This window comes from Crossiella sp. S99.2 (assembly GCF_023094165.1).
GTDB lineage: Bacteria > Actinomycetota > Actinomycetes > Mycobacteriales > Pseudonocardiaceae > Crossiella.
Genome location: NZ_JALMDK010000002.1, coordinates 311,665 through 425,202, shown reverse-complemented (window position 1 = coordinate 425,202; position 113,538 = coordinate 311,665). Strand labels below are relative to the sequence as shown.

General features: G+C 70.2%; 104 protein-coding genes and 1 tRNA gene (2 of these 105 cut by a window edge). 55 read left to right on the top strand and 50 right to left on the bottom strand.

The genetic code is table 11. The annotated features are described in order from the left end of the window. The 5 genes in view from MZC64_RS08505 to MZC64_RS08485 are tightly spaced (at most 6 nt apart) and all read left to right on the top strand, a layout consistent with a single transcriptional unit that may run on beyond the window. Positions 1 to 698 carry the 3' portion of an extracellular solute-binding protein gene (locus MZC64_RS08505; protein WP_247761489.1) on the top strand. The gene continues 583 nt to the left of window position 1, outside the view, so 698 of the gene's 1,281 nt are visible here — the last part of the coding sequence; its start codon lies beyond the left edge, outside the window; the stop codon is at positions 696 to 698. 4 nt (positions 699 to 702) lie between these two features. Further along, positions 703 to 1,686 (top strand): carbohydrate ABC transporter permease, encoded by a 984-nt coding sequence (locus tag MZC64_RS08500; RefSeq protein WP_247761487.1) that lies wholly within the window; start codon positions 703 to 705, stop codon positions 1,684 to 1,686. Beyond that, positions 1,683 to 2,516 carry a carbohydrate ABC transporter permease gene (locus MZC64_RS08495; protein WP_247761485.1) on the top strand — a complete coding sequence of 278 codons (834 nt, stop codon included), beginning with the start codon at positions 1,683 to 1,685 and terminating at the stop codon, positions 2,514 to 2,516. The genes MZC64_RS08500 and MZC64_RS08495 overlap by 4 nt, the downstream gene beginning before the upstream one ends. A gap of 6 nt (positions 2,517 to 2,522) precedes the next feature. Further along, positions 2,523 to 3,974 carry a glycoside hydrolase family 3 N-terminal domain-containing protein gene (locus MZC64_RS08490; protein ID WP_247761484.1) on the top strand — a complete coding sequence of 484 codons (1,452 nt, stop codon included), beginning with the start codon at positions 2,523 to 2,525 and terminating at the stop codon, positions 3,972 to 3,974. Beyond that, entirely contained in the window at positions 3,971 to 5,026 is a 1,056-nt protein-coding gene (locus tag MZC64_RS08485) for an SIS domain-containing protein (protein ID WP_247761482.1), read from the top strand. The genes MZC64_RS08490 and MZC64_RS08485 overlap by 4 nt, the downstream gene beginning before the upstream one ends. Here the strand turns inward: MZC64_RS08485 and MZC64_RS08480 are convergent. Together MZC64_RS08480 and MZC64_RS08475 are read right to left on the bottom strand one after the other, a co-directional pair. Next, positions 5,010 to 5,399 (bottom strand): Imm7 family immunity protein, encoded by a 390-nt coding sequence (locus MZC64_RS08480; protein ID WP_247761480.1) that lies wholly within the window; start codon positions 5,397 to 5,399, stop codon positions 5,010 to 5,012. The genes MZC64_RS08485 and MZC64_RS08480 overlap by 17 nt on opposite strands. A 129-nt stretch (positions 5,400 to 5,528) precedes the next feature. After that, on the bottom strand, positions 5,529 to 6,719 hold the full coding sequence (locus MZC64_RS08475) for an N-acetylglucosamine-6-phosphate deacetylase (protein ID WP_247761478.1): 1,191 nt from the start codon (positions 6,717 to 6,719) through the stop codon (positions 5,529 to 5,531). 235 nt (positions 6,720 to 6,954) lie between these two features. Here MZC64_RS08475 and MZC64_RS08470 point away from each other — a divergent pair, with 235 nt between their 5' ends. Then, positions 6,955 to 7,629 carry a FadR/GntR family transcriptional regulator gene (locus MZC64_RS08470; protein ID WP_247761477.1) on the top strand — a complete coding sequence of 225 codons (675 nt, stop codon included), beginning with the start codon at positions 6,955 to 6,957 and terminating at the stop codon, positions 7,627 to 7,629. Here the strand turns inward: MZC64_RS08470 and MZC64_RS08465 are convergent. Genes MZC64_RS08465 through MZC64_RS08425 form a run of 9 tightly spaced genes read right to left on the bottom strand, consistent with a single transcriptional unit; the run spans position 7,579 to position 16,258 of the window. Next, positions 7,579 to 8,472: an amidohydrolase gene (locus MZC64_RS08465; protein WP_247761475.1), complete on the bottom strand. Its 894-nt coding sequence runs from the start codon at positions 8,470 to 8,472 to the stop codon at positions 7,579 to 7,581. The two genes, MZC64_RS08470 and MZC64_RS08465, sit on opposite strands and share 51 nt — an antisense overlap. Beyond that, entirely contained in the window at positions 8,469 to 9,464 is a 996-nt protein-coding gene (locus MZC64_RS08460; protein WP_247761473.1) for an aldo/keto reductase, read from the bottom strand. Before MZC64_RS08460 ends, MZC64_RS08465 begins: the two co-directional genes overlap by 4 nt. Continuing rightward, on the bottom strand, positions 9,461 to 9,769 hold the full coding sequence (locus MZC64_RS08455) for an L-rhamnose mutarotase (RefSeq protein WP_247761470.1): 309 nt from the start codon (positions 9,767 to 9,769) through the stop codon (positions 9,461 to 9,463). The genes MZC64_RS08460 and MZC64_RS08455 overlap by 4 nt, the downstream gene beginning before the upstream one ends. Beyond that, entirely contained in the window at positions 9,769 to 10,764 is a 996-nt protein-coding gene (locus tag MZC64_RS08450; protein ID WP_247761468.1) for an ABC transporter permease, read from the bottom strand. Before MZC64_RS08450 ends, MZC64_RS08455 begins: the two co-directional genes overlap by 1 nt. Further along, a complete protein-coding gene (locus MZC64_RS08445) occupies positions 10,754 to 12,268 on the bottom strand; it encodes a sugar ABC transporter ATP-binding protein (protein WP_247761466.1) in 1,515 nt (504 codons plus the stop codon). Before MZC64_RS08445 ends, MZC64_RS08450 begins: the two co-directional genes overlap by 11 nt. Further along, positions 12,265 to 13,302, bottom strand: a complete 1,038-nt coding sequence (locus MZC64_RS08440) for a sugar ABC transporter substrate-binding protein (protein WP_247761464.1) — start codon at positions 13,300 to 13,302, stop codon at positions 12,265 to 12,267. Before MZC64_RS08440 ends, MZC64_RS08445 begins: the two co-directional genes overlap by 4 nt. A gap of 34 nt (positions 13,303 to 13,336) precedes the next feature. Further along, positions 13,337 to 14,092: an SDR family NAD(P)-dependent oxidoreductase gene (locus MZC64_RS08435; RefSeq protein WP_247761462.1), complete on the bottom strand. Its 756-nt coding sequence runs from the start codon at positions 14,090 to 14,092 to the stop codon at positions 13,337 to 13,339. Next, on the bottom strand, positions 14,089 to 15,390 hold the full coding sequence (locus tag MZC64_RS08430) for an enolase C-terminal domain-like protein (protein ID WP_247761460.1): 1,302 nt from the start codon (positions 15,388 to 15,390) through the stop codon (positions 14,089 to 14,091). The genes MZC64_RS08435 and MZC64_RS08430 overlap by 4 nt, the downstream gene beginning before the upstream one ends. Before the next feature lies 1 nt (position 15,391). Beyond that, a complete protein-coding gene (locus MZC64_RS08425; RefSeq protein WP_247761458.1) occupies positions 15,392 to 16,258 on the bottom strand; it encodes a fumarylacetoacetate hydrolase family protein in 867 nt (288 codons plus the stop codon). 118 nt (positions 16,259 to 16,376) lie between these two features. On the opposite strand from MZC64_RS08425, the gene MZC64_RS08420 reads away from it, so the two are divergent. Further along, positions 16,377 to 19,409, top strand: a complete 3,033-nt coding sequence (locus tag MZC64_RS08420) for a S8 family serine peptidase (protein ID WP_247761456.1) — start codon at positions 16,377 to 16,379, stop codon at positions 19,407 to 19,409. Here MZC64_RS08420 and MZC64_RS08415 read toward each other — a convergent pair. After that, on the bottom strand, positions 19,401 to 20,003 hold the full coding sequence (locus MZC64_RS08415; RefSeq protein ID WP_247761454.1) for an HAD family phosphatase: 603 nt from the start codon (positions 20,001 to 20,003) through the stop codon (positions 19,401 to 19,403). The two genes, MZC64_RS08420 and MZC64_RS08415, sit on opposite strands and share 9 nt — an antisense overlap. Positions 20,004 to 20,122: 119 nt before the next feature. Between MZC64_RS08415 and MZC64_RS08410 the strand changes: the two genes are divergently transcribed. Continuing rightward, on the top strand, positions 20,123 to 21,085 hold the full coding sequence (locus tag MZC64_RS08410) for an N-acetylglucosamine kinase (protein ID WP_247761660.1): 963 nt from the start codon (positions 20,123 to 20,125) through the stop codon (positions 21,083 to 21,085). On the opposite strand, the gene MZC64_RS08405 is transcribed toward MZC64_RS08410, so the two are convergent. After that, positions 21,072 to 21,749, bottom strand: coding sequence for a DUF3159 domain-containing protein (locus tag MZC64_RS08405; protein WP_308300975.1), 678 nt, complete (start codon positions 21,747 to 21,749; stop codon positions 21,072 to 21,074). The genes MZC64_RS08410 and MZC64_RS08405 overlap by 14 nt on opposite strands. 191 nt (positions 21,750 to 21,940) lie before the next feature. Here MZC64_RS08405 and MZC64_RS08400 point away from each other — a divergent pair, with 191 nt between their 5' ends. Genes MZC64_RS08400 through MZC64_RS08375 form a run of 6 tightly spaced genes read left to right on the top strand, consistent with a single transcriptional unit; the run spans position 21,941 to position 28,774 of the window. Next, on the top strand, positions 21,941 to 23,212 hold the full coding sequence (locus MZC64_RS08400) for an ROK family transcriptional regulator (protein WP_247761453.1): 1,272 nt from the start codon (positions 21,941 to 21,943) through the stop codon (positions 23,210 to 23,212). Positions 23,213 to 23,229: 17 nt separating this feature from the next. Continuing rightward, positions 23,230 to 24,570, top strand: coding sequence for an extracellular solute-binding protein (locus MZC64_RS08395; protein WP_247761451.1), 1,341 nt, complete (start codon positions 23,230 to 23,232; stop codon positions 24,568 to 24,570). A 4-nt stretch (positions 24,571 to 24,574) separates the two neighbouring features. After that, positions 24,575 to 25,561 (top strand): carbohydrate ABC transporter permease, encoded by a 987-nt coding sequence (locus MZC64_RS08390; protein ID WP_247761450.1) that lies wholly within the window; start codon positions 24,575 to 24,577, stop codon positions 25,559 to 25,561. Continuing rightward, on the top strand, positions 25,558 to 26,454 hold the full coding sequence (locus tag MZC64_RS08385; RefSeq protein WP_247761448.1) for a carbohydrate ABC transporter permease: 897 nt from the start codon (positions 25,558 to 25,560) through the stop codon (positions 26,452 to 26,454). The genes MZC64_RS08390 and MZC64_RS08385 overlap by 4 nt, the downstream gene beginning before the upstream one ends. 2 nt (positions 26,455 to 26,456) lie before the next feature. Then, positions 26,457 to 27,722 (top strand): 6-phospho-beta-glucosidase, encoded by a 1,266-nt coding sequence (locus MZC64_RS08380; RefSeq protein WP_247761446.1) that lies wholly within the window; start codon positions 26,457 to 26,459, stop codon positions 27,720 to 27,722. Continuing rightward, positions 27,719 to 28,774 carry an N-acetylglucosamine kinase gene (locus tag MZC64_RS08375; protein WP_247761444.1) on the top strand — a complete coding sequence of 352 codons (1,056 nt, stop codon included), beginning with the start codon at positions 27,719 to 27,721 and terminating at the stop codon, positions 28,772 to 28,774. Before MZC64_RS08380 ends, MZC64_RS08375 begins: the two co-directional genes overlap by 4 nt. Positions 28,775 to 28,820: 46 nt before the next feature. Here MZC64_RS08375 and MZC64_RS08370 read toward each other — a convergent pair whose 3' ends face one another. Then, positions 28,821 to 29,711, bottom strand: coding sequence for a hypothetical protein (locus MZC64_RS08370; RefSeq protein ID WP_247761442.1), 891 nt, complete (start codon positions 29,709 to 29,711; stop codon positions 28,821 to 28,823). A 145-nt stretch (positions 29,712 to 29,856) separates the two neighbouring features. On the opposite strand from MZC64_RS08370, the gene MZC64_RS08365 reads away from it, so the two are divergent. Next, positions 29,857 to 30,657 carry an SGNH/GDSL hydrolase family protein gene (locus MZC64_RS08365; protein WP_247761440.1) on the top strand — a complete coding sequence of 267 codons (801 nt, stop codon included), beginning with the start codon at positions 29,857 to 29,859 and terminating at the stop codon, positions 30,655 to 30,657. Between the two features lie 469 nt (positions 30,658 to 31,126). Here MZC64_RS08365 and MZC64_RS08360 read toward each other — a convergent pair whose 3' ends face one another. Together MZC64_RS08360 and MZC64_RS08355 are read right to left on the bottom strand one after the other, a co-directional pair. Beyond that, on the bottom strand, positions 31,127 to 33,937 hold the full coding sequence (locus MZC64_RS08360; RefSeq protein WP_247761438.1) for a BTAD domain-containing putative transcriptional regulator: 2,811 nt from the start codon (positions 33,935 to 33,937) through the stop codon (positions 31,127 to 31,129). Continuing rightward, positions 33,934 to 36,753 (bottom strand): BTAD domain-containing putative transcriptional regulator, encoded by a 2,820-nt coding sequence (locus MZC64_RS08355; RefSeq protein WP_247761436.1) that lies wholly within the window; start codon positions 36,751 to 36,753, stop codon positions 33,934 to 33,936. Before MZC64_RS08355 ends, MZC64_RS08360 begins: the two co-directional genes overlap by 4 nt. A 150-nt stretch (positions 36,754 to 36,903) precedes the next feature. On the opposite strand from MZC64_RS08355, the gene MZC64_RS08350 reads away from it, so the two are divergent. Continuing rightward, positions 36,904 to 37,995, top strand: a complete 1,092-nt coding sequence (locus MZC64_RS08350; protein WP_247761434.1) for an ADP-ribosylglycohydrolase family protein — start codon at positions 36,904 to 36,906, stop codon at positions 37,993 to 37,995. 1 nt (position 37,996) lies between these two features. On the opposite strand, the gene MZC64_RS08345 is transcribed toward MZC64_RS08350, so the two are convergent. From MZC64_RS08345 to MZC64_RS08330, 4 genes are all read right to left on the bottom strand, one after another. Then, on the bottom strand, positions 37,997 to 39,571 hold the full coding sequence (locus MZC64_RS08345) for a hypothetical protein (protein ID WP_247761432.1): 1,575 nt from the start codon (positions 39,569 to 39,571) through the stop codon (positions 37,997 to 37,999). Between the two features lie 173 nt (positions 39,572 to 39,744). Continuing rightward, complete coding sequence (locus MZC64_RS08340; RefSeq protein ID WP_247761430.1) at positions 39,745 to 42,198, bottom strand: family 20 glycosylhydrolase; 2,454 nt, start codon at positions 42,196 to 42,198, stop codon at positions 39,745 to 39,747. Between the two features lie 140 nt (positions 42,199 to 42,338). Further along, on the bottom strand, positions 42,339 to 43,364 hold the full coding sequence (mgrA, locus tag MZC64_RS08335; protein WP_247761658.1) for an L-glyceraldehyde 3-phosphate reductase: 1,026 nt from the start codon (positions 43,362 to 43,364) through the stop codon (positions 42,339 to 42,341). Between the two features lie 741 nt (positions 43,365 to 44,105). Continuing rightward, on the bottom strand, positions 44,106 to 44,336 hold the full coding sequence (locus MZC64_RS08330) for a hypothetical protein (RefSeq protein WP_185001360.1): 231 nt from the start codon (positions 44,334 to 44,336) through the stop codon (positions 44,106 to 44,108). A 481-nt stretch (positions 44,337 to 44,817) separates the two neighbouring features. On the opposite strand from MZC64_RS08330, the gene MZC64_RS08325 reads away from it, so the two are divergent. Both MZC64_RS08325 and MZC64_RS08320 read left to right on the top strand, forming a co-directional pair. Then, the gene (locus MZC64_RS08325; RefSeq protein ID WP_247761429.1) at positions 44,818 to 45,606 is read left to right on the top strand and encodes an FHA domain-containing protein; all 789 of its coding nucleotides are present in this window, start codon (positions 44,818 to 44,820) and stop codon (positions 45,604 to 45,606) included. 12 nt (positions 45,607 to 45,618) lie between these two features. Beyond that, positions 45,619 to 45,978 (top strand): hypothetical protein, encoded by a 360-nt coding sequence (locus MZC64_RS08320; protein ID WP_247761427.1) that lies wholly within the window; start codon positions 45,619 to 45,621, stop codon positions 45,976 to 45,978. 162 nt (positions 45,979 to 46,140) lie between these two features. Here MZC64_RS08320 and MZC64_RS08315 read toward each other — a convergent pair. Next, positions 46,141 to 46,213 (bottom strand) — tRNA-Thr (locus MZC64_RS08315). A 176-nt stretch (positions 46,214 to 46,389) separates the two neighbouring features. Here MZC64_RS08315 and MZC64_RS08310 point away from each other — a divergent pair. From MZC64_RS08310 to MZC64_RS08300, 3 genes are all read left to right on the top strand, one after another. Next, complete coding sequence (locus tag MZC64_RS08310) at positions 46,390 to 47,817, top strand: trehalose-6-phosphate synthase (RefSeq protein ID WP_247761657.1); 1,428 nt, start codon at positions 46,390 to 46,392, stop codon at positions 47,815 to 47,817. Between the two features lie 70 nt (positions 47,818 to 47,887). Further along, entirely contained in the window at positions 47,888 to 50,416 is a 2,529-nt protein-coding gene (otsB, locus tag MZC64_RS08305) for a trehalose-phosphatase (protein ID WP_247761426.1), read from the top strand. Positions 50,417 to 50,478: 62 nt separating this feature from the next. Next, positions 50,479 to 51,942 carry an alpha/beta hydrolase gene (locus MZC64_RS08300; RefSeq protein ID WP_247761421.1) on the top strand — a complete coding sequence of 488 codons (1,464 nt, stop codon included), beginning with the start codon at positions 50,479 to 50,481 and terminating at the stop codon, positions 51,940 to 51,942. Here the strand turns inward: MZC64_RS08300 and MZC64_RS08295 are convergent. Then, positions 51,926 to 52,549: a TetR/AcrR family transcriptional regulator gene (locus MZC64_RS08295; protein WP_247761420.1), complete on the bottom strand. Its 624-nt coding sequence runs from the start codon at positions 52,547 to 52,549 to the stop codon at positions 51,926 to 51,928. The genes MZC64_RS08300 and MZC64_RS08295 overlap by 17 nt on opposite strands. A gap of 147 nt (positions 52,550 to 52,696) precedes the next feature. Between MZC64_RS08295 and MZC64_RS08290 the strand changes: the two genes are divergently transcribed. After that, entirely contained in the window at positions 52,697 to 53,917 is a 1,221-nt protein-coding gene (locus MZC64_RS08290) for a pentapeptide repeat-containing protein (RefSeq protein WP_247761417.1), read from the top strand. Here MZC64_RS08290 and MZC64_RS08285 read toward each other — a convergent pair. Together MZC64_RS08285 and MZC64_RS08280 are read right to left on the bottom strand one after the other, a co-directional pair. After that, complete coding sequence (locus tag MZC64_RS08285) at positions 53,883 to 54,983, bottom strand: LacI family DNA-binding transcriptional regulator (RefSeq protein WP_247761416.1); 1,101 nt, start codon at positions 54,981 to 54,983, stop codon at positions 53,883 to 53,885. The genes MZC64_RS08290 and MZC64_RS08285 overlap by 35 nt on opposite strands. Positions 54,984 to 55,106: 123 nt before the next feature. Then, positions 55,107 to 56,165 carry a LacI family DNA-binding transcriptional regulator gene (locus MZC64_RS08280; RefSeq protein ID WP_247761414.1) on the bottom strand — a complete coding sequence of 353 codons (1,059 nt, stop codon included), beginning with the start codon at positions 56,163 to 56,165 and terminating at the stop codon, positions 55,107 to 55,109. Positions 56,166 to 56,356: 191 nt separating this feature from the next. On the opposite strand from MZC64_RS08280, the gene MZC64_RS08275 reads away from it, so the two are divergent. From MZC64_RS08275 to MZC64_RS08245, 7 genes are all read left to right on the top strand, one after another. Beyond that, complete coding sequence (locus MZC64_RS08275; protein WP_247761412.1) at positions 56,357 to 57,616, top strand: extracellular solute-binding protein; 1,260 nt, start codon at positions 56,357 to 56,359, stop codon at positions 57,614 to 57,616. A 192-nt stretch (positions 57,617 to 57,808) separates the two neighbouring features. Next, entirely contained in the window at positions 57,809 to 58,729 is a 921-nt protein-coding gene (locus MZC64_RS08270) for a carbohydrate ABC transporter permease (protein WP_374205654.1), read from the top strand. Next, the gene (locus tag MZC64_RS08265; RefSeq protein WP_247761410.1) at positions 58,729 to 59,586 is read left to right on the top strand and encodes a sugar ABC transporter permease; all 858 of its coding nucleotides are present in this window, start codon (positions 58,729 to 58,731) and stop codon (positions 59,584 to 59,586) included. Before MZC64_RS08270 ends, MZC64_RS08265 begins: the two co-directional genes overlap by 1 nt. A 122-nt stretch (positions 59,587 to 59,708) precedes the next feature. After that, the gene (locus MZC64_RS08260; protein ID WP_247761409.1) at positions 59,709 to 60,818 is read left to right on the top strand and encodes an ABC transporter ATP-binding protein; all 1,110 of its coding nucleotides are present in this window, start codon (positions 59,709 to 59,711) and stop codon (positions 60,816 to 60,818) included. 165 nt (positions 60,819 to 60,983) lie between these two features. Next, entirely contained in the window at positions 60,984 to 61,928 is a 945-nt protein-coding gene (locus tag MZC64_RS08255) for a metal ABC transporter solute-binding protein, Zn/Mn family (RefSeq protein WP_247761407.1), read from the top strand. Next, positions 61,925 to 62,749, top strand: coding sequence for a metal ABC transporter ATP-binding protein (locus tag MZC64_RS08250; protein WP_247761405.1), 825 nt, complete (start codon positions 61,925 to 61,927; stop codon positions 62,747 to 62,749). Before MZC64_RS08255 ends, MZC64_RS08250 begins: the two co-directional genes overlap by 4 nt. Beyond that, entirely contained in the window at positions 62,746 to 63,615 is an 870-nt protein-coding gene (locus MZC64_RS08245) for a metal ABC transporter permease (RefSeq protein WP_247761403.1), read from the top strand. Before MZC64_RS08250 ends, MZC64_RS08245 begins: the two co-directional genes overlap by 4 nt. On the opposite strand, the gene MZC64_RS08240 is transcribed toward MZC64_RS08245, so the two are convergent. After that, entirely contained in the window at positions 63,579 to 64,745 is a 1,167-nt protein-coding gene (locus MZC64_RS08240) for a lipase family protein (protein ID WP_247761401.1), read from the bottom strand. The two genes, MZC64_RS08245 and MZC64_RS08240, sit on opposite strands and share 37 nt — an antisense overlap. Positions 64,746 to 64,816: 71 nt before the next feature. Beyond that, the gene (locus MZC64_RS08235) at positions 64,817 to 66,142 is read right to left on the bottom strand and encodes a hypothetical protein (RefSeq protein WP_247761399.1); all 1,326 of its coding nucleotides are present in this window, start codon (positions 66,140 to 66,142) and stop codon (positions 64,817 to 64,819) included. A gap of 61 nt (positions 66,143 to 66,203) precedes the next feature. Here MZC64_RS08235 and MZC64_RS08230 point away from each other — a divergent pair, with 61 nt between their 5' ends. The 3 genes from MZC64_RS08230 to MZC64_RS08220 are packed head-to-tail and all read left to right on the top strand — an operon-like array spanning position 66,204 to position 69,876. Beyond that, positions 66,204 to 67,820: a DUF2079 domain-containing protein gene (locus MZC64_RS08230; protein ID WP_247761397.1), complete on the top strand. Its 1,617-nt coding sequence runs from the start codon at positions 66,204 to 66,206 to the stop codon at positions 67,818 to 67,820. Between the two features lie 36 nt (positions 67,821 to 67,856). Next, positions 67,857 to 68,420 (top strand): GNAT family N-acetyltransferase, encoded by a 564-nt coding sequence (locus MZC64_RS08225; RefSeq protein WP_247761395.1) that lies wholly within the window; start codon positions 67,857 to 67,859, stop codon positions 68,418 to 68,420. Then, positions 68,398 to 69,876, top strand: coding sequence for a hypothetical protein (locus tag MZC64_RS08220; protein WP_247761393.1), 1,479 nt, complete (start codon positions 68,398 to 68,400; stop codon positions 69,874 to 69,876). The genes MZC64_RS08225 and MZC64_RS08220 overlap by 23 nt, the downstream gene beginning before the upstream one ends. On the opposite strand, the gene MZC64_RS08215 is transcribed toward MZC64_RS08220, so the two are convergent. Together MZC64_RS08215 and MZC64_RS08210 are read right to left on the bottom strand one after the other, a co-directional pair. Continuing rightward, a complete protein-coding gene (locus MZC64_RS08215) occupies positions 69,866 to 72,616 on the bottom strand; it encodes an SGNH hydrolase domain-containing protein (RefSeq protein ID WP_247761391.1) in 2,751 nt (916 codons plus the stop codon). The genes MZC64_RS08220 and MZC64_RS08215 overlap by 11 nt on opposite strands. Next, positions 72,616 to 74,325 carry a glycosyltransferase family 2 protein gene (locus MZC64_RS08210; protein WP_247761389.1) on the bottom strand — a complete coding sequence of 570 codons (1,710 nt, stop codon included), beginning with the start codon at positions 74,323 to 74,325 and terminating at the stop codon, positions 72,616 to 72,618. Before MZC64_RS08210 ends, MZC64_RS08215 begins: the two co-directional genes overlap by 1 nt. Positions 74,326 to 75,610: 1,285 nt before the next feature. Here MZC64_RS08210 and MZC64_RS08205 point away from each other — a divergent pair. Beyond that, complete coding sequence (locus MZC64_RS08205; protein WP_247761387.1) at positions 75,611 to 76,159, top strand: HD domain-containing protein; 549 nt, start codon at positions 75,611 to 75,613, stop codon at positions 76,157 to 76,159. Positions 76,160 to 76,161: 2 nt separating this feature from the next. Here MZC64_RS08205 and MZC64_RS08200 read toward each other — a convergent pair whose 3' ends face one another. Together MZC64_RS08200 and MZC64_RS08195 are read right to left on the bottom strand one after the other, a co-directional pair. Beyond that, a complete protein-coding gene (locus MZC64_RS08200; protein WP_247761385.1) occupies positions 76,162 to 76,632 on the bottom strand; it encodes an NUDIX domain-containing protein in 471 nt (156 codons plus the stop codon). Positions 76,633 to 76,660: 28 nt separating this feature from the next. After that, a complete protein-coding gene (locus tag MZC64_RS08195; RefSeq protein ID WP_247761379.1) occupies positions 76,661 to 77,404 on the bottom strand; it encodes an XRE family transcriptional regulator in 744 nt (247 codons plus the stop codon). Positions 77,405 to 77,837: 433 nt separating this feature from the next. Here MZC64_RS08195 and MZC64_RS08190 point away from each other — a divergent pair, with 433 nt between their 5' ends. The 10 genes from MZC64_RS08190 to MZC64_RS08145 all read left to right on the top strand — a co-directional run bounded on the left by MZC64_RS08190 (position 77,838) and on the right by MZC64_RS08145 (position 84,970). Beyond that, entirely contained in the window at positions 77,838 to 78,299 is a 462-nt protein-coding gene (locus MZC64_RS08190; protein ID WP_247761377.1) for a hypothetical protein, read from the top strand. 34 nt (positions 78,300 to 78,333) lie between these two features. After that, positions 78,334 to 78,600, top strand: a complete 267-nt coding sequence (locus MZC64_RS08185; protein ID WP_247761375.1) for a hypothetical protein — start codon at positions 78,334 to 78,336, stop codon at positions 78,598 to 78,600. After that, on the top strand, positions 78,600 to 78,827 hold the full coding sequence (locus tag MZC64_RS08180) for a hypothetical protein (protein ID WP_247761374.1): 228 nt from the start codon (positions 78,600 to 78,602) through the stop codon (positions 78,825 to 78,827). The genes MZC64_RS08185 and MZC64_RS08180 overlap by 1 nt, the downstream gene beginning before the upstream one ends. Beyond that, on the top strand, positions 78,824 to 79,144 hold the full coding sequence (locus tag MZC64_RS08175) for a hypothetical protein (RefSeq protein WP_247761372.1): 321 nt from the start codon (positions 78,824 to 78,826) through the stop codon (positions 79,142 to 79,144). The genes MZC64_RS08180 and MZC64_RS08175 overlap by 4 nt, the downstream gene beginning before the upstream one ends. 558 nt (positions 79,145 to 79,702) lie before the next feature. Continuing rightward, entirely contained in the window at positions 79,703 to 80,062 is a 360-nt protein-coding gene (locus tag MZC64_RS08170; RefSeq protein WP_247761371.1) for a hypothetical protein, read from the top strand. Beyond that, positions 80,062 to 81,558 (top strand): FtsK/SpoIIIE domain-containing protein, encoded by a 1,497-nt coding sequence (locus MZC64_RS08165; protein WP_247761369.1) that lies wholly within the window; start codon positions 80,062 to 80,064, stop codon positions 81,556 to 81,558. Before MZC64_RS08170 ends, MZC64_RS08165 begins: the two co-directional genes overlap by 1 nt. After that, on the top strand, positions 81,555 to 81,809 hold the full coding sequence (locus MZC64_RS08160) for a hypothetical protein (protein ID WP_247761367.1): 255 nt from the start codon (positions 81,555 to 81,557) through the stop codon (positions 81,807 to 81,809). The genes MZC64_RS08165 and MZC64_RS08160 overlap by 4 nt, the downstream gene beginning before the upstream one ends. Positions 81,810 to 81,880: 71 nt before the next feature. Continuing rightward, a complete protein-coding gene (locus MZC64_RS08155) occupies positions 81,881 to 83,485 on the top strand; it encodes a replication initiator (RefSeq protein ID WP_247761365.1) in 1,605 nt (534 codons plus the stop codon). A gap of 10 nt (positions 83,486 to 83,495) precedes the next feature. Then, positions 83,496 to 83,687, top strand: coding sequence for an AlpA family transcriptional regulator (locus tag MZC64_RS08150; protein WP_247761364.1), 192 nt, complete (start codon positions 83,496 to 83,498; stop codon positions 83,685 to 83,687). Between the two features lie 35 nt (positions 83,688 to 83,722). Further along, on the top strand, positions 83,723 to 84,970 hold the full coding sequence (locus MZC64_RS08145; protein WP_247761362.1) for a site-specific integrase: 1,248 nt from the start codon (positions 83,723 to 83,725) through the stop codon (positions 84,968 to 84,970). 42 nt (positions 84,971 to 85,012) lie between these two features. On the opposite strand, the gene MZC64_RS08140 is transcribed toward MZC64_RS08145, so the two are convergent. From MZC64_RS08140 to MZC64_RS08125, 4 genes are all read right to left on the bottom strand, one after another. Further along, entirely contained in the window at positions 85,013 to 86,449 is a 1,437-nt protein-coding gene (locus MZC64_RS08140) for an MBOAT family protein (protein ID WP_247761360.1), read from the bottom strand. Between the two features lie 59 nt (positions 86,450 to 86,508). Next, positions 86,509 to 87,474, bottom strand: a complete 966-nt coding sequence (rlmB, locus tag MZC64_RS08135; RefSeq protein WP_247761359.1) for a 23S rRNA (guanosine(2251)-2'-O)-methyltransferase RlmB — start codon at positions 87,472 to 87,474, stop codon at positions 86,509 to 86,511. Positions 87,475 to 87,478: 4 nt separating this feature from the next. Continuing rightward, positions 87,479 to 88,870, bottom strand: a complete 1,392-nt coding sequence (gene cysS, locus MZC64_RS08130) for a cysteine--tRNA ligase (protein ID WP_247761357.1) — start codon at positions 88,868 to 88,870, stop codon at positions 87,479 to 87,481. Between the two features lie 83 nt (positions 88,871 to 88,953). After that, the gene (locus MZC64_RS08125; protein WP_247761349.1) at positions 88,954 to 89,625 is read right to left on the bottom strand and encodes an HAD family hydrolase; all 672 of its coding nucleotides are present in this window, start codon (positions 89,623 to 89,625) and stop codon (positions 88,954 to 88,956) included. A gap of 102 nt (positions 89,626 to 89,727) precedes the next feature. Here MZC64_RS08125 and MZC64_RS08120 point away from each other — a divergent pair, with 102 nt between their 5' ends. Further along, positions 89,728 to 89,868 carry a hypothetical protein gene (locus MZC64_RS08120; protein WP_247761347.1) on the top strand — a complete coding sequence of 47 codons (141 nt, stop codon included), beginning with the start codon at positions 89,728 to 89,730 and terminating at the stop codon, positions 89,866 to 89,868. Here the strand turns inward: MZC64_RS08120 and MZC64_RS08115 are convergent. Then, positions 89,858 to 91,132: an MFS transporter gene (locus MZC64_RS08115; RefSeq protein ID WP_308300974.1), complete on the bottom strand. Its 1,275-nt coding sequence runs from the start codon at positions 91,130 to 91,132 to the stop codon at positions 89,858 to 89,860. The two genes, MZC64_RS08120 and MZC64_RS08115, sit on opposite strands and share 11 nt — an antisense overlap. A gap of 402 nt (positions 91,133 to 91,534) precedes the next feature. On the opposite strand from MZC64_RS08115, the gene MZC64_RS08110 reads away from it, so the two are divergent. After that, complete coding sequence (locus tag MZC64_RS08110) at positions 91,535 to 91,756, top strand: hypothetical protein (protein ID WP_247761345.1); 222 nt, start codon at positions 91,535 to 91,537, stop codon at positions 91,754 to 91,756. Between the two features lie 102 nt (positions 91,757 to 91,858). On the opposite strand, the gene ispF is transcribed toward MZC64_RS08110, so the two are convergent. Genes ispF through MZC64_RS08095 form a run of 3 tightly spaced genes read right to left on the bottom strand, consistent with a single transcriptional unit; the run spans position 91,859 to position 93,559 of the window. Continuing rightward, positions 91,859 to 92,332, bottom strand: a complete 474-nt coding sequence (gene ispF / locus MZC64_RS08105; RefSeq protein ID WP_308300973.1) for a 2-C-methyl-D-erythritol 2,4-cyclodiphosphate synthase — start codon at positions 92,330 to 92,332, stop codon at positions 91,859 to 91,861. Beyond that, positions 92,329 to 93,042 carry a 2-C-methyl-D-erythritol 4-phosphate cytidylyltransferase gene (gene ispD / locus MZC64_RS08100; RefSeq protein ID WP_247761343.1) on the bottom strand — a complete coding sequence of 238 codons (714 nt, stop codon included), beginning with the start codon at positions 93,040 to 93,042 and terminating at the stop codon, positions 92,329 to 92,331. Before ispD ends, ispF begins: the two co-directional genes overlap by 4 nt. A gap of 28 nt (positions 93,043 to 93,070) precedes the next feature. Further along, positions 93,071 to 93,559 carry a CarD family transcriptional regulator gene (locus MZC64_RS08095; RefSeq protein WP_065915127.1) on the bottom strand — a complete coding sequence of 163 codons (489 nt, stop codon included), beginning with the start codon at positions 93,557 to 93,559 and terminating at the stop codon, positions 93,071 to 93,073. Between the two features lie 342 nt (positions 93,560 to 93,901). On the opposite strand from MZC64_RS08095, the gene MZC64_RS08090 reads away from it, so the two are divergent. Continuing rightward, complete coding sequence (locus MZC64_RS08090; RefSeq protein WP_247761341.1) at positions 93,902 to 94,618, top strand: hypothetical protein; 717 nt, start codon at positions 93,902 to 93,904, stop codon at positions 94,616 to 94,618. 38 nt (positions 94,619 to 94,656) lie between these two features. Next, positions 94,657 to 96,033, top strand: a complete 1,377-nt coding sequence (gene radA / locus MZC64_RS08085) for a DNA repair protein RadA (RefSeq protein WP_247761340.1) — start codon at positions 94,657 to 94,659, stop codon at positions 96,031 to 96,033. Between the two features lie 185 nt (positions 96,034 to 96,218). Here the strand turns inward: radA and MZC64_RS08080 are convergent, their stop codons facing one another. Together MZC64_RS08080 and MZC64_RS08075 are read right to left on the bottom strand one after the other, a co-directional pair. Beyond that, the gene (locus MZC64_RS08080) at positions 96,219 to 97,376 is read right to left on the bottom strand and encodes a CU044_5270 family protein (protein WP_247761338.1); all 1,158 of its coding nucleotides are present in this window, start codon (positions 97,374 to 97,376) and stop codon (positions 96,219 to 96,221) included. Next, positions 97,373 to 97,966, bottom strand: coding sequence for an RNA polymerase sigma factor (locus MZC64_RS08075; protein WP_247761336.1), 594 nt, complete (start codon positions 97,964 to 97,966; stop codon positions 97,373 to 97,375). Before MZC64_RS08075 ends, MZC64_RS08080 begins: the two co-directional genes overlap by 4 nt. A gap of 96 nt (positions 97,967 to 98,062) precedes the next feature. Here MZC64_RS08075 and disA point away from each other — a divergent pair, with 96 nt between their 5' ends. After that, positions 98,063 to 99,142, top strand: a complete 1,080-nt coding sequence (gene disA / locus MZC64_RS08070) for a DNA integrity scanning diadenylate cyclase DisA (RefSeq protein ID WP_247761334.1) — start codon at positions 98,063 to 98,065, stop codon at positions 99,140 to 99,142. On the opposite strand, the gene MZC64_RS08065 is transcribed toward disA, so the two are convergent. Then, entirely contained in the window at positions 99,143 to 99,835 is a 693-nt protein-coding gene (locus tag MZC64_RS08065; RefSeq protein ID WP_247761333.1) for a DUF4232 domain-containing protein, read from the bottom strand. A 205-nt stretch (positions 99,836 to 100,040) separates the two neighbouring features. Here MZC64_RS08065 and MZC64_RS08060 point away from each other — a divergent pair, with 205 nt between their 5' ends. Further along, a complete protein-coding gene (locus tag MZC64_RS08060; protein WP_247761331.1) occupies positions 100,041 to 100,532 on the top strand; it encodes a carbonic anhydrase in 492 nt (163 codons plus the stop codon). Here the strand turns inward: MZC64_RS08060 and MZC64_RS08055 are convergent. Further along, a complete protein-coding gene (locus tag MZC64_RS08055) occupies positions 100,529 to 101,947 on the bottom strand; it encodes a short-chain fatty acid transporter (protein ID WP_247761329.1) in 1,419 nt (472 codons plus the stop codon). The genes MZC64_RS08060 and MZC64_RS08055 overlap by 4 nt on opposite strands. 42 nt (positions 101,948 to 101,989) lie before the next feature. Between MZC64_RS08055 and MZC64_RS08050 the strand changes: the two genes are divergently transcribed. Next, positions 101,990 to 102,877, top strand: coding sequence for an A/G-specific adenine glycosylase (locus MZC64_RS08050; RefSeq protein ID WP_247761327.1), 888 nt, complete (start codon positions 101,990 to 101,992; stop codon positions 102,875 to 102,877). Here MZC64_RS08050 and MZC64_RS08045 read toward each other — a convergent pair. From MZC64_RS08045 to MZC64_RS08035, 3 genes are read right to left on the bottom strand one after another with little or no spacing between them, the layout of a single operon-like run. Beyond that, positions 102,874 to 103,836 (bottom strand): HAMP domain-containing sensor histidine kinase, encoded by a 963-nt coding sequence (locus MZC64_RS08045; protein ID WP_247761326.1) that lies wholly within the window; start codon positions 103,834 to 103,836, stop codon positions 102,874 to 102,876. The two genes, MZC64_RS08050 and MZC64_RS08045, sit on opposite strands and share 4 nt — an antisense overlap. Then, positions 103,833 to 104,015, bottom strand: a complete 183-nt coding sequence (locus MZC64_RS49085) for a hypothetical protein (RefSeq protein WP_374205650.1) — start codon at positions 104,013 to 104,015, stop codon at positions 103,833 to 103,835. Before MZC64_RS49085 ends, MZC64_RS08045 begins: the two co-directional genes overlap by 4 nt. A gap of 57 nt (positions 104,016 to 104,072) precedes the next feature. Beyond that, the gene (locus MZC64_RS08035) at positions 104,073 to 104,444 is read right to left on the bottom strand and encodes a DoxX family protein (protein WP_247761324.1); all 372 of its coding nucleotides are present in this window, start codon (positions 104,442 to 104,444) and stop codon (positions 104,073 to 104,075) included. An 85-nt stretch (positions 104,445 to 104,529) separates the two neighbouring features. Between MZC64_RS08035 and MZC64_RS08030 the strand changes: the two genes are divergently transcribed. Continuing rightward, positions 104,530 to 105,057, top strand: coding sequence for a 2'-5' RNA ligase family protein (locus MZC64_RS08030; protein WP_247761322.1), 528 nt, complete (start codon positions 104,530 to 104,532; stop codon positions 105,055 to 105,057). Here MZC64_RS08030 and MZC64_RS08025 read toward each other — a convergent pair. Further along, complete coding sequence (locus MZC64_RS08025) at positions 105,054 to 105,824, bottom strand: alpha/beta fold hydrolase (protein WP_247761321.1); 771 nt, start codon at positions 105,822 to 105,824, stop codon at positions 105,054 to 105,056. The two genes, MZC64_RS08030 and MZC64_RS08025, sit on opposite strands and share 4 nt — an antisense overlap. 23 nt (positions 105,825 to 105,847) lie before the next feature. Here MZC64_RS08025 and MZC64_RS08020 point away from each other — a divergent pair, with 23 nt between their 5' ends. Together MZC64_RS08020 and MZC64_RS08015 are read left to right on the top strand one after the other, a co-directional pair. Then, positions 105,848 to 106,162 carry an antibiotic biosynthesis monooxygenase gene (locus tag MZC64_RS08020; protein ID WP_247761319.1) on the top strand — a complete coding sequence of 105 codons (315 nt, stop codon included), beginning with the start codon at positions 105,848 to 105,850 and terminating at the stop codon, positions 106,160 to 106,162. Next, positions 106,137 to 106,970, top strand: a complete 834-nt coding sequence (locus MZC64_RS08015; protein WP_247761317.1) for a Sir2 family NAD-dependent protein deacetylase — start codon at positions 106,137 to 106,139, stop codon at positions 106,968 to 106,970. Before MZC64_RS08020 ends, MZC64_RS08015 begins: the two co-directional genes overlap by 26 nt. Here the strand turns inward: MZC64_RS08015 and MZC64_RS08010 are convergent. Together MZC64_RS08010 and MZC64_RS08005 are read right to left on the bottom strand one after the other, a co-directional pair. Continuing rightward, complete coding sequence (locus MZC64_RS08010) at positions 106,967 to 108,034, bottom strand: endonuclease/exonuclease/phosphatase family protein (protein ID WP_247761315.1); 1,068 nt, start codon at positions 108,032 to 108,034, stop codon at positions 106,967 to 106,969. The two genes, MZC64_RS08015 and MZC64_RS08010, sit on opposite strands and share 4 nt — an antisense overlap. 169 nt (positions 108,035 to 108,203) lie before the next feature. Beyond that, on the bottom strand, positions 108,204 to 110,759 hold the full coding sequence (locus tag MZC64_RS08005) for an ATP-dependent Clp protease ATP-binding subunit (protein ID WP_247761313.1): 2,556 nt from the start codon (positions 110,757 to 110,759) through the stop codon (positions 108,204 to 108,206). Between the two features lie 281 nt (positions 110,760 to 111,040). Between MZC64_RS08005 and MZC64_RS08000 the strand changes: the two genes are divergently transcribed. After that, positions 111,041 to 111,868 carry a (2Fe-2S)-binding protein gene (locus tag MZC64_RS08000; protein WP_374205649.1) on the top strand — a complete coding sequence of 276 codons (828 nt, stop codon included), beginning with the start codon at positions 111,041 to 111,043 and terminating at the stop codon, positions 111,866 to 111,868. Positions 111,869 to 111,885: 17 nt separating this feature from the next. Continuing rightward, positions 111,886 to 112,656: a class I SAM-dependent methyltransferase gene (locus tag MZC64_RS07995; protein WP_247761311.1), complete on the top strand. Its 771-nt coding sequence runs from the start codon at positions 111,886 to 111,888 to the stop codon at positions 112,654 to 112,656. On the opposite strand, the gene MZC64_RS07990 is transcribed toward MZC64_RS07995, so the two are convergent. Together MZC64_RS07990 and MZC64_RS07985 are read right to left on the bottom strand one after the other, a co-directional pair. After that, positions 112,653 to 113,471, bottom strand: coding sequence for an ABC transporter ATP-binding protein (locus tag MZC64_RS07990; RefSeq protein WP_247761309.1), 819 nt, complete (start codon positions 113,469 to 113,471; stop codon positions 112,653 to 112,655). The genes MZC64_RS07995 and MZC64_RS07990 overlap by 4 nt on opposite strands. After that, positions 113,468 to 113,538, bottom strand: the 3' portion of a protein-coding gene (locus MZC64_RS07985) for an iron chelate uptake ABC transporter family permease subunit (RefSeq protein WP_247761307.1). It continues 1,012 nt past the right edge of the window; the window shows 71 of its 1,083 coding nt (coding positions 1,013–1,083); its start codon lies beyond the right edge, outside the window; its stop codon occupies positions 113,468 to 113,470. Before MZC64_RS07985 ends, MZC64_RS07990 begins: the two co-directional genes overlap by 4 nt.

Here is a 113,538-nt window from a genome sequence, read left to right as displayed (position 1 = left end):
CCGGGCAGAACTGGTACACCCTGCTGTCCTTCATCTGGGACGAGGGTGGTGACGTGGCCAAGCAGGACGGCACCAAGTTCACCGCCACCCTGAACACCCCGGAGGCCAAGGCCGGGCTGGAGTTCTACAAGAAGCTGGTGGACCTCTCCGGCACCAAGGCGCCCAAGGACGCCGACGAGGAGAAGCCCCCGCAGGCGGGTGTGTTCGGCAAGGGCAAGGTCGGCATGATCGTCGGCCTGCCGTGGGAGGTCGCGACCGCGGCCAAGGAGAACCCCGAGATCAAGAACCTGACCAGCGGTTTCGCCATCCCTGGCAAGAAGGCCGGCAGCACCGCGCCGGTGTTCCAGGGCGGGTCCAACCTGGCCGTCCCGGCCGGCAGCAAGAACGCCGACCTGGCCAAGGACTACCTGAAGCTGCTGGCCACCGAGAAGTACCAGCAGCTGCTGGTCGGGGCGGGCATGATCCCCGGCTCGTCCAAGAACACCAGCGCGCTGGACAAGGACCCGGTCTCGGCCGCCATGGCCAAGGGCGCGCTCTCCGGCAAGGCCGTGCCGGCCAGCCCGAACTGGGGTTCGGTCGAGGCGGGCGCCAACCCGATCAAGACCATGCTGACCGCGTACCTGACCGGGGTGAAGAGCCTGGACCAGGCCACCTCGGATGCGAACACGGCGATCCAGCAGGCGCTCGCGGGCAAGTAGCTCGATGACCGCGACAGTGGACACCACGGTGCCGGCGGGGGCGACCCCGCCGGCACCGTCTGCGGCTGGACCCGGTCGGCGCAAGCGCCGGCGACCTCTCGGCGACACCCTGTTGCCCTACCTGCTGATCGCGCCCGCGATCATCGCCCTGCTGGCCCTGCTGGGCTGGCCGGCGCTCCAGGTCATCCTGATCAGCTTCCGCAAGCTCGACCTCGGCGAACTGGTCCGGGGCGAGATCACCTGGGCCGGCTTCGACAACTACGCGGAGATCCTCGGCGACCCCGAGTTCTGGGTGATCACCCTGCGCACGGTGCTGTTCACCGGGGCCTGCGTGGCGGCCACCGTTGGGGTCGGCCTGCTGATCGCGCTGCTGATGCGCCAGATCGGGCCGGCGGTCCGGCTGGTGCTGCAGATCAGCCTGGTGCTGGCCTGGGCGATGCCGATCCTGGCCGCCACCACGGTGTTCCAGTGGATCTTCGACCAGAACTTCGGCATCCTGAACAAGACCCTGGTGCTGTTCGGTTTCGACTCCTTCCAGGGCTTCTCCTGGTTCTCCACCGGGGCCTCCACGCTGACCGTGATCGGGCTGCTGATCGTCTGGCAGGCCGTGCCGTTCGTCGCCTTCACCCTGTACGCGGGCCTGCTCTCGGTGCCCGGCGACCTGTACGAGGCGGCGGGCATCGACGGCGCCTCCGGCTGGCAGGGCTTCCGCGCGGTCACCTGGCCCGCGCTGGCGCCGATGGTCGGCCTGGCCACCTTCCAGTCGATCCTGTGGGACTTCAAGGTCTTCACCCAGGTGTGGGCGATCCGGCAGGGCGGCCCGGACGGGGAGAGCACCACACTGCCGGTGCTGCAGTACATCAAGGGCATCTCCGGCAGCCACTTCGGCGTGGCCGCCGCGGTCGCGGTGCTGATGATCCTGGTGCTGGCCGTGCTGGTCGGGCAGTACATGCGACTGCTCATCCGGCGTCAGGAGGGTGCGCTGTGAGGACCAAGAACCGTACGCAGCGGACGCTGCTCACCGCGGTCGCGCTGCTGCTGGCCGGGCTGTTCTTCTTCCCGACCTACTGGATGCTCAACTCATCCCTGCGGCCGACGAACGCGAACCTGACCACCGAGTACGACCTGTTCCCGACCTCGATCACCTTCGACAACTTCGTCACCGCGGTGACCAGGCCGGGCTTCACCAACTTCCTCACCAACAGCCTGATCGTGGCGGTCGGCGCCATGCTGTGCGCGGTGGCCGCTGGCATCCTGGCCGCGATCCCGTTGTCCCGGCTGCGTTTCCAGGGCCGCCGCGGGTTCGTGCTGCTGGTGCTGGTGGCCCAGCTGGCGCCGCTGGAGGCGCTGCTGATCCCGATGTACCTGCTGATGCGCGATGTCGGCCTGCTCAACATGCTGCCCGCGCTGCTGCTGGTCAACGTGGCCACCACGCTGCCGTTCACCATCTGGACGCTGCGCGGGTTCGTCAACGGCATCCCGGTCGACCTGGAGGAGGCGGCCATGGTGGACGGCTGCTCCCGCTGGGGCGCCTTCCGCCGGGTCACCCTGCCGCTGCTGGGCCCGGCGCTGGTGAGCACCTCGGTGTTCTCCTTCATCACCGCCTGGAACGAGTTCCTCTTCGCCCTGGTGCTGATGCGGGACCAGACCAACCAGACGCTGCCGGTGTGGCTGTCCACGTTCAGCACGGTCTTCGGCACCGACTGGGGCGGCACCATGGCCGCCTCGGTGGTGTTCGCGCTGCCCGTGCTCATCTACTTCCTGATCGTCCAGCGCAACCTGGTCGCCGGGAACACCGCCGGCGCCGTGAAGGGATAGTCCACAGTGGATGGTCTGCGACGCTTGGCCGACGCCGTGCTGCTGCCGGGTTTCGTCGGGACGAGCGCGCCGGACTGGGTACGCCGCCGGGTCGCTGACGGCCTCGGCGGCGTGCTGCTGTTCGGGCGCAACGTTGTCGACGACGAGCAGGTGGGCGCGCTGACCGCGCAGCTGCGGGCCGAGCGGCCCGAGCTGGTGGTGGCCATCGACGAGGAAAGCGGCGATGTGACCCGGCTGGACGCCGCGCGCGGGTCCGCGCTGCCGGGTCCGCACGCGCTGGGCGCCATCGGCGATCTGGAGCTGACCAGGGAGGTCGGCGCGGCACTCGGCGCCAGGCTGGCCGCCTGCGGGGTGACCCTGGACCTGGCGCCCTGCGCGGATCTGACCCTGGCCGCCGAAGACCCGATCATCGGCGTGCGTGCCTTCGGCAGCGAGCCGGTGGCCGCGGCCGGGCAGGTGGCCGCGTTCATCGCGGGCATCCAGGAGTCCGGGGTGGCCGCCTGCGCCAAGCACTTCCCAGGGCACGGCGCCGCCACCGCGGACTCGCACCGGGAGCTGCCGGTGCTGCCGCGGACCGAGGAGCAGCTGCGCACGGTCGAGCTGGTGCCGTTCCGGGCCGCGATCGCGGCCGGGGTGCGCTCGGTGATGACCGGTCACCTGGTGGTGCCCGGCTGGGGCGAGCTGCCCGCCACGCTGAACCGGTACGCGGTGACCGAGGTGCTGCGCGGCGAACTGGGCTTCACCGGCGCGGTGGTCACCGACGCCCTGGAGATGAACGCGGTGGCGGGCACCGCCGGGCTCAGCGACGGCGCGGTGCAGGCACTGCGCGCGGGCGCGGACCTGCTCTGCATCGGCGGCGAACTGGCCGACGCCGAGGTGGTGGACCGGCTGGCCGAGGCGATCGTGGCCGCGGTCCACAGTGGACGGCTCAGCGAGGAACGGCTCACCGAGGCGGCCGCGCTGGCGGCCTCGCTCGGCGGCCCGGTCACCGGTGGTCCGGTCCCGGACAGCGATCTGGGCCTGCGCGCCGCCCGGCGGGCGATCGAGGTCCGCGGCGAGGTCAAGCTGGCCGGTCCGCCGCTGGTGGTGGACCTGGAGGTGGACCCGAGCATCGCGGTCGGCGCGGTGCCCTGGGGCCTGGGTCCGCACCTGAGCGAGCTGCTGCCGGGCACCCGGGTGCTGCGCCGCGGGCCGGAGGGCAAGCAGGAAATCCTCGATTCAGTGAATGGTTCCCCGGTGGTTGTTGTCACCAGGGACGCGCACCGGCACTCTGAAGTGCGGCGACTCGTCGCCGAACTTGTTAGCATTGGTCTAGACCTAGTGCATGTCGAAACCGGCGTGCCAGGTCCCGACCTGGGCAGTGTCGCCCGTATCGACACCCACGGCAGCGCGTTCGTGTGCCTGCGCGCCGCCGCCGAACTGCTCGCCGATCACACGGCGAGGGAGGACAGGCGATGACATCGACTACGGCCGAGACCGTGCCCGGCGCGCACATGGCCGCCGAGATCGCGGCCCAGCCCGAGGTGTTCCGCGGTCTGCTGGCCCACCGGGCCGAGATCGCCGCGGTGGCCGCGCAGATCGCGCAGCGCCGCCCGCGGTTCGTGCTCTTCGCCGCGCGCGGCTCCAGCGACCACGGCGCGCTCTACGCCAAGTACCTCACCGAGGTGCTGCTGCAGCTCCCGGCCGGCCTGGTGTCCCCGTCCACCACCACGCTCTACGGCGCCCAGCCCGATCTCACCGACGTGCTGTGGGTCTCGGTGAGCCAGAGCGGCGGCTCCCCCGACCTGGTCGAGGCCACCGAGTCGGCCCGGAAGCGGGGCGCGCTCACCGTGGGCGTCACCAACACCCCGGACTCGCCGCTGAACCAGGTCACCGAGCTGTCGGTGGACATCGGCGCGGGCAAGGAACTGGCGGTGGCCGCCACCAAGACCTACAGCGCCACCCTGCTCGCCCTGTACCTGCTCATCGACGCCGTCCGCGGCGGCAACGCCGAACACGCGGTCAACATCGGCGATCTGGCCGACTCGGCCCTGGCCCTGGCCGAACCCGCGGTCGCCGAAGCCGTGCAGCGCTACCGCTTCGCCAACCGGGTGGTCACCACCGGCCGCGGCTACTCCTCGGCCACCGCCGCCGAGGCCGCCCTGAAACTGGCCGAGACCAGTTACCTCTCCGCCAGGGCCTACAGCGGCGCCGACCTGCTGCACGGCCCGGTCGCCGCGGTCGACAGCGAAACCGCGGTGCTGGCCATCACCAGCGCGGGCAAGGGCGGCACGGCCATGCGCGAGGTGCTGGAGGTCGTGCAGGGCCGGGGCGCGGACATCTGCGCGGTCGGCTCCGCGGCGGACGAGGTCGCGGCGGCGTTCCGGATCGGCGTGCCGGCCACGGCGGAGGAGCTGTCCCCGGTGCTGGAGATCCTGCCGGTGCAGCGCCTGGCGCTGGGTCTGGCGCTGGCGCGGGGCGGGGATCCGGACAACCCGCGCGGGCTGAACAAGGTCACGAAGACTCGCTGAACACCCACTCGTCCTCGAGCCCCGGGATCACTGGCGACAGCAGTGGTTCCGGGTGCTCGGTGACCTGGCCACGCACCATCCGCTGCACGCGGAACTCGTTGTGCGTCCCGTGATAGTGCCAGTGCAGCAACCCGTATGAGCCCGGCGCCAGCCGCCCCAGCTCCGCGAAGAAGTCGAACACGTCCTGGTCCACGTGGTTAGGCATGCCCGCGAAGTGCACGAAGCTGGCGCCGTTGCTCCCACCCAGGCTCATCAGACCACGGCCGGTCCAGCCGTCGACCAGTCGCTGGATCTCCGCCATCGGAAGTTCCGGCTCGTCGTCGACGGCCTCCGCCGTGGAGCACAGGTGGACCCAGCCGTGGTACTCGAACATGCCCGTGACGCTAGCTTGGCCTCCAGCGAACTGGAGAGCGGATAGTCCCGGAAGAAGCGAGAGCCCCTGCCCGGGTTGCGGTGCAGAGGCCCTCGTGTTCTCTCTCGCCCCCACCTATCCAGTGGGAGATCAGTTGCCCGCGGCCGGCAGGCGGTTGACGGTGCTGCGGGCGGATTGTTCGGCGTCGAAGACCAGTTCGCCCTCGACCCAGACCTTGCGTGGGTGCAGGTCCGCGTCCCACAGCACCAGGTCGGCGCGGGCGCCGGGGGTCAGGCGGCCCAGGGTGGGTTCGCCGAGGACGTCGGCGGGGACGGTGGTGGCGGCGTGCAGGGCGATGCCGGGGTGGATGCCCAGGCCGACCATGTTGCGGACCGCGCGATCCAGGGTGAGGGCGCTGCCGGCGATGGTGCCCGCCGGGGAGCGGGGGACGCCCTCTTCGGTGAGCAGGACGTCTTCGCCGCCGAGCTGGTAGCGGCCGGGGGGCATGCCCGCGGCGGCCACCGCGTCGGTGACCAGGGCGACGCGGCCGGGGGCGGCGTTGAAGACGAGTTGGCAGATGTCGCCGTCGACGTGGGCCAGGTCGGCGATCAGGCCCAGGGTGTAGCGCGGGTCGACCAGGCCGATGCCGGGGACGCCGGGTTCGCGGTGGCCCAGCGGGCGTTGCGCGTTGAACAGGTGGGTGATCATGCGGGCGCCCAGGTCCGCTGCCTGGCGGGTTTGTTCGCCGGTGGCGTCGGTGTGGCCGACGGCGACCAGCACGCCTGCCTCGGTGAGCCTGCGGACGGCCTCGAAGCCGCCGGGTTGTTCGGGGGCCAGGGTGACCAGGCGCAGCGCGGCGCGGATCGCGGGGTCGGCCAGGATGCGCTCGATCCGGTCCGGGCTGGGCGGTTCCATCAGGCCGGGGTTGTGCACGCCGTGCCGCAGCGGGGACAGGAACGGGCCCTCGAAGTGCAGGCCGAGCGGGCGGGCGCCTGCCCCTGCCGGGAGGGCGGCCGCGGCGGCGAGGACCTGATGCGCCTGGCGCAGGATTTCCGGCACCGGGGCGGTGATCAGGGTGGGCAGGAACCGGGTCACGCCGGTGCGCGGCAGCGCGGCGGAGACGGCGGCCATGCCGTCGGCGTCCACATCGGCGAAGTCCACCCCGACCGCGCCGTTGATCTGCACGTCCACCAGGCCGGGGCTCAGCAGGCCCTCGGTTTCCCCTTGGTAGCCGGGGTTGTCCGCGACTTCGACGATCTCGCCGTCGCGGATCCGTAGCGTCACCGGACCGGAGATGGTGTTGCCCAACAGCGCCTTCGGGGCAGCAACTACGGCGTCCAATGACCCTCCAATGGTTTAGACCATTAGGACGGTAACCCGGAGTGTGCGCTTTCGTCCAGCTACGAAGGACGGAAGGCCCCCGGAGACGACAGAGCCCGCCTCACCGAGGGGGCGGGGTGAGGCGGGCAGCGCTCAGATTACGCCAGATGGAGCAATGCGCAACCGAGCCGGTCCGATGCCGCATACTGGGAGGAAACATCCGAGGTGTGTACCGGCTCGCGAAACGGGGGTGGCAGTGGCCGTCACCGATGACGCCATTTTGCGCGTCAAGGAAATGATCGTCTCCGGCGAGCTGAAGCCGGGTGACCGGCTGCCCAGGGAGGCCGATCTGGCCGAGCGGCTAGGGCTGTCCCGGAACTCGCTGCGCGAGGCGGTGAAGGCGTTGTCGCTGGTCCGGGTGCTGGATGTGCGGCAGGGCGATGGCACCTACGTCTCCAGCCTGCGCGCGGACGAGCTGCTCGGCGCGCTCAGCTTCGTGCTGGACCTGCATCGCGGCGAGGAATCCGTGCTGGAGGTGCTGGAGGTCCGCCGGGTGCTGGAACCGGCCTGCGCGGCCATCGCGGCGGTGCGAATCGACGAGAAGGACATCGCCGCGCTGCGCGAGCTGTGCGAGGAGACCGAGCGCTCCGACTCGGTGGAACGCCTGGTCGAGCTGGATCTGGAGTTCCACCGCCGGATCGCCCAGGCCGCAGGGAACGCCTACCTGGCCCAGCTGCTGGACACCCTGGCCGGACCTACCGTGCGGGCCCGGATCTGGCGTGGCATCGCCCAGGGCGGCGCGGTGGACCGAACCGTGGCCGAGCACCGGGCGATCGTGGACGCGCTGGCCGCGCACGAGCCGGAACTGGCCCGCTCCTGGTCAACCGTGCACGTTGCCGGTGTCGAGCAGTGGCTGCGCAACCTCGGATGACTGCTCGATCGCGTACACCCGGCGGGCGGTGTCGCCGAACACGGCGGCCCGTTCGGTCGGCGTGAGCCGATCGGTCAGTACCTCGGCTGTTTCCAGCACGGTGGCGTACGGCGCGGCCAGCAGGCAGACCGGCCAGTCCGAGCCGAACATCACTCGTTCGGGGCCAAACGCGGCCAGCACCACCTCGGTGTAGGGGCGCAGCTGTTCGACCGTCCACTGTGCCCAGTCGGCCTCGGTGACGAGTCCGGACAGCTTGCAGGTCACGTTCGGCAGCGCGGCCAGCGCCCGGAGATCACTCGCCCACGGCTCCAGCTCGCCACTGGCGATCGGCGGCTTCGAGCAGTGGTCGAGCACGAAGGACAACTCCGGCAACGCCTTGACCGTCTCGATGGCCGCGGGCAGCTGGTGCGGCAGGGTGAGCAGGTCGTAGGAGAGTCCGGCGGCGGCCACCGCGGCCAGGCCGCGGCGCACCTCGGGGCGGCACAGCCAGCGCGGGTCGGCCTCGCCCTGCACCTGGTGCCGGATGCCACGCAGCCACCGGCCGCCGTGGCCCGCCCGCAGCCCGGCCAGGGTGTCGGCGATGTCCGGGGCGGTCAGGTCGGTCCAGCCGACCACCGCGGCCACGATCTCGGATGCCTCGGCGAAGACCAGGAACTCCGGGGTCTCCTCGGCCACCGTGACCGTCTGCACCAGCACGGTGGCCCCGATGCCGGTGCCCGCGGTGACGTGATGCAGGTCGGGCAGGACGAAACTGCGGTCCAGCGGGGCCATCGCCGGCCCGGTGATCCAGTCCTGGGCGCGGACGGAGAGGTCCCACAGGTGCTGGTGCGCGTCGATCCTCATCCGTCCTCGCCAGGACCGGAGACGTCGGCGGCCAGCAGGTCCCGTTCGCGCAGCTCGGCCCACAGCGCGGGCGGCACCGGATTCGCCACCAGGTCGGCGTTCTGGCTCATCTGCGCGCCGGTGCGGGCCCCGATCACCACCGAGGCGATCGCCGGATGGCCGAAGGCGAACTGGATGGCGGCCTGCGGCAGCGTGACACCGTGCCGCTCGCACACCGCGGCGATCGCGCGGGCCCGGTCCACCAGTTCCGGCGGGGCGTCGGCGTAGTTGTACTTGGCGCCCACCGGGATCTCGTGCCGGGACAACAGGCCCGAGTTGAACACGCCCGCGGCCAGCACGGACACCTTGCGCTCCAGGCACAGCGGCAGGAACTCGGCCGCGGCGGGCTGTTCCAGCAGCGAGTAGCGACCGGCCAGCATCACCACGTCGATCTCGGTCTCCCGGATGAACCTGGCTGGCATTTGCCACTGGTTCATGCCGACGCCGATCGCGCCGACCACGCCCTGGTCGCGCAGTTCGGCCAGCGCCGGGAAGCCCTTTCCGGCAGCCTCGGCCCAATGGTCGTCCGGGTCGTGCAGCAGCACCACGTCGACCCGGTCAAGGCCCAGTCTGTCCAAAGAGGACTCCAGCGAGCGGCGAACGCCGTCGGCGCTGAAGTCCCACACCCTGCGGTGGGTGGCCAGCACGTCGAAGCCGTCGTCCAGGTCGTCGCCGCCGGGTTCGTACTCGGCGAGCAGGCGGCCGACCTTGGTGGAGACCACGAACTCCGCCCTGGGGAGCCCGGCCAGCACCGCGCCGAGGCGGCGTTCGGACAGGCCGAGGCCGTAGTGCGGCGCGGTGTCGAAGTAGCGCACCCCAGCGGCCCAGGCGGCGCGGACGGCGTCGTAGGCGTCCACGTCCGGCACCGCGCGGTAGAGGTTGCCGATCGGCGCCGCGCCGAAGCCCAGCGCGGTCACCGGCACGGTGGTTCGACCGAGGGTGGCGGTCCTCACGGCAGCTCCCAGACGAGTCGGATGTCGGGTTCGGCGCCCGAGTAATCGTCGGACACCTCCAGCAGCTCGGCCATCCGGGCCTGCCAGGGCACGCTGGCCGGGTGCTCGCGCAGGTGCGCGCGCATGGCCGCGTAGTCATCGCAATCGACCAGGTGGAACAGGTCCTGTCCGCTGCGCCAGATCCGCCACGAGCGGACCCCGGCCTCGCGCAGCGCGGTGTCCAGCTCGGGCGGGATGATCGCGTGCACCCGCTCGTACTCGGCCTCCATGCCCGGCTTGAGCCGGGTGTGCAGCACCGTCTCCATCAGGTTTGCGCCTTTCCACTGGTGACCCTGGCCAGCATCAGCGCGCCGAGGATGACCGCGCCGTAGACCGCCTGGATCCAGAACGAGGGCACCTGGGCCGCGGTGAGCAGGTTGTCCACCACGCCCAGCAACAGCACGCCGGTGAGCGCGCCGAACAGGGTGCCCTTGCCGCCGTCCAGGGAGATGCCGCCGATGACCGCGGCGGCGAACACGGTGAAGATCATCCGGTCGCCCTGGCCCGCGCTGAGCGCGCCCACGTACCCGGTCTGGATGAGTCCGCCGATCGCGGCCAGCACCCCGGCCACGATGAACACCGACCAGGCGATCCGGTCCACCCGGATGCCGGCGGCGCGGGCGGCCTGGGCGTTGCCGCCGATGGCGTAGAGCGCGCGGCCGATCCGGTGGTAGCGCAACAGGAAGCCGGCCACCAGGTAGGCCACCCCGGCCAGCCACACCGAGATCGGCAGGCCGAGGAAGGTGTTGGTGGCCAAGGCGAAGAAGGCATCCGGCATCTGGAACAGGGTCTTGCCCTCGGTGGAGCCGACCAGCAGGCCACGCAGGATGATCAGCATCGCCAGCGTCACGATGAACGCGTTGAGCTGGAGCTTGACCACCAGGAACCCGTTGAACAGCCCCACGATCGCGCCCACCACCAGCACGGCCAGGATGGCCAGCCAGGACGGCAGCGGGCTGTCGAACCAGCCGATGCCGCTGGCCGCCGGGATGGCCAGCAGCGCGCCGATCGCGGGCGCGATGCCCACGGTGGACTCCAGGGACAGGTCGAACTTGCCGGTCAGCAGCACCAGGGTCTCCCCGAGCACGACCAGGGCCAGGGCGGCCGAGGCGCCGAGCACGGCGATGAGGTTGTCGGTGCTGAGGAACCGGTCGTTGACCAGTCCACCGATCAGCACCACCACCGCGAGTGCGGGCAGCAGGGCCAGATCGCGCAGCCTTGCCAGGCGGATCCGTTGGGGGGCGGCGGTTTCAGTCGCCATCGAGTTCTACTCCTTCGATGGAAGCCACGAGTTCGCCATCGGCCCAGCCCGCCGGGTGTTCGGCGGCCAGGACGCCGGCGCGCATGACCAGCACCCGGTCGCACGGGCGCAGGTCGTCCAGCTCGTCGCTGACGATCAGCACCGCCTTGCCCTCGGCGCGGACCCGGTCGGCCACGGCCAGCAGGGCCTGTTTGGACTTGACGTCCACCCCGGCGGTCGGGTTGATCATGATGAGCACCTCGGGATCGTTGGCCAGCGCACGGGCCATCACGACCTTCTGCTGGTTGCCGCCGGAGAGGTCGCTGACCGGCTGGTCCGCGTCCTTGGCGACCACGCCGTACTCGGCGATCGCGGTGGTGCCCTTGCCACGCACGGCCTTCGGCGGGGTGAACCCGGCCGGGCCGAGCCGGTCGAGCACGCTCATGGTGGCGTTGTCGCCGATGGACATGCCCAGCACCAGGCCCTGGTCGTGCCGGGACCTGGGCACGCAGCCGATCCCGGCGTGCAGCGCGGCCAGCACGTCGCCCGGTGTGAGCGGGGCGCCGGCCACCTCGACCGCGCCCGCGTCCGGTTTCCGCAGCCCGTACACGGTTTCCGCGACCTGGTGCTTGCCGGAGGCGTTGCTGCCAGCCAGGCCCAGCACCTCGCCGCGGCGCAGCCGGAAGGAGACGTCGGCGAAGCCGGCGCCGCTCAGCCCGCGCACCGCCAGCGCGACGGAAGCGTTGTCCGGCAACGGTTCCCGCTCGGCCCCGTCGGCCACCGCGAGACCACCGGACTCGCCGGTCATGGCGTCCACCAGCTGGCTGCGAGAGAGGTCGCCGACCGGGGCGGTGACGATGTGCCGGGCGTCGCGCAGCACGGTCACCGCCTGGCAGACCTCGTACACCTCTTGCAAGTGGTGGGAGATGAACAGGAAGGTGACCCCGGCGGACTGGAGCTGGTGCATACGCTCGAAGAGCCGGGCGATGGCGTGGCTGTCCAGTTGCGCGGTGGGTTCGTCCAGGATGATGAACCGGGCGCCGTAGGAGAGCGCGCGGGCGATCTCCACCAGCTGCCGCTGTTCCACGTCCAGCTCACCGGCGAGGGCGTCCACCGAGACGTCCACGCCCCAGGCGGCGAGCAGGTCGGCGGCTTCCCGGCGCAGCGCGGACCAGCGGATCACGCCGCGGCGGCTGGGCTGCCGGTTGAGGAAGAGATTCTCCGCCACGGTGAGTTCCGGGATGACCGTGGAGTGCTGGTACACGCAGGCCACCCGCTGCCGCCAGGCTTCCCGGTCGGCCACCGGCGGGGCTGGTTCGCCGTTGAAGGCGACCGTGCCACTGTCCGGTTTGGACAGTCCAGTGAGGACGGACACCAGAGTGGACTTGCCTGCCCCGTTGCGCCCCACCAGGGCGTGCGACTCACCGGGGCGGACGGTGATACCGACGTCGTGGAGCGCGGTGGTGGGGCCGAAGCGCCGGGTGATGCCCAGCGCTTCGACCACCGGCGCGGCGGGTGCGCTCACAGCTGGTTGCCCCACAGCGCCTTGTCGTCCACGTTCGCCTTGGTCACCAGCGGCGCGGGCAGCTGGTCCTCCAGGATGCCGGGCCGGACCTCGACGATGGTGCTGCCGTGGTCGGTCGGACCGGCCTTGAAGGTCTCGCCGGCCATCGCCTTCTTGATCCAGTACATGCCGTACTTGGCGTAGGCGTCCGCGGGCTGGGACACGGTGGCGTCGATCTCGCCCTTGCGGATGGCCTCGAACTCCTGCGGGATGCCGTCGTTGCTGACCACGACCACGTGCCGCGGGTCGCCGACCGGGTGCAGCAGGTTCTTGCGCTTGAGGGCCTGCAACGTCGGGGCCAGGTACACGCCGCCCGCCTGCAGGTACACGCCCTTGACGTCCGGGTTGGCGGTGAGCAGCGACTCCAGGCCGGAGGATGCCTTCTCCGCCTTCCACTCCGCGGGCAGGTCCAGGATCTGGATGCCGGGGAACTTGCCGGTCATGCACTCGCGGAATGCCTCGGAGCGGTCCCGGCCGTTGACCGAGGCGAGGTCGCCCTGGATCTGCACGACCTTGCCCTGCTTGACCTTCTCGCCGATGTGCTCGCAGGCCTTGGTGCCGTAGGCGCGGTTGTCCGCGCGCACCACCATGGCCACCTTGCCGCTCTCCGGGGCCACGTCCACCGCGACCACCGGCACGCCCTTGCGGTCGGCCTGGGCCAGTCCGGCGACCACCGCCGCGGAGTCCAGCGGGGTGACCACCAGACCCTTGACGCCCTGGTTGAGCAGGTTGGTCATGTCGGTGATCAGCTTGGCCGGATCGCTGTTGGCGTTGACCGTGGGCAGTGCCTGCACGCCGGCCTCGGTGGCCATCTTGGGCACGTAGTTGTTGTATGCCTGCCAGAACGGCGAGGTCAGCAGCGGCACGGTGGCGCCGACCTGACCGGTCCCGCCGGAGTTCTGTTGCCCGCCGGGGCTGTTCGTGGTGCCACAGCCCGCCAGCACGGTGGTGAGCACGACGGCGGTGGCCGCGAGGTTGCGGACGTGGGAACGCACCACGGTCCTCCTTGACTCGGTGGTGGAGATGATCTCAACTGGGCTGCGGCCGCAGCCGCAACCCGTGCATCCCGCCGTCCACGGCGAGCACGGTGCCGACGGTGGCACCCGAAGCGGGTCCGGCGAGGTAGGCGATGGCGTTGGCCACCTCGTCGGCGGAGACCAGGCGGCCGGTGGGCTGGCGCGCCGAGAGCGCGGCGCGTTCGGCGGCCGGATCGGGCGCGGCGTCGAGCAGGCGGCCCACCCAGGGGGTGTCCACGGTGCCCGGCGCCACGCAGTTGACCCGGATGCCCTCGCGCACGTGGTCGGCGGCCATGGCCAGGGTGAGTCCGTAGACCGCGCCCTTGCTGGCCGAGTACAGCGCGCGCTGGGGCAGTCCGGCCCAGGCGGCGATGGAGCAGGTGTTCACGATCGCGGCGGCCGGGGAGCGGCGCAGGTGGGGCAGCGCGGCCCGGCTGACCCTGGCCATGCCGACCACGTTGATGTCCAGCACCCTGGCCCATTCCTCGTCCGGGTTGGCGCCCACATCGCCCTGGGCGCCGATGCCGGCGTTGTTGACCAGGATGTCGATCCGGCCGAACTCGGCGAAGACCGCGTCCATGGCGGCCACCACGGTGGCGTCCTCGGCGACATCGCAGCGCACGCCGAAGAGGGGTTCCGGGACCTCGGGGTTGAGGTCCAGGCAGGCGACCTTCGCCCCGCGCGCGGACAGGGTTCGCGCGGTGGCCAGGCCGATGCCGGAGGCGCCGCCGGTGATCACGGCGACCAATCCGTCGAACTCGGTGCTCATCGGGACAACTCCGTCCACTCAGGACCGTCCGGGTAGCGGAATCCGTGCAGGGTGGCGGGTTTCATCTCGGCGGAGAAACCCGGGGTGGTGGGTGTGCGGTAGCGGCCGTCGCGCACGATGGCCGGGTCGGCGAAGTGCTCGTGCAGGTGGTCCACCCATTCGATCACCCGCCCCTCCAGAGATCCCGAGACGGCAACGTAGTCGAACATCGCCAGGTGCTGCACCAGTTCGCACAGTCCGACTCCGCCGGCGTGCGGGCAGACCGGCACGCCGAACTTGGCCGCGAGCAGCAGGATTGCCAGGTTCTCGTTGACCCCGCCGACCCTGGCCGCGTCCAGTTGCAGCACGTCGATGGCCCCGGCCGACAGCAGCTGTTTGAACATCACCCGGTTGTGCACGTGCTCGCCGGTGGCCACCTTGATCGGGTGCACCGCCTCGGCGATGGCCCGGTGGCCGAGCACGTCGTCCGGGGAGGTGGGCTCCTCGATCCAGTACGGCCGGTAGGGGGCCAGCGCCTGCATCCAGGCGATCGCGTCGGCCACGTCCCAGCGCTGGTTGGCGTCCACCGCGATCGGGTAGTCCGGGCCGACCACCTCGCGGGCCAGCTTCATCCGGCGCACATCGTCGTCCAGGTTGCCGCCGACCTTGAGCTTGATCATCCCGAAGCCGTCCTGGACGGCCTCGCGGGTGAGCCGGGTGAGCTTCTCGTCGCTGTAGCCGAGCCAGCCGGGCGAGGTGGTGTAGGCCGGGTAGCCCTCGGCCAGCAGCTTCTCGATCCGCTCCGCCTTGCCGGCCTGGCCCTGGCGCAGGATCTCCAGCGCCTGTTCGGGGGTGAGCACGTCGGTGAGGTAGCGGAAATCGACCAGGCTGACGATCTCCTCCGGGGTCAGCTCGGCCAGGAAGCGCCACAGCGGTAACCCGGCGGCGCGGGCGGCCAGATCCCAGGCGGCGTTGACCACCGCGCCGACCGCCATGTGCACCACGCCCTTCTCCGGGCCCAGCCAGCGCAGCTGTGAATCGCCGATCAGCCGCCGGGACAGCGCGCCCAGTTCGGCCGCGGTGGTCGGCGCGGGCGCGCCGACCAGGTGCGGGGACAGCGCCTGGATGGCGGCGGCCTGCACGTCGTTGCCGCGGCCGATGGTGAAGGCGAAGCCGTGGCCGACGGCGCCGTCGTCGGTGCGCAGCACCACGTAGGCCGCGGAGTAGTCGGGGTCGGGGTTCATCGCGTCCGAGCCGTCCAGCTCGAGCGAGGTGGGGAAGCGGACGTCGAGCACGTCCACCGCGGTGATCAGGGGCATGTCAGGCCTGCCCGAAACTCTGCCGCTGACGGCCGAGGCCCTCGATCTCCAGCTCCACCACATCGCCCGCCCGCAGGTAGGGCTTGGGCTCGGCCTGGCCGAGGGCCACGCCGGCCGGGGTGCCGGTGTTGATCAGGTCGCCGGGCCGCAGCACCAGGAACTGGCTCAGGTAGCGGATGCACTCGGCCACCGAGAAGATCATGTTCTTGGTGCTGCCGTCCTGCCGGGCCACGCCGTTGACCGAGAGCTTCAGCGCCAGCGACTGCACATCGCCGACCTCGCTCGCGGGCACCAGGTACGGGCCGAGCGGGTTGAAGGTCTCGCAGGATTTGCCCTTGTCCCAGGTGCCGCCGCGCTCCAGCTGGAACTCGCGTTCGGAGACGTCGTGCGAGACCGCGTACCCGGCCACACAGGCGAGTGCGCTCTCGTGGTCCTCCAGGTACCGGGCGGTCTTGCCGATGATCACACCGAGTTCGACCTCCCAGTCCGTCTTGACCGAGCGGCGCGGCACCAGCACCTCGTCGTACGGTCCGACCAAGGTGTCCGGAGCCTTCATGAACATCACCGGCTCGGCCGGCAGCTCGGCCCCGGTCTCCTCGGCGTGGTCGCGGTAGTTGAGGCCGATGCAGACGATCTTGCCGGGCTGCGCGATGGGCGGCCCGACCCGCAGGCCGGAGCCGTCGCCGGGATCGGCCAGCACCGGCAGCTCGCCGGCGGCCAGCGCCGCGGCGGTGCGGGCCAGCCCGTCGGCGGCGAGGAAGGCGCCGGTGATGTCGACGGTCAGCGGGCGCAGGTCATGGAGCGTGCCGTCGCCGGCACGCACCGCGGGCGCCTCGCTGCCAGGGTCGCCAAGCCGCAAGAGCTGCACGGTGTCACTCCTCGTCTTCTCCGGAGTCATCCCCAGACATCGGATGTATATCGACAACTTAGCCGAGTGTCTAGTGCCCCTGGCAACCCTCACGTCGAATGAACGGTAAACACCTCGGATGAATAAGCGCAGTCTTGCCCTGCTCAGCCTCGCCGCGCTGCTCTGCGCCGGTGGCGCGGTGCCAGCGGGGGCGCTGGAAGAGCCACTACTCGCCCCCGGCCTGGGCAAACCCCGGGTGGGAGCGCCGCCCCGGATGGGCGCCACCACGCTGGCCGGCCGGTCCGGCCCGGTCACCGCCTTCGTGGAACTGAGCGGGGCCCGCGCCGGGGAGCAGGTGGTCAGCCGGCTGCGGACCAGGGACGCCCGGTCCCGGCTGCTGCGCCGGACCACCGCGGTGGCCGGGTTGCTGGTCCGGGCGGAGGCGGCGGCCCTGCGGGAGCTGGCAGGCTCGCCCGAGGTGCGCTCGGTGCGCCCGGCCACCCGGCACTTCCGCACCAACGCGGGCGCGGGCCCGCTGACCGGCGCGGTGGCCGCCTGGCAGCGCCTGGGCGCGCTCGGCGAGGGCGTGCGGATCGGCATCGTGGACGACGGCATCGACTACACCCACGCCGACTTCGGCGGCACCGGCTCGTTCGCCGCGCTGGACCCGGCCAAGGCGGATCCCCGGTCCTTCCCCACCGCCAAGGTGATCGGCGGCGTGGACCTGGCCGGGGACGCCTACGACCCGGTCCGCGGTGTGCCGCCCAAGCCCGATGACAATCCGCTCTCCTGCGGCGGCCACGGCACGCACGTGGCGGGCAGCGCGGCCGGGTTCGGTGTGCGCAAGGACGGCACGCCGGTCACCGACCACCGGGACCTGGACGTCGGCGGCCTGCGGATCGGGCCGGGCGCGGCGCCGAGGGCGAAGCTGTACGCGATCAAGGTGTTCGGCTGCGAAGGCGGCACCGACCTGGTCACCGCGGCCCTGGACCGGGCCCTGGACCCCAACGGCGACGGCGACCCTGCCGACCGGCTCGACGTGGTGAACCTGTCCCTGGGCAGCGATTTCGGCGATCCGGACAGCCCGGAGGCGCTGTTCACCCGCAAGCTCACCGCGCACGGCGCGCTGGTGGTGGCCTCGGCGGGCAACGGCGGCGACCTCTACGGCGCGGGCGGCTCCCCCGGCAACACCCCCGAGGCGCTCACCGTGGCCAACAGCCGGGACGCCTACCTGCTGCGCGACGCGGCCACCGTGCTCGCCCCGCAACCCCTGGCCGGGCAGCGGGCCGGGCAGTTCAGCATCAGCTACCCCGGCTACGCCAAACTCGACCTGACCCGGCCGGTGCTGCCGCTGCCGGACAACCCGGACGGCTGCCGCGAGTACTCCGCCGCGGAGACCGCCGCGGTGCGGGACAAGCTGGTCTGGCTGGACTGGGACGAGGACGCCTCCCGCCGCGCCTGCGGTTCCGCGCCACGGGCCACCTGGGCGCACGCCGCGGGCGCGGCCGGGGTGCTGCTGTCCTCAACGGTGGACGATTTCACCGCCGGGATCAGCGGGGTGCCGGAGATCCCGGTGTTCCAGTTCACCGCGACCAGCGGCGCCGGACTGGCCGAGGCGGCCAAGGCCGGGACGCTGCGGGTGCGGCTCTCGGGCGAGGGCCGCAACGCGATCCCGGCCAGCAAACCCGAACTGACCGACACGATCAGCCCGTCCTCCGCGCGCGGCGTGCATTTCCCCGCGGTGAAGCCGGATCTGGCCGCGCCGGGCGAGACCATCGCCTCGGCGGCCAGTGGCACCGGCAGCGGCGTCTCGGTGCAGACCGGCACCTCGATGGCCGCCCCGCATGTGGCCGGGCTGGCCGCGCTGCTGCGGCAGCGGCGGCCGGACTGGACCCCGGCGGAGGTCAAGGCGGCGCTGATGAACACCGCGGGCGCGGACATCCGGCACCAGGCAACGGTGACCGGTCCGCGGCGCAGTGGCGCGGGCCGGGTGCAGGCCGTGGCCGCACTGGAGACCCAGTTGCTGGCCTACGCCGCCGAGGCTCCCGAGGCGGTCAGCGTCACCTTCGGCGCGGTGCCCGCGGAGAAGCCGGTCTCGTTGTCCCGCAACGTGATCATCCGCAGCAAGGGCGGTGCGCGCACGGTGCGCACCAGCTACGCCGCGGCCACCACCATGCCCGGCGCGCGGATCCGGGTGGAACCGGCTTCGGTGACCGTCCCGGCGGGCGGATCAGCGCAGGTCAAGATCACCCTGGACGTCGAGCCGGCGGTGCTGCGGCGCACCCCGGACCCGACCGTCGCACTCACCCAGGACGGCCTGCCCCGGCAGTTCCTGCCCGATGTCTCCGGCCGCCTGCTGCTCACCCCCGACAGCGGCCCCGCCCTGCGGGTGCCGGTGCACGCCGCGCCGAAACCGGTGGCGCACAACGGTCTCGAACTACTGCGCAGTGGCGACCGGCGGCTGCTGCGGTTCACCGGCGACGGGCTGAACCAGGGCGCGGGCAGCCTCGGCTACCGCTCGCTGGCCAGCGTGTTCGAGCTGCACGGCAGCTCCGACGGCGAACTGCGGCACGTCGGCGCCACCAGCACCGCGCCACTGGAAGGCGTCCGCGGGATGCTCGGCTTCGGCCTGGCCGCCAAACGGGACTGGGCGCTGCTCGGCGGCACGGTCACGCCGTACGTGGAGATCAGCACCACCGGCGACGCCCGGCCCGAGTTCCGGGTCCTGGCCACCCGGGTGCCCGGCACCGACCTGCTGGTCGCCCGCACCGACGACCTGACCCTGCCCGAGGGCCCGCTGACCGTGGACGTCCAACCGCTGAACGGACTCGGCGGCGACACCGACGCGAACCTCTACGACAGCAACGTGATCGTGCTGCCGGTGTCCCTGCTCGCCCTCAACATCGCGCCCGAGGCCAACTCCGCGCCGCTGAGCTACGTCGCGGGCGTGCAGGGGCCGTGGGGCGATGGCGAGATCAGCACCCCGATGGCCTTCGATCCGTTGCAGCCCAAGGTGTTCACCAAGGGTTCCGGCGCGCCGTCGCTGGTCTACGCTGCCCAGCCCGGCAACAGCCTGATCCTGCAACAGCACGGCGTCGGCTGGCCGGACCTGCTGGTGCTGCACCACCACAACGGCAGTGGCGCGCGAGCGCGGGTGCTGCCGTCAGCGTGAGCGGTGCGGGCGGATGTCCACCGCGCGCATGCCGGCCCGCCCGGCCGCGTACAGCCCGCTCTCGGTGTCCTCGAACACCAGGCAGCGGGCGGGCACCGCGCCGAGCACGGTGGCGGCCAGCAGGAACAGGTCGGGGGCCGGTTTGCCGCGCATGACCTGCTCCCGGGTGATCAGCACGTCGAACAGCCCGCGCAGGCCGGTGGCCAGCAGGATGGCCTGCGCGGTGCCCCGGCTGCTGCTGGTGGTCACCGCGGTGGGCACCCGGCCCTGCGCCCAGCGCGCCATCGCGACCACCCTGGGCACCTCATGCACCTCGGCCAGCCTGCCCAGCACCGCGCGCTGGATCTCCTGCTGCAGCTCGCGCAGGGGCAGGTCCCTGGGCAGCACACCCCGGTGCACCAGTCGCGCCGCCCAGTCGGTGAACGCGATTCCCTCCGGTTCCCCGGCCGTGGCGGGCACACTCAACCCGTGCCGAGCGAAGACCTCCCGCAACGCGGCCCGGTGCACCGCGTGCGAGTCGACCAGCGTGCCGTCCAGATCGAAGACCAGTGCGTCGAACGAGCGATGCCCCGGTAGTAGCGGTGGCACATCCATGTGGAACACGGCAGCCGCCCCCTGTTCCTCCCCAGGAAATTTTCTGTTAATTGTTGTCCAGTTTGCCACTCAACCGGAAAACTATCTACAACTCCAGCCATCGAATCGAGCGGGTGACGATGAACTTCCTCGGCGTGGACACCGGCGCGACCACCACCAGGGCGTTGCTGATCTCCGACACCGGCGCGCACCTGGGCACCGGGCGGGCCGAGGGCGGCAACCCCAACGCGCACCCGCCGGGAGTGGCCGCGGCCCGGGTCGCCCAGGCCGTCGGCCAGGCCCTCGGCGGTAGCGATCCGGCGGCGGTGGGCGGCCTGGTGGCAGGCATCGCCGGGGTGGCCAAGATGGCCGACCCCGCGGTGCGCGCACTGTTCGACGCCGCACTCCGCGCCACCGGGCTGACCTGCGAGATCCGCGTGGTGGCCGACTGCGAGGCGGCCTTCGCCACCGCCGCGGCCACCGGCGAGGGCACCGTGCTGGTCGCGGGCACCGGTTCGATCGCGGCCCGGATCTCCGGCCATCAGATGGTGGCCACCGCGGGCGGCTTCGGCTGGCTGCTCGGCGATGAGGGCTCGGCCTACTGGCTGGGCCGGGAGGCGGTGCGGGCCACCCTGCGCCGGGTGGAGGCGCACGAGGACCTCGGCCCGCTCGGCGCAGCGGTGTTCGCGCACGCCGGCCTGACCCCGGATCCGGACCAGGTGCGGGCCCGGCGGGCGCTGATCACCGCGGTGAACGCGGAATCACCGATCCGGCTGGCCGGATTCGCCCCGACGGTCACCAGCACCGCCAGGGACGACCAGGCCGCCGCGGACATCGTGGAACGCGGCGCCCAGCACCTCACCGCGATCGCGCTGGCCACCCGCACCGCCGAGGACACCAGCCCGGTGGTGCTCACCGGCAGCCTGGTCACCGCGGACACCCCGGTCGGCGACCGGGTCCGGGCCGAACTGACCCGGCGCGCGGGCGGTCCGGTGCAGGTGGCCGCGGACGGCACCATCGGCGCGGCCTGGCTGGCCGCACTCCAGGTGATCACCGATCCGGCGGCCGCACAGGCGTTGCACCACAAGCTCAGCCAGGCGTGACCTGCTGCTCCGGCGTCCGGGGGTGCCGGATGCCGGGGTGGCCCGCCGGCAGCACCCGGAACAGCACCCAGCCGCTGACCGCAACGCACAACGCCACCAGCGGCCAGCTCAGCGCCACCCTGGACACCCCGAGCGCGATCACCGCGTCGATCCACCACAGCGAGCTGAACACCACGATCCGCACCAGGTACTGGCCGACCCAGACCCAGCTGGCCAGCCGGTAGGCGCGCAGCAGGTCGGGATCGCGGCGCCAGCGGGTGCGCTGGCCCAGCGCGGTGCCGACCACCACGCCCAGCAGCGGCCAGCCGATCACGATGCTGACCAGCCAGGCCAGTGCGCTCGCCACGTTGGAGAGCAGCTGGACCAGGAAGAAGTCCGCGGCCCGGCCGGTGTAGAGGGCGACCAGCGCGGCCGCGCACACCCCGAGCATGCCCAGCAGCACCGCGCGCGGCCGGTCGCCCTTGCTCAGCCGGTAGCCGGCGATGGCCAGCCCGATGACCAGCGCGACCGCCGAGCCGATCCAGATCGATTCGTCGGAGAGCAGCCAGCCCACCACGAACGCCAGTGGCGGCAGGGTGGCGTCGACCGCGCCGCCCCGGCCGCCGAGCAGGGCGCCGAGGGACTCCTGGCCTGCGACCGGGCGGGAATCGGCGGAGGGTTCCACGGGTACCAGCCTGCCTCATCCAGCGCCCAGATCCCACCAAGAAGTGAGGCGAACCTAAGCCGGTGCAGGTGGAAGTGGATGTTGCCTGTTTCGGTAAGGAACGTTACAAACGGATGCCAACCGTTGACCGGGGTGAGGGCGGTCACTACGGTGACCCGAAATCGTCTGGAAAGTTAACAGACAGGAGGGTCATGCGAGCCGGTAGCCCGCGACTGCTGCGCGAGATCAACGATCGCGCGGCCATTGACGCGTTGCTGCGGCACGGCGCCCTCACCCGGTCCGAGCTGGAAGCCCAGATCGGGCTGTCGAAACCGGCTACCGCGGCACTGCTGACGAGACTGGAGACCGAGGGCGCCGTGGTGCGCGCCGGGCTCCGCGGCGGTGGCCGGGGGCCAAGGGCCCAGCTGTGGACCGTCAACGGCACGCTGGCCAGCGTGGCCGCGGTGGACCTCACCCCGCGCGGGGTGGACATCGCCATCGCCGACATCACCGGCCAGCTGCTGGCCGAGCACCACACCGCGCTGCCACGCGGCGGCCACGAGGCGGTGCTGACCTCCTTCCAGCGCGCGCTGGCCGCCGCGGCGAACCGGGCCGGGGTGGACCCCAGCGCGCTGTGCCAGGTGGTCATCGGCGCGCCCGGCGGGGTCAACCCGGTCACCGGGCACCTCGGTTTCGCCCCGCACCTGCGCACCTGGGAGGGCTTCGACGTGCCGGGCACGCTCACCGAGCTGCTCGCGGTGCCGGTGACGGTGGAGAACGACGTGAACCTGGTCGCGCTGGAGGAGATGACCTCCGGCCGGGCCGGGGACGTGCAGGACTTCGTGCTGATCTGGATCAGCGCCGGACTCGGCTCCGCGGTGGTGATCAACCGGCGCCTGCTGCGCGGGGCCACCGGTGGCGCCGGCGAGATCGACTCCATGCGGGTGCCGGACCGGGCCGCCGCGGACACCGGCGTGGACCGCGGCGGCATCCGGCTCGGCGACCTGCTGGCCACCGGCTCGGTGGTCAAACTGGCCAGGGCACACGGTTTCAGCGCCCGCAGCGGCGCGATCGCGCTGCGCAAGGCGGTGGACGCGGGCCCGGACGGCCAGGCGTTCCTGCTCGACCTGGCCCGCCGCATCGCCACCGGGGTGGCCGGGGTGGTGAGCGTGGTCGACCCGCAGCTGGTGCTGCTGGCCGGCGAGACGGCGCAGGCAGGCGGCGAGGCGTTCAGCGCCATGGTCGCCACCGAACTGCATCAACTGGTCACCCCACGAACTCCGGTGCGCACCTCGCTGGTCACCGGGAAACCGGTGCGCTCCGGCGCACTGCACGCGGCGCTCGCCCTGGCGCGGGAAGAGGTATTCGGACTCGTCGCCGCCACAGCCGATCCGTTTCGCGGGCTGAAAAAGCCCGCCGGTGCAGCTCCGGGCCCCCGACGGCCTCCGCTGCGCGCTCGACACATTTCCCCGACCGCACACTGAAAAATCCAGGAGTTCGCATGCGCAAGACCTCTCGCGCGGTCCTGCTCAGCGCCACGGCCGCGGCAGCCGCGCTGCTCGTCTCGGCCTGTTCCGGCGGAGGCGGCACCCAGGGCGCGCCCGGCGCGGCGCCCGGCAAGGACGACAAGCTCTCGCTCACCGTCTACAGCAACTTCGAGGGCCGCGAGTACAAGGCGGTCACCGAGGCGCTGAACCGGATCAAGACCCGGTTCCCCAACTTCGAGGTCAAGCACGAGGGCACCCAGGACGACGAGAAGATCACCGGCGCGATCCGCGGCGGCAACCCGCCGGACGTGGCGATCTCCTTCTTCACCGACAACCTGGGCCAGTTCTGCTCCTCGGGCAGCTTCCAGAACCTGCAGCCCTACATCGACCGGGACAAGGCCGACCTCAACGTCATCCCGAAGGCCGTCCGGGACTACACCGAGTACAAGGGCAACCGGTGCTCGATGCCGATGCTCACCGACATCTACGGCTTCTACTTCAACAAGGACATGTTCGCCAAGGCGGGCATCACCGAGCCGCCCAAGACCACCGACGCGCTGCTGGAAGCGACCAAGAAGCTGACCGAGTTCAACCCGGACGGCTCGATCAAGGTCGCCGGCTTCATGCCGCTGATCCCGCACTACCGCAACCAGGCGCAGAACTGGACGCCGATGTTCGGCGCCCGCTACCTGGGCACGGACGGCAAGTCCAACCTGGCCAGCAGCCCGGAGTGGAAGGAACTGTTCGAGTTCCAGAAGAAGCTGGTCGACTTCTACGGCTACGACAAGATCGAGAAGTTCCGGGCAGGGCTCGGCCAGGAGTACTCGGCCGACCACGCCTTCCAGAAGGGCAAGCTGGCCATGATGATCGACGGTGAGTACCGCACCGCGTTCCTGGCCAACGAGGCCAAGGAGATCAGCTACGGCACCGCGCCCGCGCCGGTCTCGCCGAGCAAGCCGGAGCTGTACGGCGGCGGGTTCGCCACCGGCACCATCATCGGCATCCCCAAGGGCGTGAAGAACCCGGGCGCCTCCTGGGAGCTGGTCAAGCAGATGTCGCTGGACACCGACACCCTGGTGCAGCTGTCCAACGCGATCAAGAACATCCCCACCACCGAGGCATCCATGAAGGACCCGAAGCTGGAGATGACCCCGCAGTTCAAGACCTTCATCGACATCTTCGGCTCCGGCAAGCTGTGGTCCAACCCGGCCACCCCGATCGGCGACGCGCACCTCAAGGCGGTCAACGACTTCGCGGAGAAGTGGCAGGCCGGCAAGGTCACCGATCTGCCCGGTGAGCTGAAGAAGGTCGACGCCCAGGTGGACGACGCCCTGGCGCAGAAGGCCGGTAAGTAGTTCCATGACCGCCACGCTTGAGCGCGCGAGCGCCGCGCGACCTGCCCCCAGCCAGGGGCGGGTCGCGCGGCGGCGCCGGAACTTCCTGACCGTCCTGGGCTTCATGGCCCCGGCGATCATCGGGTTCGCGGTGTTCTTCGGCTACCCGCTGATCGCCACCATCTACTTCTCCTTCACCAGCTACGACCTGATCAACGCACCGGAGTGGCTGGGCTTCGGCAACTACATCCGGATGTTCACCAGCGAGCCGCTGGTGCTCACCGCGATGTACAACACGGCGTGGCTGGTGGTCGTGCTGACCACCTGCCGGGTGTTGTTCGCCCTCGGCGTGGCCATGGTGATCTCGCGGCTCAAGAGCGGGGTCGGCCTGGTCCGGACGCTCTGCTACCTGCCCTCGCTGGCCCCGCCGGTGGCGGCCACGATCACCTTCGCCTTCCTGTTCAACCCGGAATTCGGGCCGGTCAACAAGTTCCTGCGGTTCCTGGGCATCGACGGCGGACTGTGGTTCTCCGACCCGGAGATGGCCAAGCCCGCGCTGACCATCCTGGCCCTGTGGGGCTCCGGCGAGCTGATGATCATCCTGCTGGCCGCACTGCTGGACGTGCCGCAGGAGCAGTACGAGGCGGCCGAGATCGACGGCGCCGGGCCGGTGCGCAAGTTCATCCACATCACGCTGCCGACGATCTCGCCGGTGCTGATGTTCAGCATCGTCAACTCGGTGATCTTCGCGCTGCAGTTCTTCACCCAGGCCGTGGTGGCCGGTTCGGTGGCCTCCGGTTCGGCCGAGGTCGCGGGCAACGCCAAGGACATCGGCTTCCCGCAGAACTCCACCCTGACCTTCCCGGTCTGGCTCTACGTCCAGGGCTTCCGCTACTTCAACATGGGTTACGCGGCGGCCATGGCGGTCCTGTTGTTCATCGTCTCCTTCATCTTCACCGCACTGCTGGTGCGGCAGATGCGTCGAGCCTCGCACGTCGAGGAGGGCTCATGACCACCGCGACCGCCACGCGGCCCGCGCCACGCCGGGGACGCAGGCCAGTCAAGAAGAACCCCACCGGGTCCTGGCAGAAAACGCTGTACTGGATCGCCACGCACAGCATCGGATTGGCGCTGGCGCTGGCCTTCTCGATGCCGATCCTGTTCGTCTTCCTGACCGCGGTGATGTCGGACAGCCAGGCGCTGTCCTCCAGCCTGTGGCCGGAGTCCTGGCATTTCGAGAACTTCTTCCGGGTCTTCGACAAGGTGCCGCTGCTGCAGTACACGGTCAACAGCCTGATGTACTCGCTGCTGGCCACCGCGGGCATGCTGATCTCGGCGATCCCGGCCGCCTACGCGCTGGCCCGGCTGAAGTGGAAGGGCCGCAACGCGGTCTTCCTGCTGGTGGTCGCCGCGATGATGCTGCCGCCGCAGGTGGTGGCGGTGCCGCTGTACGACATGTGGGTCAAGGCCGGGCTGACCGGCACGCTGTGGCCGCTGATCGTGCCGTACTTCCTCTTCGACGCCTTCAGCGTGTTCCTGCTGCGCCAGTTCTTCCTGACCATCCCGCAGGACTACATCGACGCGGCCAAGATCGACGGCTGCAACGAGTTCACCGCGGTGTGGCGGGTGCTCATCCCCATGTCCCGGCCGGGCATCGCGGCCACCGGGCTGTTCTGCTTCCTCTACACCTGGAACGACTTCTTCGGCCCGCTGATCTACACCGGCGAGAACAAGGACAACTGGCCGTTGTCCCTCTCGCTCGCCTCGTTCCGGGGCCAGCACGCCGTGGAGTGGAACCTGATGATGGCCGCCACCGCGATGATCATGATCCCGGCCATCGTGTTGTTCCTGTTCGCGCAGAAGTCCTTCGTCCGAGGGATCACCTTCACCGGAGTTAAGGGTTAACGATGAAGCTCACCGTCGTCGGAGGCGGCTCCACCTACACCCCTGAGCTGATCGACGGCATCGCCGGGCGCAGAACGAGCCTGGCGGTGGACGAGATCGTGCTGGTCGACCCGGACGAGCACCGGCTCTCGGTCATCGGCGAGTTCAGCCAGCGGTTGCTCGACCACGCGGGTCACCCGGCCCGGGTCCGCACCACCACGGACCTGGAGTCCGGGGCCGAGGGCGCGGCGGCGGTGCTGCTGCAGCTGCGCGTCGGCGGGCAGGAAGCCCGCCGCTCGGATGAGACCTTCCCGCTGGAATGCGGCTGCGTCGGTCAGGAGACCACCGGCGCCGGTGGGCTGGCCAAGGCGTTGCGCACGGTGCCGGTGGTGCTCGACATCGCCGAGCGGGTGCGGAAGGTGACCGGTCCGGACACCTGGATCGTCAACTTCACCAACCCGGTCGGCATCGTCACCAGAGCACTGGTGCAGGCCGGTTTCCGGGCGGTGGGCCTGTGCAACGTGGCCATCGGCTTCCAGCGCTACGTCGGCAAGCTGCTCGGCGCGGCCCCGGAGCAGGTGCGGCTGGGCCACGTCGGCCTCAACCACCTGACCTGGGAACGCGAGGTGCTGGTGGACGGCGTGGACGTGCTGCCCCGGCTGCTCTCGGAGTTCGGCGATGACCTGGCCGGGCACATCGGGCTGCCGGCCGAGCTGATGCGCAGGCTGGGCGTGGTGCCCTCGTACTACCTGAAGTACTTCTACAGCCACGACGAGGTGGTGGCGACCCAGCGCACCGAACCGCCGCGGGCGGAGGTGGTGAGCCTGGTGGAGAAGGAACTCATGGGTGTCTACGCCGATCCGGCCGTGGTCACCAAGCCCGAGGCGCTCTCCCAGCGCGGCGGCGCCTACTACTCCGAGGCCGCCGTCCAGCTCGTGCACGCCCTCACCGGCGGCGAGCAGGGCGCGGAGCACGTGGTCAACGTGCAGAACAACGGCACACTGCCGTTCCTGCCCGACGACGCGGTGATCGAGGTTCCGTCCATTGTGGACACCAACGGGGCGGTCCCGCTGCCGGTGGCCCCGGTGGAACCGGCCTTCGCCGGCCTGATCAGCCACGTCACCGGCTACGAGTACCTGGCCCTGGAGGCCGCGCTGCACGGTGGCCGGGACCGGGTGGCCAACGCGCTGCTGGCGCACCCGCTGATCGGGCAGTGGAGCATCGCGGAGAAGCTGGCCGACCAGCTCGTCGCGGAGAACGCCGACCTGCTGCCGTGGGCGAAGGCATGAGCGACAGACCCGAGATCAGTGATCTCGTCCTGGCCATCGACGGTGGCAACAGCAAGACCGACGTGATGCTGGTGACCCGGGACGGCCAGGTGCTGTCCCGGGTCCGCGGGCCGGGCTCACCGCCGCAGACCGTGGGCATGCAACGCGGTCTGGACACCTTCGAGCGGCTGATCGTGGAGGCCGCCCGGCAGGCGGGCTACCGCGGTGAGGCGCCCTTCGCCGCGCACACCTCGGCCTACCTGGCAGGCGCCGACCTGCCCAAGGAAGAGCAGTTCCTGCAGGAGGCGATCACCGCACGGGGCTGGTCGGCCACCACCATGGTGGCCAACGACACCTTCGCGCTGCTGCGCGCGGGCAGCCCCACCGGCGCGGGCGTGGCGGTGGTCTGCGGCGCTGGCATCAACGGCGTCGGGGTGGCCCCGGACGGCCGGGTGCACCGCTTCCCGGCGCTGGGCCGCATCTCCGGCGACTGGGGCGGCGGCGCGCACCTGGGCAGCGAGGCGTTGTGGCTGGCGGTCCGGGCCGAGGACGGCCGGGGCAAGCCGACTGAACTGCTGCCCGCGGTGCTACAGCACTTCGCGGTCGGCAGCATGCTGGAGCTGATCGAGCGGCTGCACTTCGGCGAACTCTCCGAGGACGTGCTGCACGAGCTGTGCCCGCTGCTGTTCCGGGTGGCCGCCGCCGGTGACGCGGTGGCCGCCGAGGTGGTGGACCGCCTCGCCGAGGAGGTCAGCCTGCTGGCCACGGTGAGCCTGCAAAGCCTTGGCCTGACCGGGGAACCGGTGGACGTGGTGCTCGGCGGCGGGGTGCTCACCGGCGTGGGCGCCACCGTGATCGACGAGGTGGCCCGCCGCTGCAAGGCGGTGGCCCCGCTGGCCACGGTCAGCGTGGTCGAGGTGATCCCAGTGGTCGGCGCGGCACTGGCCGGCCTGGACGCGCTGGGCGCCGACCGTGCCGCGGAAATCCGCTTACGCGAGTCCTTTTTGGCCCCAGCCACGGATGAGAGCGCTCCAATCGCCGACGGCGACGCCGGGGAACCGGCCGCCGTGTGACCCCGGGTGGTCCCGTCCTGCCCTGGCCGGGACCACCCGGTTCCCATCAACGCCGGACAACCCTGAGGTAGCCGCCGGCGTTCTCATCGTCGGTGCCCAGCAACAGCTCGGCGCACGAGCTACTCACACAGGTCACCGCCTCGATCTTGTGCCCCGCATAGGCGCCCAGCCCCCGAGGCTGCTTGGCCACCTCCAGCCGGACCCCGTTGTCCCCAACGGAAACCCGCCCCGCCGAGTACAACGCGGAGTCGAACGGCCCGTCGTCCCCCGGGTCGGACGCCGAGGAGATGAGCAGCTCCCCGTTGGCCAGGACCACCAGGTCGGACACGTGCCGCACCTTCGCCTTCGGGTAGGGCACCCGGATCTCGGCACTGCGCTTGGGCCCGAAGGTCAGCTTGTCCAGATCGAACTCGGCCGCGTACAGCGTGCCGGGCCGGCTGTCCTGCCCACGATCAGCCCACAGCGCAACGGTCCGCCCACCAACCGAGGCCAGCTGGAAGCTCTCGTAGTCATCCCCGGCCAGCCCCGTGGGCACCTGGAAAGTCCGCAGCACAACGGCTTCACCGCCGCTGACCCGGATCTGAAAGCCCTTGCCCGCACTACCCAGCACCAGGAACTCGCCACGCCGACCCGGCACGGGTTCGATCGATTCCAGGTCAACGGGCAGTTCGCCCCGCCACTCCAGCGGCTCCACCTTGGGCGTCTTGCCCGCGCTCTGCCGCACCCTGGCGATCCGGTTCTGCCCCGGTTTCTTGTTGTCCCGCACGATCAACGAGTCAATCCGGCCGTCCTCGCGGTCAACGACCACCGCCCCACTGACCCCGGACAGAATGTCCGCCCCGACCCGCTGCCACGGATCGCCCGGCGCCGCCTGCGCGGCCGGAACCGCCGTGAGCACCCCAAGAACCGCCAACGCCCCAACCACAACCTGACGCATGCGCCGAAGTCTCACCAGACCCCGCCCCGCCAGGTTCATCCCTTCAGCCCGACCACCCACAAAACCGGGTATGTTACCGATCGGTAACTGACGCTACCGTAACTGACGGTAGCGTAGGTCGGCTTCGGCTTGTCATGCTGCCAGGATGCACACGCCGCGAGAAGGGGAGGCCGCACCGCGCCTCTGGGGGTCCTACGTCGCCTTGGGCGACAGCTTCACCGAGGGTATGGACGACCCATGGCCCGACGGCAGTTTCCGTGGCTGGGCAGACCGTTTGGCCGCGCACCTGGCCCGCGCCCGCCCCCAGCTCCGCTACGCGAACCTCGCGATCCGGGGCAAACTGCTCGGCCAGATCATCGACGAACAACTGCCCGCCGCGATAGACCTCAGTCCGGACCTGGTCACGTTCTGTGCAGGCGGCAACGACATCCTGCGCCCCAGCAGCGACCCAGACGCCCTGGCCGCCCAGTTCGAAGAGGCCACCGCCACCCTCCGAGCCACCGGCACAGACGTAGTCATCTGCACCGGCTTCGACACCAAAGAAGTCCCGATAATGCGCCGGGTAAGAGGCAAGGTAGCCACCTACAACGCCCACCTACGCGCCATCGCCGACAAACACAACTGCCACGTAGTGGACCTGTGGTCGATGACCGTCCTCCAAGACCCCCGAGCCTGGAGCGACGACCGCCTACACCTCTCCCCCGAGGGCCACGAACGAGTAGCCCTACGAGCCTGCGTAGAGCTAGGCATCCCAGTAACCGCAGACTGGTCAGAACCCTGGCCAGCCACCGACCCCCCAGACTGGCTGACCCTCCGCCGAGCAGACCTCAAGTGGGCCAAACAACACTTCGTGCCATGGCTAGGCAGAAGACTGACCGGCAAGTCCTCCGCAGACGGCATCGAACCAAAGCGCCCCCAGCTCGCGGAGCTTTGCGAGAAGCCCTGACCAGACCGCCTAGGTGACCAGCGCCCACTTGTTGCGAAACAGGCGTGGCGCGCAGCGACACGGCGAGCCCTTAACCAGCGGCGGGGTACCGATTTTTCGCGTTGCCTTGTCGTGGTCTCGACGCATCCGAAGCTTGCTTCGCGTGCGGCGAGGCCACGACGAGGCGACTTAGAAGCGAAAAATCCAGCGTGCGGAGCACGCCAATAAAACACAGCACACCCGGCATCCGGGGACGCGGATGCCGGGTGTGACGAGTGGGCGGTGAACCTCCCCCAGAAGGCTCCCCCAGTACCGCCGTGCCGGTGGTGCAGCGCGAACCAACCACCGACACGACTAAAGATTTCATGGCCCGCTTGACGGAGCCTAACCGCGAACTAAACGAGATCAGCGGGGCTTGGCGGGTAGCCTCCAGTGTGCCGTCTGAGACGCCGGTGTACCAGGCTTTTGTCGAGGTTGGCGACAAAAGGACTCAGCCGAGCTGGGCGAGCCGGTCCCGCAGCACTTCCAGTTCGGGCAGCCGGAGCACCTCGTACAGCTCCAGCGAGCGCTGCCAGACCACTCTGGCGCCGGTGGGGTCGCCGCGGGAGATGAGCACCTCGCCGAATTCCATCAGCATCCGGGCTTCCTGGGGCTTGGATCCGGCGGCTTCGGCTGCGGCCACCGCGTCCCGGTAGTACCGCTCGGCCTCGTCCAGCCTGCCCAGGTCGCGGCTGACATCGCCCATGCCGCCGAGCACGATCGCCATCCGGTCGTTGTTGTTGGAGTCGCGGTAGATGTCCAGGGCTTCGCGCAGGTGCACCAGGGCCTGTTCGTGGTCCTGGTGCCGGATGGCGATCTCGGCCATGTTGGTCAGCGCGATGGGCAGCACGAAGAAGTTCCCGATCCGCCTGCTCAGTTCGATGGCCCGGCGGCAGGATTCGACCGCCTCATCCTTGCGCCCGGTCTCGTAGAGGTACTGGGTCATGTTGCTGGACAACAACGCCAGCGAGGCCAGGTCGCCGATCTCCTCGGCGATCCGGTACGCGGTGGAGTCGTGGTGCAGGGACAGTTCGGGCAGCCCGCGGCGCCCGTGGATCATGCCGAGGGCGGTGTGGATGCGCACCTCGCCCCACCGGTTGCCGAGCAGCCGGGCGGCTTCCAGGCCGATCAGGTTGACCTTGACCGCGTCCTCCCACGGGAAGCGGGCGTCCAGGTACGGGTTGAGCATGGTGGGCAGCTGCCAGGCTGCCTCGTGCTGGCCGGATTCGTCGGCGAGCACGATCACCGAGGTCAGGTTGGCCCATTCGGCGTCGAAGAAGCCCAGGGCCTGCTGGCGGTCGTTCAGCGTGGGCTGACGCACGTGCGGCCGGGTCAGGCCGGGGCGCAGGTCGTCCAGGATGGGCCGCATCAGCCGCCGGGCCCGGTCGGCCACGACCAGGTAGTAGTCGAGCAGCCCGCGCAGCGCGCTCTCGCGTTCCTTGTCCTCGGTCTCGTTGCGGAACAGCGCCCGCGCGTACAGGCGCATCAGGTCGTGCATGGAGAACCGGTCGACCTCGTGTTCGATCACCAGGTGCGCGGCGGCCAGCGCGCGCAGCGACCGGCGGGCCTGGGCCACGCCGACCTCGGCCATGGTGGCCATCAGGTAGGGCGAGACGTCCCGGCCGGGATGTCCGCCGAGCAGCCGGAACACGGTGGCGTGCGGGGGCGGCAGGTCCCGGTAGGACAGGTCGAAGGCGCCGCGCACCGAGGTGTCGGTCTCCTCCACGTCCAGCGCGGCCAGCCGTTCGTGCTCGTCGGCGAGTTCCTCGACCAGGTCGCCGACCTCGCGTTCGGGGTTGACCGCGAGCCGGGCGGCGGCGATGCGCAGGGCCAGCGGCAGGTTGCCGCAGAGTTCGGCCAGTCTGCGCACCTGGGCCTGGTCGTGTTCGGAGTGCCGTTCGCCGGCCACCCGGTTGATCAGCTGCACGGTGTCGGCCATGGACAGGGTGTCCAGCGGCAGCACCCTGGCCCCGTTGGTCACCACCAGCCCGTCCAGCCGCCGCCTGCTGGTGACCACGGTGAACGCGCCGCTGGTCGGCAGCAGCGGGCGGACCTGGTCGGAGTCGTGCGCGTCGTCGAGCAGCACCAGCATCCGCCGCCCGGCGATGGTGGAGCGGTACAGCGCCAGCCGCTCGTCGAACTCCGCGGGCACCGATTCCGGCCGCACGCCGAGGGCGACCAGGAAGTGCCGCAGCACCTCGGCCGGGTCCACCGGGGCGTGTTCGGGGTCGAAGCCGCGCAGCGAGGCGTAGAGCTGGCCGTCCGGGAACTCGGCGGCGGCCCGCTGCGCCCAGGTCAGCGCGAGCGCGCTCTTGCCGACGCCCGCGGTGCCGGCGAGCACCGCGATCCGTGGTCCGTCGGCCATCCCGACCAGGCGGTTCAGCCAGGCCAGTTCGGCGTTGCGCCCGGTGAATCCGGCGGGCGCGGGCGGCAGCTGCACGGGCACGCTGGGCAGCGCCGAGGGCGGGGCGAGCGCGCGCTGCTGGCTGGCCGGGTCGGGGGCGAGTTCGTCGGTGAGCACCTGGCGGTGCAGTTCCTGCAGGGTCGGGCCGGGGTCGATGCCCAGCTCGTCGACCAGCCGGACCCGGAAGGACTGGTAGGCGCCGAGCGCGTCGGCCCGCCGCCCGCTGCGGTAGAGCGCGAGCACCAGCTGACCGACCAGCCGTTCCCGGAACGGCTGGTCGGCGACCAGGCGTTGCAGTTCCACCACGACCTCGCCGTGCCTGCCGAGGTCGAGTTCGGCCTGGATCCACTCCTCCACCGCGACCAGCCGCAGCTCTTCCAGTTCGGGCGCGACATCGCGCAGCACCTGGGAGGAGGGCACGTCGGAGAGCACCGGCCCGCGCCAGAGCCGGACCGCCTCGCTGAGCAGTTCCCGCCGGTGCGCGGCGGGTTCGCCGCGGGCGGCGGTGATCAGCGCGCGGGCCCGGTGCAGGTCCACCAGCCGGGGATCGGCGCGCAGCAGGTAGCCGGAGGCGTGCGTGATCAGGGTGACCGAACCGCCGGGGTCGGCCTCGGTGAGCACCCGGCGCAACCGGGAGACGTGCCCGTGCACCACGGTGCGCGCGGTCGGCGGCGGCTCGTCCTCCCACAGCGTGGCCTGGATCCGGTCGTGCCCGACGACCTGGTTGACCTCCAGCGCGAGCAGCGCCAGCAGGCAGCGCGCGCCGGCCCTGCCCATCGGCAGCGGGGTGCCGCCGACCACCAGTTCGACCGGCCCGAGCACGCGGAACTCCAACGGCGGCAACGATTCCTGGTTCACGGGCCGGCCTCCAGCGCGGCCAGCCGGGCCCGCACGGTCTCGGCCTCACCGCGGTCGAAGGCGTCCAGGATCTCCAGTGCCCGCCGCCACTGCGCGGCCGCGGCCGGGCCGTCCCCGGTGGCACTGGCGACATCGCCGAGGCCGCGCCGGGCGAATGCCTCGGTGCGGTTCATGCCGTGGCTGATGGCCAGCGCGAGCGCGCGCCGGTTGGCCGCGGCCGCACCCGCCACCTCGCCGCGTGCCAGCAGCGCCCGCGCCAGGTTGTTCAGCGCGGTGGCCAGGAAGTTGTCGTCACCGATCTCCTCGTCGATGGCCACCGCGCGCTGGAAGTAGGTCTCGGCCCGTTCCGGCCTGCCGGAGTCCAGGGCCAGCACGCCCAGGGTGTTGTTGATCGCGGACTCGGCGTGCCGGTCGCCGATCTCCTGGTTGTGCCGGATCGCCTCGGCGGCGGCGATCTCGGCCTCCGCGCCGCGGCGCAGCCAGGCCAGCGCGCCGGCCACGTTGGTGGCGGCGCGGGCGGCGGCGTGCCGGTCCCCGGCCTGGGTGGCCGCGGCCAGCGAATCCCGGTAGTAGCGCAGGGATTCGTCCCGGCGGCCGAGCCGGTGGGTGGCCGCGCCGAGGCCGTTGAGCATCATCGCCACTCCGGCGCCCTCGCCCGCCGCGGTGGCCGCGGCCAGGCCCAGCTCGTTCACGCTGATCCAGTCCTCCACGCGGTTGCGCACCGCCAGGTAGATGGAAACGGGTCGGGCCAGCAGCCAGGTCTCCCTGGGGAAGTCTTCCTCCCTGGCCAGCCGGATGACCGCGACGGCGTTGGCGCGCTCGGTCTCGAACCAGCGCAGGGCCTCCTCCGCGCTCCAGTCCGGCACGGGATCGGCCTCACCGCCCGGTGGCAGGCCAAAACCGTGGGTAGAAGGACTGAACTTCACCGCGGCGTGCGCGCACCAGCGCCAGTAGTAGTGAATGAGCCTGCGCTGGGCCGCCCGCCGCGTGGTTTCACCCAGTTCGGTGCGGGCCAGTTCGCGGGCGTGCAGCCGGATCAGGTCGTGCAGGGCGAAGCGGTCCCGGCGTGGTTCGGCCAGCAGGTGCGCGGCGGTGAGCCCGCGCAGCGCCCGCCGGGCCGCGGCCGGGGTGATGCCGGCCAGCGCGGCGACCAGGTCCGGGGTGAGGCTGGGCCCGGGGTGCAGGCCGAGCAGCCGGAACACCGCGGCGGGTTCGGGCGCGAGGTCCCGGTAGGAGATGTCGAAGGCGCCGCGCACCGAGGAGCCGTCCTCCTCCAGTCCGGCCAGCCGGTGCTGCTCATCGCGCAGTTCGGCGGCCAGCTTGCCGGGGTTGCCCGCCGCGGCCAGCCGGGCGGCGACCACCCGCAGCGCCAGCGGCAGGTCCCCGCACAGCGCGGCCAGCTCGTCCAGCACCGCCGGATCGGCCGTGCGGGCCTCGCTGGCCAGCAGCGCGACGCCGACCGCGCGGGGCAGCGTGCCCAGGGTGTGGATGCCGGCGCCGTGGCTGACCACCAGGCCGTCCAGCCGCCGCCTGCTGGTGATCAGGGCCAGCGAGCCGCCGCCGGGCGGCAGCAGCGGGCGGACCTGTTCGGAGTCGCGGGCGTCGTCCAGCAGCACCAGCACCCGCCGGCCGGCCAGCATCGAGCGGTACAGCGCCAGCCGTTCGTCGAAGGGCACCGGCACCGCGTCCGCGGCCAGCCCCAGCTCCAGCAGGAACTGCCGGAGCAGCTCGGCCGGGTCGGCCGGCGGATGTTCAGGGTCGAAGCCGCGCAGCGCGCCGAAAAGCACCCCGTCGGCGAAGTGCCCGGCGGAGCGGCGGGCCCAGGTCAGCGCGAGCGCGCTCTTGCCGATGCCACCCGCCCCGGCCAGCACGCCGACCGCGGACTCACCGGCCTGTTCGGCCCTGGTCAGCAACCCGTCCAGCCATGCCTGTTCCGCGGTCCGGCCGGTGAACCCGGCGGCGGGGACCGGCAGTTCGGTGGGCGCGGGCGGCGCGCTGGCCTCGGTCTCCGGCTGGCAAGAGCACAGCGCCGGATCGTCGGTGCGCACCCGGTCGATGAGTTCGCGCAGCTCCGGCCGCGGGTCAAGGCCGAACTTGGCGGAGAGGCGTTCCCGGTAGTCCTCGTAGGTGCGCAGCGCCTCGGTGCGGCGGCCGCAGCGGTAGAGCGCGAGCACCGCGTACTCGGCCAGCCGCTCCCGGAACGGCTCGTCGGCGTGCAGCAGCTGGATCCGCGGCAGCAGCTCCTCGTGCTTGCCGAGGTCGAGCTGGGCGGCGAAGTACTCCTCGGTGACGGTGAGCCGCAGCTCGGTCAGCTCCGGCCGCACCTCCCGTTCCAGCACCGGCGAGCCCAGTCCGCTCAGCGGCTCGCCCCGCCACAGCTCCAGCACCTGGCCGAGCAGGTCGGCGCGCGGGCCGGGCGGCAGGTCGCGGGCGGCCGCGGCCAGCCGGCGCGCCCGGTGCGCGTCGACGAGATCGGGATCCATCCGGAGCAGGTAGCCGGGCGCCCGGGTGTCCAAGGACACAGGCAGCGCCAGCTCGGTGAAGAGTTTGCGGAGCCGGGAGACGTAGCCCTGGACGATGGTGCGCGCGGTCGCCGGGGGCCGTCCGGCCCACAGCACCTCGGTGATTCGTTCCGCGCTGACCACCTGTCCCGGTTCCGTCACCAGCGCCGCGAGCAGGCAGCGCACGCCTGCGCCGCCTACTGGCACCGGTTCCCCGTCCATCACGAGTTCCACCGGCCCGAGCAGGCGGAACCCGACGCGGTTGATCGTCGACCCTGGCAACCAGGTCTCCGCCACCTTGTCTTCGCGCCGCACGGTGGGCACGTTACGACCTTTCGTCATCCCCTGGGTAAGTAGCGGTACCGCATTCCGTAGTAGTACGGACGACCCAGACGGGGGATCGCTCGTTAGTGTTTCCACAGAGACATTCACCAGAGTCATCCACCCGAGGACGCCGGAGGCGAAGTGCCCGCAGATCCGACGGCGCTCCTGGACCGGGGCGCCGGCTGCCTGCTCGGCGGCGCGGTCGGCGATGCCCTCGGCGCTCCGGTGGAGTTCCTGGCCCGGCCGGAGATCCGCCGCGAGTTCGGCCCCACCGGCATCACCGACCCGCCGCGACCGGCCCTGATCACCGACGACACCCAGTTGACCCTGTTCACCGCCGAGGGCTACCTGCACGCCTGGGTACGCGGCAAGCACCGCGGTGTGTGGGGGCCGACCGAGACGGTGTGGCAGAGCTATCGGCGCTGGCTGACCACCCAGCAGCTGGACGGCCCGGCCCCGCTGGCCCGCGGCCTGCTCGCGGACAAGCGGATGTACGCCAGCCGGGCGCCGGGGGTGACCTGCCTGCGGGTGCTGCAGTCGGCCACCCTGCCCAACACCACCAGCGACTCCCGCGGCTGCGGCGGGGTGGCCCGTGCCGCGCCTGCCGGGTTCGCGCCCACCCCGCAGACCGCCTACCAGCTGGGCTGCGAGTTCGCCGCGCTTACCCACGGTCACCCCTCGGGCTGGGCGCCCGCGGGTGCGCTGGCCCTGATCGTGCACCTGGTGGCGGTGCGTCAACGCCCATTGGGGGATGCGGTGGATCAGGCCACCGGCCGGGCGCTGCGCGATGACCAGGAGACCGGCCTGGCGCTGGCCGCCGCGGCCGCGCTGGCCGCCGCCGACTCCTCCGCGGCCCGCCGGGTGCGCGAGGCCCGCGCCTTCGGCAGGCCGGTGCCGGCCGGTGGTCCGTCGGCGAATTCGGTGGAGAGCCTGGGCGCGGGCTGGGTGGGGCCGGAGGCGCTGGCCATCGCGGTCTACGCCGCGCTGACTCATCGCCGCGCCGAGCAGTTCCCGGACGCGCTGCGGCTGGCCGCCAACCACTCCGGCGACAGCGATTCCACCGCGGCGATCACCGGCAACATCCTGGGCGCGCTGCACGGCACCGCGGTGCTGCCCAGGGAGTGGCTGGGCATGCTGGAACTGTCCGACGTGATCGAGCAGACCGGCCGTGATCTGGCCGCCTCCTGTGCCGGGCTGCCCTTCGACGAGGAGCACTACCTCTTACCGGAGTGAGTCACCTCTTCCGCGGCGGCACCTTGACCTCGCGCAGCTTCTCGTACTGGGTCACGCAGGCATCGGCAGGCACGTACGGCGAGCAGCGGCCGTCCGGCATCCGGTTGACCTGGGCCACCCAGGCCAGGAAGCCGACCGACTCGTCGTTGCGCGGCATGTGCCGGTCCGCGATGGCCGACCCGGCCGAGCCGAGCAGCAGCAGCATCGCGGCCAGCAGGCCGATCCGGGCGGGCAGCCCGACCTTGCCGGAGCGGGCGAACCGCGGCCGGGGCACGCCGAAGCGCTCCACCGCCAGGAACACCGCGTACCCGGTGAGCACCAGCAGGCAGTACAGGATCTCGGCCACCGTGCGCGGGTAGAGCTGGACGGCGTTCTCGGCGTACATCCGGCTGGCGAAGTAGAAGCGCAGCAACCAGGTGCCAGCCAGGCAGGCCACCACCGCGATCACCACGGTCCGGCGCAGCCCGAGGCCCAGCGCCACCGCGAGGCCGATGACCAGCACGATGGTGAACAGGCCGACGCCGCCGAGTTCGCCCAGCGGCGGCCAGACCCCGACCGGGCCCGGCAGGTCGGTGCGCCACATGGAGAAGTAGGCCGGGTCGGTGAAGACGTCGAAGTAGAAGTACTGGTCCTTGGTGCTGCCCGCGCCGCGCAGCAGGCCGTACAGGTGCCTGATGCTGACCAGCGCGAACACCGCGGTGGTGACCGCGACCAGGGCCACGCCCTTGCGCGGGGCCGCCTTCCAGGGGAAGACCAGCAGCAGCGCGAGCACCGCGCCCGGCGCGGACCAGACGTACCAGCCGGAGTAGAGCAGGAACAGCAGCCCGAACCCGACGCCGAAGGCCGCGCCACCGAGCAGCAGCTTGCGGAAACTCGCCTGGTCGGCCCGGCGCACCGTCTGCAGGAAGCGGACCAGCACCGGGATGAACACGACCAGCGCCAGGTTGGCGTAGGGCTTGTGCGGGTCGATCAGCGGCAGCGTGGAGACCACGCCGATGCCCAGTGCCCAGCCGGGTCGCAGCACCAGCCGCCAGGCCAGGTAGGCCAGCGGCGCGAACAGCGCGACGCCGATGATCTGCACGTCCTGCAAGGCGAATCCGGCCGGTTCGCCGGTCAGCCAGCTCCAGGCGGCGAGGGCGTAGACCGACAGCGGCGGGTAGTTGCTGGGCATCGACTCGCCGCGGAGCAGGCCCTCGGCCCAGCGGATCAGCACCCCGGAGTCGCCGTGGTTGGCGTGCAGGGCCCAGGAGGTGCCGCGCAGCGCGACCAGCACGCCGCCCGCGACCAGTCCACCGGCCAGGCCGGAGATGGCGGCCGTGGCCAGCCGCCCGGCCAGCGCCACTCCGGCGCCCTGGCGGATCCGCGCGGCCAGCAGCACCACGGCGATGAGCACCAGGCCGAGCAGCACGAACCGGAACTGGAGTCCGGCCAGACCGCTGACCTGGCCGAGCCGGTCCAGCGGATCGACGTCGATGGTGCCGCTCCAGGCCAGGAAAATCGTCAGAGCGACAAAGGCGACGACAATCTCCAGTAGTGGCGCTATCCACCTGGAAGTGGTGCGATTACTGGGTGTCACCGGAGCGCTTTCGAGCGTGACGGTCTGGTCGTCGAGCGGTCGCTCGACCGTATGGCTGGACACAGCTTTCCCCCAAAGAAAGTCCAGGCCAGACTACAGGACCGAAGTAGTTACCCACCACTAATGAATGGGAAACAACAACTCGGGAAAAAGTTGCCTCGGAAATCTGATCGTTATAGATCGAGGATGTCGTTGCCCAGTTCGGTGTAACCCCAGGGCCCCTGACCGGGTGAACCCTGCCAACCATGCCGGATGCGCCCGTTGTCGGCCCGCACGAAGAACACCGACCGGCCGATGTGGTCCAGGTGCACCCCCGGATCGCCGGTGAGGTCCCCGCTCAGCTCGGCCTGGTCCCACGGGCCGAGGCCGGGCCGGGTCTGCCAGCCGTGCAGCAGCGTGCCGTTGTCCCGGCGCACGAAGTAGGTGAGCCGGCCGGCCACGTCCAGCAGCACCGCCGGATCGCCCGCGACCGCCGAGCCGAGCTGGGTGAACTCCCACGGTCCGTTGCCGGGGGTGCGCTGCCAGCCGTGCAGCAGCTGACCGTCCGCGCGGCGGGCCAGGAAGCAGAGTTTTCCGCTGGTGTCCAAGGCGATGCCGGGATCGCCCGCCACGTCACTGCCCATTTCGGCGAAGTCCCAGGACCCGCCGACCAGGGCCGCGGTCCGCCAGCCGTGCAGCAGTTTTCCGTTGCTGCGCCTGGCGAAGAAGACCAGCCTGCCCTGCACGTCCAGCGCGAGCGCGGCATCCCCGGCCACCGCCGCGTTGCCCACCTCGCTCAGCTCGAACGGCCCGCCGGAACCCGCGAGGCGTTCCCGGCCGAAGAGCAGGCCGCCGTTGCTACGCCGGGCCAGGAAGCAGAGCCGCCCGGCCGCGTCCAGCACCATGCCGGGCGAGCCGGTGAGCCCGCTGCCGAGTTCGTCGTACTCCCACGGTCCGGTGCCGGGGCTGTACTGGCGGCCGTGTTCCAGGGTGCCGTTGCGGGTGCGGGCCAGGTAGCGCAGCCGCCCGTTGATGTCCCGGACGGTGATCGGATTGCCGACCACCCCGCCGCCCTTGACCCCGCCGACGGTGTCCCGCCGCCACGGCCCGTTGCCGGGGGTGTACTGCCAGCCGTGCTCGATCTTCCCGTCCACCCTGGTGGCGAAGAAGGTCATCTTCTCGTAGCCGTCCCTGGCCACGCCCGGCCCTGGACCGGTGGGCAGGGCGGGCACGTGCCGGTAGCCGGGCGCCCGGCCCAGGCCGTAGACGGCGCCGCGCAGATCGGTCCAGCGCGCCTGCGGCCGGGGCGAGCCCCAGGCCAGCTGGCCCACGGCGCGGTAGGTCTCGAACAATCCGGCCGCGGTGGCCTCGTTGCTCTCGTGCAGCTCGATGGGCGGGTCGTTGAACTGGGAGAGCCGGATGCCGAGCAGCTTGGGGTGGTCATCCGGCAGGTCCTCGGCGCCCTGGAAATCGCCCACCCGCAGGGTTTCGTAGATCCGCCGGGCATCGGACTTGGGCCGTTGCGTGCCATCGGGGTTGCGGCCGCCGACGTGGTAGAGGAAGTCGTCGTGGCAGTTGACCAGGCCGTGCCCGCGCGCGGCGAACTGGCTGACCGTGACCGAGGCGGTGTGCGTGGAGTTCCAGTGCTCCACCACGATCTCCGGGTCCAGCTTGACCACCTTGGGGAAGGTGCGCTGCATGTCGTTCCAGACCCGCATCTTCTTGCCGTGCCTGCGAATCACCTCGTAGGCGTCCATGATGAACCCGGTGAAGGTGTCCCAGCCGTTGGCCTGCGGGCCGTGCCTGCGGCGGCCGTATTCGGCCAGCTGCGGGTAGTCGTCGATCGGGCCCCAGTGCGGGTATTCGTCCGCGCCCAGGTGCCACCACGGGCCGTCGAAGAGTCCGATGTGGTCCTCGATCAGCCCGAGCGCCCAGGCGCGGGCCGCGTCGTTGCTGAGGTCGAGGGCGTTGGGCCGCCGGTTGCCGTTCTGCTCGCGCAGCTGGAATTCCGGGCGGGCGGGCAGCACCTGGTCCATGTGCCCCGGCATGTTCAGCTGCGGCACGATCGTGACGTGGTACCGCTGTCCCAGCTCATTGATCTTGATCAGCTCGTCGCGGGTGGTGCCGACGCCGTCGACGTAGATCAGCAGCTCGTTGAACTTCTGGTAGGACAGATCACGGATCTGGTTCTCCCACCAGGACAACCCGAAGTGCTTGGTGGCGTTGTTGATCAGCATCGCGCGCATCGGGTACCGCGGCCAGTCCAGCACCCGCCCACCGGGCAGGTTGGTGGATCCGCGCAGAAGCTGCACCGCGGTCCGCCCACCCCAGTACACCCCGGCCGGTTGCGGCGCGCTGATCCGCAGCACCGCGCCGACGGCGAGTTCGTAGCCCTCCGTGCCCAGCCGGGGATCGTTGCCGCCCAGGGTGAGCAGCAGGTCGCCGGGCACCGCGTTCTGCGCTGGCCCTTGGTGCACACCGATCTCGGGCACCAGCAGCGCCGCGGTCAGATCGGCGGCGAGGGTGCGCGCGTCGGCCAGCAGGCGATCGGCGTGCGCGGCGTCCACCACGATCCGGCTGCCGGGCCGGAAGGTGAAGGCGTCACCGCCCGCCGACCATTCCTGTACTCCGGGAAGCGTGACCACCATGTCGTTTTCCCCCCGACCCCAGATCGGCTTTTGGCCGAACCTAGTGGGCCGGGCGGCCAGGAGAATCCGCCGTCAGAGCGAGATCGCGCCGGAGAATGACCGCCGATGGTCGGCGATCATGTCTCCGGCGCGATCAATGCTCAGCTGTCCGAGGAGCCGGCCCACAGGTTGATGCCGGAGTCCACCGCGTACTTGTCGATCTCCACCAGCTCGTCCGCGCTGAAGTCCAGGTTCCGGGTGGCGGCCAGGTTCTGCTCCAGCTGCGGGACCGAGCTGGCCCCGATCAGCGCCGAGGTGACCCGGCTGTCCCGCAGCGTCCAGGAGATCGCCAGCTGGGCCAGGGACTGCCCGCGCCGCTGGGCGATCTCGTGCAGCGAGCGCACCCGCCCGAGGTTCTCCTCGGTGAGCAGGTCGGTGGACAGCGAGCCGGCCCGGCTGGCCCTGGATCCCTCGGGCACGCCGCCGAGGTACCGGTCGGTCAGCATTCCCTGTCCCAGCGGCGAGAACGCGATGCAGCCGGCGCCGACCTCTTCCAGCACGTCGAGCAGTTCCGGCTCGATCCACCGGTTGAGCATCGAGTAAGAGGGCTGGTGGATCAGCAGCGGCACCCCCATCTCGCGCAGCAGCGCGGCGGCGGCGCGGGTGCGTTCGGCCGAGTAGGAGGAGATGCCGGCGTAGAGCGCCCGCCCGCTGTTCACCGCGGCCGCCAGCGCGCCCATGGTCTCTTCGAGCGGGGTCTCCGGGTCGACGCGGTGGGAGTAGAAGATGTCGACGTAGTCCAGGCCCATCCGGTCCAGGGACTGGTCGAGTGAGGCGAGCAGGTATTTGCGGGAGCCCCAGTTGCCGTAGGGCCCCGGCCACATGTCGTAGCCGGCCTTGGTGGAGATGACCAGCTCGTCCCGGTAGGGGTGCAGGTCGTCGGCGAGCATCCGCCCGAAGTTCTCCTCGGCCGCGCCGTAGGGCGGGCCGTAGTTGTTGGCCAGGTCGAAGTGGGTCACGCCGAGGTCGAAGGCCCGGCGCACGATGGCCCGCCCGCTCTCGTACGGGCGGTCACCGCCGAAGTTCTGCCACAGCCCCAGTGAGACCGCGGGCAGCTGGAGGCCACTGCGCCCGGAGCGCCGGTAGCTGATCTGGTCGTAACGCGCGGAGTCGGCCAGGTAGGACACGCTGCTCCCGGTGGTGTGCGTCGCTGCCACGCGGTCGACGGCCCGCGCAGAGATAGGTTGGACACACAACTAAACCATGCTGAGCCATCCGGAGCAGCCCCTCGGGCGCGGACGAGCCCGGACCGAACCGGACGTCCTGCCCGTCCGGGCGCTCTTTAGTGGCTCATCTCCAATTTTTTCCATAACGACCTGGCACCCTGCCATTGACTTACCGGAAAATTACCAAGGGTCAACGCAGACCAATCCGCAGGTGGACTGGAGACGCACCGCCGGTACACCCGACGGAGAGTAACGACACACTCGGGGATTACCGACCGCATGCTCACAGTGGGTAACCCGAGCTGGTGCCGAGGTCGCATTTGAGACACAGATGGACCAGGAGCTACCGTCGGGTCAGCACCGTCAGTGCAGCTCAGCCGCCGTCAATCGGGTGGCCGCTCCCGGCCATCCAGGGCCACCTATCTCAATAAGACCTTAAAACTTCAGGATGTCCAACCGCTTACAGTGAATGCCTCGCACCAGTCTTCCGAGGTAAACGGGCGGCGCCCGGACACAAACAGTGACCACACAGTCCGAAGCCCTCGCCCGTCAGGTTGACTACATCGCGGAAAATCAGAGACACTGGTGTCACCTACAACTGGGGTGTTGCAGGTCACAAACGGTGACGGTAATTGTTCCGGTCACAAAGGTGTGCGGAGCCGACCGGTGGTGCAACACCGGCCGACTCCGCACGGGAATGGATCAGTGACTGTGGTCCGCTTGCAGAGCGACCAGCCACAGCCCGATCCGGAGCACGGTGAGAAGCGTCTGGATCGCCAACCAGCGGCTCAGGCGCTTCTCACATGCTCGGCACCCGAGATCGCCGCTGATCGCCGATCGGCCCTCGCCGAACAGGTGGACCCGAATGCGGTCCCCGAGTTCGGCAAGGAAGCTGCCGAGACGACGCCAGGCTCCTCGTTTGAAGTTGTCCATCGGGCGGTTTCTCCTGATGGTCGTGGCCCGGTCGGATCCGGACTCCCGCGTTGGGGGAACCCTGGAGTCTCGGAACGCCTGCCCACCGGCTCATCCAGATAGTCCCCCATCTCTGGATCGATCACCAAACCGCCACGAGGCAACCAAAGCCGATTTAGCTCACACTCCGAACCGGAACTTTCACCGAACGAAGTTCCAGCAGCTCAGGACTGCCATTGGTCGACTACCAGACCAATGAGGGCCCGAGTCGAAACAGGTCAGCCTAACCTGACCTATTGCCGCCGAAGCGATATTTGCGAGCAGCACTGCCGGGAATGTTGTTCAGCGCAAAACAATTCCGCGGTCACTATTGGTCTGGACAATTCGGGGCCTAGTCGCGGCCCGGCTCGTCCCTTTCGGGCAGTCGGCGCACCTGGATGGCGGTATCACCTGGTCAGCCGGGTCCGGACCCTGTGTGCACCTCTTGTTCGGGGGAGGACACATGGTCGATCCAGCCGCCCACGAACCCCGGTTCACCGTGGTCTCCCGGGGCACGATGCACCGATTCGTCTTCGTGGTGCCGCCAGGGCGGTCCGCGGTGGGCCGGACCGGGGACATCGCGCTGCCCAGTGACGCGATCAGCCGCAGGCACGCCAACCTGGACCGCGCCGGGGACGAGGTGTTCGTCAGCGATCTCGGCTCCACCAACGGCACCTGGCTCAACGGGCAGCGGCTGCACGGCCCGCGCCCGCTGCACGACGGCGACCTGCTCCGCCTGGGCGGGCTGGAGTTGCGGTACTCCGCGCCCAGCGGCCCCAGTCAGTACTACCCGCGGGACAGTTACCGGGTGCAGGACGTGCACGGCGGGGCGATCAACATCGGGCCCGGTGAGCAGCACGTGGCCGGGCGGGACCAGTACGACAACCGCGCCTACGACCAGCGGCGCTACGACCAGCGCCGGTACGAGGAAGCGCACATCAACATCGACACCGACCCGATGACCGCGCTCACCGAGGGCGCGGGCGTGGGCAGGCTGATCATGGCGGTGGGCCTGCTGATCGCACTGGCCGGCTTCGCGCTGTTCGCCTGGACGATCTTCTCCGGCATGTCCGGGATCTCCGGCGGCAGGCCGATCGACCCGTTCGGCCTGAAGTTCTACGGCCTGCCCGCGGTCCCGCTGGGCTTCGGCGCCTTCGCCGCGGGCGGCATCATCGCCTCCATCGGCGGCGCCATGGCCAAATCCGCCCGCCGCCGCCGGGATCGCGCCGAGCGCCGCCGCAACCGCTACTGATCCGGAGGGACCATGCGCGACAGCTACGACATCAGGGGTGTGCACGGCACCAACGTCAACATCGGCCCCGGCCAGCAATACGTGGCAGGCCGCGACCAGCACATCGGCCCGGGTCACGAACTCCTGACCGAGATCCAGTCCCTGCGCCGGGCCCTGGACGACCTCCGGCTGACCGGCGCCGAACGCCGCGAGGCCGACCGCGCGCTGGACGAGGTGGCCCAGGAACTCCAGTCCCCGCAACCGGATCGCAGCCGCATCGCCACCCAGACCAACCGCCTGACCACCCTGCTGCAACGCGCGGGCGCGCTGGCCACCGCGGGCGCGGCCCTGCTCACGCCATTGGGAGCGCTGACGGCCTGGCTGGGGTTCTGAAACCCAAGGCCGAAGGCCAAGGACCGTGGCCGAAGGCCCGCACACAGCGCCCCCGCTGGTTCGGCACCCACCGCACCGTGGGGGTCCGGGGGCTCGGCCCCCGGGATGAACAACGGGCCACGTCGAAGCCGCCAAAGGCGGCGAGCAGACGAGGTGGCCGCGAGCCGGTGACGGGACTTGAACCCGTAACCTTCCGCTTACAAGGCGGGTGCTCTGCCAATTGAGCTACACCGGCATGGCGTCAACGGGACGCCGGAGAACATCGTAAGCGGCGATGCGCGAACCGCATAACAACCGCCCGATTGCGCACTGTGACAGCCGTTACGCCAACAGGTAGCTCTCGGAGGTTGTGGATAACCTCGGGTCACGGATCCCTGTCGACTTGAGGAGGCGGACCCGGTGGGTACCACGATGGACTCGACGGCTGACTTCATCGTGATCGCCAACCGCCTACCCGTGGACCTGGAGCGGCTGGAGGACGGCACCGAGCGCTGGAAGCGCAGTCCCGGTGGACTGGTGTCCTCTCTGGAACCCTTCCTGCGCTCGCGCAGCGGCGCCTGGGTCGGCTGGCCGGGGGTGGCCGACGCCCAGGTCGAGCCGTTCGAGGAGACCGGGGTGCAACTGCACCCGGTGCAGTTGAGCGCGCAGGAGGTGCGCGACTACTACGAGGGCTTCTCCAACGGGACGTTGTGGCCGCTCTACCACGACGTGGTCGCCCCGCCCGCCTATCACCGCAAGTGGTGGGACGCCTACGTCAAGGTCAACCAGCGTTTCGCCGACGCCACCGCGAAGATCGCCGCCGAGGGCGCGACCGTGTGGGTGCAGGACTACCAGCTGCAGCTGGTGCCCGCGATGCTGCGGGAGCAGCGGCCCGACCTCCGGATCGGGTTCTTCCTGCACATCCCGTTCCCGCCGGTGGAACTGTTCATGCAGCTGCCCTGGCGCGGGGAGATCATCCGCGGACTGCTCGGCGCGGATCTGGTCGGATTCCACCGACCGGGTGGCGCGCAGAACTTCCTCTGGCTGGCCCGCAGGCTGCTCGGGCTGGAGCCGACCAGGGGCGCGGTGGGGGTGCGCACCCGGCCCGGCCTGGTGCCGGTGGGTGACCGGCTGGTGCGGGTGGGCGCGTTCCCGATCTCCATCGACTCCGCCGGGCTGGACACCCTCGCGCGCACCAGGGAGGTGCAGGCGCGGGCCGCGGAGATCCGCCGTGAGCTGGGCAATCCGCAGAAGATCCTGCTCGGCGTGGACCGGCTGGACTACACCAAGGGCATTGACGTCCGGTTGCGCGCGCTGCACGAGCTGCTGGCCGAGGAGCGGATCAACTCACAGGACGTGACCATGATCCAGCTCGCCACCCCCAGCCGGGAGCGGGTCGAGCACTACCAGCAGATGCGCGAGGACATCGAACGCGGCGTCGGGCGGATCAACGGCGAGTTCGCCAGGGTGGGTCACCCGGCCGTGCACTATTTGCACCAGTCGGTGGACCGCAAGGAGCTGGCCGCCTTCTTCTGTGCCGCTGATGTGATGGTGGTGACACCGGTTCGAGATGGTATGAACCTCGTCTGCAAGGAGTATGTGGCCTGCCGACATGACCTCGGTGGAACACTTGTCCTGAGTGAGTTCGCCGGAGCCGCCGCCGAACTCACGAGCGCTTTTCTCGTCAATCCGCACGATCTGGACGGCGTGAAGAACGCTTTGCAGGCTGCCCTCACCGTTGATCCGGCCGAGGGCCGCCGTAGGATGCGCGCGCTGCGCCGCCAGGTCCTCACCCACGACGTCGACCGCTGGGCTCGATCGTTCCTGGAAGCCCTGGGCACGCAGAGCAACGCAACATAGGTGGCGCCCATCTCCCGGGGCGCGCCCACATAGTTCTCAACCGCCCCGAACGCCACGTAGGAGGAAGGCGTTGACCGCCGAGACCCTCCCCATCGAGTTGCGGCGCGCGATCATTCAGCTGGCTCGGACTCCGAGGCTGCTGGTCGCCTGCGACTACGACGGGACCCTGGCCCCGATCGTCGCCGATCCCGAACGTGCCCGGCCGTTGCCGGAATCGGTGAACGCGCTGCGATCGCTGGCCGCCCTGCCCGCCACCACGATCGCGGTCATCTCCGGACGCGCGCTGCGCGACCTTGCCACCCTGTCCAGACTGCCCGCCGAGGTCCACCTGGTGGGCTCGCACGGCTCCGAGTTCGACGTCGGCTTCGTGCACGAACTCGACGCCGCGGCCAAGGACCGGCTCACCCGGGTCCGCCGCGCGATCGAGGAGATCGTCACCGACGCCCCCGGCGTGCACCTGGAGTTCAAGCCCGCCTCGGTGGCGGTGCACTCCCGGCGGGCCGAGCCGGAGGTCGGCGAGCGCGTCTTCGCCGCGGTCCGCCAGGGCCCGTGCACCTGGGCGGACATCCAGGTCACCGAGGGCAAGGCGGTGATCGAACTGGCGGTGATCCAGACCGACAAGGGCCACGCCCTGGACGTGCTGCGGCACCAGGTCGCCGCCTCGGCCGCGTTCTTCATCGGCGACGACGTCACCGACGAGAAGGCATTCGTCCGGCTCACCGGCCCCGACCTGGGCATCAAGGTGGGTGACGGGGAGACCGCCGCGGAGTACCGGATCCCGGACACCGCCGAGGTCGCCCTGGTGCTGGCCTTCCTGCTGGAGGAGCGCCGGCACTGGCTCTACGGCGAGCAGGCGGTGCCGATCGAGCGGCTGACCATGCTGGCCAACGAACGCTCGGTCGGCCTGCTGACGCCGGATGCCCGCCTGACTTGGTTGTGTCACCCCGAGCCGGACTCGGCCGCGATCTTCGCCGACCTGCTCGGCGGCCCCTCCGCCGGTCACTTCTCGATCAAGCCCGAGCGCAACGGCCTGCCGCTGGGCCAGCGTTACGTGCCCGGCACCATGACCGTGGAAACCCGCTGGTCCAAGCTGCTGGTCACCGACTACCTGGACCACTACGCGCCGGCCCAGCGCACCGATCTGGTGCGGGTGATCTCGGGCAACACCACCGCGCTGGTCACCTTCGCGCCGCGGCCGGAGTTCGGCCAGGTCCCGGTGTCGCTGGTGGCCGAGGACGACGGGCTGCGGGTGCTGGGCACCTCGGACCCGATCGTGCTGCGCTCCCCCGGCGTGCACTGGCAGATCACCAGCGACGGCCAGCACGACACCGCGCAGGCCATCGTCGCGGTGCACCCCGGCTCGCCGGTGGTGCTCGAACTCCGTTGTGGCACCGACGATCTCGCGGCCGCGACGACCCCGGAGGCCGAGCGGCGCGGCCGCGCGGACGCCTACTGGACCGAGTGGCTGGCCGGGCTGAACCTGCCCGGCACCCAGCGCGACCTGGTCGCCCGCTCCGCCCTGACGCTGCGCGGTCTGCAGCACGGCGAGACCGGCGCGTTCCTGGCCGCGGCCACCTCCTCGCTGCCGGAGGAGATCGGCGGGGTGCGCAACTGGGACTACCGCTACTGCTGGGTGCGCGACGCGGCGCTGTCCGCGCAGGCCCTGGTGTCGGTGGGCTCGCTGGCCGAGGCCGAGGCGTACCTGGGCTGGCTGCACACCGTGCTGGGCACGCTGGCCAGCCCGGAGCGGCTGCACCCGCTCTACACCCTGCACGGCACCACCCTCGGCCCGGAGGCCGTGCTGGACACCCTGCCCGGCTACGCGGGCTCGCGCCCGGTGCGGGTGGGCAACCTGGCCAACCAGCAGGTCCAGCTCGACGTGTTCGGCCCGGTGGTCGACCTGGTCAAGAAGCTGACCGAGGCCAGGGGCAAGCTCACCGACGAGGACTGGCGCATGGTGGGGGCGATGGCCGAGGCGGTCACCCGCCGCTGGCACGAGCCCGACCACGGCATCTGGGAGGAGCGGGCCGCACCCCGGCACCGGGTCTACTCCAAGGTCATGTGCTGGGTCACCCTGGACCGGGCGCTCGCCCTCGGCGAGAGCTTCGGCCGCGAGGTCGACCCGGAATGGGCCACCCTGCGCGAGACCATCGCCGCGGACGTCCTGGAGCACGGCTGGAACGACGAGGTCCAGTCCTTCACCACCGCCTACGACGGCACCGACCTGGACGCGGCCACCCTGCACATCGGGTTGTCCGGCCTGATCGACCCGACGGACGAGCGCTTCCAGGCCACGGTCACCGCGACCGAGGCCGAACTGCGCTCCGGCGTCACCGTCTACCGCTACCACCGCGACGACGGCCTGCCCGGCACCGAAGGCGGCTGGCACCTGTGCGCCGCCTGGATGATCGAGGCGTACCTGCTCACCGGCCGCCGGACGGAGGCCGAGGAGCTGTTCCAGCAGATGGTGGACTGTGCAGGGCCGACCGGCCTGCTGCCGGAGGAGTACGACCCGGTGGCCGAGCGCTCGCTGGGCAACCACCCGCAGGCGTACTCGCACCTGGGCCTGATCCGCTGCGCCCAGCTGCTCGACGCCTGAGGCGAAAGCACCAACGAACGGGCCGTCGCGCGAAGTGCGCGACGGCCCGTAGTTTCTGGCACATGCGTACCAGCCGTGCCGCGTTCGTGGCATCCCTGACGGCGCTCCTGGCGCTTTCCCTGTCCCCGCCGCTGACCGCGGCGCCGCAGAGTCCACAGTGGACGGACTGCGACGGGAATCCGGCCACCCCGCTGGACTGCGCCACCCTGCGTGCTCCGCTGGACTACCGGGCACCGGGCGGGCAGACCGTGGAGCTGGCGATCTCCCGGATCAAGGCCGCGGATCCGGCCAAGCGGCACGGGGTGTTGCTGGTCAACCCGGGCGGGCCCGGTGGCAGCGGCCTGGACATGCCGCTGGGGGTGGCGCAGACCTTCCCCAAGGACGTGCTCGACCGGTACGACCTGATCGGGTTCGACCCGCGGTTCGTCGGCAAGAGCAGTCCGCTGTCCTGCGGGTTCACCGGGACCGTGTTCGACGCGCTGTGGCCGCGGCTGCCCGGTCCGGGCGGATTCGCGGCCGAGGCGCGGGAGGCCAGGAAGGTCGCGCGGCAGTGCGAGCAGGCGGCCGGGGACCTGTTGCCCTTCGCCTCCACCCGCAACGCCGCCCGGGACCTGGACGTCATCCGGGCCGGGCTCGGCGAGCGGCGGATCAGTTTCTACGGCGGGTCCTACGGCACCTACCTCGGCGCGGTCTACGGCCAGCTGTTCCCGGACCGGGTGGACCGGATGGTGCTGGACGGCGCGATCGACCCGGCCAAGGTCTGGCACGGGATGAACCGGGGCTGGGGTCCGGCCGCGGAGACCGCGTTCGGCGACTGGGTGAACTGGGCCGCCGGCCAGGACGCCACCTACCACTTCGGCGCGACCGCGGACGCGGTGCGCGCGCACTACGCGAAGCTGGGGCTGGCCCTGGACGAGCGGCCGGTCCAGTACGGGCAGCTGCGGCTGGACGGCAACACCTTGCGCGAGGTCAGCAGGCTGGTGCTGTACAACGACCGCAGCGATCCGGTGCTCGCCGGGCTGGTCGCCGATCTGGCCGACGGGCAGCTGAGCGACCCGGCGGTGCGCGGTTTCCTGGACGCGGTGCTGGCCACCTTCCCCGCGGACAACTTCGTCTCGGTCTTCCTCGCCGTGCAGTGCACCGACGCGGACTGGGACCGGAACCCGGCCCGCTACGCCGTGGAGTCGGCCCTGGACGCCAGGCGGTACCCGTTCTTCGGCGCGGCGGCGGCCGGGATCGGGCCGTGCGCGTACTGGTCGCACCGGCCGCTGGAGCAGCCCACCCGGATCAAGGCCGCGCGGCACAGCGCGATGGTGGTCGGGGCCACCGGGGACTCGGCCACCCCGTACTCCGGGGCGGTCAGCATGCGCCGGATGCTCGGCGAGCAGACCCGGCTGGTGACCCTGACCGATGCCCGCATGCACGGCCTCTACGCCCGCTACGGCAACGCCTGCGTGGACAGCGCGGTGACCGGCTACCTGCTCGGCGGCACCCTGCCCGCCAAGGACCTCACCTGTCGGAAGTAGGGCCGAGCACCAGGTCCAGCCCGGCCTCGAACAGCTCCTCCTCGTTGAGGCCGGGCAGCACCGACAGCACCGCGTGCAGGGCCGGATGCGTTTCCGGCGAGAAGTCCGCCGCGCTGGGCAGCACCACCGGGTTCGTGGCCGCCTTGGCGGTGCTGTTGGTGACACTGCCCAGCGTCAGCCAGCTCGCCGCCGAGGCACGCAGCATCGCCTCCCGCGGGGCCAGCCCGAGGTGCAGCAGCACGCCGAAGGCGGCCTCATTCAGCCGCAAGTTGTACTCGGTCGGCCGGTCCAGCCGGACCACCAGCGGCAGCACGCAGGGGTGGGCCAGCATGACCGCCCGGTGCGCCCGCAGGTTCTGCTTCAGCCCCGCGATTCCGTCCTCGATCACGGGCAGCGGGATGGCGGCGACCAGCTCGGCATAGGCCGCGGTGAGCAGCTCGTCCTTGCCGGCGAAGTAGGTGTAGATCGCCATCGGCTTGGCGCCAAGCGCGGTGGCCAGGGCGCGGATGGTGAGCCCGTCCAGCCCCTCGGCGTCCATCAGCTCGATGGCCTTGGTCAGCACCAGCGACCGGTTCAGCCTGCCCCGTGTGCGCGGCGCCTGAGTCATAGCGGCAAGGATAACCGGCGGGATTTACGAAGGCGCACGTTGACAATTCGACAGCATGGCCGAATTGTGAGTTCATTCTCTCGGCCGTCCGGGTGGAAAAACATCCTTCACCAGGAGGAACGGCAGATCCGGAGAGACAATCTGGACATGGAGCCCTGGCTGTGGATCGGCGGTGGCGCGGCGGGCCTGGTGACCGCGGTCGTGCTGCTGATCGTGCGCGCCCGGCGAGCGGACAAGGACAAGCAGAGCGTCATGCTCGGCGCCACCATCGCCGGTGCGATCGGCGTGCTCGGGCTGGCCGTCGGCTGGCTGCTGGGCTCCGATCCGGGCGCGGGCCGGGCCGAGGCGCTCAAGACCGGCGGGGTGGCCTCGGGTGCGCTGATCGCGCTGTACGCGTTGTGGCTCAACGACCGGCGGCGGCGGACCGAGGAGGAACGGCGGGAGATCGAGCGCGACCGGCAGACCGTGGAGGTCGCCCGCCAGGAACTGGAAGGCGTGCGCGCCACGCACGACCGGGAGCGGGTGGCCGATGAACGGTTCGCCCGCTCGGTGGAGCTGCTCGGGCACGAGGCCGACCAGGTTCGGGTGGGCGCGCTGCACGCGCTGGTGGGCCTGGCGCGGGCGCATCCGCAGCGCACCCAGACCGTGGTGGACGTGCTGTGCTCCTATCTGCGCCGCCCGTTCCAGCACAAGCGCTACGCGGCGCTGCGGGACCAGCTCGCCGGGGATGACATCCAGCCACTCAAGGAACCCAAGAAACTACCCGGCGCCGAGGACGAGCAGACCAGGGCGGACGACCGGGAACGGCAGGTCCGGCTGGCCGCGCAACGGCTGATCGCGGAGATCCTGCGCAACGCCCCGGAAGAGGTGGTGTGCAGCCTGGACCTCACCGGCGCGGTGCTGGAGAACTTCGCGCTGACCAAATGCCGGGTGGAGACCTTCAGCGCCACCGATGCGGAGATGTACGCCGGATTCACCCTGGACGCGGTCACCTTCACCGGCACCGTCGAGCTGACCGGCAGCCTGTTCTACGGAAAGGCGAGTTTCAGCACTTCGGAGTTCCACGGCGAGGTCCAGGCCGCCGAAACGGAATTCCATGATGACGCGATCTTCAGCTTCATCAAGGCGTTCAAATACGTCAACCTGGAAAGCGCGGTGTTCAAACGCGCCGCCCTGTTCGACGAATCGACCATCGAGACGCTGAACCTGGACCTGGCCGACATCGGCGAGGTGCTGGGCATGCAGAACGTCGAGCTGACCAACCCCGAGGACCGGCTTCGGCTGCCCCGGGGCTGGCGCGCGGTGCTGGACCGCAAGGGCAAGGTGCTCGAGGTCAGGGGCCGTACCACTGCTGAGCGGCTGGCTTAGGCGCGCCCGAGCTGGTGCCCACGATCAGTTCGGTGTCCAGGGTGACCGTGCGCGGCCGGCCCGGATCCGCCGTGTCCAGCAGCAACCGGCCCGCGGCCCGGCCCTTCTCCAGCACCGGCTGGCGGACCGTGGTCAGCCCGAGGCGCTCGGCCTCCGGGATGCCGTCGAAACCGGTCACGGTCAGGTCCTGCGGCACCCGCAGCCCGCGCCGCTGAGCCTCGGCCATCGCGCCAAGGCCCAGGATGTCGGAGGTGCAGATGATCGCGGTGATCTCCGGATCGCGGTCGAGCAGCTGGGCCGCCGCGGTGGAGCCGGAGGCGATGGTGTGGTCGAAGCGCTCCACCACCGGCACGCCGGTCCAGTCCACGCCCGCCGAGGTGAACTCGGTGGCCAGCGCCTCCAGCCGGGCGCGCTGCACGTGGAAGTGCGCCTCGTGCTGGCGGTGCACCGGCACGAAGCTGTCGTTGCGATCCCTGGCCAGCCGCATGCAGACCACGCCGATCCGGCGGTGGCCCAGTTCGATCAGGTGCCGGGCCATCCGGCCCATCGCGCCGCGGTCGTCGATGCCGACCCGGTCCACGGTGCCGATCTCCGGCTGGTCGCAGACCACGGTGGGCACCGGGCGCTCCAGCACCGCGGCCAGGTGCGGGTCGTCATCGGGCACCGAGTAGACGACGAAGCCGTCCACCCCGGCCCGGTGCACCGCGGCCACGTCCTCGCGTTCGGGACTGGCCGGCACCAGCATCAGGCCGGTCCCGGCGTCCTCGCAGGCCAGCGCCAGTCCTTCGAGGAAGGCGATGGCCGCCGGGTCGCGGAAGGCGTAGGAGAGGTTCTCGGTGAGCAGCAGCCCGACCGCGCCCGCCTTGCGGGTGCGCAGTGAGCGCGCCACCGGGTCCGGCCCCGGATAGCCCAGCCTGCGGGCTGTTTCCAGGACTCTGCGCCGCAGTTCCGGCGAGAGCTGGTCGGGCCGGTTGTAGGCGTTGGAGACCGTTGTGCGGGAGACCCCGAGTTCTGCTGCCAGCGACGCCAGTGTCGCGGGGCGCCGCGCGTTCAAAGACCGCGCCATGAAGTGACCGTAACGGTTCAGAACCACCTAGTGAAGCCTGGGTGACCAAGCTGTGTTCAGAGCCAGGAAAGACCAGCTCATTCGAGTGACCCCTGATCAGATTGGTTTAGACCATCTCAGAGGTCAGGACGGCGGCGCGGTCGACTCCCTGACCACCAGCTTCGGCCGGAACACCCGGCTGTAACTGCCGCCGCCGCGCCGGGCGGCCGGGTTGAGCCGCTGCACCAGTTCGTCCACCGCGGCCCTGGCCATCTCCTCGATCGGCTGGGCGAGCGTGGTCAGCGCGGGCGAGCAGTAGGCGGCCAGGGGGATGTCGTCGAAGCCGACGATGGACAGGTCCGCGGGCACGCTGAGGCCACGCCGGTGCGCCTCACGCATGGCGCCCAGGGCCATGTGGTCGGAGGAGCAGATCACCGCGCTCGGCCGCGGGCCCGCGAGCAGGGCGCTCATCGCGGTGGCGCCGCCTGCCGCGCCGTAGGGGGCGTGTGCGATCAGGCCGGGGTCGGCGGGCAGCCCGGCCTCTTCCAGGGCCGCGGACCAGCCGGCCCGCTTGAGCCGGGAGGGCAGGGAGCGGGCCGGGCCGCAGACGAAGCCGATCCGCCGGTGCCCGAGTTCGACCAGGTGCCGGGTGGCCAGATAGCCGGCGACCTGTTCGTCCACGGTCACATCGGGCACGTCCAGCGCGGGCGCGCCGCCGTTGACGAAGACCATCTGCACGCCGTCGGCCAGCAGTTTCCCGTAGTAACCCGCGCCGCCGTCCTCGGCGTTGGTGATCTCCGGGGAGACGAAGACCATGCCCTCGACACCGCGGGCGAGCAGCATCCGGACATATTCCTCCTCGACCAGCTCCCGGCTCTCGCCGTTGTGGTCGGCGCCGTCGGCGCGCAGGCTGGCCGAGCGGGTGTTGCACAGCAGCGAGCCGTATCCGGCCCGCGCCGCCCTGGTCTCCAGGGCTTCGGCGAAGGCGGGGAAGACCGGGTTGGACAGCTCGGGCACGAGCAGGCCGATGACGCCGGTGCGTTGCAGAGCGCCGAGTCCGCGCGGGGTGTAGGGCAGGTCCGCGAGCACGCCGAGCACCCGTTGCCGGGTGGCCTCGTTGACCCCGGCCCGCCGGTTCAGGACCCGGCTGACCGTGGAGATGCTGACCCCGGCCGCACGCGCGATATCGGCAAGTCCCGTCACGAGCCGACAGCCTGCCCCGTACAGCAAGTTTTTGCAATCACTGGGCCAAGTGGAGCCGTTACCTGCCCCCGTTACGGCTTGGTTACGCGTCAGACCTTGACCAAACCCGGGCATTGGGTATGAAATCCGCGTCAGTCTCAACGCAAAAGCTTGCAAAGATGCAGCGGGTACCGGAGGGAACGACAGCAACGATGCGACGCACTTCCCGAGGACAGGTTTCGAAGCTCGTCCAGGTCGCCACCCTTGGCCTGGCCGGCGCGCTGGCCCTCACCGCCTGCGGTGGCGGCGGCGCGGCCGGCGACCCCAACAAGGTCGTCTACTGGGACACCAGCGGTCCCAACGAGTCCCCCGTGTTCAAGAAGATCGCGGAGGGCTGTGCCAGTAAGGACGGCTACCAGGTCGCGGTGGAGACGGTGGCCTTCGACCAGGCCCGCAACAACTTCAAGACCAGCGCGCAGGGCGGCCAGGGCGCCGACGTGTTCCGGGCCGAGGTGGCCTGGGTGCCGGAGCTGGCCAGCAACAGCCTGGTGGTCGACCTGACCGACACCGCGCTCGGCAAGGACACCGCGGACTTCCTCGAGGTGCCGCTGGGCTCGACCAAGTTCAACGGCAAGACCTACGGCGTCCCGCAGGTCACCGACGCGCTGGCGCTCTACTACAACAAGAAGGCGCTGGCCGACGCCGGTGTCGCGGTGCCGACCACCTGGGATCAGGTCAAGGCCGCCGGTGCCAAGCTCGGCGAGAAGGCGTTGTTCATCAACAACGACGGCTACTACGCGCTGCCGTTCATCTACGGCCAGGGCGGTGACCTGGTGGACACCGCGAACAAGAAGATCCTGGTCAACTCGCCGGAGTCGGTGAAGGGCCTGGAGACGGCCAAGGGCCTGCTCGACGCCAAGGCCGCGCAGACCGCGCTGGACCCGACCAACTCCAACACCAACATGAAGGCCGCCTTCTCCACCGGCGGGGTGGCCATGGTCATCGACGGCCCGTGGGCCGCGGTGGACCTGCTCAAGGGCGACGCGTTCAAGGACGCGGCCAACCTGGGCATCGCACCGGTCCCCGCCGGTCCGGCAGGCAGCAGCTCCCCGGTGGGCGGGCACGACTACGTGGTGCGCCAGGGCAGCAAGGCCAAGGACAACGCGATCAAGCTGGTGCAGTGCATGTCCAGCACCGCCTCCCAGGTGACCATCGCCAAGGAGCTGGGCCTGCTGCCCACCCGCAAGTCGGCCTACGAATCCGCCGAGGTCAAGGCGCAGCCGGTGATCGCGGGCTTCACCCCGGTGGTGCAGAAGGCGCACCCGCGGCCGTGGATCCCGCAGGGCGGCGAGCTGTTCGACCCGCTCAAGATCGCCTACGCGGACGTGCTCTCCGGCAAGAAGACGGCCAAGGCGGCGCTGGACGAGGTCGCCAAGGTCTACAAGGACCAGGTCGTCAAGGACTACAGCTGAGTCGGGTGGTCGGGTCGGGGCGTGTGCTTGGTATCGGCTGTTCCACGGCGCGTCCGGCAAGGCGCCGGGGCACCCGCGTACTGGTGCGTACGTGGGTGCCCCGGCAACGCCGCCGGTCGTGTCGTGGGACGGTCGAGACCTGGCACAGGCCCCGACCCGACCACCCTCTGTCCCCGGAGAGATGAGCTAGTCGTGCGGAACTTCTTCGCCAGGCACTGGTACGCCTACGCGATGGTGCTGCCGGTCGTGGTGGTGATCGGGGTGCTCGTCCTGCTGCCACTGGTGCAGGGCGTCTACTACAGCTTCACCAACATCAACGAAGCCACGATCGCCAACCCGATCCTGGACCGGCCCGCCAGCTATGAATGGGTCGGGCTGACCAACTACCTCAACGTGCTCTCCGGGGACCCCTCCTACGGGGACTTCTGGGCCGTGCTGGTGCGCACGCTGATCTGGACCTTCGCCAGCGTGTTCTTCCATTACGCGATCGGCCTCGGCCTGGCGGTGCTGCTCAACCGGCGCATCGCCGGGCGCGGGCTGTACCGGGTGCTGCTGATCCTGCCCTGGGCGGTCCCCGCCTTCATCAGCGCGTTCGCCTGGAAGTACATGTTCAACGCGCAGTACGGGATCATCAACCAGCTGCTCGGCGCGGTCGGACTGCCGCAGCCGGTGTGGCTGGGCCAGTCCGATCTGGCGCTGGTCGCGGTGATCATCGTGAACATCTGGCTGGGTGTGCCGTTCATGATGGTGGCCCTGCTCGGCGGGTTGCAGTCCATTCCCGGCGAGCTGTACGAGGCCGCCGAGATCGACGGCGCCACCGCCTGGCAGCGCTTCCGCAACATCACGTTGCCCGGCCTGCGCTCGGTGTCCAGCACGGTGGTGCTGCTGGGCACCATCTGGACCTTCAACATGTTCGCGGTGATCTACCTGGTCACCGGCGGGATCAACCCGAACACCCGCATCCTGGTCATCTACGCCTTCGAGCGGTTCTTCTCGGGCGCCTCCCGGGACTACGCGATCGCCTCGACCTACGGCGTGCTGATCCTCTCGCTGCTGCTGGTGTTCGCCTCGGCGTACCGCAGGGCGCTGCGCAAGCAAGGCGAGGTCTGGTGATGTCGACACAGCGCAAGCGCGGAACGCGCTCCCCCCTGGCCAGTTTCGGACTGCACGCCACCCTGGTGCTCGCCTCGGTGATCGCGGTGTTCCCGGTGTTCTGGGTGCTGGTCACCTCGTTCAAACCGGACTCACGCGCGGTGGAGCCCACCCCGAAGCTGATCAACGAGTTCACCACCGGCAACTACACCGACGTGCTCACCGGGGCCAAGGGCGACTTCCTGTCCTGGTTCGGCAACTCGGTGCTGATCGCCGCGCTGACCACGGTGATCGCGGTGTTCCTGTCCGCCACCACCGGGTACGCGGTCAGCCGGTTCCGCTTCCCCGGCTACCGGGCCACCATGCTGAGCTTCCTGCTCATCCAGATGTTCCCGTTCGCGGTGCTGATCGTGCCGCTCTACAACATCATGCTCAGCCTGGGCCTGCAGGGCAGCAGCTTCGGCCTGGTGCTGATCTACTGCACCACCGCGATCCCGTTCTGCGCCTACATGCTCAAGAGCTACTTCGACACCATCCCGGCCGATATCGACGAGGCCGGTCGGATCGACGGACTTTCGCACTTCGGCGTGTTCTGGCGACTGGTCATGCCACTTGCCCGGCCGGGCCTGGCGGTGACCGCCTTCTACGCCTTCCTCACTGCCTGGGGCGAGGTCGCCTTCGCCTCCGCGTTCCTCTCCGCGGCCGATCAGAGCAAGACCCTGGCGGTCGGCCTGCAGGTGTTCGTGCAGCAGAACCGCACCGAGTGGGGCCATCTGGCCGCTGCATCGATCCTGGTCGCGATCCCCGCGGTGATCGTGTTCTACCTCGTGCAGCGGTTCCTGGTAACCGGGCTCTCCGCGGGCGCGGTGAAGGGGTGAATCGGGCAGCGCATCCTGCAACTGTCTGTGGTCTTTACCAATTAGTGTCGCCCAGGGGGCTGACGTGAGACCGCTCACCAGCTAGTTTGGCGTCACCTGCATCACATCGAAAGGGACCACACATGGCCGAGGTCGCCTACGTCAACGCCTCGCGGGTCTACGCGGGCACTCCCCCGGTGCGAGCTGTGGACCAGCTCCAGCTGGACATTGCCGATGGCGAGTTCCTCGTGCTCGTGGGCCCCTCCGGCTCCGGCAAGTCCACCGCGCTGCGCATGCTCGCCGGACTGGAGGACGTCGATGAGGGCGCGATCCAGATCGGCGGCAAGGACGTCACCAACGTGCCGCCGAAGGGCCGCGACATCGCCATGGTGTTCCAGTCCTACGCGCTCTACCCGCACATGACCGTCGGGGAGAACATGGGCTTCGCGCTCAAGCTCCGCGGCGTGCCGAAGCCGCAGATCAAGGAGAAGGTGCTTGAGGCGGCCAAGATGCTCGACCTCGAGAAGTACCTCGAACGCAAGCCGAAAGCGCTTTCCGGTGGTCAGCGCCAGCGAGTCGCGATGGGCCGGGCGATCGTGCGCGAGCCCAGCGTCTTCCTGATGGACGAGCCGCTGTCCAACCTGGACGCCAAGCTGCGAGTGGAGACTCGGGCGAACATCGCCACCCTCCAGCAGCGGCTGGGCACCACCACCATCTACGTGACCCACGACCAGGTCGAGGCGATGACCATGGGTCACCGGGTCGCGGTGCTCAAGGACGGTCTGCTGCAGCAGTGCGACACCCCGCGCGCGCTGTATGAGACCCCGGCCAACGCCTTCGTCGCCGGCTTCATCGGCTCGCCCGCGATGAACCTCAAGACGGTGCCGCTGACCAGCGGCGGAGCCCAGATCGACGGCTTCGAGGTGCCGCTGCCGCGGACCGTGCTGGACAAGGTCGGCTCGGCCGGTCTGACCGAGGTCACCTTCGGGGTCCGGCCGGAGTCGCTCAAGCTGGTCCCGTCCGAGGACGAGGGCATGACCATGGTGGTCGAGCTGGTCGAGGAGCTGGGCGCGGACGCGATCCTCTACGGCAGCGTGCGCATCGGCGACCGCCCGGAGCGGTTCACCGTGCGTGTCGACGGCCGCACTCCCCCGGCGCTGGGCCAGACCGTGAAGGTCGGCCTGCGCGACCAGGGCGAGATCCACCTGTTCCACCCGGAGAGCGGCGACCGCCTCACGGCGACCACCGTCTGATCTGGTCTTCTTCCGCCGAACGGCGTGGTCGCGATCTATTCGTGACCACGCCGTTCCGCTTATGAGCCACACCACGTCACCGGCACTTGCTCCGGCGGGTTACGCTGAACTCGACAACGGTTTCCATTCTTATGAGTGCAGCCACCCCGTTCGGAGGAGGATCCGATGACTCCGCGTAACACCCGGCAGACGGGTGCGGTCGCCGCCCTCGCCGCGGCCGCGCTCACCCTGACCGCCTGCGGCGGCACACCGGCCGCGAGCAGCGGCACGCCTGCCGCGGACGGCAAGTTGGCCGTGGTGGCCTCCACCAACGTCTGGGCCGATGTGGCCCGCGCGGTCGGCGGGGACGCGGTGTCGGTCAAGGCCGTCGTGGGCGCGACCGGGGACCCGCACTCCTACGAGTCCACCGCGGTCGACGCGGCCACCGTGCGCGGGGCCGCGCTGGTGGTGTTCAACGGCGGCCACTACGACGACTTCATGCCGCAGATCATCAAGAACGAGACCGGCAAGCCCGTGGTGGAGGCGATGAAGGTCGCCGGCCAGGACGAGCACGCCAAGCCGGAGACCGCCGAGGCCGGGCACGAGCACGCCAACGAGCACCTCTGGTACGACCTGGACGTGGTCGAGGACGTGGCCAAGGCCATCGCCGCCAAGCTGGGCGAGCTGAAGGCCGACGCCAAGGACAGGTTCACCGCCAACGCACAGGCGTTCACCGCCAAGATCGACGCGCTGGAGCAGAAGGTGGACGCGATCAAGGCCGCGCACACCGGCGTGAAGGTCACCGCCACCGAGCCGATCGCGCACTACCTGCTCGACGAGGCCGGACTCGCCGATGTCACCCCGGCCCAGTTCAGCAAGGCGGTCGAGGAGGAGAATGACCCGCCGGCGGTCGCCATCGCGGAGATCCAGAAGCTGGTGACCGAGCGGACGGCCCGGGTGCTGGTGTACAACCCGCAGACCGAGTCACCGGTCACCAAGCAGGTCAAGGAGAACGCGGTCAAGGCCAACGTCGCGGTGGTCGAACTCACCGAGACGCTCCCGGAGGGCAAGGACTACACCCAGTGGATGGGCGAGCAGATCGACAAGTTGGCCGCGGCGCTGAAGAAGTGACCTCCGCGGTCCGCCTCCGGCAGGCCCGGCTCGCCTACGGCGACCGGGTGCTGTGGGACGGGCTGGACCTGGACGTGGCGCCGGGTGAGTTCCTGGCCGTGCTCGGCCCGAACGGCTCCGGCAAGACCAGCCTGCTGCGGGTGCTGCTGGGCATGCATCCGCTCTCCGGCGGCACCGCCGAGGTGGGCGGCGAGCCGGTCCGCCGGGGCAGCACCAAGATCGGCTACATCCCGCAGCAGCGCGCGGTGGACACCTCGCTCACCCTGCGCGGCCGGGACCTGGTCGGACTCGGCCTGGACGGCCACCGCTGGGGCCCGTTCGCGCTGCGCGGGCGGGCTGCCCGCCGGGACCGGGTCGACGCCGCGCTGACCTCGGTGGGCGCGGCCGGGTACGCCAAGGCCCCGGTCGGGCTGCTCTCCGGCGGCGAGCAGCAGCGGCTGCGGGTGGCCCAGGCCCTGGTCGGCGAGCCCGCGGTGCTGCTCTGCGACGAGCCGCTGCTGTCCCTGGACCTGGCGCATCAGCGGGTGGTCAGCGCGCTGATCGGCGAGCGGGCCCGGCAGAGCGGGGCCGCGGTGCTGTTCGTGACGCATGAGATCAACCCGGTGCTGGACCAGGTCGACCGGGTGTTGTACCTGGTGGACGGCCGGTTCCGGATCGGCCCGCCGGCCGAGGTGATGACCTCCGAGACGCTCAGCGAGCTGTACCGGACCCGGGTCGAGGTGCTCCGGCTGCGGGACCGGATCGTGGTGGTCGGCGCGGACGCGGAGACCGCCGCCGAGGACTGCAGGCACGTGCGCGAGCCCGCGGAGGAACTGCGATGAGCCTGGAGTCCTTCTTCGCCAAGCTGTTCGACCTCCAGCTCACCCTGACCCTGCTCAACGAGGACTTCGTCCAGAACGCGCTGCTCACCGGGCTGGTGCTGGGTCTGGTGTCCGGGGTGCTGGCGCCGATGGTGGTGGCGCGGAAGATGTCCTTCGCCGTGCACGGCACCGCCGAGCTGGCCTTCACCGGCGCGGCCGCGGCGCTGCTGCTGGGCCTGAGCGTGGGCACCGGGGCGCTACTCGGCTCGGTGGTGGCCGCGCTGATGCTGGGCCTGCTCGGGCAGAAGGACACCGAGCGGGATTCGGTGATCGGCGCGGTGCTGTCCTTCGGACTGGGTCTCGGAGTGCTGTTGCTGGCGGTGAATCCGACCCGGACGAACAACAAATTCAGCCTGCTGATCGGGCAGATCGTGACCGTGGACCCGGGCGAACTCACCCTGTTCGCGCTCACCGCCGCGGTGGTGCTGCTGGTCTTCGCGCTGATCTACCGGCCACTGCTGTTCGCCAGCGCCGACGAGCAGGTCGCGGCCGCCAGGGGTGTCCCGGTGCGGCTGCTGACCCCGCTGTTCGCGGTGCTCGTCGGCGTGGCGACCGCGCTGGGCGTGCAGACCGTGGGCGCGTTGCTGGTACTGGCCCTGATGGTCACCCCCGGCGCGGCCGCCGCCCGGATCACCGCCCGGCCCGGCCTGGCCATCCTGCTCTCGGTGATCTTCGCCGAAGTGGCGGCCATCGGCGGCATCCTGCTGTCACTGGCCCCCGGCGTCCCGGTCAGCGCGTTCATCACCGCGCTGAGCTTCCTGATCTACCTGATCTGCCGAGGGGTCGGCGGTTACCGGCTGAACCGGGCGAAGTCCGCCACGGTCTGAACCGCGGCCAGCCTGGCCGAGGCGTTGTGGTTGACCGCGCCGAGGTCGGTCAACGACGCCCCGGTCCGCTCGGCGCAGCCCTGGCTGTGCCGGATCGCGACGTCCTGGTCCCCGGTGGCCGCGAACAACTTCACCGGCACCAGCGGCCGCCACGCGCAGCTCTGGCTCTCCCGGTTCAACGCGGCCCGCAGCGCCGGGTCCGGGTTGGCCAGCCGGGCCAGGAACTCCGGCGTGAAGAACTCCGCCGGATGCGCAGGCAGCCGGGGGAACAGCTCCTGGTTGGGGGTGAATCCGTCGAAGAGCGGGGCCAGTTCCGGCCGCTGGAACACCTTGGCCGGATCGTCGTAGAGGTGGTGCACCCGCTGCCAGGAGGTCACCATGAACCCGAGGTAGGGCACCGCGTTCCCGGCCTTGCCCGCCACCGCGTCGGCCACCGCCGAGCTGAACCCGTACGGCCCGCTGATCGCCGCGATCGCGCGTACCCCCAGCCCCGGTTCCCGCCCCTGCTGCAGTGCCTTGCCCAGCGCCATCGCACCGGACCCGCCCTGGGAGAACCCGGCCACCAGCAACCGCCGGTCCACCTCGATCCCCTGCCGCCGCACCAGGGTCCGGGCCGCGCGCACCGCGTCGGCGCTGGCGGTCACCAGTGAGCTGTGGTGCATGTACGGATGGAACCCGGCCCCCTGGCCCAGCCCCAGGTAGTCCGGCGCGACCGCCAGTTTCCCTGACGAGGCAAAGAGATAGCTGGTCGCCCGGTCCCCGCTCTCGGCCCGCACCGAGGCTTGATCGCCCCGGTAGACCTGGGTGCCGTGCAGCCAGGTGACCGCGCTCAGCTCCCGCTCCGCCGCCCTCGGCACCGCCACCAGTCCGGTCGCCGTGGTCGGTTTCCCCTGCGCGTCAATGGTTCTGTACTCGATCCGGAACCCGTCCACCGCCCGCGTGGCCAGCGGCGAGGACAGGTTGAACTTGGCAAGATAGCCCGGCATCTCCGCCGCCTCGACCCCACCGACCGAGGTCGCCGACAACAGCGTCCCCCGCCCCGATTCCCTTGCCTGCGCCGCAACCGGCAGCCCGGCCAGCACGACCGCCGCGCTGATCGCGGCGACCGCCTTCACCCCAGTGATCTTCATGCGCCCAGCCTGCCGGGACCGCCGGAGGCGCACACCAGGTCTGGACCCCCGAACCGATCGGGGACTTTCCCCTACCTGGGCCGGGGTTTTGCCGCCAGTTCCTTGCCGAATGCCTCGATGAACTCGTTGCTGAGGAAGCCCGCGGTGCCGCTGGTGAGGTTGCGCTCGACGGCCTCGAAGACGACCACGTCGTTGTTGGCCGCGGTCTTGCCGGAGGCCACCGGATCGGCCACCGCGTAGCCGTAGTGCTGCACGGTGAACCCGGACATCGCCGCGGGCAGGTAGCGGCTGATGGACACCAGGAACGAGTCGCCGAAGACCACCACCTGACCCGGCAGCATGCCCGGCAGCTGGCTGGTGGTCACCGGGATCGGCGTGCTGAAGGTGGCGTTCATGCCCTTGGCCCGGTTCTCCGTGCCGTTGGGCTTGACCTCGTAGTGGAAACCGGCGTTCTGCCCGGACTGGCCGATCATGCCCGCCAGGTCGGCCGGGCTGCTGTAGGACTCCCCGAGCGAGACCGACCAGGGCGCGGTCACCCCTGGCTGCAGGCGTTCGGCCAGCTCGCGCACGGCGGCCACCGCGCCCTCGTCGCCCCAGTGCGTGTCCTGCTTGTGGTAGACGGGTTTGCCGAGCCGCTTCTTGGTCTCGCCGAGGATCGGCCGCACATCGACCACGCCGGGCTCGACGGAGAACTTGTTCCAGAACTCGGTCGCCGCCGGGGCGGCGCACTCCTTGCCGCCGTAGCTCGCCGGGAGCTGGCCGGGTTCCACGGTGCTCTTGTCCGGCGGCACCAGCAGCAGGAAGCCCCGGCCGGATGCCTCGACCACCTGCTTGAGCCTGCGGATGCGGCTGAGCGTGTCGTCGATGGTCTTGTCCGGCTTGCACTTGGCCTGGAAGTCCAGGCCGAAGAACAGCCAGTCGTCCTTGCCCGCGACCACCCTGGTGAACCCGGGCAGCGCCTGCTGCTGGTCCACTGGCACCTGCTGCTTGGGCACGTCCGGGGTGCTGGTCTGCACGCCGCCGACCGGGCCCTGCTGCTGACCGCGGTCCAGCGGGGCGGGTTCGCCGAAGAGCCCCTTGCTGATCCCGTCCGCCGCGCGCACCGCGTCCTGCCGGAACACCAGGTGGTCGGTGGCCCACTGGGAGAACCCGGTGAAGAACCCCCAGCCCTGGCTCAGGCTGGGGAACTCGGCCAGCGGCCGGTTCTCGAAGGACTCCACCCGCGCGCCCAGCGTCCAGGACAGCACCGGGGTCACGAAGAAGACGCAGGCGGCGATCAGCGCGCCGAGCTGCTTGCTGCCGTGCCGGGGCCGGTGCAGCGCGTGCTCCCGTGGGAGCAGCGACTCGTGCACGGCGGGCAGCCGGGTGCGATGTGGTGGGTGGCCCTGGGCGGTCACCCGCTCACGGTAGCCTCCGCCACGCGGCCTGTCGGCCGAACGGACGAAAGCGGAGTGGCCGGTGGCGCAGCACACGCAGCGGGAGGTGTGGCAGGCCCGGGCGTTGCAGCTGCTCGCGGTGCTGCCACTGATCGGGATGCTCGTCGAGGTGGCCCGTGCGCCCCGGATGCACTTCCTGGACTACTGGACCTTCCTGGTGCAGGCGACCAAACCGGACGGCTCACTGGACCTCGCCGGGCTCTTCGCCTACCACAACGGGCACCCGATGATCATTCCTCGGCTGCTGTTCTGGCTGGACGCGAAGTACCTCGGCGGCTCCAACCAGGTCTTCGGCCTGCTCACCGTGCTGCTCTCGGCGATCACCGTGCTGGTGCTGCACCGGCTGCTGCCCGCCGGGCTCAGCCCCGTCCGCCGGGCCGCGCTGCTGGCCGCGTTCTCGTTCCTGTTCTTCGCGCCGAGCATGCTGGACCTGTACGGCATCGGGATGAGCGGGGTGAGCTGGCTGCCCGCGCTGCTGGCCGGGGTGCTCGCGCTGGTCGCCGCGCGGGCCGGGCGGACCTGGACGGCACTGGCGCTGGGCCTGCTGGCCTGCCTGTGCCACGGCACCGCGTTCGCGCTCTGGCCCGCACTGGCGCTGGTGGCCTGGCTGCGCGGGGACCGCCGGTGGCGCACCGTGCTGCCGCTGGCCATCGGCGTTGTGGTGGTGATGTTCTGGCTGGTCACCGCCGAATCCGACGCCAGTCCGCCGGCCGCGTCGCGGATCGGCCCTGACAGCTACGTCGGGGTGTTCGCCAGCCTGCTCGGCCAGCTCTGGTCCCCGCACGTGGACGGGCTGGCCTACCTCACCGGCGCGCTCACCGCGGCCGGGCTGGTGCTGGTGCTGGTCACCGCGATCCGCACCCGCCGGGAACCCGGCACCGATCCGGCACTGCCCGCGCTGGCCCTGTTCACCCTGCTGGTCGCGGTGATGATCGCCTACACCCGGACCAGCGCGGGTAACACGATCGGGTTGTCTCCGCGGTACGCCGGGATCTCCGCGCTGGCCATCTGCGTGCTGCTCGCGGTGCTGCTGCCCCGGTTGCTGCCGGGCGCGCTGACCGCGGTGTGCCTGACCGTGGCGCTGGTGACCTACGCGGTCGCGCCGGGCAAGGCCACCCAGATCCGCGATTCCTACACCGAGCAGGCGGTGCTGGCGGTGGCGATGCGGGTCGGCGCGGTGCAGACCTACGAGTCCAGCCAGTCGGTGCCGCGCGCGGTGCTGCCCCGGCTGACCGCGCTGGGCACCTACCCGTTCAGCCCGGACTTCACCCTGGGCTGCGGGCTGCCGGTCGAACTGGGCAGCACGGTCGACCTGGCCGCGATCCCGGTGCTGCCCGGCCCGCCGGGCGCCGGTGGTTCGGCCGGCAACGTGGAGACGCCGGTCCGCGGGGACACCGTGATCAGCGGCTGGGCGGTGGTCGAGGGGCGGCGCGCGGACTGTGTGCTGGTGGCCGACCGGGACGGCCGGATCGTCGGCGGTGGCGCGGTCGGCATCGGGCGGCCGGACCTGCTGACCACGCTCCGGGTGCCCGAAGCGCGCGGCGGCTGGCACGCGGTCGCGAAACCGGACCTGACCGAGGGCCGGATCCTGGTGGTGGCCAGGGGCAAGATCCACCAGGTGCCGGGCGGCGGAAAATAAGAGGCCGCGGCCGGTCGCCGGAGTTAGCCTCAGCGAATGCTGCGTGGCGAGAAGATCGTGCTCCGGCCCTGCACCAAGGATGACATCGCGGTGCTCTTCGCCGAGCAACGCGCGGACGTGCCCGGTTTCATGCTCAGTTCCTCCGCCCCCTGGTTCCCAGTGCCGATGGAGACCGTGCTGGCCGGGTGGGAGCCGGTGGATGACCATCACTCCAAACCGCTGCCCAAGAGCGCGACGTTCGCGATCGAGGAGAACGGGGAGCTGGCCGGGTCGGTCACGTTGTGGGCGATCGACTACCACCACCGCAACGCCGAGATCGGCATCGGGCTGCGCTCGGACTTCCGCGGGCGCGGGCTGTCCACCGACGCGCTGCGGGTGATCTGCCACTACGCCTTCTTCGTGCTCGGGCTGCACCGGGTCCGGCTGGTCACCGGGGTGCGCAACGTGCCGATGCAGAAGTCGGCGCTGGCGGCGGGGTTCACCGAGGAGGGACGGCACCGCGAGGCGTGGTGGGAAGGGGACGGTTTCGCCGACGACGTGCACTACGGTCTGCTTGACCGAGAATGGCGGACCCTTCTTGCCCAACAACGAGTTCGGTGACTTCCAGACCCCGCTGACGCTGGCTCGCGCGGTGCTGGCCACGCTGCCACCGCGGGACTACCGCAAGGTGCTGGAACCCACCTGCGGCACCGGCAGTTTCCTGGCCGCCGCGGCCGAACTGGGTGTGCCGCAACGGATCGGGGTGGAGATCCAGCCCGCGCACGCCGAACTCGCCAGGGCGCACGGCGAGATCCGCGAGCAGTGCGTGTTCGGTCTGGACCTGGGCGCCGACCTGCCTTGGGCGGCCGAGGGCGAGCTGCTGGTGCTGGGCAATCCGCCGTGGGTGACCATGGCCGATCTGACCCGGTTCGGCTCGGCGAACGTGCCGGTCAAGGCCAACACCCGCAACCGGCCGGGGATGGCCGCGCGCACCGGTGAGTCCAATTTCGACGTGGCCGAGTACATCTGGCAGAAGCTGCTCGCCGAACTGCGCGGGCACCGGCCGACCATCGCGCTGCTGTGCAAGACCCAGGTGGCCCGCAACATCCTCGGGCACTGCGCGGAGCAGGAGATCCCGGTCGAGGCGGCCACCCTGCGGCTGATCGACTCGCACCGCTGGTTCGGGGCCAACGTGGACGCCGGGCTGCTCACCCTCCGGCTCGGCGACACCCCGGGCGAGTACACCTGCGCGCTCTACGATTCTCTCGACGCGGCAACGCCTTCCCGGCATTTCGGCCTGGTCCGCGGTCGGCTGGTGGCCGATGTCGAGGCCTATGACCGGACCGCGGCGGCGGACGGGGCCTGCCAGCTGGAGTGGCGGCAGGGGGTCAAGCACGACGCCACCGCGGTGATGGAGCTGACCGGGCCGGCGCCGATCGAGGACGAGCACCTGTACCCGCTGCTCAAGAGTTCGGACCTGGTGCACGGCCACACCACCACCGCCCGGCGCAGGCTGGTGCTGCCGCAGCGCAGCCTGGGCGAGGACACCGCCGCGCTGGCCGGCACCGCGCCGAAGCTGTGGCGCTACCTGCTCGCGCACGCCGAGGCGCTGGACAACCGGCGCTCGGCGATCTACCGCGCCCGGCCCCGGTTCAGCGTGTTCGGCATCGGCGAGTACACCTTCGCGCCGTACAAGGTGGCCATCTCCGGGATGTACAAGAAGGTGGAGTTCCGGCTGGTCGCGCCGATCGAGGACCGGCCGGTGCTGCTGGATGACACCTGCTACTTCCTCTCCTGCGCCGAGTTGGCCGAGGCCGCGGTGCTGACCGCGTTGCTGCGCGGCCAGACCACCGCGACCCTGTTGTCCGCGCTGGTGTTCTGGGATGCCAAGCGCCCGATCACCAAGAAGCTGCTGCAGCGGATCGACCTGGCCACCCTGCTCGGCACGGCCGGGCACCGGGCGCTGGCCGAGGCCGCGGCCAAGCTGACCATCGACCTGCCCGAGCAGGTCACCCCGGCCGCCGCCCAGCGGGCCATCGAGGCGATGACGGCCCGCTGGAGCGCGCTCAGCCGGTAGCCACGGTCACCGAGTCGATCAGCATCGGACGGCCGGAGGCGGTGGCGGCGTTGGGATCCCCGGCCAGGCGGCCGCCGATGGCCACGTTGAGGATCAGGAAGAACCCGTGGTCGGTGGCCTGCCGCCAGGCCGGCTCGCCCACCCGGTCGCGGCTGACCGCGAAGGTCTGCCGCCCGTCCAGGTACCAGCGGATCTCGCCCCTGCCCTGGTCCAGTTCGATCGCGTACCGGTGGAAGTCCCGCTGACAGCCCGCGCACGGGGTTTCCCCGCTGCCCAGGCCCATCGGCTCCTGGCACGGACCGCCGGGCAGGGCGCCGCAGTGGAAGGTGCCGAAGACCGACTCGCGGCCGTTGAGCGATTCCAGCACGTCGATCTCGCCGACGCCCGGCCAGCCGGTGTTGTCCCGCCGCACCCCGTCGCCGAGCAGCCAGAACGCCGGCCAGTACCCGGCGCCGTCGGCCTGGCCCACCTCGGGCAGCTTGATCTCCGCCTCGACCCGGAGCTGCCCGCTCGCCGGAGCGCGGAAGTCGGTGCGCGCGGATTCCAGGCGGCCCGAGGTCCACTGGCCGTCGGCCCGGATCGGGGTGATGGCCAGCTGTCCCTTGCCGTTGTGCCGCACGTTGCCGGTCGAATCGGTCATGGTCTCTATCTCGCCGGTGCCCCACTGGGGAGCCGGGCAGCCCGGGTAGCAGGTGCCGGTGGCGTGCTGCCAGCGCCGCGGATCGGGTGCGGACCCGTCCGGTCCGTCGAAGTCCTCGCGGAAGACCTGCTGCCACACCGGCGGCAGCAGTCCTTGCCGCTCCAGGGTTTTCTCCACCCGGCGGCCGAGCAGCGCGACCGCGGTGGCGGTCAGGTGCGAGTCGTCCCGGTAGAGCAGCACGCCTTGGCGCACCGCCGGGCAGCTCTCCCCTGGACACAGCACCGCGTTCATGTCCACTGTGGACAGTCCGGCGCGGTTGACCAGCGGATCCGGCCGCAGAGCCTGGCTACGCGGGAAGTCACACGCGGCCGGGTCCGCGGACACGCAGGACGGGATGTCCTTGCCCGGCAACGGGGTGTCCCGCAGGTACACCAGCGGCGCGCCGGTGGCGGCCAGCCGGTCCAGGCTGCGCTGCCAGGCCGCGGCGAGCAGGTCCTGGTCCGCGGTGTACTGGTTGAGCGAGGCCAGGAAGACCAGTTTCAGCTTGGTCCCGGCGACCTGGTCGAGGGTGCGCTGCCGCCAGGTGTCGCATTCGGTGTAGGCCCGGCCCAGGGTCGGGTTGTACACGGTCAGCTCGGGCAGCGGGCAGCCCTGTTTGACCCGCACCCGCACCGCCCAGCCACGCCGCTCGGCCAGCTGCCGGACGGCGGGAAACCATTGACTGGCATGGGAATCGCCGATCAGCAGCACCTGCGGCGCGGCCGGATCACCGAAGAGGCACTCCGGCCCGGTGACCTCGGCCGGGAACAGCTCGCACCCCGGCACCGGCGGCACGTCGGCGCGGGCCCGGTCCACCGGCGGGGTCAGCCCGGGGGCCGGGCCGGTGAGCAGGTCCGGGCCGTCGGCGGCGGCCAGTGGCAGGGTGGCGGACAGCTCGGTGATCCCGCCGCCCATCATCCGCTGCGCAGCACTGCCGGTGACCAGTCCGGCGGCCACCGGCAGCAGCACCGCGGTCACCCCGATGGCCAGTCCGCGCACCGGCAGCGCCGAGATGGTCGGCGAGAACCGCACCGGCTGCTCGACCAGTTTCGCGGTCAGCCAGGCCGGTCCGGCCGCGGCCAGCACCAGTGCCAGCTTCACCGGCCAGACCAGCTGCCCGGAGACCGCCTCGGCGAAGACCAGCACCGGCCAGTGCCACAGGTACCAGGAGAAGGACAGCCGTCCCATCGCGCGCATCGGCCTGGTGCTCAGGAAACCGCCGATCCCGTTGCCCTGGGCCAGGATCACCGCGACCGTGCCCAGCACCGGCAGCAGCGCCGCGGAACCCGGGAAGGCGGTCGCCGAGCTGAACAACACAGTGGCCAGCACGATCGCGCCCGCGCCCAGCAAGCCGAGCACCCAGCGCGCCAGGCCCGGCAACCGCAGCCAGGGCAGCGCGATCGCGGCCAGCGCGCCGAAACCGAACTCCCAGGCGCGGGTCGGCGAGCCCAGGTAGGCCAGGGGTTCCGAACTCGCCGTCCAGCGCACCGACAGCAGGAACGAGCCAACCGTCAGCAGCCCGATCACCCCGGCGATCACCGGCACCGCGGGCCGCCCCAGTTTGCGGGCCAGCACGGCCAGGCCGAGCAGCAGCGGCGCCCAGACCAGGTAGAACTGCTCCTCCACGCCCAGCGACCAGAAGTGCAGCACCGGGCTGTGCTCACGGGCCGCGGCCAGGTAGTCGGTCTGGTTGGCCACGAACCGCCAGTTCGCCAGGTTCAGCGCGCCGAAGAGCACGTCGTAGGCGACGTCCTTGGCCCGCAACGGCGGCAGCAGCAGCCAGCTCAGCACCGCCACCACGACCAGCACCACACCGGCCGCTGGCAGGATCCGCCGGGCCCGGCGCGCGTAGAACTCCTTGAGCGAGAAGCCGCCCGCGCTGCTGATGTCGGCCAGCAGCAACCCGGTGATCAGGAAACCGGAGATGACGAAGAAGACGTCCACGCCGACGAACCCGCCGCCGAAGAACGGCACGCTCGCGTGGAAACCCAGCACGGTCAGCACGGCCACCGCGCGCAGGCCCTCGATATCGGCCCGGCGGCCCGGGTGGTAATCCGGCATCACAGGATCCCGTCCACCAGACCGGAGGCGAGCAGCCCGAACATGCCCAGCGTCACCGTGATCGCCAGCAGCTCCGGCCAGCTCCGGTGCGCGGCCGTTGCCGCCCAACGGTTCCCGGCCCCGATCGACTGCCGATCCGGCCGCCACAGCGAGTTGGCCAGGTCCACCAGCAACGGCACGCTCAGGTAGCCCTGCACCAGCAGATACCCGGCCAGTGCCCAGTAGTTGCCGATCCCGTAGGCGAAAACCCCTGCGGCGAAACCAATCCAGCCCGCCAAGGTGGTAATTCCCAGCCAGGCAAAGGCGATCAGGCTCACCCGGCGGGCGAGTCCGCCGCGTCCCTGGCTCACCCCGGTCGGCACCCAGGTCGCGCCGTGCCCGCGCAGTGTGTGCCAGACCGCGGCCGCGCTGGCGAACCCGACCAGCTGGTGCGCCCGGATCACCTGCATGCTCCACCGGGTGCGGGAGACCGCCGGGATCAGCACCAGCCAGGTCCACACCGGCAGCAGGAACGGCAACATGTGCCAGGGCCGGACATCCCCTGGGGTGAGGGCCAGCATGATCAGCGGCGGCAGCGGCGCGGCGAAGACGTTCACCGCGGTCAGCAGGTAGCTGACCACGCCGTTCCAGTACGACAGCAGCAACCGGCGGCCGGCCCCGACCCGCACCACCTCGCGTGCGGTGAGCAGGTGCAGGTTGCCCATGGCCCAGCGGTACTGCTGGCTGACGAAGGCGGGCACGGTGTCCGGCGACAAGCCCTTGGCCAGCAACAACGGCAGGTACTGGGTCCGGTAGCCGCGGCCGAGCAGGGCCAGTCCGGTGTACATGTCCTCGCTGTGGTCCAGCTTGGCGAACCCGCCGACCTCCTCGATCGCGGCCCGCCGGTACATCGCGTTGCTGCCACAGCAGATCGCCGCGTCATTGGCATCCCGCGAAGGCTGGATCCAGCGGAAGAACCACTCCTGCGCCGCGCCCGCGGCCCGCTGCAGCCAGTTCATCGAGGCGTCGGTGGCGAAGCACTGCGGGGTCTGCACGATGCCGACCCCGGCATCCTCGAAATAGGGTGCCAGGTGCACCAGCAGATCCGGGCGCGGGCAGAAGTCCGCGTCCAGGATGACGATCAGCTCGCCGGCGGAGACGGTCAGCGCGTGGTTGAGGTTCCCGGCCTTCTTCAGGTGCCCGCGATCCGGCCGCACCACATAGTCGAACCCGAACTCCGCGGCCAGCTCCCGCACCTCCCGCCGCGCCCCGTCATCAAGCACCCAGATCCGCAGCCGACCGTCCCAGCCCAGCCGTGACACGTGCTGATAAGCGTTGCGCAGCACCGGGATCGGCTCACCACAGGTCGGCAGGTACACATCCACACTGGGCAGCACCGCCGGCCGCCACACCCGGACCAGCAGATCGTGCTGTTCCCGGCTGACCCGCCGCGGATTGCCGTTGTCCAGCAACGACATCACCACTCCGGCGACGTTGAGCACGAGCACCCCGAGGAAGAGCCACAGCCAGGGCGTGCGCACCGAGAACTGGAACAACGCGACCGCGGTGAAAACGAACGAGAGCGAGGACAGCACCAGCACCCAGCGCCGCTGCGGCCCGAAGTACCAGTACACCTCCTCGTCACCGGGTGGCCGCGGTAGCAACGCGGCGGGGTCGGCAGGACTGTCGGCGGCCGTGGGCGGAATGGGGACGAGCGTGCTCTGCGACATGGTCTCTTCCGAAGCGGCGGCGGCGGGTCCGGTGGGACCCAGCTCCGAATGGTATAGACCATTGAACGATTCAGCAGACTTGCCAACGTTGCTCGTGGCAGAGGTCACCGAGGCTCTGACCTGCACTCACCCGATCGGCGCAGGTAACGGGCCGGTCCCGGACAGCTCGCGGTGTTCTCGCTCACCACACCGGGAGCAGGACCGGGCCGGGCTCAGAATTGGTAGTTCTGAGTCCTTGCCGCCGCGAACAGCAGCGAAAGATGCTTTTGGGGGCCTGAGCTGCGAAAACACTTCTCTGTAGTTCTCGACAGTTCTCGCCGGTACCCGACGTCTCACGGCCTGTAGACGGCCTGGCGGGTCGCGTGATCATGCTCGACGCGGCCCGGTCGGAGATCAACATGAGCTGTCCAGGGCGCGGGCTGGTGACGCAGCGAGCGGCGGCCTGAAGCTCCTCAGTCTTGGCCTCGAAGATCACGCAGGGCGGGCACAGCGTCGTCGACCGGGTGATCGGGCTGAACCAGGTGAGGCAGTAGCGGCAGGCTCGGGGACCGACCGGCTTAGGGCTGGGCTGGTCGGTCCACAGTGGGAGCTGTCCGGGGCCGGGGCGTCGGGTGCGGTTCATGTGGTGCCTCCCTGGTGGGTCGACGGCGGTGAGGGAGAGAGTGGGAACCTCTCGCCTCCCCTTTCCTTCGCCCCGGCGGCAGTTAGCACCGGAATGGAGGTGTCAAGAGTGGGCGCTTGCGTCCATCGCGTAGCGACGCCGTAGGCGCTCTTGATGCCGTAATTCCGGTGTTAAACAATAAAAAGGCGGAGGTGAGGGATCGACGTGAGTTGCCGTCGCAGGGTGATCCAGGGGGTTGAAAGACCTGGCTGGGAAGTGCTCGGTGTGGCCTGGGCGTCTCGGCCTGCATGGTCCTTCGTGTGGATACACGCGAAGGGGTATGCCGGCCGGGGCGTTCGGGACATGCTGAGTGCCAGGTCGGAGCAGGTAATTCCGCGGGACGGGTTGGCTGTGATGGGGGCGGCGCGCGGCTACCCGGCCCGGCAGGTGGGCGCCGGTTCGCTGGGCGCGCCGACGGGTCGGCCGCCGCAGCGGAGCGGTAGGCGGCCGTGCCCGGATGGGTGTGCCCAGCGAAGCCAGCGCGACCACCCGCCGCGCGCCGCTTGGCGGCGCGCCTTGATCCCATAGAGCCAAATTCGGCAACGCAGCAGGACAGACGCGGTGAAGATTGCGAACACGGACAGGCGTTGAGCAAGACGCGCCATGCGCTAGTAAAGTGGCTTCATGCGGATGAGCGAGTGGGCGGAGCAAATCACCCGTGAACAGCTTGCTGACGTCCTGCCCCGACGGTGGGCACACGTGCAAGGCGTCGCAGCTCGCGCTAGAGAATCTGCTCACCTGTTCAGCGAAGACGGCGACTTACTTGTCGCAGCAGCAATGTTGCACGATATCGGCTATGCCCCTGATCTAGTCGACACCGAATTCCATCCTCTTGACGGCGCTGCGTACCTGGAAAGCCTGGGTGCAGATAGCCGAGTTTGCGCATTGGTTGCACGTCATTCTGGCGCGATCGAAGAAGCGAAATTGCGCAACCTGGAATCAGAAATTCAGAGGTTCCCGGATGAGCGCACGGCGCTTAGGGATGCACTGTGGTGGGCCGATATGACAACCACTCCACACGGGCAGCACACAACCGTGGATGAGCGACTGCATGAGATCCGTCAGCGCTATGGTCCGGGCCACCTGGTATCCCGATCAATCGACAATTCGGAGTCAGAGATACGGGCAGCAGTGGACCGGACTCATAAGCGCCTGACAAGCGGGCGGATCTAGACTCAGCTAAAGAACGGTTTTTCCAGCCGCGCCAGTCCGTGTTCAATGCGCAGCCTGATAGACGGGTGCATGTCCAATTCTTCAATGTCCTCTGGGGAAATCCACTGGACATCACTCGATTCATTGCTCGTGCGAAGCTCGCCCGAAATAGGCTCCGCACGGAAACAGATAGAGAACTCCTGCTTTACTTCGCCATCCGTGTAAGCAATCACATGCTTGGGGTCGGAGTAGACACCGATCAGCTCAACAACTCGCGTGGATATCCCCGTTTCCTCCGCAACTTCGCGCACGGCGGTCTCGGCTAGAGTCTCGCCGATTTCCTGTCCGCCCCCAGGAATAGAGTACAAGTTGTTGTCTGTGCGACGAATGAGCAGGATTTCACCCGTAGGCTGTTGAACAACCACACTTACCGCCACGGTAATGCTATTTGCAGCGGGAGCGGCGGGGTCATTGTAGAAGTCTTTGCGGACCACGGGAAACCTTTCTGTCTAATGTAAGCCGCTACCACTTGGGAGCGCTTGCATCTTTCCAAACTGCTTCGAAACTTTCCGAGTAAGTCTCAAAGAGGGTTCCAACTGAAAGCTGACGCAAGTGCATCACTGGGGCATGTGCAGCCATGAATCCGTATACGTGAGTATTGACAAGCATGTCTTGGTCGAACCTGTATATGGAGTTATAGAGGATAGTAGAGTGGCAGCGGATCTCAATTCCAGACTCACCCTTTAGAGGCCCAAAAAAGGCGAGGGCGTTGCGAACTTTCGCACCTAGAGTCCCTGGTCCGATGTTTTCATCCAAGCTTCGCTTCTCAACTTCTTCGCTATCCGGATCTCCGAGCGCAATGCGAATTCGGGTCCCGGCCATAGCTTTTCCGCGAAGATTCTTGATCATGCCGGGGTCTTCTGTCATGAAAAGACCAGCGTAAACTAGTACGTCGATCCTCTCATTGGATCCGCGAAGCAATTTGTCCCACACGTCACGCGGCAGAGTGTGCCTATGCGGGTATACCTTCACCACCTCAGACTCAGCGACTTCCGCGCTACGCTCAGACTTAATGGCGTCAGGCCATAGATAGTTTTCCGACTCGTGAACAAGAACCGAGATCGAGTGCCGGTACTTCGCATAGGGCGTCCGCCCCTTGGTGATCCAGCGTTCAACCGTCTTGTGATCAACTCGGAGCTTGTCCGCCACGTCAGCAGGCGAAAAACCCTTCCTGAGCAGGGCATCTCGTAGTCGTTCGTTCGGCACGCGGCACCTCCAAGGGACGCTAGGGACGTCTTCAGCGTACCAGGGACGTCCCAAGAAGTCCCAGCGCGTGGTGGGCGCGTCCCCCGTCCTGGCCGAAAGTAGTAGGTGCCAGGAACAGCAGGACGGACATGGGAGGGCGAGCGGGATGAACCTCGGCAGAGATATCCAGAGAGCGCAACGCGCAAGGGCAAGTTCGACCTCGGTCGACTGAACACAATGGCCGACGTAGTGGTACTGCATGTCACAAGAGACCTGCCTGTTCGCTTGAGAACCCTCAGCTTCGCTGACCGCGTTGAGGTGCGATTCGGGAATGCTTTTCCGGTTGCCCTGGTAGTCGACCTTGACGCCTTGGATCTTCTAATTGGCGTACTGACGCGTGGCCTTACGGAACTGGTCACACCGAAGTCGAACACTGAAAACGAGGTTGGTTGAGATGGCGATTCCGAAGGGGCACCGATTCGAGGTACCGTTTGATCTTGCGTTTCCCAAGGGCCTGGTGCTGATTGGCGAGATCGCGCCGGACTTCGAGTATCAGGAGAACAAGAACAGGGAGCCCCGGCAGAAGGTTGACCCGGTGACGGGCAAGCGTCAGTGGGTCGGCACGGTGACCGACCCGGACGAATTGAAGGCCAAGAGGGCGTCTTTCCAGATTACGTTCGTCGCCAACGTTCAGCCGGTCCCGACCACGGCCGAACTGGTGCCGGGAATGGGCATGCGGCAGATCGAGCTGGACGGGCTGACGGTTGAGGCGCGTGTGTCTGGCAGCGGTGAGTACAAGTATCAGGGCTGGCTGTTCAGGGCGACCGGGTTCAAGTCCGCGGGCACGAATGCGGGCAAGGCTCCGGCGGCCAAACCTGCCGAAGCCAAGACGGCTGACCCCTCTAAGGCGGCCTAGTCATGCAGAAACGGGAACTGGTGGGTGATCTGGCATGAGCAGCCTTCACGTGGTGGTCGACCCGGATCACTTCTACACCGACTGCTCGATCACGGTCTACAAGAACAGCGCGATCCGGGTCGAATCGTGGAATGACGAGCACCTGTTGCTTGCCTTCGACGGTCCGGGGCAGAGGATTGTTGTGGCGCTGGACCGCGTCGACTTCGACCGGCTTCACGGCGACATGGCGTTGGCGGCCGAGAGTCGCAAACGCGCGGCTGTCGAGCCTGGCTCCGGTGAGTTTAAGGCGGACTGGTCGTGATGGCGCGGGATGAGCTGGGCATGGATCTGGAGGTATCCGTCTATGCCGAGAGCAAGATCATCGTGGTGGCCGGTGAGGACGGTGAGGTGTCGTTGGGGTTCGGTGGGCCGCTTGTGCGGCTGAAGGTGACGATGGATCTGGAGGATGTCGAGCGGCTGTATGACCTGCTGACCACGGTGCTGGCGGCGGAGAAGGACGAGTTCGTCAGGTCCGGTGATCGGGCATGAGTCTTGAGGTGTGGGTCAGGCCGGATGAGAGCACGGTGGTCACCCTCGGCACGTTGGCTCAGGGGCAGCCGGTGCTGTCGATTGTGGACGGTGGCTGTGCGGTGCGTATCGCGGTGTCGGAGGACGTCCACGGGTCGGCTATGGGTGTGCGTGTGGCGCGGGATCTGGTGACGGTCGCGCGTGAGTTCCTGGACGCGGTGGAGACGTTCGCGTTCCATTCCGCGCAGGCCTACCGCGACCGGCTCGCCGTGCACGGAGTGGTGGCGGGCGAGGTGGTGTCCGGGGCGAGCAAGCACGCGATACGTGACGGGGAATGAGTCGGCACGGGGGCGGGCTCCGTTGGTGGTAGCCGTGGTTCCCGCTCCTCGTGCCTCCCACGAACCTCGACGTGAGGCGGTGGTGATGTTCAGGCTAGGCAACTGGATCCGGCGGGGGAACCCCGCTGATGCCCCCTACGCCCATTTGAGGCCGTTGCGGGTGCGGGTGTCCTGGCGGCACTGCTCCGGCGTGTGCGGCCAATGGACGCGCCTGCGGGACGGACAGCACTATTGCCGCCCGTGCGAAGCCTGGCTGGTCCGGCACGGAAGGAGCGTGACGGAACAGCCGAAGACGAAACGATAAGTCCACAAGAGACAGTCCACAAAGGACAGACACGGACCTTCGGGTGACGTGACGATACCGCACGTCTTGTTGCGGTGTAACAGAAAGAAAGACACAAGAGCGGCTGCATGGCCTAGGAACCTCGCCGCTCTTGTGCCGTCCACAACCTCAGGAAGTGAACAAGAATGACTGTAGGACGTGACGGAACCTCACCGCTAGGCGGGGTCCCCCGAAAAGGTCAACACAGGTGCTCCACCTGCGGGAAGTACGCCCGCATGTTGCCTGGAGACCACAAGTGCGGGGTCTGTGAGGGCTGGTTGCCCCTGGACTTCACCGACGTGATCAATGCCGCGACTGAGGATGCCTCCCTGCCCCGGCGGGTGCGGTTCTCCCGGGCTCGGGTGTGGTCGGGGCTGCTGGCCCGGCTGCAAACGATCGGCATCTACCCGGTCGAGCTGGACGGGGCTGCGGTGCAGCGCATGAAGCTCACCGAGGCCCAAGCGGACGGGTTGACCTGCCTCGGGTGCAACCACCCGTGTGGGATCGGCACGGCCGCTTTCGTGCCCGCAGGTCGCGTGCTCGGTGGCTCGCAGGTCTTCCGCTGCGTCGCCTGCATTGGGCGGGGTGAGCAGTGATGGCCTTCTCCCGCAAGCCTTTGGCCGAACCGGCGGCCCTAGAGATCACCCGGCCCCGGCTGCCCTGGTGGACGCTCCTGCCGACCTGGGCCAAGCTCGCCCTCCTGCCGGTTGCCCTGGTGTGGTCGGCGGGCTGGCTGGCCGTGCGGACGGTGCACCTGACGGTGCGCTACCCCGTCGGGCTGTTCGGGCCGCTGCTCGGCTGGGTTGGTTACGTCCAGCTCGGCGGGCGCAATCTCGCGTTTCTCGTTGCGGTGGCAGGGATCGGGCTCGGCTGGTGGGCCTGGGGACACCGATCCTCGTTCGTGCGATTCTGCTGGTGCCAGGTCCGCACCGAGTGGCGGCGCAGCACGGTCTACGGCTGGCAGTGGCGCTCGGTCATGCGCCTGGCCGATCTCACCAAGTCCGTGCGGGGCGCGGAGTACCGGCCCAAGCTCGGCCGCGTCCGGGCCGACGGGTGGCGGGACCGGGTCCGGGTCCGGATGGTCAAGGCCCAGGCCCCGGAGCAGTGGGAGCTGCGGGCCTCCGGCCTGGCCCATGCCTTCGGTGCGACTGCCTGTCGGGTGCGGGTCCGCAAGCCCGGCCGTCTGGAACTGGACATGATCCACCGTGACCCGCTAGCCCGGCCGATCCCGGTGCCGGGGCTGGCTGCCAAGGATTCCGCGGTTGACCTCAAGCGCCTGATCGTGGGGCGCACCGAGACCGGTCGGCCGTTCACGTTGCGGCTGTTGGGAAACCACCTCCTCATGGTCGGCTCGACCGGCGCGGGCAAGGGCTCGGTCATGTGGTCGCTGATCTGGGCTCTGGCTCCGGCGATTCGGGCCGGGCTGGTGCGCCTGGTGGGCATCGATCCCAAGGGCGGTATGGAGTTGGGGCAGGCGCCGGAGTTGTTTCACCGGCTGGCCTACACCAACGGCTCAGAAGCCGTAGAGGTCCTGGAAGCCCTGGCCGAGGAGTTGAAGGAGCGGGCACAGCGGTACCGGGGCCTGCTGCGGCGCTTCAAGCCTGGCACCGGAGAGCCGTTCACCGTGCTGGTGATCGACGAACTCGCCGACGTGATCGCATACCAGACCGACAAGGCATTGCGGGAACGCGCGGCGCGGGCGGTGCAGACCATCGCCTCTCAAGGCCGTGCCCCCGGCTTCGCCGTCGTCGCCTCGGTGCAGGACCCGCGCAAGGAGATCGTGTCTTTCCGGCATCTGTTCGGGACCAAGGTCGCCCTCCGGCTGGATGAGGCGGCCCAGGTGGACATGGTGCTGGGCGAGGGTGTCCGGCAACGCGGTGCGGCGGCCCAGGACATCAGCGAGGCAACCCCGGGCGTGGCCTGGGTCAAGGTCGATGGACGCAAGGAACCGTTGCGGGCACGGGCTTTCCACGTCGCCGATGCCGACCTGGCGCGCCTGGTCGACTACGTGACCGGGCGCGACGTGGTCCACGCGGAGGTGCTGCCCTTCCCCGGCGGCGGGTACGACGTGGACGGGGAGGTGGCGGCATGACCCGGCGACTCTCCCGCGAGCAACAGGCCCGGATCGCGCGGGCACTGGATGTCTTGCAGCACAAGGTGATCCCGCCCCGCGCCGATGTGGTGCCCAGGCTGGTCGACGGCGTTGCCGCAATGCCGGGGTGGCTGCATGACTTGTGGTGTGGCTGCCGGACGCGGACACGGGCTGAGGATGACTGCGCCTACGGGCATTGCCCCGGCTGCGGCCTGGCTGTGGCCTTCACCCCGTGTGGGGGTGAGTGGTGATGGCCGAGCACGTGACCGAGGCCGGTGAGGATATGCCGGCCGGAGGCCTGCATATGACCCGCGCTGATCGCATGCGCCAACCCTTGGCCCTGGACGTGGTGCGTTCCCTGGCCGAGACCAACGGCGTCTGTGTCCGGCCTCTGGCGCAACGGCGGCTGGACTATGCCACTGGTCGCGTGGATGTGCTGCCGGTGGCCTGTGGGTCCACTGTGGCCTCCGTCTGTGCCCCGTGCGCGGACAAGGCCCGGAAGCTGCGGATGGCCCAGTGTCGGGAAGGCTGGCACCTGGGCGAGGAACCCGACTTCACCCCGGCCGAACCGACCGCAGACCAGACCGCGTTGACAGAGCTGCGGTCCACCCTGTGGGCGGACTACCAGAGCGCACGGGCCGAGGGCGACGAGTCCGGAATGGAGGATCTGCGGGAAGCCGTTGCGGCGGTTGACGTTGAGCTGAGAGAGGCTGGGGTGCGGGGCAAGCTCCCGGCCCTGGACGCTCCGGCCGCCAAGCCCGTGAAGCGCTCGACCCGGCGTAAGCAGGACGTGCCGGAGTTGCCCCGGCGCAAGGTCGCCAAGCACACCCTCGGCCGCGAGTACGCCGGACGGTTCCGCCCGTCGATGTTCCTCACGCTGACCCTGGACTCCTATGGGCGGGTCCACGATGACGGCACCCCGGTGAACCCCGACGGCTATGACTACCGGCGGGCCGCCCGGGACGCGGTGCACTTCGCCGCCCTGCTGGACCGGTGGGTGCAGAACCTGCGCCGGGCGGTCGGGTATGAGGTGCAGTACTTCTCCACCGTTGAACCACAACGCAGGTTGGCTCCGCACTGGCACGCGGCACTGCGTGGTGCGATCCCGCATGAGCTGGTGCGGCTGGTGACCGCGGGAACCTATCACCAGGTGTGGTGGCCCAAGCATGACGAGCTGGTCTACCCCGGCGAGGCCGTGCCGGTCTGGTGCGACCGGGCCAAGGGCTTCGTCGACCCGGCCACCCGGCAGGCACTGCCGACCTGGGTGCAGGCGCTTCCCGGGGCTGAGGACGACGTTCCGGCGCACGTGGTGCGGTTCGGGGCACAGGTGCACTCCAAGGGCATCCTGGGCGGCACCGAGGAGTCTGGGCGGCACATCGGCTACCTGACCAAGTACCTGACGAAGTCGATCAGCGAGTGCCACGAGGAGAAGACGGAACGTCAGCGGCGGCACGCCGACCGGCTGCATGAAGAACTGGCGGTCACTCCGTGCTCGCCTCGGTGCGCGGTGTGGCTGCTCTATGGCATCCAACCGGCCGGTGCTCGGATGAACCTGGTTGCGGGGCGCTGCAAGGGAAAGGCGCACCGCCGCTCCACCCTCGGCCTGCCGGGGCGGCGGGTCCTGGTCTCGCGGAAGTGGTCGGGCAAGTCCCTTGCGGATCACCGGCATGACCGGACCCAGTTTGTTCGGCAACTGCTCACCGACGTCGGCATCACCCCCGACACCGACCGGGGCAACACGTCCTCGGTGGTGTGGCAGAAGGTCGCGCCCGGTGATGCGGATGTGCCTCCTCGCGCGCACCTGCTCATGCACGCGGTCGCCGAACGGCTGAGGTGGAAGGCCCAGTACAAGACCGCGCTCTTGGCGGCCAGCGGGGGCGACCCACCGACACCGCCGGATCTTTCGGCAACCGGTCAAGCGGCGTGAGGGGGGAGCTATGGACAACGTCAGGTCAATCGACCGGCTGTGGACCGCTGAGGAGACAGCGGGGTTCCTCGGGGTGCCGCTCAAGACCCTCTACCAGTGGCGGTGGAAGGGCACCGGGCCACGCGGGCGGAAAGTCGGGCGGCACCTGCGTTTCGATCCCGCCGTAGTCAGGGCATGGGTGGCCGCTGACGAAGTGGCCTGAATCTTTCGGCAACACCACACAGGAAGGCACGAACGATGGCACACATTGAAGATCGCTGGTTCAAGACAACAGAGGATTCCGAGACAGGCAAACAGATCCGGGAGAGAACCAAGCTGTATGGCAAGGGGCTTCGCTACCGAGCCCGGTATTTCGATCTTGACGGCAACGAACGCTCGAAGTCGTTCCGGGACAAGTGCAAGAAGCAGGCGGAAGACTTCCTACTTGAGGTGGAGAGCGACAAGCGGAGCGGGAAGTACGTCGACCCAGCCGCCGGACGCGTAACTGTTCGCGCATTCGCGAACAAGTGGTTCGGAGAGCAATGTTTCGACGGCACAACGCGAAACTCGGTGGAATGGAGGCTGCGTAACCATGTGTTTCCGTACCTTGGTGAACATGAGATCGGCTCCGTACTGCCGACGCACATCCGAGGTTGGCTGCGCTGGATGCAGGGTAAGAAGCTTGCCGGTGGAACGCGGGCGGTGACCTTTGTGTACCTGTCCGCGATCTTCAGCGCTGCTGTGGATGACAAGAAGATCAGCGAGAATCCCTGCAAGGCAAAGAGCATCACCCGGCCACAACCCGACTCCAGGAAGGTAGTCCCCTGGTCGATGAGCAAGCTTGCCGCCGTTCGTCTTGCTCTCGGCCAGCGGTACAAGATCGTTGTTCCGCTGGGAGCCGGGTGCGGCCTGCGGCAGGGCGAGATCTTCGGTGTGTCCGATGTGGACATTGACAGGTCAGAGCAAATGCTCAACGTTGTTCGCCAGGTGCGCTGGGTGGACAACGTTGCGGTCTTCGCTCCACCCAAGGGAGGCAAGGAAAGGCAGGTCCCCATCTCGCCTGCCGTGCTTCGTGATCTTGACACCCACATGGAGGCGTTCCCGCCCGTAGAAGTGACCCTTCCGTGGCTGGAACCGAACGGTGAGCCGGAAACCGTCCGGTTGATCTTGGTGAACCAAGACGGTAAGGCGGTGCGGCGTCAGGTGTTCAACCAGTGGGTATGGAACCCGGCCGTGGCAAGGGCAAAGGTACCTCGGGTGAAGCGACAAGATGGGGTGCATGCGCTCAGGCACCTGTTCGCCTCGGTTCTGCTTGATGCAGGCGAGTCGATCAAGGCTCTCGCTGAGTGGCTTGGGCACACCGATCCGGCGTTCACCATGCGCGTGTACACGCACCTGTTGCCGTCGAGCGCGGAGCGTGCCCGTCAGGCGATTGACCGGGCTCTTGGTGGCAGCGACCCCCAGGCCGAAACCGCTGTCACCCGGGACGGCCTGGAGACGGCCTGAGTCAGCACGGGGGGGTGTTATGGCTGGTCAGCGCGACACCTATTAGAACTGGTAGTACAGGAACGGGGAGAAGGTGCCGGTGGCGACCAGGATCGCGGAGTAGGCCAGGCCGACGGTCAGCACCGTGATGCGCAGCGCGGTGGCCTGGGGCGAGCGCACCGACTCCAGGTACGGGCCCAGCGGGCGGGCCGGCAGGAAGACGATCACCATGGCCAGCAGCAGGAGCAGCAGGCGCTGGTTGGTCAGCGCGGCGTCGACGCTGTCGGTGAGGCCGGTGAAGTCCGGCAGGAACATGTTGCCCAGCATGGTGAACGCGGCGCCCAGGGTGGTCGACTTGAAGAAGATCCAGCCGATGATCACCAGCAGCAGGGTGAGCGCGCGACGGCCGAGCTGGTGGCCGACGGTGGCCGGCGGGCGGTCCCAGCGGCGGGCGCGTTCGATCACCAGCAGGATGCCGTGGTAAACGCCCCAGACCAGGTAGGTCCAGTTCGCGCCGTGCCAGAAACCGGTCAGCACGAACACGATCGCCAGGTTCCGGTAGGTGTGCGCGGTGCCGTGCCGGTTGCCGCCGAGCGGGATGTAGACATAGTCGCGGAACCACCGGGACAGCGACATGTGCCAGCGCCGCCAGAACTCGGTGACGGTGACCGAGGAGTACGGGCGGGCGAAGTTCTCCGGCAGCCGGAAGCCAAGCATCCGGCCCAGGCCGATGGCCATGTCCGAGTAGCCGGAGAAGTCGAAGTAGAGCTGCAGGGTGAAGCCCAGCGCGCCGAGCCAGGCGACCGCGAAGGTCATCTTGTCCGGCGGGGTGGCGAAGCAGGCGTCCACCATCGGCGCCAGCGTGTCCGCGATCACGACCTTCTTGGTCAGGCCGAGGGCGAAACGCGGGAAGCCGCTGGCGATGTCGTCCAGCCGGTGTGTGCGCAGCTGCGGGAGCTGGTCGGAGATCTCCCGGTAGCGCACGATCGGACCGGCCGCGAGCTGCGGGAACATCGCGATGTAGGTGACGAAGGAGACCGGGTTGCGCAGTGCCGGGCGCTCACCGCGGTAGATGTCCACCACGTAGGAGATGTGGTGGAAGGTGAAGAAGGAGATGCCGATGACCAGCGCCAGGTGGGTCACCGGGAAGTCGCCGCCGAACAGCCTGGCCAGTCCGGCCAGCTGCTCGGTGGCGAAGCCCAGGTACTTCCAGACCAGCAGGATCGCCACGTCGAAGCCGATCACGCCGATCAGCACGTACCGGCGTTGCTTGGCGGCCTGCTCCGGCTCGTGCTCCTTCGGCTCCAGCCGCGGTCCGGCCAGGAAGTTGACCACGATGCAGGCCAGCAGCAACAGCGTGGACGAGCCGGACCCGGTGGCGTAGAAGACCAGGCTGGCCACCGCGATCACGCCGTTGCGCCAGGTCCTGGGCAGCACAAGCAAGGCCACCAGGGTGAGCGGCATGAAGTACCACAGGAACAGCGGGCTGACGAAAGACATCTCTACCTCGGGTCACGGTGCAGCCCGCTGACCCTATCGGAGCAACCAGGTCCGGATGGTCAGATCCGCCCGGCCGCCCGGCGGCGACGGGCGACCTCGGCCAGCAGCACACCGGCGGCCACCGAGGCGTTGAGCGATTCCACACCCGGCGCCATCGGAATGCCGATGGTGGCGTCGCAGTGCTTCTTCACCAGCTGGGACAGGCCCCGGCCCTCGGAGCCGACCACGACCACCAGCGGACCGGTGGCCAGTTCCAGCTCGTCGATGTTCATCGAGGCGTCGGCGTCCAGGCCGACCACCATCAGACCCGCGGTGGCCCAGTCCTTGAGCGTGCGGTTGAGGTTGACCGCGATGGCCACCGGCAACCGGGCCGCGGTGCCCGCGCTGGTCCGCCAGGCCACCGCCGTCATGCTCGCACTGCGCCGCTGCGGCACCACCACGCCGTGCGCGCCGAAGGCGGCCGCGGAGCGGATCACCGCACCCAGGTTGCGCGGGTCGGTCACCCCGTCCAGGGCCACCAGCAGCGGCGCCACGCCGGAGTCGCGGGCGATCTGCAGCAGGTCGTCCGGGTGGCTGTAGCTGAACGGCGGGACCTGCAGGGACAGGCCCTGGTGCATGGCGCCGCCGGTGAGCTTGTCCAGTTCCGGCCGGGAGACCTCCAGCACCGAGATGCCCCGGTCGGCGGCCATCCGCACCGCCTCGGTCACCCGCTCGTCGGTCTCGATGCCCAGCGCCACGTACAGCGCCTGGGCCGGCACGCCCGCGCGCAGGCACTCCACCACCGGGTTGCGCCCGGCCACGTACTCGGAGTTGGTCGACTCGCCCTTGCGCCGCGCCCTGGCCTGCTCGGCCTTGGTCGCGGCGGCGGCCTTGCGCCCGGCGGGGTGGTGCTCGCGGTCGGTGGCTCGCGGCGTGGGTCCCTTGCCCTGCAAGCCCTTCTTCCGCTGGCCACCGGAGCCGACAACGGCGCCCTTCTTCGAACCAGGGTTGCGCATGGCACCCTTGCGCCTGGAGTTACCGGCCATGTTCTCAGCAGTCCTTCAATGTCCATAGTGGACCGGAGGCGGTGTCCTCTACCGCCACTCCGGCCGCGAGCAGTCGGTCGCGCAGCAGGTCCGCCGTGGCGAAATCCTTGCCGGCACGTGCCTTCTGCCGCTCTTCCAACAGTCCCTCGACCAGCGTGGTCAGCGCGACCCGGGAGCCTTCGTCCACAGTGGACGCGACCTCCCACTGCTCTGACAACGGGTCAAGGCCAAGCAGCCCGGTCATCGCGCGCACCGAGGCGGCGATCTCACGGGCCTTCTCATCGTCACCGGCGTCGAGCGCGGCGTTGCCGTCCCGCACGCTGGTGTGCACCACGGCGATGGCCGACGGTGTGCCGAGGTCCTCGTCCAAGGCCGCCACGTAATCGCCGGGCAGCCCTTCCTCGCCGACGCAGCCGGTGCGCTGCACCACCCGCCGCAGGAAGCCCTCGATCCGCCGGTACCCGGCCACCGCGTCGTGCAGCGCGTGCTCGGAGTATTCGATGGTGGACCGGTAGTGCGGGGTGACCAGGTAGTAGCGCAGCTCGGGCGCGCGCACCCGCTGCAGCATCTCCGGGATGGTCACCGTGTTGCCGAGCGACTTCGACATCTTCTCGCCGCTCATGGTCACCCAGGCGTTGTGCATCCAGTACTGGGCGAAGCCGTCCCCGGCCGCCCGCGACTGGGCCTGCTCGTTCTCGTGGTGCGGGAAGACCAGGTCCACCCCGCCGCCGTGGATGTCGAACTCCGGCCCGAGGTAGGCGGTGACCATGGCCGAGCACTCCAGGTGCCAGCCGGGACGCCCGCGGCCCCACGGCGTCGGCCAGGACGGCTCGCCGGGCTTGGCCGCCTTCCACAGCGTGAAGTCACGCGGGTCGCGCTTGCCGGTGGCCGCGGACTCGCCCTGCTGCACCTCGTCCAGCTTCTGCCCGGACAGCGCGCCGTACTCGGGGAAGGAGGCGACCGCGAAGTACACATCGCCCCCGGCCGCGTAGGCGTGCCCGCGCTCGATCAGCCGGTCCATCAGCTCGATCATCTGCGGCACGTGCCCGGTGGCCCTCGGCTCGACCGAGGCCGGCAGGCAGCCCAGCGCGTCGTAGGCGGAGATGAAGGCGCGTTCGTGCGTGGCCGCCCACTCCCACCACGGCCTGCCGTGTTCGGCGGCCTTGGCCAGGATCTTGTCGTCGATGTCGGTGACGTTGCGCACCAGCGTGACGTCGTCGCCATCGCGCGCCAGCCAGCGGCGCAGCACGTCGAAGTTCAGCCCGCTGCGCACATGTCCGATGTGCGGCACGCCCTGCACGGTGGCCCCACAGACATAGATCGACGCAGCCCCAGACCGGAGCGGGTGGAATTCCCGCATGCTCCTGGTAGCGGTGTCATGAAGTCGGAGAGCCACCCGACAAGGGTACGGGTTCAACGAGCATGCTAATGACCAGCCCACCCACCGGGATTTCAGTTTCCACCGGTCGGCGCTGTGGCCTACGCCGGAAGTAGGCCGTGCGTCCGCAGGACGGCCCGCAGCGCGTCCGGACGTTCGGCGGTGGGCAGCGGCGGCACCAGCGCGAAGGCGCAGCCGATCGCCTCGGCCCCGCCGTCGGCCTCCTGGCTGTCGCCGATCATGAGCACCTCGGCCGGGTCCAGGCCGAGCCGCGCGCAGCCGGTGCGGAACAGCTCCGGGTCCGGCTTGACCCGCCCCTCCACGTAGGAAAGCACGTACTCATCGGGCAGGCCGGCCACGCCGTGCCGGTCGAAGACGGTGCGGATGTCCCAGGCGATGTTGCTCAGCACGCCGACCGGGTACCCGGCGGCCTTGAGTTCGCTCAGCACCGCGGCGGTGTCCGGGTAGGCCTGCCAGGAGGCGGGCTCCAGCAGCCGGTCGTAGACCTTGCCGGCCAGCGCGGCGTCCGGCACCCCGATGTTGGCCAGCGCGGCCAGGTGCACCTCGCGGTGCAGGTCAGGGTCCAGATCCCGGCGATCCCACGCCTCGTGCAGCTCCGGCGGCAGCCCCTCCAGTCGTCCGGTGGGCGCGGTGAGCTGCCGCAGCAGGTCGGCGGCCGCGGCGTCGTCCATCAGGCCGTCCAGCCAGTTGTCGCCCAGTTCGAGCCGGAACAACGTGCCGGAGAAGTCGAAGAGCACCCCGCGAATGGTCACGGGCCCGACGTTAACCCAGAGACCCAACCGTGATCACACCTTCGTGGCGAAACGAACAGCGGCAACGAGCGATCTCACGACCGAACCCAAGGAGGCCAACGGATGATCACCGTCCACAATGGACTACGCAGGCAGCTGCTCGCGCTCGCCCTCGGCGCACTGCTGGCCGCGGGCGCCAGCCTGGCCTACCCGGCCGCCGCCGAACCCGCGCCGGCGCCCATCGCCGAACCGCTCAGCCGGTGAGTTCCACGTCCCTGGTCTCCGGCAGGCCCAGCACGCACAGCAGGCTCAGCACCGCGGCCGCGGCCACGTAGATCCCGACCGCCCCCGGCCCGAAGTCCGCGGCCAGCGCGGCCGCCACCGTCGGCGCGAGCGCGCCACCGGCCACCCCACCGAGGTTGTAGGCGAAGGACGATGCGGAGTAGCGGAACCTGGTGTCGAACAGCTCGGGCAGGAACGCGCCGAGCGGACCGTAGACCAGACCCATGGCCCCCAGCGCCAGTGCCAGCGCCACGCCGGCCAGGACCACACTCCCGCTGCCCAGCAGCGGGAAGAGCACCAGCCCCGCCAGCACCGAGAACGAGGTCCCGAAGATCAGCACCGGTTTACGCCCGTACGCGTCGGCCGCCCTGGCGGAGACGATCGTGTCCGCGGCGAGGGCCCAGATGGTGATGATGGACAGGATCAGCATGGTGTTGCGCGAGTACCCCAGCACGGTCGTGCCGTAGGAGAGGCAGAACGTGGTCGCGGTGTAGAAGAGCACGTAACAGATGACGATCACGCCGCCACCCAGCAGCAGCCGCCGCGGCGCCCGCCAGAACATCTCCACCAGCGGCATCGATGCCCGCTCCCGCTTGTCCACCAGCTCGGTGAACACCGGCGTCTCCGCGATCCGCAACCGCACGAACAACCCGACCACCACCAGCACCGCCGAGGCCAGGAACGGCACCCGCCAGCCCCACTCCCGGAACTCCGCGTCGTCCAGCAACGCCGAGAGCAGCAGGAACGACCCACTGGCCGCGAAGAACCCGACCGAAGGCCCCAGCTGCGGGAACGCCGCGTACCAGCCCCGCTTGCCCTTGGGCGCGTGCTCAGTGGCCAGCAACGCCGCCCCACCCCACTCGCCACCAAGCCCCAGCCCCTGCAGGAACCGGAACACCACCAGCAGCACCGGCGCCAGCACCCCGATCTGCGCCGCCCCCGGCAGCAACCCGATCGCCACCGTGGCCAGCCCCATCGTCAGCAACGAGGCGACCAGCATCGATTTCCGCCCCACCCGGTCCCCGAAGTGCCCGAACAGCAGGGAGCCCAGCGGCCGCGCAATGAAGGCCACCGCGAAGGTGGAGAACGCGGCCAGCGTGCCGACCACCGGGGAGAGGTCGGGGAAGAAGGTGGAGTTGAGCACCAGCGCGGCCGCGGTGCCGTAGATGTAGAAGTCGTAGAACTCGATCGCGGTGCCGATGAAGCTGGCGAGGGCGATCCGGGTCATCCCTGGTGAGCTGGACACGCGGGGCAGCCTGGTACCGGGGCCGGTGATCGTCAATCCTTCGATCGATCAGGCCGGGCGGCTGGTAATCGATCACCGGCTGGCAGCGCCGGTGTGGTCGCCTTGGGCACGCTCCGTGTCGGGCTGCCCGTAAGTGCGGCAACCCTGGCCCCACCACAGACTTACCGGTCGGTAAGGCGTAATCACACGGACAGTAGTTCGATCAACACGGTGTGCCGATGGACACACCGAGAGAGCTAACAGTCCGATAAAGGCTTTGGATACATCCTTCCCTGTTCAATCACGGAGCGAGACCGTCGATATCAGGGATGCTCCGAAAGAGTGGTGTGATCGGGGAAGGGGCGCGACATGGTGAACGCTCTGCTACCACTTTTCGTGATTTTGCCAGTTCTGCTGAGCGTGGTGGATCTCGTGTGGCACTCGAAGAAGCTGCGCGCGAACCTGGCTCGGCGACAGGCTCGGAAGGCCACCAGGGAGATCAGGGAGCGTCGGCTACCGGCGCCGCGGGCGTGTCGCGCGGCGGCGACCGCCCGGCGGATCCAGCAGGCCCGGCTGCCAGTCACCCGGTCCGGGGCCATCATGATCACCACGCGTGCCGCGTCCGGGGTGTCCGCCGGGCTGTAGCGCGTTGAGAAAGGTCACATCAGGAGGAACACCCGGGAACGCCGGGTCGTTCCTTTTCTGCTGTCCGGATGCGGACAGCAGGGACCGGACGGCGCGAGCGGGTCAGGCGCGGTAGATCAGGGCGGTGGCGACCGCGGCGATGCCCTCGCCGCGACCGGTCAGGCCCAGGCCGTCCGTGGTGGTGCCGGAGACCGCGACGTCGCCGCCCGCTGCCTCGGAGAGCACCTTCTGCGCCTCGTCCCGGCGCTTGCCGATACGCGGGGCGTTGCCGATGACCTGCACCACCGCGTTGCCCACCTGCCAGCCGTCCTCGGCCAGCAGGTCGCGGACGTGGGCGAGCAGTTCCACCCCGTGCGCGCCGGACCAGCGGGGGTCGCCGGTGCCGAAGACCGCGCCCAGGTCGCCCTTGCCGGCGGCGGAGAGCAGGGCGTCGCACAGGGCGTGTGCGGCCACGTCGCCGTCGGAGTGACCGGCGCAGCCGTCCACGCCTTCCCACAGCAGGCCGGCCATCCAGCAGTCGCGGCCGGGCTCGATCGGGTGCACATCGGTGCCTACTCCGACACGCGGCGGGATCACGCCTGGCCCTCCACAGCTTGGGTGCGCGCGGCCAGCAGGGCGTTGGCCACGGTGAGGTCGAACGGGGTGGTGACCTTCATCGCATCGGCGTGGCCGGGCACGGTGTGCACCGGGATGCCGATCCGCTCGACCAGGCCCGCGTCGTCGGTGGCGGCCACGCCGTCGGCCAGCGCGGCCTCATGGGCGCGGCGCAGCACGTCGACGGCGAAGCCTTGGGGGGTTTGCACGGCACGCAGGGTGGTCCGGTCGGGCGTGGCGCGAACCACACCTTCGGCATCCACCTGCTTGATCGTGTCGGCCACCGGAAGGGCCGGGATGACCGCCTTGGCGCCCGCTCGCACGGCCTCGACCACCGCGGCGGTCAGCTCCGGCGGGGTGAAGGCGCGGGCCGCGTCGTGCACGAGCACGACCTCGGCGTCCGGGACGATCTCCAGCGCGGCGTCCAGGGCCAGCTTGACTGATTCGGAACGCTCGGCGCCTCCGACAACGACGTGCACCGCCGCACCGACCGAAGCCAGTGCGGCGGTCACGACGTCCATCTCGGAGCGTGGCGCGGCGACGACGACCTGCTGGACACAGCCCGAACGCCACAGACCACGTACCGCGTGTACCAATAACGGCTCGCCGCCGACTTCGACGAGGGCCTTCGGCACACCGGCACCGAGCCGCTCACCTCGCCCGGCAGCGGGCACGAGCGCGACAACACTCATGGCAGCGGCGGTGTCTTCTCTCGACTTGTCAGGAGGCGGTGGCGAGGACTTCGTCGAGGAGAACCTCGGCCTTGTCCTCGTCAGTGCCTTCGGCCAGGGCCAGCTCGCTCACCAGTATTTGCCGAGCCTTGGCCAACATGCGCTTCTCACCAGCGGACAGGCCGCGGTCCTTCTCCCGTCGCCAGAGATCGCGCACCACTTCGGCAACCTTGTTCACATCGCCGGAGGCGAGCTTCTCGAGGTTGGCCTTGTACCGCCGAGACCAGTTGGTGGGTTCTTCGGTGTGCGGAGCACGCAGCACCTCGAAGACCCGGTCCAGACCTTCCTGACCGACAACGTCCCGCACACCGACGATCTCGGCGTTGTCCGCGGGCACCCGGACGGTGAGGTCTCCTTGCGCGACCTTGAGGACGAGGTACTTCTTCTCCTCGCCCTTGATCACGCGGGTCTCAATTGCTTCGATGAGAGCGGCACCGTGGTGCGGGTAGACGACGGTCTCTCCGACCTTGAAAACCATGTGTCCTCTGCCCCTTTCGCTGCCCCCATCCTAACACGTCCGGCCATCTCCGCTCGACCCCCGTGCGATCTGTAAGCGCAGGTCAGCGGCCACGGGAGGGGTTGACAAACCAGAGCGGGACATGCTTCCCCCGGTCAGCGCAGGACAACGCCGGGTCCACAGTGGACTTTTGATCTCCGTGAAACTCCGGGGCACGGCGAAATGGCCTACGCCGTATTGCGCGAACAGGTGATCATCAATACCCGCCACCTGGCACGGCACCAGGTGCCACCCACGCGGGCGCGGGTGGTTAGGCTGCGGCCGAGGAGTTCACCAGGTACTCCAGGGAAGGATCGGCGCGCTGTGAGCCGTGTAGAGCAGAAGGCAGTCCGTGCCCGCCTGGTCCCGGCGGCGCTGGGTCTGGGTATCGCGCTGGCCGTGACCGGCTGTGGCGCCGGCATGAACTCGCAGACCGCGGTCCAGGTCGCCGCGGTGAACGGGGCGAGCGGCAAGGTCGGGGCCATCGAACTGCGTGATGGCCAGCTCGCCTTCCCTTCGAACAACCCCAAGAAGTACTACCCGGCCAAGAGCAACGCCTCCCTGGGCATCTCCCTGGTCAACAGCGGGCCCAACGACGACAAGCTCGTCTCGGTCAGCTCCGAGGGCGCGGGCTCGGTCGAACTCAAGGGCGACGGCGCCATCCCGTCCGGTTTCGCCATTCGCGCCGAGCTGAACGAGCCCGAGCACGCCACCACCAGCGCGGCCACCACCAGCGCGACGCCGACCGGCACCTCCGGCGCGGCCACCTCCTCCGCGGGCCGCCCCGCAGGCACCACCGGCTCCTCGACCTCGGCGGCCACCCCGTCCAGCTCCGCGGTGGACAGCAAGCTCAAGGTCGGCACCGTGCTGCTCACCGTGGTCGGCCTCAAGCACGACCTGTGGCCGGGCAAGACCATCCCGGTGGTGTTCACCTTCGCCAAGGCCGGTCAGGTCACCCTGCAGGTGCCGATCGCCGCGGATGAGGAACACCGCGAGGACCTGCCCAAGACCGGCGGACACGGCGGCGGTGGCGGTCACTGATCCGGTGACTGTCGGTCCGACCCCCTAGGTTCACCGGCGTGGCGAAGAACGTGCGGGTGACCCGTCCCGGCTACCGCTGTGCCGAATGCGGCAACGAGGTGGCCAAGTGGGTCGGCCGCTGCCCGGAATGCCAGGCCTGGGGCACGGTCGAGGAGAAGGGCGCGGTCAAACCCGCGCTGGCCAAGATCACCGCGAGTGCGGTGTCCGCGCCCGCCCGGCCGATCGGCGAGGTCGACATCGAGGCCGCCCGCGCGGTCTCCACCGGCGTCGGCGAACTGGACCGGGTGCTCGGCGGCGGGGTCGTGCCGGGCGCGGTGATCCTGCTCGCGGGTGAGCCGGGGGTCGGCAAGTCCACACTGCTGCTGGAGGTCGCGCACCGCTGGGCCGCCTCGGTCGGCAACGGGCGCTCGCTCTACATCACCGGCGAGGAGTCCGCGGGCCAGGTGCGGCTGCGCGCGGAGCGGACCGGGAACCTGCACGGCGAGATGTACCTGGCCGCCGAGGGCGAGCTGGGCGCGATCCTGGGCCACATCGAGGCGGTGCGGCCGGGACTGCTGATCGTGGACTCGGTGCAGACCATCCAGTCCGCCATGATCGACGGCGCGCCGGGCGGGGTCACCCAGGTGCGCGCGGTGGCCTCGGCGCTGATCGCGGTGGCCAAGGAGAACAACCTGCCGGTGCTGCTGGTCGGGCACGTCACCAAGGACGGTTCGATCGCCGGGCCGCGGATGCTGGAGCACCTGGTGGACGTGGTGCTGCACTTCGAGGGCGACCGGCATTCCACCCTGCGGCTGATCCGCGGGGTGAAGAACCGCTACGGCCCGGCCGACGAGGTGGGTTGTTTCGAGCTGCGCGACGACGGCATCGTCGGGGTGGCCGACCCGTCCGGGCTCTTCCTCAACCAGCGCGATGTTGGCGTGCCCGGCACCGCGATCACGGTGATCGTGGAGGGCAAGCGGCCGCTGCTGGGCGAGGTGCAGGCGCTGGTGGCCGCGACCAACCTGCCCGCGCCGCGGCGCGCGGTGAGCGGGCTGGACTCGGCCAGGGTGGCGATGGTGCTCGCGGTGCTGGAACGCCGCGGCCGGGTGCGCCTTGGCGACAAGGACGTGTTCACCGCGACCGTGGGCGGCATGCGGGTGCTGGAGCCGGCGGCGGACCTGGCGGTGGCGCTGGCGGTGGCCTCGGCCGCGCGGGATGTCGCGTTGCCGCCCACCATGATCGCGCTTGGCGAGGTCGGGCTGGCCGGTGAAGTGCGGCGGGTGGCCGGGGCCGGGCGGCGGCTGGCCGAGGCGGCCCGGATGGGCTTCACGCACGCGCTGGTGCCGCCGGACTCGGGCGCGTTGCCGCCAGAGATCAAGGCCACCGTGGTGCCGGATCTTGGCTCCGCACTGCGGGAACTGCGCGCCGAGGACTGAGACGTGGAAAGGCCCGCACACCCCCGAGCGGTGTGCGGGCCCTCTTCCAGCAAGCACAGCCCGGACCCCGAATCCCGACTGGCCACAACACTTGATTTCGTGTCCACCAACTCGATGGCTGAGGAGTGAACGCGCTAACAATACCCCCTACCCCCTGGGGTGTGTCACGCGCGGTCACCCATTGCTCACCGGGACGGCGCAATCCCCGCCTGAGCTGCGATGGCCGTGTTCACCGTGCTGTGCTCGATGGCCGTGCCCCTCGGGTAGTACGCGCTGTCCTGCCGCACCACGGTGCGCTCGCCGAGGAACCGGCCGGAGGACGGCTCGATGATGATCTCGGTGCCGGTCCGGTCGTCCTCGACCCCGAGCGAGACGCCGTGCCTGCCGCCGAGGTCCACCGCGTGGTCCTTGATCCTGAGGCCGGGCAACAGGCGCAGGGCTTCGTAGACCCGGTTGCGGACCTCGGTGCGCAGCCTGCCGGTGCGCAGCGCGGCGCGGGCGTTGTCCAGCGCCACGGACTCGCCGATGCCGGCCGGATCGTGCGCGCGTAGTGCGGCGTAGAGCCCCTGCGGATCACTCGGCAGCGCGTTCTGCCAGCTCTGAGTGGGGTTGTGCCAGGCTCCGGCGCGGTCGCGGGCGTGCACGGCCTCGGGCGGCAGGATCGGACAGGGCGCCTGCTCGCAGCGGGTCAGCTCACCCGCCTGGCTGAATTCCCCGCGCGGGGCCCGCTTCTCGGTGACCTGGCCGGTGGGCTCCAGCGGCAGCCCGGCGGCCCGGTACCCGGCCTCGGTGACGCCCAGGGTCCACTGCCGGTTGCCGGTCAGGCGTTCCCGCCGCACCCACTCGCCGTTCTCGTCGAAGGGGATCCAGGTCTCGCGGAGGGTTTCCTCCAGGTAGCTGTAGGTCTTGCCGTCGCGGTCCCAGCTGGAGGCGTCCCAGGACCGGGTCTGGATGTAGCGGTACTCGCCGGGGTTGAGCGGGCGGTCGCCGTCACCGGCCCTGGCGGCGGTGGCCAGCACGTCCCGGGCGTCGGCCGTCCCGCCGCCGGAGAAGGGCTGGGCCAGCAGCGCGCCGGTGGTGACCAGCGCGACCGCGGCGGCCGCCAGCAGCCAGCGCCGGGCGGCACGACGCGGCCGGGCCGGGGCCGGGGGCTGCGGCGGGATCGCGGCCGGAGCCGGGGCCTGGGCCGGGGCCGGGATCGCGGCCGGGGCTGGGAGCTGGGCCGCGGTCAGTAGCCGGGAGCGGGCGGCGGCCAGGGCTTCCGGGGCCGGGGACACCTCCGGGCGCAGCCGGTCCAGGGCGGCGTCGAGTTCGTCCTCGCTCCACAGGCGGTGCTCGGTCATCGGGTGTCCTCCTCGCTGGGGTTGGTGGTCTGGGCGCGCAGGCCGCGGCGGACCCGGTGCAGCCGGGAGCGCACGGTGCCGACCGGGATGTCCAGTGCCTGCGCCACCTCGGTGGAGTCCAGGCCGGCCCAGGAGGTCAGCAGCAGCACGTCCCGGTCGCCGGCGGCCAGCCCGGCCAGCGCCGCGGCCAGGCCGCGGGTGGCGGTCTCGGCGTCCACCCTGGCCGCGACGCGCCCGTCGTGACCGTCCTCATGAGGTCGGTCGGCGCCGGCCGCGCGGGCGGTGGCCTGGTAGCCGCGGACCTCGGCCCGCAGGTGGCCGCGCAGCAGGTTGGTGGCGATCCCGTACAGCCAGGAGCGCACCGCGGCGCGGGCCGGGTCGTAGCTGTGCCGCCGTTGCAGCGCGACCAGGAAGGTCTCGCTGACCAGGTCATCGGCCGCGGTGGCGCCCACCCGGCGGGCCAGGTAGCGGTGCAGCGCGGCGGCGTGCGCGTCGAACAGGCGCCCGAACACCGCGGCCGGTTGCGGGCACGACAGGTCGGGGTGCTCGGCCTCGGCAGGGGGCGGCGCCCCGGCCCGGCGTTCGGTCATCGTCCTCACAACCTGTGTTGTCCGCCGGAGGTCGAGGCGTTCACGCGTTCGTGGCCGAACGTAGACTCCGGTGTCGGATCGGGCAGGAGGGGCATCGTGAGCGAGCGGACGCAGTCGGAGCTGGTGCGGGCTACCCTGGCCCGGCTCGCGCCCGGCACGGCGCTGCGGGACGGCCTGGAGCGGATCCTGCGCGGCCGCACCGGCGGACTGATCGTGCTCGGCCACGACGAGGCGGTGGAGTCCATCTGCGACGGTGGCTTCCGGCTGGACGTGGAGTTCAGCGCCACCCGGTTACGCGAGCTGTCCAAAATGGACGGCGCGCTGGTGCTCTCCACCGACGCGGGCAAGATCCTGCGGGCCAACGTGCAGCTGGTGCCGGATCCGACCATCCCGACCGAGGAGTCCGGCACCCGGCACCGCACCGCCGAGCGCACCGCGATCCAGACCGGGCACCCGGTGGTCTCGGTCAGCCAGTCGATGAGCATCGTCAGCGTGTACGTGGACGGGCGCAGGCACGTGCTGACCGATTCGGCCACCATCCTGTCGCGGGCGAACCAGGCGCTGTCCACTTTGGAGCGGTACAAGGCCCGGCTGGACGAGGTGGCGCAGGCGCTGTCCGCGCTGGAGATCGAGGACTTCGTCACGCTCAAGGACGCGATGACCGTGGTGCAGCGGCTGGAGATGGTGCAGCGCATCGCGGACGAGATCGGCTGGCACGTGGTCGAGCTGGGCGCGGACGGCCGGTTGATCGAGCTGCAGCTCGACGAGCTGGTCGGCGGGGTCGAGCTGGACCGCGAGCTGGTGATCATGGACTACCTGGTGGAGGAGCCGGGCGCGCCGAGCACCGGTGCGGTGGTGGCCGCGCTGGACGCGCTGGACGGCACCGAACTGCTGGACGTGGCCGCGATCGCGGCCGCCTTCGGCTTCCCGGCCGGACCGGAGTCGCTGGACGGCCAGGTCAGCCCGCGCGGGTACCGGCTGCTGGCCAGGGTGCCGCGGCTGCCCGCGCCGGTGCAGCACCGGCTGGTGGAGCACTTCGGCTCGTTGCAGGCGCTGCTGGCGGCCACCGCGGACGATCTGCAGACCGTGGACGGGGTCGGCGACACCAGGGCCCGGATGGTCCGCGAGGGGCTGTCCCGGCTGGCCGAGTCCTCGATCGTGGACCGCTACGGCTGATCAGCGCAGCCGGAACGGAGCCGGCGGGCTGGCCAGGTCGTCGACCTTGGCCACCACGGTGTACTCCCCGGCGAGCACGGTCTTGCGCTTGCCCGCGCAGGTCGGCGCCGAGGTGCGGCCGTGCCAGGCCAGCCGGAACACGGCCGTGCCGCCGGGTTCCAGGGTGCGCAGGTCGGGGTTGCGGCCGGGGTAGCAGTCGTTGCTGGACCACAGCCGGGCGCCGTCCAGGCCGAAGACCAGGATCTCCTGCACCCGGGGATCCAGTTCGCGAGTGCACGGCACCGGGCCGGTGTTGGTCACCACCAGCCGGAACTCCGGCCGCTGACCCACCCGGTACTCGGGCGCGCCGACCTCGGCGGTGACCTTGGTGACCTGGTTCGGGCAGGGCTGCGGCGGTCCAGGGGGCGGCGGCGGAGGCGGTGGCGGCGGGGGCTGGTCCGGGGGCGGCCCAGGGTTGCTCGGCGGCGGCAGCGCCGAGGGACTGCCCGGCGTACTCGTGCCGGTCGCGGCCAGGCTGCGCGCGGCCGCGGCGGCCCGCAGCTCGGCCAGTTCGCGTTCGGTGTCCTCACTCCCGCCGAAGGCCAGGCCGACCGCCCACACCCCGAGGAGTAAGACCAGCACGAACGCGCCAAGGGCTACCGCGCGCCGGCGCCAGTACACCGACGGCGGGTGAGGTCCCACCGGATCCAGCACATGCAGACGGTAACGCCCCGGTTGCTCCGAATGACGTAACTGGCCGTTGGGCCGTTCGGGCGTGTTGCGTGCGCAACCAAGAGTGGACCGGACGCGTGAGTTTCCTCAAACGAGTCTTGCCCTGTTCACATACTCGGGTTCTCATCAAGGGAGTAGGGCAACCCCCTCAGACACCCGGATGCTGCCGTGCCTTGAGGAGTGTGTCATGACCGCGATCGACGAACTGCTCCAGCGCAACGCCGTCGCAGGCGAACTGGGCCACCCGGAGATCCCCTCTCCGAAGCCCTCCCTGCACCTGGCGATCGTCACCTGCATGGACGCCCGGATCAAGGTGTTCGACGTCTTCGGGCTCCGGCATGGTGAGGCGCACATCCTGCGCAACGCCGGTGGCGTGGTCACCGACGACATGATCCGCTCGCTGACGATCTCCCAGCGCAAGCTGGAAACCCAGGAGATCATCGTCATGCAGCACACCAGCTGCGGCCTGGCCACCTTCACCGAGGACGACTTCAAGGACGAGCTGGAACGCGAGACCGGCCTGCGTCCGCCGTGGGCCCTGGAGGCCTTCCGCGAGGTCAAGGACAGCGTCCGGCAGTCCGTGCAGCGGGTGCGGCGCAGCCCCTTCCTGTTGCACACCGACCAGGTCCGCGGCTTCGTCTACGACGTGTCCACCGCGCTGTTGCACGAGGTCATCTAGGGGAACGAGAGGGTCCGCGCGAACAGGGTCACCACGATGAGCACGGTCGGGAAGCAGACCAGGAACATCGCGAAGGTGTAGCCCATGATGTCGCGGGCCTTGAGTCCGAGCACGGCCAGCGTCGGCAGCATCCAGAACGGCTGGAGCAGGTTGGCGCTGGCCTCCCCCAGGTCGTAGACCACCACCATCCAGCCCTGGTGCACCTGGAGCTGGTTGGCCGCGTCCAGCACGTACGGGGCCTCGATCACCCACTTGCTGCCGCCGCTGGGCACGAACACGCCCAGCACGCAGGAGTAGATGGCGATCAGCGCCGGGTAGAGCACCGGGTTGGAGATGTCCACCAGCCAGCCGGCGATGGTGGCGGACAGGCCGGTGAAGGCGATCATGCCGAAGATGCCGCCGTAGAGCGGGAACTGCAGCAGCACCCCGGCCGCGGCGGGCGCGCCCGCGCGCACCGCGGCGACCAGCCGATACGGCCGCCAGTGCAGGATCAGCGCGAGCAGCAGCAGGATCAGGTTGATGGTGTTGAGGTCCAGCGCGGTCAGCGGGTTGCCGGCGGCGTTGACGAAGTGCCGCACCAGGTACCAGGCGCCGATGGCGAAGATCAGCACCGAGAACACCGGGCTGCGCTCCAGCCAGTCCCCCGGCCTGCCCTTGGGTTCGGCCTCAGCCGGGGCGAGCAGCGGTTTCAGCTCGATGCCCAGGTCGGCGGCGGTTTTGGCGCGCTCGCCGGAGGGCGCGATCAGCGCGGCGGTGACCACCGCGACCACGAAGACGATCAGCGTGGCCACGATGCCCTGCCACAGGAAAATGGTCTCGGTGAGCGGGATCAGCCCGGTGCCGCGCCCGGCCTTGATCACCTCCTGCACCGCCTTGGGGCTGGACTCGGCGCTGGCCACCTGCAGCGCGGCCGAGCCGGACAGGCCCTGCGCCCACACCGTGCCCAGGCCGAGGAAGGCCATCGCGCCCAGCGCCCGGTAGTCCACCCCGCGCACCAGCCGGGCGATCTCCTTGGCCAGGATCGCGGCGAAGATCAGGCTGAACGCCCAGTTCAGGTACGAGGTGATCATCGAGGCCGCGGCGGTGAAGGTGATCGCCGCGCGCGGGGTCTTCGGGATGGTGGCCAGCCAGGCGATCACCCTGGCCACCGGCCGGGCGGTGGCCAGCGCGTACCCGCCGATGATGATCATCGCCATCTGCAGGGTGAAGGTGACCAGGCTCCAGACGCCCTTGCCCCAGCCGTCGATCAGCGCGGTCGGCGACTGGCCGGTGGCCAGGCCCAGCAGCAGCACGATGATCGTGCCCACAAGCACGAAGCCGAAGGCGTCCGGCAGCCAGCGTTCGGTGAACGCGGTGAACCGCAACGCGATCCTGGCCAGCAGGTTGTCCGAGGGTGGGGCAGAACGGGTGGCCATGTTTCCTCCGCGTCCAGGGCAGGTGCGAGGATTGTGCACGCTATGGCGACTGTTTCTTCCCTGGATCCCGGGGCCGTGCTCGGCTGGTTCGACCGGGTCGCCCGCGACCTGCCCTGGCGGGACCCCGACTGCACCGGCTGGGGCGTGCTGGTCAGCGAGGTCATGCTGCAGCAGACCCCGGTGGCCCGGGTGGAGCCGATCTGGCTGGACTGGATGGCGCGCTGGCCGGTGCCCTCGGCGCTGGCCGCGGCCGGTCAGGGCGAGGTGCTGCGGGCCTGGGGCAAGCTGGGCTACCCGCGCCGGGCGCTGCGGCTGCACGCCGCGGCCACCGCGATCGCGGCCGAGCACGGCGATGTGGTGCCCGCCGACGTGGACACCCTGCTGGGCCTGCCCGGGATCGGCGCGTACACCGCGCGGGCGGTGGCCGCCTTCGCCTACGGGCAACGCACCCCGGTGGTGGACACCAACGTGCGCCGGGTGGTGGCCCGCGCGGTGCACGGAGCCGCGGACGCCGGACCGCCCTCGACCACCAGGGACCTGGCCGATGTCGAGGTGCTGCTGCCGCGCGAACCCGCGCGGGCGGCCCGGTACTCGGCGGCGCTGATGGAGCTGGGCGCGGTGGTCTGCGTGGCCCGGTCCCCGCGCTGCGCGGACTGCCCGGTCTACGCCGACTGCGCCTGGCAGCGAGCCGGACGACCGGCCTACGCGGGTCCGGCCAAGGTGGTGCAAAAGTTCGCCGGCACCGACCGGCAGGTGCGTGGCCGGCTCCTCGACGTGCTGCGCGGCGCGCCGGGTCCGGTGTCCAGGGCGGCGCTGGACGCGGCCTGGGACGAGTCAGGGCAACGGGACCGGTGCCTGCACTCGCTGCTGGTGGACGGCCTGGTCGAGCAGACCGACAACGGGATGTTCGCGCTACCTGGCGAGGGCTAGAAGCGCACGTCCACGGTCAGGCCGCCGTCCGGGTTCGGGCTGGCGGTGATCGTGCCGTGGTGCGCGGTGACCACCGCCCGCGCGATGGCCAGGCCCAGCCCGTGCCCGGCCGGCCTGGTGCGCCCGGCGGAGCGGACGAAAGGCTCGAACAGCTGCCCGGCCAGCTCGGCCGGGATCAGCGGGCCGGTGTTGGTCACGGTGAGCCTGCCGTCGGCCACCGTGACCCTGGCCCGGCCGCCGGGCCGGTTGTGCCGGATCGCGTTGGCCAGCAGGGTGTTCACCAGCCGCAGCAACAGGATCGGCTCGCCGGGGAAAGTGGTGGCGGCCAGTTCGGCGGAGACGGTGACGCCGCCGGGGTCCAGGTTGGCCAGGGCCTGCGCGGCGATGACGGCCAGGTCGGTAGGCACCGGGTTGGTCAGGCCGTGCTCGGCGCGGGCCAGGTCGAGCAGCGCGTCCACCAGCTCAGTGCCGCGCTCGTTCACGGTGCGCAGCTTGGCGGTCAGGTCCGGCAGGTCGCAGCGTTCCGGGTGCGCGGCGGCGACCTCCAGCAGAGTGCGGCTGGTGGCCAGCGGGGTGCGCAGCTCGTGCGCGACGTTGGCGGCGAAGCGGCGCTGCGCGGTGGTGGCGGTCTCCAGGCGGGCCAGCAGGCCATTGACGGTGCCGGCGAGGCGTTGCAGCTCGTCCGGCGGGCCGGGCTGCTCGATCCGGCCGTGCGGGTGCCCGGCCGAGATCCGCTCGGCCAGGCCGGTGATCCGGCGCAGCGGGGCCAGCACCCGGCCCGCGACGAACCAGCCGGTGCCGAGCGCGGCGGCGAGCACCAGCAGTGCGGCGATGGCCAGCGGTAGCAGGCCCGACCCCGCGGGCTCAGGTAGCCAGGCGCTGATCAGGAAGTAGAGCGCGAGGCCGGCCGCGGTGGCGGTGCCCGCGTAGAGCAGCGTGATCCGGGTGCGGATGGTCATGACCGGCCCCCGTCCGCGTCCAGGACCGGCGAACACCGGTCCTGGGCGCGGCACCGCGGAGCGCGGACCCTGGCCACCAGCTCGGGGAAGCGGAACGGCCTGGCCAGGTAGTCGTCAGCGCCCAGGTTGAAGCCGCCGACGATGTCGGCGAGTGCGTCCTCGGCCACCGGAACCCGCATGGCCCCAAGGGTCGCCGACCGGGTGTTTCCGCAGCGTCTCCGCGCGCGGGGGCTAGGTCAGAGCGGGTACGGGCCGAACCGGCCCCAGGCGATGACCACGGCCAGCACCAGGAACACCGCGGCCGGCGCGAGCTGGCCGAACTCCTTGCGCCGGACGTGCGTGAGCACCGCGCCCAGCATGGTGATGGCCAGCCCGGTGGCGGCCAGCGGCACCAGCACCGGCGCGATACCGGTGACCGCGGGCAGGATCAGGCCGAGCGCGCCGAGCACCTCCACGGCGCCGATGCCGCGGAAGGCCGGGTCGGAGTAGGACTCCGCCCAGGACATCTTGTCGAGCAACTTCTCGCGGCCCTGGCTGAGCTTGGCCGCGCCGGCGCCGAGCATGGCGGCGGCGAGCACGATCTGCAGGATCCACAGCACGGTGTTCATGACGGCTCCAGGTGGGCCAGATGGAATGTGCCGCGATTAGTGTGCTCCGATTTTCGTAGTAGGTCACGTGCGGCACGATGCGCGAGTGGCTGACGCTCTGGAGATGTTCTTCGACCCCGAGGCCGACACCGCGGTGCGCGGACTGTGGCGCAGGCTGGAGCAGGCCGGGGCGCCCAGCCTGGCCACCCTGACCCACCGGCGGCACCAGCCGCACATCTCGCTGGCGGTGGCCGCGCAGATCCCGGCCAAGGCTCGGGCGGAACTGCGCGCGGACCTGGCGCTGCTGGCCATGCCCGGCCTCTGGCTGCACAACGTCGGGGCCTTCGCCACCAGCGAGAACGTGCTGATGCTGGCCGCGGTGGTGGACGCCGAACTGCTCGCGGTGCACTCGGCCGTGCACGATGTGCTGGCCGGGCGGGTCAAACACCCCTCGGCCTACTACCTGCCAGGGTCCTGGGTGCCGCACTGCACCCTCGCGCAGGGCGTGACCGGGGCTGAGCTGGCCGCAGGGTTCGCCGCGGTGCACCCGTACGAGCCGATCCGGGCGAGCGTGGCCGCGATCGGTGTGGTGGACACCCGCACCGGCGAGGTCGACGAACTGTGGTCCGCCTAGCGGCCCAGCACCTCGCTGACAAAAGCCTCCACCGCGCCCCGGTACAGCTCGGGGGCCTCGTAGTGCACGACGTGGCCGGCCCCCTCGGCCAGGAAGTAGCGGCCGTACTGGGCCCGCCGGGCCACCTCGGCGATCTGGCCGGGCGGCATGCCCGAGTACCCGGCCTCGATGGCCAGCAGCGGGCAGCGCACCGCCTCGACGAAGGACCAGTACTCGCGCTCGCCCCATTCGGCGGCGATCTCGTAGAGGTCCTCCAGGTCGGCGGTGAGCCGGTAGCCGTCCGGCGTTTCCTCGAAGCACTCGATGAAGTAGTCGCCGACATCGGTCCGGTCCGCGCCGAAGAACTCGCGCACCGCGGCCAGCGACTGGAACGGCATCGGCCAGGCCGCGAACCAGTCCCGCCACTCCTCGACACTCTTGCCACGCTGGTCCGGGGCCATGTCCTCGGAGACCACCGCCCGCACCAGCTCGGGATGCCGGGCGGCCAGCGCCCAGGCGTGCAGGCCGCCCATGGAGTGGCCGATCACGATCGCGGGCCCCAGTTCCAGCTGCCGGATCCGCTCGGCCGCGTCGTCGGCGAAGGTCTCGGTGCGCCACGGCTTGTCCCTGGTGGCGCGGCCGTGCGCGCGGGCGTCCAGGCCGACCACCCGGCCGTAGCGGCGCAGCCATTGGGCGGTGGACCACCAGGTGCTGGCCCGGCCCATCAGCCCGTGCAGCAACAGGATTCCCGGTCCCTCGCCACCGAAGTCGAGCACGCCGTCACGCATGCCGGTCAGGCTAGGCTGGCCGCATGGCCGTTGTGAAGATCAATGCGATCGAGGTACCCGATGGCTCCGGCGCGGAGCTGGAGAAGCGGTTCGCCGCGCGTCTGGGCGCGGTGGAGGGCGAGCCGGGTTTCCTCGGTTTTGAGATGCTCCGCCCGAAGGCGGGCGAGGACCGCTACTTCATCTACACCCGCTGGGAGACCGAAGAGCACTTCCAGGCGTGGATGAACGGTTCGGCCAAGGCCGCGCACTCCGGTGAGCGGGCCAAGCCGGTCGGCACCGGGTCCAGCCTGCTGGAGTTCGAGGTCGTGCTCAGTGCCGGACCTCGCGTCCAGGACTGATCTCACCCGCGCCGCGGATCTGCTGCGCGGCGCGGACGCGCTGCTGGTGTGCGCGGGCGCGGGCATGGGCGTGGACAGCGGCCTGCCGGACTTCCGCGGTGACGCGGGCTTCTGGCGGGCCTACCCGCCCTATGCCGCGCTCGGCCTGCGCTTCGAGGAGCTGGCCGACCCGGTGCACTTCGCCGAGGACCCGGCGCTGGCCTGGGGTTTCTACGGGCACCGGATCGCGCTGTACCGGGCCACCGGGCCGCACGCCGGGTTCGCCCTGCTGCGCAAGTGGGGTGAACGGCTGCCACGCGGGCAGTGGGTGTTCACCTCCAACGTGGACGGCCAGTTCCAGCTGGCCGGCTTCGACCGGGTGGCCGAATGCCACGGCTCGATCCACTGGCTGCAGTGCGCGGGCGGCTGCTCCGACGACATCTGGCCGGCCGCCGACCTCCAGGTCGAGGTCGACCCGGAAACCATGCGGGCCGTCGGCGAGCTGCCGGGCTGTCCCGGCTGCGGCGGACTGGCCCGGCCGAACATCCTGATGTTCGGCGACTACGACTGGGTCGGCAGGCGCAGCCAGGTCCAGCTTGAGGACTACACCCGCTGGCGGCGGGAACTGCGCGGGGCGAACCTGGTGGTGGTCGAGATCGGCGCAGGCCAGGCCGTGCCCACCGTGCGGCGGCAGGCCGAACTGGCCAGCGCGGCAGGCGGCGGGCTGATCCGGATCAACCCGCGGGAGCCGCAGCTCCGGCACGGGCGCGGCATCGCACTGCCGCTGACCTGCCTGGATGCCTTGCAGCAGCTGGACGAGCTGGTCTAGGGACCCGCACTGGGCACGGTGAGGGTGGCCAGGATCGCGCGGTGGTCGCTGCCCGGGATCTCGAAGACGTCGAAGCGGTCCACCGGGCAGCGCCGGTCCACCAGCACGTGGTCCAGGGTCACCGGCGGCGGGATCAGCCCGGCGCCGACCCCCGGCCAGGTCGGGGTGAGTCCGGCGCCGGCCTGATCGGCGGCGTCCAGGTAGCCCTGGCCGAGCAGGCTGCGCAGCGGCGAGTGGTCAAGGGTGGCGTTGAAGTCCCCGGCCAGCACCCGGGCCGGGCCCTCGGTGCGCGGTTCGGGCAGCGTGCCCAGATCCCGCAGCCACGGCTGCGCGCCCTCGGGGCCGACCGGGATGCGCGGGTGCACCGCCATGATCTCCAGGCTGCGCGGGCCGGGCAGGTTGACCAGCGCGGCGGGCTGGGCGAACGCGCCGGGCGCGGGCGGGCGGCCGAGCACGATCCGGGTCAGCGGGTGCCGGGAGGCGATACCGGTGCCCGCGGCCCCGTCGGCCGGTTCCAGCACCCGGAACGGCAGCTCCTGGTTGAGTCCGGCCTGTGCCAGCGCGGTCACCGATTCCGGGGTGAGTTCCTGCAGGCTGAGCACGTCGGCCTTGGTGCTGCGCACCAGGTTCACCACGAACGCCGGATCGGCCCGGCCGAAGAGCAGGTTCACCGACAGCACCCGGACCTGCGCGCCGACCGCGATCGGCCGCGCCTTCACAAACGCCCTTGGCAGCACGATGAAGGCCAGCAGCACCGTGCACAGCACCAGCACGATGGCCAGCAGCCAGCGCCGGAACAGCAGCGTGAGCACCGCGAGCAGGGCCGCAGCCGGCAGTGCGTACGGGGTCAGCGCGATCGCGGCGGCCGCGTGCTTCTGCTGGTCGAAGCCGACCGCGCGCAACCCGGTGAGCGCGATGACCGGCAGGGCCAGCAGCAACAGCGTCACCCCGGCGAACTTCCCGCCGCGCCGCCGCCGCTTGGGTTCCTCCGGCTCCGGCGGCCGGGGCGGTGCGGGCCGACGCGTCAATGGCGTCGTGTCTGCCTCGATCCGCGGATAGCTCACCCCACCAGAGTGCCTGATCATCCGCGCGAGGGGGCGACGGCGGCCTGAGCGGGGGTCCGGGGGCGGAGCCCGCCGGGCGGGGCCTGGGGGTTGCACCCCCAGAAAACACGACGGGCGAGGTGGTTCGCGCTTTCCGCGAACACACCTCGCCCAATCGCTAAGGGCTCGATCAGCCGTTGGTGCCGGTGCCCGACTCGGGCTCGTCACCACCGGCCGGACCGGCCAGGTCGACGGGCGGCGCGTCCGGCACGCGGGTCGGCTTGGCCTCACCGCGGAAGGTGAACTTCACCTTGTCGTCCGGACCCTCGCCGTCCCAGCCCTCGACATCGCAGATGATGATCTGCCCAGGCTGGATCTCGCCGAAGAGGATCTTCTCCGAGAGCTGGTCCTCGATCTCCCGCTGGATCGTCCGGCGCAGCGGCCGCGCGCCCAGCACCGGGTCGAACCCGCGCTTGGCCAGCAGCTTCTTCGCGTTCGGGGTCAGCTCCAGCGACATGTCCTTGTTGCGGAGCTGGGTTTCCACCCGGTTGATCATCAGGTCGACCATGCGGATGATCTGTTCCTCGGTGAGCTGGTGGAAGACGATGATGTCGTCGATCCGGTTGAGGAACTCGGGGCGGAAGTGCTTCTTCAGCTCGTCGTTGACCTTCTGCTTCATCCGGTCGTAGTTCGACCCTTCACCGGTCTTCGCGGTGAAGCCGAGGCCGACGGCCTTGGAGATGTCCTGGGTGCCGAGGTTCGAGGTGAAGATGATCACGGTGTTCTTGAAGTCCACCGTGCGGCCCTGGCCATCGGTCAGGCGGCCGTCCTCAAGCACCTGGAGCAGCGTGTTGTAGACCTCCTGGTGCGCCTTCTCGATCTCGTCGAAGAGCACCACGGAGAACGGCTTGCGCCGCACCTTCTCGGTGAGCTGACCGCCCTCCTCGTAGCCGACGTACCCGGGGGGCGCGCCGAAGAGCCGCGAGGCGGTGTAGCGGTCGTGGAACTCGCCCATGTCGATCTGGATGAGCGCGTCGTCCTCGCCGAAGAGGAACTCGGCCAGCGCCTTGGACAGCTCGGTCTTACCCACACCGGACGGGCCGGCGAAGATGAACGAGCCGGAGGGGCGCTTCGGGTCCTTCAGACCGGCGCGGGTACGGCGGATCGCCTGCGAGACGGACTTGACCGCCTCGAACTGGCCGATGATCCGCTTGTGCAGCTCGTCTTCCATCCGGAGCAGACGCGAGGTCTCCTCCTCGGTGAGCTTGAAGACGGGGATGCCGGTCCAGTTCGCCAGCACTTCGGCGATCTGCTCCTCGTCGACCTCGGCGACGACGTCGAGGTCACCGGCCTTCCACTGCTTCTCCCGCTCGGCCTTCTGGCCCAGCAGCTGCTTCTCCGCGTCCCGGAGCTTGGCCGCGCGCTCGAAGTCCTGCGCGTCGATCGCGGATTCCTTGTCCCGGCGCACGTCGGCGATCTTCTCGTCGAACTCGCGCAGGTCCGGCGGCGCGGTCATCCGGCGGATGCGCATCCGGGCGCCGGCCTCGTCGATCAGGTCGATCGCCTTGTCCGGCAGGAAGCGGTCGTTGATGTACCGGTCGGCCAGGGTGGCGGCGGCGACCAGCGCGGAGTCGGTGATCGAGACCCGGTGGTGCGCCTCGTACCGGTCGCGGAGACCCTTGAGGATCTCGATGGTGTGCTCGAGCGAGGGCTCGCCGACCTGGATCGGCTGGAAACGGCGCTCCAGCGCGGGGTCCTTCTCGACGTGCTTGCGGTACTCGTCCAGCGTGGTGGCGCCGATGGTCTGCAGCTCACCTCGGGCGAGCATCGGCTTGAGGATGCTGGCGGCGTCGATCGCGCCTTCCGCGGCGCCCGCACCGACCAGGGTGTGGATCTCGTCGATGAACAGGATGATGTCGCCGCGGGTGCGGATCTCCTTGAGCACCTTCTTCAGGCGCTCCTCGAAGTCACCGCGGTAGCGGGAACCGGCCACCAGCGAGCCGAGGTCGAGGGTGTAGAGCTGCTTGTCCTTGAGCGTCTCGGGCACCTCGCCCTTGACGATCCGCTGGGCAAGGCCCTCCACGACCGCGGTCTTGCCGACGCCGGGCTCACCGATGAGCACCGGGTTGTTCTTGGTGCGCCGGGACAGCACCTGCATGACCCGCTCGATCTCCTTCTCGCGCCCGATGACCGGGTCGAGCTTGCCCTCGCGGGCGGAGGAGGTGAGATTGCGGCCGAACTGGTCGAGCACCAGCGAGGAGGAGGGAGTGCCCTCGCCCCTGCCACCGGACTCGGCGGGCTCCTTGCCCTGGTAGCCGGAGAGCAGCTGCAGCACCTGCTGCCGCACCCGGTTCAGGTCGGCGCCCAGCTTCACCAGGACCTGGGCGGCCACGCCCTCGCCCTCGCGGATCAGGCCGAGCAGGATGTGCTCGGTGCCGATGTAGTTGTGGCCGAGCTGGAGAGCCTCCCGCAGGGACAGCTCGAGGACCTTCTTCGCCCTCGGCGTGAACGGGATGTGCCCGCTCGGCGCCTGCTGGCCCTGACCGATGATCTCTTCGACCTGCTGGCGCACGCCCTCAAGGGCGATGCCCAGCGACTCCAGCGCCTTGGCGGCGACACCCTCACCTTCGTGGATCAAGCCCAGAAGGATGTGCTCGGTGCCAATGTAGTTGTGGTTCAACATCCTGGCTTCCTCCTGGGCCAGGACAACCACCCGCCTCGCGCGGTCGGTAAACCTTTCGAACATTCGCACTCCCTGACTGCTGCGCCGGCGGCCCTCGACCCCGCGTCTCACTCCCGGGTCGGCACCGTAGGGCCACTCTAGTCGGCCCGACTTCTTCCTTCTGTTCTCACACTCTCGCTACTGACCGACACAACGAGTGTGAGGTGGACACAATTCCACCGGATCGGCGGTGTCCGCTAAGCGCGAACAAACCACCTCCCGGCGATGAGATCACCCCGATGGCGCAACACGCGCTTACCCTAGGTTAGGTTAGGCAAGCCTGACCAACAACCGAGGAGCCGTGCGTGACCGTCCGTCTGGCGCACAGCGCCCTGGCCGACTCACTGGCCAGCGCCGACACCTCGCGCGGACACGTGACCGTGCGCTTCGGGACTCCCGACGACTCCTGGCGGAACTGCGCCGAACTGCTGGCCGATCCGGCCCGCTTCGACCTCTGGCGCAAGGACCTCGCCGAATGGCTCAACGAACGGCACGACGGAAATATTCCGGACCGCACCACCGCCGGGTATGTGCTGGCCTGGTACCTGCAGATCCCGGCCTACCTGGGCGCGATCCTGTTCCACACCGCGCGCCGGGTGCCCTGGCTGCGGCCGGCCGATCTTGCTTTCCGCCTTTCGGGTGATCGTCCGCACCCCGATGGGATCGCGCTGCTTTCTGCCGGTTTCGTCTGCCTACCGGATGACCCGGCGGCCGGCACGCCGGAGGCCACCGTGGTCCGGGACGAGGCCGCGCTGGCCGGGGTGCTGCGGGCGCGCTACGCCGGGCACGCCCGCGAGTTCGTCGCCGCCTACGGCCCGACCGTCCGGCTGGGCAGGCACATGCTCTGGGGCGCGGCCACCGACGCGCTGGACAGCGCGCTGTGGAACACCGGCCGGATGTTCGGCGACGAGGGCGCCGGGGTGGCGCAGGCCGCGCTGGTGCTGCCGGCGCGGATCGAACCGTTCACCTCGGCCTCCCGGCTGTACCCGGTGCACGGCGAGGGCCGGACAGTGTGGACCCGGCGCCGGGAGAGCTGCTGCTTCCACTTCGCCCTCGACGGCGGCACCGCCTGCGTGACCTGCCCTCGAGTGTCCGCGGCCGAGCGGGAAAAGCGGGTGCTCGAGCAGCCCTGACCCGGTTGACTGCGGGCGTGGACTGGGTGCGGGACTTCTACTCCAGGACCGGCGCGTGGTGGGCCGCGGCGGACGCGCGGGTGAGCGAGCGGGACGAGGGCCGGGTGGCGCTGCTGCGGGCGCACGGCCCGGCGCGCGGCCGGGTGCTGGAACTCGGCTCCGGCTACGGCTCGACCGCGGTGGCCACCGCGCGGGCCGGGTACACCGTGACCGCGGTGGAGATCAGCGACCGGGCGGCCTCCGTCGGTGAACTGGCCGCGGACTTGCCGCCGGGCGCGCTCACCGCCCATCAGGCGGACTTCTTCGAGATCGAGCTGCCCGGTGAGTTCGACGCGGTCTGCTACTGGAACGGCTTCGGGGTCGGCTCCGATGCCGACCAGCGCCGGCTGCTGACCCGGATCGCGGGCTGGCTGCGGCCGGGCGGGGTGGCCCTGGTGGACGTGTTCAACCCGTTCGTCTGGGCGGGCTGGGACGGCGACGAGGAGCACCTGCTGCCGGATCCGGACCGGGGCTACCGGCACGAACTGCGCGAGCGGACCAGCTTCGACCCGGTGAACTGCACCGCGACCGACACCTGGTGGGACACCGCGGATCCGGCGCGCAAGCTCACCCAGACCCTGCGCTGCTACACCCCGGCGGATCTGTCCCTGCTGCTCACCGGGACCGGCCTGGCGCTGACCGGGCTGGTGCTCGGCGAAACGGAGCTGCCGCCGGGACCGCAGCCCGGCCTGGCCGGGCTGTTGCGCGAGCACCACGAGTACCTCGCGCTGCTGCGCTGCACCGCTTAGACCTTGTGCCTGCTGCCCACCGGCACCACCAGCGGGGTGCCCGCGATCGGGTCCTGGATCACCTTGGCGTCCAGCTCGAAGACCTCACGCAGCAGGTCCTCGGTGAGCACCTCGGCGGGCGGGCCCTGGGCGACGATCTTGCCTGCGCGCATGGCGACCAGGCGGTCGGCGTAGCGGGCGGCCAGGTTCAGGTCGTGCAGCACCATGATCACGGTGCGGCCCGCTTCGGCGTGCAGGCGCTGGACCAGGTCCAGCACGTCGACCTGGTGGGCCAGGTCCAGGTAGGTGGTGGGCTCGTCCAGCAGCAGCAGGTCGGTGCCCTGGGCCAGCGCCATGGAGATCCAGGCGCGCTGGCGCTGACCGCCGGAGAGCTGGTCCAGGGTGCGCTCGGCGAACTCCAGCATGCCGGTCATCCGCAGTGCCTCGGCCACCGTGTCCTCGTCGTCGCTGGACCACTGCCGGTACCAGGACTGGTGCGGGTGCCTGCCGCGGGCGACCAGGTCGGCGACGGTGAGGCCCTCCGGCGCGGTCGGGGTCTGCGGCAGCACGCCGAGCACCTTGGCGACCTCGCGCGTCGGGGTCTTGTCGATCCGCTTGCCGTCCAGCAGCACGTGCCCGCGCTGCGGGCTGATCAGCCTGCCCAGCGCGCGCAGCAGGGTGGACTTGCCGCAGCCGTTGGGGCCGATCACCGCGGTGACGGTGCCGTCGAGCACCTCGAAGTCCAGTCCGTCGACGACCACGTTGTCGCCGTAGGCCAGGGTCAGCTCGCTGGCGGCCAGGCGGATCGCTGGGGCGGCTGTGGGCAGCGCGGTCATCCGCGTACCTCCCGATAACGTCGGACGAGCAGGAACACCAGGTACGGAGCGCCGAGGATCGCGGTGA

Coding starts and splice junctions, on each gene's coding strand:
- MZC64_RS08480 (WP_247761480.1), bottom strand. CDS start 5,399: ATGTTCGAGTACCACGGCTGGGTCCACCTGTGCTCCACGGCGGAGGCC.
- MZC64_RS08170 (WP_247761371.1), top strand. CDS start 79,703: ATGTTGCCTGGAGACCACAAGTGCGGGGTCTGTGAGGGCTGGTTGCCC.
- MZC64_RS08290 (WP_247761417.1), top strand. CDS start 52,697: ATGGAGCCCTGGCTGTGGATCGGCGGTGGCGCGGCGGGCCTGGTGACC.
- MZC64_RS08205 (WP_247761387.1), top strand. CDS start 75,611: ATGCGGATGAGCGAGTGGGCGGAGCAAATCACCCGTGAACAGCTTGCT.
- MZC64_RS08210 (WP_247761389.1), bottom strand. CDS start 74,325: ATGTCGCAGAGCACGCTCGTCCCCATTCCGCCCACGGCCGCCGACAGT.
- MZC64_RS08045 (WP_247761326.1), bottom strand. CDS start 103,836: ATGACCATCCGCACCCGGATCACGCTGCTCTACGCGGGCACCGCCACC.
- MZC64_RS08430 (WP_247761460.1), bottom strand. CDS start 15,390: ATGCCCCTGATCACCGCGGTGGACGTGCTCGACGTCCGCTTCCCCACC.
- MZC64_RS49085 (WP_374205650.1), bottom strand. CDS start 104,015: ATGCGGGTTCCGGTGGCCGAGGACGCACTCGCCGACATCGTCGGCGGC.
- MZC64_RS08465 (WP_247761475.1), bottom strand. CDS start 8,472: ATGAGGATCGACGCGCACCAGCACCTGTGGGACCTCTCCGTCCGCGCC.
- MZC64_RS08300 (WP_247761421.1), top strand. CDS start 50,479: ATGCGTACCAGCCGTGCCGCGTTCGTGGCATCCCTGACGGCGCTCCTG.
- MZC64_RS08245 (WP_247761403.1), top strand. CDS start 62,746: ATGAGCCTGGAGTCCTTCTTCGCCAAGCTGTTCGACCTCCAGCTCACC.
- MZC64_RS08285 (WP_247761416.1), bottom strand. CDS start 54,983: ATGGCGCGGTCTTTGAACGCGCGGCGCCCCGCGACACTGGCGTCGCTG.
- MZC64_RS08370 (WP_247761442.1), bottom strand. CDS start 29,711: ATGCGTCAGGTTGTGGTTGGGGCGTTGGCGGTTCTTGGGGTGCTCACG.
- MZC64_RS08295 (WP_247761420.1), bottom strand. CDS start 52,549: ATGACTCAGGCGCCGCGCACACGGGGCAGGCTGAACCGGTCGCTGGTG.
- MZC64_RS08340 (WP_247761430.1), bottom strand. CDS start 42,198: ATGGTGGTCACGCTTCCCGGAGTACAGGAATGGTCGGCGGGCGGTGAC.
- MZC64_RS08055 (WP_247761329.1), bottom strand. CDS start 101,947: ATGGCCACCCGTTCTGCCCCACCCTCGGACAACCTGCTGGCCAGGATC.
- MZC64_RS08450 (WP_247761468.1), bottom strand. CDS start 10,764: ATGGCGACTGAAACCGCCGCCCCCCAACGGATCCGCCTGGCAAGGCTG.
- MZC64_RS08050 (WP_247761327.1), top strand. CDS start 101,990: ATGGCGACTGTTTCTTCCCTGGATCCCGGGGCCGTGCTCGGCTGGTTC.
- MZC64_RS08420 (WP_247761456.1), top strand. CDS start 16,377: ATGAATAAGCGCAGTCTTGCCCTGCTCAGCCTCGCCGCGCTGCTCTGC.
- rlmB (WP_247761359.1), bottom strand. CDS start 87,474: ATGGCCGGTAACTCCAGGCGCAAGGGTGCCATGCGCAACCCTGGTTCG.
- MZC64_RS08060 (WP_247761331.1), top strand. CDS start 100,041: ATGACCGCGATCGACGAACTGCTCCAGCGCAACGCCGTCGCAGGCGAA.
- MZC64_RS08145 (WP_247761362.1), top strand. CDS start 83,723: ATGGCACACATTGAAGATCGCTGGTTCAAGACAACAGAGGATTCCGAG.
- MZC64_RS08260 (WP_247761409.1), top strand. CDS start 59,709: ATGGCCGAGGTCGCCTACGTCAACGCCTCGCGGGTCTACGCGGGCACT.
- MZC64_RS08035 (WP_247761324.1), bottom strand. CDS start 104,444: ATGAACACCGTGCTGTGGATCCTGCAGATCGTGCTCGCCGCCGCCATG.
- MZC64_RS08180 (WP_247761374.1), top strand. CDS start 78,600: ATGGCGCGGGATGAGCTGGGCATGGATCTGGAGGTATCCGTCTATGCC.
- MZC64_RS08120 (WP_247761347.1), top strand. CDS start 89,728: ATGATCACCGTCCACAATGGACTACGCAGGCAGCTGCTCGCGCTCGCC.
- MZC64_RS08455 (WP_247761470.1), bottom strand. CDS start 9,769: ATGGAGACGGTGCTGCACACCCGGCTCAAGCCGGGCATGGAGGCCGAG.
- MZC64_RS08325 (WP_247761429.1), top strand. CDS start 44,818: ATGGTCGATCCAGCCGCCCACGAACCCCGGTTCACCGTGGTCTCCCGG.
- MZC64_RS08185 (WP_247761375.1), top strand. CDS start 78,334: ATGAGCAGCCTTCACGTGGTGGTCGACCCGGATCACTTCTACACCGAC.
- MZC64_RS08435 (WP_247761462.1), bottom strand. CDS start 14,092: ATGAGCACCGAGTTCGACGGATTGGTCGCCGTGATCACCGGCGGCGCC.
- MZC64_RS08400 (WP_247761453.1), top strand. CDS start 21,941: ATGCGAGCCGGTAGCCCGCGACTGCTGCGCGAGATCAACGATCGCGCG.
- MZC64_RS08190 (WP_247761377.1), top strand. CDS start 77,838: ATGGCGATTCCGAAGGGGCACCGATTCGAGGTACCGTTTGATCTTGCG.
- MZC64_RS08310 (WP_247761657.1), top strand. CDS start 46,390: ATGGACTCGACGGCTGACTTCATCGTGATCGCCAACCGCCTACCCGTG.
- MZC64_RS08215 (WP_247761391.1), bottom strand. CDS start 72,616: ATGCCGGATTACCACCCGGGCCGCCGGGCCGATATCGAGGGCCTGCGC.
- MZC64_RS08320 (WP_247761427.1), top strand. CDS start 45,619: ATGCGCGACAGCTACGACATCAGGGGTGTGCACGGCACCAACGTCAAC.
- MZC64_RS08150 (WP_247761364.1), top strand. CDS start 83,496: ATGGACAACGTCAGGTCAATCGACCGGCTGTGGACCGCTGAGGAGACA.
- MZC64_RS08365 (WP_247761440.1), top strand. CDS start 29,857: ATGCACACGCCGCGAGAAGGGGAGGCCGCACCGCGCCTCTGGGGGTCC.
- MZC64_RS08225 (WP_247761395.1), top strand. CDS start 67,857: ATGCTGCGTGGCGAGAAGATCGTGCTCCGGCCCTGCACCAAGGATGAC.
- MZC64_RS08075 (WP_247761336.1), bottom strand. CDS start 97,966: ATGACCGAACGCCGGGCCGGGGCGCCGCCCCCTGCCGAGGCCGAGCAC.
- MZC64_RS08275 (WP_247761412.1), top strand. CDS start 56,357: ATGCGACGCACTTCCCGAGGACAGGTTTCGAAGCTCGTCCAGGTCGCC.
- MZC64_RS08385 (WP_247761448.1), top strand. CDS start 25,558: ATGACCACCGCGACCGCCACGCGGCCCGCGCCACGCCGGGGACGCAGG.
- MZC64_RS08390 (WP_247761450.1), top strand. CDS start 24,575: ATGACCGCCACGCTTGAGCGCGCGAGCGCCGCGCGACCTGCCCCCAGC.
- MZC64_RS08380 (WP_247761446.1), top strand. CDS start 26,457: ATGAAGCTCACCGTCGTCGGAGGCGGCTCCACCTACACCCCTGAGCTG.
- ispD (WP_247761343.1), bottom strand. CDS start 93,042: ATGAGTGTTGTCGCGCTCGTGCCCGCTGCCGGGCGAGGTGAGCGGCTC.
- MZC64_RS08485 (WP_247761482.1), top strand. CDS start 3,971: ATGACATCGACTACGGCCGAGACCGTGCCCGGCGCGCACATGGCCGCC.
- MZC64_RS08020 (WP_247761319.1), top strand. CDS start 105,848: ATGGCCGTTGTGAAGATCAATGCGATCGAGGTACCCGATGGCTCCGGC.
- MZC64_RS08375 (WP_247761444.1), top strand. CDS start 27,719: ATGAGCGACAGACCCGAGATCAGTGATCTCGTCCTGGCCATCGACGGT.
- MZC64_RS08080 (WP_247761338.1), bottom strand. CDS start 97,376: ATGACCGAGCACCGCCTGTGGAGCGAGGACGAACTCGACGCCGCCCTG.
- MZC64_RS08500 (WP_247761487.1), top strand. CDS start 703: ATGACCGCGACAGTGGACACCACGGTGCCGGCGGGGGCGACCCCGCCG.
- MZC64_RS08255 (WP_247761407.1), top strand. CDS start 60,984: ATGACTCCGCGTAACACCCGGCAGACGGGTGCGGTCGCCGCCCTCGCC.
- MZC64_RS08395 (WP_247761451.1), top strand. CDS start 23,230: ATGCGCAAGACCTCTCGCGCGGTCCTGCTCAGCGCCACGGCCGCGGCA.
- MZC64_RS08415 (WP_247761454.1), bottom strand. CDS start 20,003: ATGGATGTGCCACCGCTACTACCGGGGCATCGCTCGTTCGACGCACTG.
- MZC64_RS08025 (WP_247761321.1), bottom strand. CDS start 105,824: ATGCGTGACGGCGTGCTCGACTTCGGTGGCGAGGGACCGGGAATCCTG.
- MZC64_RS08160 (WP_247761367.1), top strand. CDS start 81,555: ATGACCCGGCGACTCTCCCGCGAGCAACAGGCCCGGATCGCGCGGGCA.
- MZC64_RS08265 (WP_247761410.1), top strand. CDS start 58,729: ATGTCGACACAGCGCAAGCGCGGAACGCGCTCCCCCCTGGCCAGTTTC.
- MZC64_RS08165 (WP_247761369.1), top strand. CDS start 80,062: ATGGCCTTCTCCCGCAAGCCTTTGGCCGAACCGGCGGCCCTAGAGATC.
- MZC64_RS08330 (WP_185001360.1), bottom strand. CDS start 44,336: ATGGACAACTTCAAACGAGGAGCCTGGCGTCGTCTCGGCAGCTTCCTT.
- MZC64_RS08140 (WP_247761360.1), bottom strand. CDS start 86,449: ATGTCTTTCGTCAGCCCGCTGTTCCTGTGGTACTTCATGCCGCTCACC.
- MZC64_RS08240 (WP_247761401.1), bottom strand. CDS start 64,745: ATGAAGATCACTGGGGTGAAGGCGGTCGCCGCGATCAGCGCGGCGGTC.
- MZC64_RS08410 (WP_247761660.1), top strand. CDS start 20,123: ATGAACTTCCTCGGCGTGGACACCGGCGCGACCACCACCAGGGCGTTG.
- MZC64_RS08175 (WP_247761372.1), top strand. CDS start 78,824: ATGAGTCTTGAGGTGTGGGTCAGGCCGGATGAGAGCACGGTGGTCACC.
- MZC64_RS08155 (WP_247761365.1), top strand. CDS start 81,881: ATGCGCCAACCCTTGGCCCTGGACGTGGTGCGTTCCCTGGCCGAGACC.
- MZC64_RS07990 (WP_247761309.1), bottom strand. CDS start 113,471: ATGACCGCGCTGCCCACAGCCGCCCCAGCGATCCGCCTGGCCGCCAGC.
- MZC64_RS08005 (WP_247761313.1), bottom strand. CDS start 110,759: ATGTTCGAAAGGTTTACCGACCGCGCGAGGCGGGTGGTTGTCCTGGCC.
- MZC64_RS08095 (WP_065915127.1), bottom strand. CDS start 93,559: ATGGTTTTCAAGGTCGGAGAGACCGTCGTCTACCCGCACCACGGTGCC.